The 86,320-nt window shown below is 66.2% G+C and carries 93 protein-coding genes, 4 tRNA genes, 1 pseudogene and 1 riboswitch; of the genes and pseudogenes, 47 read left to right on the top strand and 51 right to left on the bottom strand.

Going from position 1 to position 86,320, the window contains the following annotated elements:
* The 3 genes from ACFOYU_RS14320 to ACFOYU_RS14310 all read right to left on the bottom strand — a co-directional run.
* A partial coding sequence (locus ACFOYU_RS14320) for a GTP-binding protein (RefSeq protein WP_377034108.1) occupies positions 1-127 on the bottom strand: 127 nt, incomplete at its 3' end.
* A 298-nt stretch (positions 128-425) separates the two neighbouring features.
* Positions 426-499 (bottom strand) — tRNA-Gly (locus tag ACFOYU_RS14315).
* A gap of 19 nt (positions 500-518) precedes the next feature.
* Positions 519-603 (bottom strand) — tRNA-Tyr (locus ACFOYU_RS14310).
* A 187-nt stretch (positions 604-790) separates the two neighbouring features.
* On the opposite strand from ACFOYU_RS14310, the gene ACFOYU_RS14305 reads away from it, so the two are divergent.
* Positions 791-1,615 (top strand): TrmH family RNA methyltransferase, encoded by an 825-nt coding sequence (locus ACFOYU_RS14305; protein WP_377034105.1) that lies wholly within the window; start codon positions 791-793, stop codon positions 1,613-1,615.
* Between the two features lie 239 nt (positions 1,616-1,854).
* Positions 1,855-3,567, top strand: a complete 1,713-nt coding sequence (locus ACFOYU_RS14300) for an MFS transporter (protein WP_377034104.1) — start codon at positions 1,855-1,857, stop codon at positions 3,565-3,567.
* A gap of 71 nt (positions 3,568-3,638) precedes the next feature.
* Here ACFOYU_RS14300 and ACFOYU_RS14295 read toward each other — a convergent pair whose 3' ends face one another.
* A complete protein-coding gene (locus ACFOYU_RS14295; RefSeq protein ID WP_226741689.1) occupies positions 3,639-3,869 on the bottom strand; it encodes a hypothetical protein in 231 nt (76 codons plus the stop codon).
* Positions 3,870-4,110: 241 nt separating this feature from the next.
* On the opposite strand from ACFOYU_RS14295, the gene ACFOYU_RS14290 reads away from it, so the two are divergent.
* Positions 4,111-4,186: transfer RNA gene (locus ACFOYU_RS14290), tRNA-Thr, on the top strand.
* Positions 4,187-4,254: 68 nt separating this feature from the next.
* Here ACFOYU_RS14290 and ACFOYU_RS14285 read toward each other — a convergent pair.
* Positions 4,255-4,416: a hypothetical protein gene (locus ACFOYU_RS14285; RefSeq protein ID WP_226741688.1), complete on the bottom strand. Its 162-nt coding sequence runs from the start codon at positions 4,414-4,416 to the stop codon at positions 4,255-4,257.
* Positions 4,417-4,512: 96 nt separating this feature from the next.
* Between ACFOYU_RS14285 and ACFOYU_RS14280 the strand changes: the two genes are divergently transcribed.
* The gene (locus tag ACFOYU_RS14280) at positions 4,513-5,406 is read left to right on the top strand and encodes a TrmH family RNA methyltransferase (protein ID WP_377034103.1); all 894 of its coding nucleotides are present in this window, start codon (positions 4,513-4,515) and stop codon (positions 5,404-5,406) included.
* Between the two features lie 66 nt (positions 5,407-5,472).
* Positions 5,473-6,462 (top strand): MBL fold metallo-hydrolase, encoded by a 990-nt coding sequence (locus tag ACFOYU_RS14275; protein ID WP_377034102.1) that lies wholly within the window; start codon positions 5,473-5,475, stop codon positions 6,460-6,462.
* Between the two features lie 17 nt (positions 6,463-6,479).
* On the opposite strand, the gene cutA is transcribed toward ACFOYU_RS14275, so the two are convergent.
* Complete coding sequence (gene cutA / locus ACFOYU_RS14270; protein ID WP_226741685.1) at positions 6,480-6,803, bottom strand: divalent-cation tolerance protein CutA; 324 nt, start codon at positions 6,801-6,803, stop codon at positions 6,480-6,482.
* A 49-nt stretch (positions 6,804-6,852) separates the two neighbouring features.
* Between cutA and ACFOYU_RS14265 the strand changes: the two genes are divergently transcribed.
* Genes ACFOYU_RS14265 through ACFOYU_RS14255 form a run of 3 tightly spaced genes read left to right on the top strand, consistent with a single transcriptional unit; the run spans position 6,853 to position 9,018 of the window.
* Positions 6,853-7,623, top strand: coding sequence for an NAD kinase (locus tag ACFOYU_RS14265; RefSeq protein WP_226741684.1), 771 nt, complete (start codon positions 6,853-6,855; stop codon positions 7,621-7,623).
* A gap of 40 nt (positions 7,624-7,663) precedes the next feature.
* Positions 7,664-8,146 carry a MaoC family dehydratase gene (locus ACFOYU_RS14260; RefSeq protein WP_377034101.1) on the top strand — a complete coding sequence of 161 codons (483 nt, stop codon included), beginning with the start codon at positions 7,664-7,666 and terminating at the stop codon, positions 8,144-8,146.
* The gene (locus ACFOYU_RS14255) at positions 8,146-9,018 is read left to right on the top strand and encodes an HpcH/HpaI aldolase/citrate lyase family protein (RefSeq protein ID WP_377034107.1); all 873 of its coding nucleotides are present in this window, start codon (positions 8,146-8,148) and stop codon (positions 9,016-9,018) included. The genes ACFOYU_RS14260 and ACFOYU_RS14255 overlap by 1 nt, the downstream gene beginning before the upstream one ends.
* Before the next feature lie 247 nt (positions 9,019-9,265).
* On the opposite strand, the gene ACFOYU_RS14250 is transcribed toward ACFOYU_RS14255, so the two are convergent.
* Both ACFOYU_RS14250 and ACFOYU_RS14245 read right to left on the bottom strand, forming a co-directional pair.
* On the bottom strand, positions 9,266-9,874 hold the full coding sequence (locus tag ACFOYU_RS14250) for a flavin reductase family protein (RefSeq protein WP_377034100.1): 609 nt from the start codon (positions 9,872-9,874) through the stop codon (positions 9,266-9,268).
* A gap of 8 nt (positions 9,875-9,882) precedes the next feature.
* Complete coding sequence (locus ACFOYU_RS14245) at positions 9,883-10,446, bottom strand: nitroreductase (RefSeq protein ID WP_377034099.1); 564 nt, start codon at positions 10,444-10,446, stop codon at positions 9,883-9,885.
* A gap of 311 nt (positions 10,447-10,757) precedes the next feature.
* Here ACFOYU_RS14245 and ACFOYU_RS14240 point away from each other — a divergent pair, with 311 nt between their 5' ends.
* The 3 genes from ACFOYU_RS14240 (at position 10,758) to ACFOYU_RS14230 (ending at position 15,575) form a co-directional block, all read left to right on the top strand.
* A complete protein-coding gene (locus ACFOYU_RS14240) occupies positions 10,758-13,217 on the top strand; it encodes a YfhO family protein (RefSeq protein WP_377034098.1) in 2,460 nt (819 codons plus the stop codon).
* Complete coding sequence (locus tag ACFOYU_RS14235) at positions 13,217-14,098, top strand: hypothetical protein (protein ID WP_377034106.1); 882 nt, start codon at positions 13,217-13,219, stop codon at positions 14,096-14,098. Before ACFOYU_RS14240 ends, ACFOYU_RS14235 begins: the two co-directional genes overlap by 1 nt.
* 100 nt (positions 14,099-14,198) lie before the next feature.
* Positions 14,199-15,575, top strand: coding sequence for a CBS domain-containing protein (locus tag ACFOYU_RS14230; protein WP_377034097.1), 1,377 nt, complete (start codon positions 14,199-14,201; stop codon positions 15,573-15,575).
* A gap of 94 nt (positions 15,576-15,669) precedes the next feature.
* Here the strand turns inward: ACFOYU_RS14230 and thrS are convergent, their stop codons facing one another.
* The 3 genes from thrS to ACFOYU_RS14215 form a co-directional block, all read right to left on the bottom strand.
* A complete protein-coding gene (gene thrS / locus ACFOYU_RS14225) occupies positions 15,670-17,682 on the bottom strand; it encodes a threonine--tRNA ligase (RefSeq protein WP_377034096.1) in 2,013 nt (670 codons plus the stop codon).
* Positions 17,683-17,758: 76 nt separating this feature from the next.
* Complete coding sequence (gene yidD, locus ACFOYU_RS14220) at positions 17,759-18,088, bottom strand: membrane protein insertion efficiency factor YidD (RefSeq protein ID WP_377034095.1); 330 nt, start codon at positions 18,086-18,088, stop codon at positions 17,759-17,761.
* A gap of 2 nt (positions 18,089-18,090) precedes the next feature.
* Positions 18,091-18,537 carry an iron-sulfur cluster assembly scaffold protein gene (locus ACFOYU_RS14215; RefSeq protein WP_377034094.1) on the bottom strand — a complete coding sequence of 149 codons (447 nt, stop codon included), beginning with the start codon at positions 18,535-18,537 and terminating at the stop codon, positions 18,091-18,093.
* Between the two features lie 151 nt (positions 18,538-18,688).
* Between ACFOYU_RS14215 and folE the strand changes: the two genes are divergently transcribed.
* Positions 18,689-19,321: a GTP cyclohydrolase I FolE gene (folE, locus tag ACFOYU_RS14210; RefSeq protein ID WP_377034093.1), complete on the top strand. Its 633-nt coding sequence runs from the start codon at positions 18,689-18,691 to the stop codon at positions 19,319-19,321.
* A gap of 55 nt (positions 19,322-19,376) precedes the next feature.
* Entirely contained in the window at positions 19,377-19,808 is a 432-nt protein-coding gene (hisI, locus tag ACFOYU_RS14205) for a phosphoribosyl-AMP cyclohydrolase (RefSeq protein ID WP_377034092.1), read from the top strand.
* On the opposite strand, the gene ACFOYU_RS14200 is transcribed toward hisI, so the two are convergent.
* The 3 genes from ACFOYU_RS14200 to ACFOYU_RS14190 form a co-directional block, all read right to left on the bottom strand.
* Entirely contained in the window at positions 19,793-22,228 is a 2,436-nt protein-coding gene (locus tag ACFOYU_RS14200) for an AI-2E family transporter (RefSeq protein WP_377034091.1), read from the bottom strand. The two genes, hisI and ACFOYU_RS14200, sit on opposite strands and share 16 nt — an antisense overlap.
* 144 nt (positions 22,229-22,372) lie before the next feature.
* Positions 22,373-23,785, bottom strand: coding sequence for a chromate efflux transporter (chrA, locus tag ACFOYU_RS14195; RefSeq protein WP_226741672.1), 1,413 nt, complete (start codon positions 23,783-23,785; stop codon positions 22,373-22,375).
* Positions 23,782-24,630, bottom strand: a complete 849-nt coding sequence (locus tag ACFOYU_RS14190; RefSeq protein WP_377034090.1) for a chromate resistance protein ChrB domain-containing protein — start codon at positions 24,628-24,630, stop codon at positions 23,782-23,784. The genes chrA and ACFOYU_RS14190 overlap by 4 nt, the downstream gene beginning before the upstream one ends.
* Before the next feature lie 184 nt (positions 24,631-24,814).
* Here ACFOYU_RS14190 and ACFOYU_RS14185 point away from each other — a divergent pair, with 184 nt between their 5' ends.
* Entirely contained in the window at positions 24,815-25,960 is a 1,146-nt protein-coding gene (locus ACFOYU_RS14185) for an MFS transporter (protein ID WP_226741670.1), read from the top strand.
* Between the two features lie 97 nt (positions 25,961-26,057).
* Positions 26,058-27,074 carry a patatin-like phospholipase family protein gene (locus tag ACFOYU_RS14180; protein WP_226741669.1) on the top strand — a complete coding sequence of 339 codons (1,017 nt, stop codon included), beginning with the start codon at positions 26,058-26,060 and terminating at the stop codon, positions 27,072-27,074.
* Here ACFOYU_RS14180 and ACFOYU_RS14175 read toward each other — a convergent pair.
* Positions 27,071-27,502, bottom strand: coding sequence for a CBS domain-containing protein (locus tag ACFOYU_RS14175; protein ID WP_226741668.1), 432 nt, complete (start codon positions 27,500-27,502; stop codon positions 27,071-27,073). The two genes, ACFOYU_RS14180 and ACFOYU_RS14175, sit on opposite strands and share 4 nt — an antisense overlap.
* A gap of 134 nt (positions 27,503-27,636) precedes the next feature.
* Positions 27,637-28,458, bottom strand: a complete 822-nt coding sequence (locus ACFOYU_RS14170) for a rhomboid family intramembrane serine protease (protein ID WP_226741667.1) — start codon at positions 28,456-28,458, stop codon at positions 27,637-27,639.
* 397 nt (positions 28,459-28,855) lie between these two features.
* On the opposite strand from ACFOYU_RS14170, the gene ACFOYU_RS14165 reads away from it, so the two are divergent.
* On the top strand, positions 28,856-29,440 hold the full coding sequence (locus tag ACFOYU_RS14165) for a transglutaminase-like cysteine peptidase (protein WP_226741666.1): 585 nt from the start codon (positions 28,856-28,858) through the stop codon (positions 29,438-29,440).
* 79 nt (positions 29,441-29,519) lie between these two features.
* Here the strand turns inward: ACFOYU_RS14165 and ACFOYU_RS14160 are convergent, their stop codons facing one another.
* From ACFOYU_RS14160 to cysE, 3 genes are all read right to left on the bottom strand, one after another.
* Complete coding sequence (locus ACFOYU_RS14160; RefSeq protein WP_226741665.1) at positions 29,520-30,050, bottom strand: gamma carbonic anhydrase family protein; 531 nt, start codon at positions 30,048-30,050, stop codon at positions 29,520-29,522.
* 89 nt (positions 30,051-30,139) lie between these two features.
* The gene (locus ACFOYU_RS14155) at positions 30,140-30,337 is read right to left on the bottom strand and encodes a DUF3126 family protein (RefSeq protein ID WP_264196570.1); all 198 of its coding nucleotides are present in this window, start codon (positions 30,335-30,337) and stop codon (positions 30,140-30,142) included.
* An 82-nt stretch (positions 30,338-30,419) separates the two neighbouring features.
* Complete coding sequence (gene cysE / locus ACFOYU_RS14150) at positions 30,420-31,250, bottom strand: serine O-acetyltransferase (protein WP_377034089.1); 831 nt, start codon at positions 31,248-31,250, stop codon at positions 30,420-30,422.
* A gap of 82 nt (positions 31,251-31,332) precedes the next feature.
* On the opposite strand from cysE, the gene ACFOYU_RS14145 reads away from it, so the two are divergent.
* Together ACFOYU_RS14145 and ACFOYU_RS14140 are read left to right on the top strand one after the other, a co-directional pair.
* Positions 31,333-32,133 carry an enoyl-CoA hydratase gene (locus ACFOYU_RS14145; RefSeq protein ID WP_377034088.1) on the top strand — a complete coding sequence of 267 codons (801 nt, stop codon included), beginning with the start codon at positions 31,333-31,335 and terminating at the stop codon, positions 32,131-32,133.
* 281 nt (positions 32,134-32,414) lie between these two features.
* Positions 32,415-32,891 (top strand): PRC-barrel domain-containing protein, encoded by a 477-nt coding sequence (locus tag ACFOYU_RS14140; RefSeq protein WP_377034087.1) that lies wholly within the window; start codon positions 32,415-32,417, stop codon positions 32,889-32,891.
* A 57-nt stretch (positions 32,892-32,948) separates the two neighbouring features.
* Here ACFOYU_RS14140 and ACFOYU_RS14135 read toward each other — a convergent pair whose 3' ends face one another.
* Together ACFOYU_RS14135 and ACFOYU_RS14130 are read right to left on the bottom strand one after the other, a co-directional pair.
* Positions 32,949-33,440 (bottom strand): class I SAM-dependent methyltransferase, encoded by a 492-nt coding sequence (locus ACFOYU_RS14135; protein ID WP_377034086.1) that lies wholly within the window; start codon positions 33,438-33,440, stop codon positions 32,949-32,951.
* A 171-nt stretch (positions 33,441-33,611) separates the two neighbouring features.
* The gene (locus ACFOYU_RS14130) at positions 33,612-34,376 is read right to left on the bottom strand and encodes an alpha/beta fold hydrolase (RefSeq protein ID WP_377034085.1); all 765 of its coding nucleotides are present in this window, start codon (positions 34,374-34,376) and stop codon (positions 33,612-33,614) included.
* Positions 34,377-34,608: 232 nt separating this feature from the next.
* Between ACFOYU_RS14130 and ACFOYU_RS14125 the strand changes: the two genes are divergently transcribed.
* The 4 genes from ACFOYU_RS14125 (at position 34,609) to ACFOYU_RS14110 (ending at position 36,914) form a co-directional block, all read left to right on the top strand.
* Complete coding sequence (locus ACFOYU_RS14125; protein ID WP_377034084.1) at positions 34,609-34,872, top strand: zinc-finger domain-containing protein; 264 nt, start codon at positions 34,609-34,611, stop codon at positions 34,870-34,872.
* Between the two features lies 1 nt (position 34,873).
* Positions 34,874-36,061: an FAD-dependent oxidoreductase gene (locus ACFOYU_RS14120; protein WP_377034083.1), complete on the top strand. Its 1,188-nt coding sequence runs from the start codon at positions 34,874-34,876 to the stop codon at positions 36,059-36,061.
* A 52-nt stretch (positions 36,062-36,113) separates the two neighbouring features.
* Positions 36,114-36,199, top strand: a tRNA-Leu gene (locus ACFOYU_RS14115).
* 430 nt (positions 36,200-36,629) lie between these two features.
* Positions 36,630-36,914, top strand: a complete 285-nt coding sequence (locus ACFOYU_RS14110; protein WP_377034082.1) for a hypothetical protein — start codon at positions 36,630-36,632, stop codon at positions 36,912-36,914.
* Between the two features lie 373 nt (positions 36,915-37,287).
* Here ACFOYU_RS14110 and ACFOYU_RS14105 read toward each other — a convergent pair whose 3' ends face one another.
* The 6 genes from ACFOYU_RS14105 to ACFOYU_RS14080 all read right to left on the bottom strand — a co-directional run bounded on the left by ACFOYU_RS14105 (position 37,288) and on the right by ACFOYU_RS14080 (position 41,364).
* On the bottom strand, positions 37,288-38,295 hold the full coding sequence (locus ACFOYU_RS14105) for a sensor histidine kinase (protein WP_377034081.1): 1,008 nt from the start codon (positions 38,293-38,295) through the stop codon (positions 37,288-37,290).
* Positions 38,296-38,403: 108 nt separating this feature from the next.
* A complete protein-coding gene (locus ACFOYU_RS14100) occupies positions 38,404-38,658 on the bottom strand; it encodes a DUF6894 family protein (RefSeq protein WP_377034080.1) in 255 nt (84 codons plus the stop codon).
* Positions 38,659-38,790: 132 nt separating this feature from the next.
* Positions 38,791-39,201 (bottom strand): response regulator transcription factor, encoded by a 411-nt coding sequence (locus ACFOYU_RS14095; RefSeq protein WP_377034079.1) that lies wholly within the window; start codon positions 39,199-39,201, stop codon positions 38,791-38,793.
* A 155-nt stretch (positions 39,202-39,356) separates the two neighbouring features.
* On the bottom strand, positions 39,357-39,584 hold the full coding sequence (locus ACFOYU_RS14090; RefSeq protein WP_377034078.1) for a DUF6894 family protein: 228 nt from the start codon (positions 39,582-39,584) through the stop codon (positions 39,357-39,359).
* Positions 39,585-39,681: 97 nt separating this feature from the next.
* Positions 39,682-40,104, bottom strand: a complete 423-nt coding sequence (locus tag ACFOYU_RS14085; RefSeq protein ID WP_377034077.1) for a hypothetical protein — start codon at positions 40,102-40,104, stop codon at positions 39,682-39,684.
* A gap of 297 nt (positions 40,105-40,401) precedes the next feature.
* Entirely contained in the window at positions 40,402-41,364 is a 963-nt protein-coding gene (locus ACFOYU_RS14080; RefSeq protein ID WP_377034076.1) for a sensor histidine kinase, read from the bottom strand.
* 694 nt (positions 41,365-42,058) lie between these two features.
* Here ACFOYU_RS14080 and ACFOYU_RS14075 point away from each other — a divergent pair.
* The gene (locus ACFOYU_RS14075; protein WP_377034075.1) at positions 42,059-44,329 is read left to right on the top strand and encodes a putative bifunctional diguanylate cyclase/phosphodiesterase; all 2,271 of its coding nucleotides are present in this window, start codon (positions 42,059-42,061) and stop codon (positions 44,327-44,329) included.
* Between the two features lie 81 nt (positions 44,330-44,410).
* Here the strand turns inward: ACFOYU_RS14075 and ACFOYU_RS14070 are convergent, their stop codons facing one another.
* Positions 44,411-44,809 carry a response regulator gene (locus ACFOYU_RS14070; protein ID WP_226741650.1) on the bottom strand — a complete coding sequence of 133 codons (399 nt, stop codon included), beginning with the start codon at positions 44,807-44,809 and terminating at the stop codon, positions 44,411-44,413.
* The gene (locus tag ACFOYU_RS14065; protein WP_226741649.1) at positions 44,799-45,023 is read right to left on the bottom strand and encodes a NepR family anti-sigma factor; all 225 of its coding nucleotides are present in this window, start codon (positions 45,021-45,023) and stop codon (positions 44,799-44,801) included. Before ACFOYU_RS14065 ends, ACFOYU_RS14070 begins: the two co-directional genes overlap by 11 nt.
* 235 nt (positions 45,024-45,258) lie before the next feature.
* Here ACFOYU_RS14065 and ACFOYU_RS14060 point away from each other — a divergent pair, with 235 nt between their 5' ends.
* Entirely contained in the window at positions 45,259-45,447 is a 189-nt protein-coding gene (locus tag ACFOYU_RS14060; RefSeq protein WP_226741648.1) for a hypothetical protein, read from the top strand.
* Between the two features lie 38 nt (positions 45,448-45,485).
* Here the strand turns inward: ACFOYU_RS14060 and ACFOYU_RS14055 are convergent, their stop codons facing one another.
* Positions 45,486-45,770, bottom strand: coding sequence for a hypothetical protein (locus tag ACFOYU_RS14055; protein WP_377034074.1), 285 nt, complete (start codon positions 45,768-45,770; stop codon positions 45,486-45,488).
* 196 nt (positions 45,771-45,966) lie between these two features.
* Here ACFOYU_RS14055 and ACFOYU_RS14050 point away from each other — a divergent pair, with 196 nt between their 5' ends.
* Entirely contained in the window at positions 45,967-46,110 is a 144-nt protein-coding gene (locus tag ACFOYU_RS14050; RefSeq protein ID WP_226741646.1) for a hypothetical protein, read from the top strand.
* A 72-nt stretch (positions 46,111-46,182) separates the two neighbouring features.
* Here the strand turns inward: ACFOYU_RS14050 and ACFOYU_RS14045 are convergent, their stop codons facing one another.
* From ACFOYU_RS14045 to ACFOYU_RS14020, 6 genes and pseudogenes are all read right to left on the bottom strand, one after another.
* Positions 46,183-47,307, bottom strand: a complete 1,125-nt coding sequence (locus ACFOYU_RS14045; protein WP_226741645.1) for a ribonucleotide-diphosphate reductase subunit beta — start codon at positions 47,305-47,307, stop codon at positions 46,183-46,185.
* 26 nt (positions 47,308-47,333) lie between these two features.
* A pseudogene (locus ACFOYU_RS14040) lies at positions 47,334-50,185 on the bottom strand (ribonucleoside-diphosphate reductase subunit alpha).
* Between the two features lie 113 nt (positions 50,186-50,298).
* Positions 50,299-50,504: riboswitch (cobalamin riboswitch) on the bottom strand.
* A gap of 152 nt (positions 50,505-50,656) precedes the next feature.
* Positions 50,657-50,995, bottom strand: a complete 339-nt coding sequence (locus ACFOYU_RS14035; protein ID WP_377034073.1) for a hypothetical protein — start codon at positions 50,993-50,995, stop codon at positions 50,657-50,659.
* A gap of 40 nt (positions 50,996-51,035) precedes the next feature.
* Positions 51,036-52,592: an AMP-binding protein gene (locus ACFOYU_RS14030; protein WP_377034072.1), complete on the bottom strand. Its 1,557-nt coding sequence runs from the start codon at positions 52,590-52,592 to the stop codon at positions 51,036-51,038.
* Between the two features lie 21 nt (positions 52,593-52,613).
* On the bottom strand, positions 52,614-53,120 hold the full coding sequence (gene gpt / locus ACFOYU_RS14025) for a xanthine phosphoribosyltransferase (protein WP_377034071.1): 507 nt from the start codon (positions 53,118-53,120) through the stop codon (positions 52,614-52,616).
* A gap of 38 nt (positions 53,121-53,158) precedes the next feature.
* A complete protein-coding gene (locus tag ACFOYU_RS14020) occupies positions 53,159-53,905 on the bottom strand; it encodes a competence/damage-inducible protein A (protein ID WP_377034070.1) in 747 nt (248 codons plus the stop codon).
* A gap of 121 nt (positions 53,906-54,026) precedes the next feature.
* On the opposite strand from ACFOYU_RS14020, the gene sfsA reads away from it, so the two are divergent.
* Positions 54,027-54,746 (top strand): DNA/RNA nuclease SfsA, encoded by a 720-nt coding sequence (gene sfsA, locus ACFOYU_RS14015; RefSeq protein ID WP_377034069.1) that lies wholly within the window; start codon positions 54,027-54,029, stop codon positions 54,744-54,746.
* Positions 54,747-54,777: 31 nt separating this feature from the next.
* Here the strand turns inward: sfsA and ACFOYU_RS14010 are convergent, their stop codons facing one another.
* Complete coding sequence (locus ACFOYU_RS14010) at positions 54,778-55,602, bottom strand: FkbM family methyltransferase (RefSeq protein WP_226741638.1); 825 nt, start codon at positions 55,600-55,602, stop codon at positions 54,778-54,780.
* 199 nt (positions 55,603-55,801) lie between these two features.
* Between ACFOYU_RS14010 and map the strand changes: the two genes are divergently transcribed.
* Both map and radC read left to right on the top strand, forming a co-directional pair.
* The gene (gene map, locus ACFOYU_RS14005; RefSeq protein WP_377034068.1) at positions 55,802-56,626 is read left to right on the top strand and encodes a type I methionyl aminopeptidase; all 825 of its coding nucleotides are present in this window, start codon (positions 55,802-55,804) and stop codon (positions 56,624-56,626) included.
* A 213-nt stretch (positions 56,627-56,839) separates the two neighbouring features.
* On the top strand, positions 56,840-57,526 hold the full coding sequence (radC, locus tag ACFOYU_RS14000; protein ID WP_377034067.1) for a DNA repair protein RadC: 687 nt from the start codon (positions 56,840-56,842) through the stop codon (positions 57,524-57,526).
* Here radC and ACFOYU_RS13995 read toward each other — a convergent pair.
* The 3 genes from ACFOYU_RS13995 to ACFOYU_RS13985 form a co-directional block, all read right to left on the bottom strand.
* Positions 57,523-58,233, bottom strand: coding sequence for a 2-phosphosulfolactate phosphatase (locus ACFOYU_RS13995; RefSeq protein WP_377034066.1), 711 nt, complete (start codon positions 58,231-58,233; stop codon positions 57,523-57,525). The genes radC and ACFOYU_RS13995 overlap by 4 nt on opposite strands.
* 42 nt (positions 58,234-58,275) lie before the next feature.
* Entirely contained in the window at positions 58,276-58,872 is a 597-nt protein-coding gene (locus ACFOYU_RS13990; protein ID WP_226741633.1) for an exopolysaccharide biosynthesis protein, read from the bottom strand.
* Positions 58,873-58,972: 100 nt separating this feature from the next.
* Positions 58,973-59,242 (bottom strand): usg protein, encoded by a 270-nt coding sequence (locus ACFOYU_RS13985; protein ID WP_226741632.1) that lies wholly within the window; start codon positions 59,240-59,242, stop codon positions 58,973-58,975.
* 237 nt (positions 59,243-59,479) lie between these two features.
* Here ACFOYU_RS13985 and ACFOYU_RS13980 point away from each other — a divergent pair, with 237 nt between their 5' ends.
* Positions 59,480-60,943 (top strand): patatin-like phospholipase family protein, encoded by a 1,464-nt coding sequence (locus ACFOYU_RS13980; RefSeq protein WP_377034065.1) that lies wholly within the window; start codon positions 59,480-59,482, stop codon positions 60,941-60,943.
* Between the two features lie 27 nt (positions 60,944-60,970).
* On the top strand, positions 60,971-61,825 hold the full coding sequence (locus ACFOYU_RS13975) for a methionyl-tRNA formyltransferase (RefSeq protein ID WP_377034064.1): 855 nt from the start codon (positions 60,971-60,973) through the stop codon (positions 61,823-61,825).
* Here the strand turns inward: ACFOYU_RS13975 and ACFOYU_RS13970 are convergent.
* Positions 61,822-62,346 carry a flavin reductase family protein gene (locus tag ACFOYU_RS13970; RefSeq protein ID WP_377034063.1) on the bottom strand — a complete coding sequence of 175 codons (525 nt, stop codon included), beginning with the start codon at positions 62,344-62,346 and terminating at the stop codon, positions 61,822-61,824. The two genes, ACFOYU_RS13975 and ACFOYU_RS13970, sit on opposite strands and share 4 nt — an antisense overlap.
* Before the next feature lie 273 nt (positions 62,347-62,619).
* On the opposite strand from ACFOYU_RS13970, the gene ACFOYU_RS13965 reads away from it, so the two are divergent.
* The 7 genes from ACFOYU_RS13965 (at position 62,620) to ACFOYU_RS13935 (ending at position 68,664) form a co-directional block, all read left to right on the top strand.
* The gene (locus ACFOYU_RS13965; RefSeq protein ID WP_226741628.1) at positions 62,620-63,540 is read left to right on the top strand and encodes a branched-chain amino acid ABC transporter permease; all 921 of its coding nucleotides are present in this window, start codon (positions 62,620-62,622) and stop codon (positions 63,538-63,540) included.
* Between the two features lie 14 nt (positions 63,541-63,554).
* Complete coding sequence (livM, locus tag ACFOYU_RS13960; RefSeq protein WP_226741627.1) at positions 63,555-64,970, top strand: high-affinity branched-chain amino acid ABC transporter permease LivM; 1,416 nt, start codon at positions 63,555-63,557, stop codon at positions 64,968-64,970.
* Entirely contained in the window at positions 64,970-65,812 is an 843-nt protein-coding gene (locus ACFOYU_RS13955; RefSeq protein ID WP_226741626.1) for an ABC transporter ATP-binding protein, read from the top strand. Before livM ends, ACFOYU_RS13955 begins: the two co-directional genes overlap by 1 nt.
* Complete coding sequence (locus ACFOYU_RS13950; protein ID WP_226741625.1) at positions 65,809-66,588, top strand: ABC transporter ATP-binding protein; 780 nt, start codon at positions 65,809-65,811, stop codon at positions 66,586-66,588. The genes ACFOYU_RS13955 and ACFOYU_RS13950 overlap by 4 nt, the downstream gene beginning before the upstream one ends.
* Positions 66,588-66,950: a DUF6867 family protein gene (locus ACFOYU_RS13945; protein ID WP_226741624.1), complete on the top strand. Its 363-nt coding sequence runs from the start codon at positions 66,588-66,590 to the stop codon at positions 66,948-66,950. Before ACFOYU_RS13950 ends, ACFOYU_RS13945 begins: the two co-directional genes overlap by 1 nt.
* 130 nt (positions 66,951-67,080) lie before the next feature.
* Complete coding sequence (locus ACFOYU_RS13940) at positions 67,081-68,208, top strand: branched-chain amino acid ABC transporter substrate-binding protein (RefSeq protein WP_226741623.1); 1,128 nt, start codon at positions 67,081-67,083, stop codon at positions 68,206-68,208.
* A gap of 75 nt (positions 68,209-68,283) precedes the next feature.
* Positions 68,284-68,664, top strand: coding sequence for an ACT domain-containing protein (locus ACFOYU_RS13935; protein ID WP_377034062.1), 381 nt, complete (start codon positions 68,284-68,286; stop codon positions 68,662-68,664).
* 19 nt (positions 68,665-68,683) lie between these two features.
* Here ACFOYU_RS13935 and ACFOYU_RS13930 read toward each other — a convergent pair whose 3' ends face one another.
* Both ACFOYU_RS13930 and ACFOYU_RS13925 read right to left on the bottom strand, forming a co-directional pair.
* Positions 68,684-69,154 carry a DUF1203 domain-containing protein gene (locus ACFOYU_RS13930; RefSeq protein WP_377034061.1) on the bottom strand — a complete coding sequence of 157 codons (471 nt, stop codon included), beginning with the start codon at positions 69,152-69,154 and terminating at the stop codon, positions 68,684-68,686.
* A gap of 72 nt (positions 69,155-69,226) precedes the next feature.
* Positions 69,227-69,952 (bottom strand): cytochrome c biogenesis CcdA family protein, encoded by a 726-nt coding sequence (locus tag ACFOYU_RS13925; protein ID WP_226741620.1) that lies wholly within the window; start codon positions 69,950-69,952, stop codon positions 69,227-69,229.
* A 96-nt stretch (positions 69,953-70,048) separates the two neighbouring features.
* Between ACFOYU_RS13925 and ACFOYU_RS13920 the strand changes: the two genes are divergently transcribed.
* Positions 70,049-71,059, top strand: coding sequence for a P1 family peptidase (locus tag ACFOYU_RS13920; protein WP_377034060.1), 1,011 nt, complete (start codon positions 70,049-70,051; stop codon positions 71,057-71,059).
* On the opposite strand, the gene ACFOYU_RS13915 is transcribed toward ACFOYU_RS13920, so the two are convergent.
* Positions 71,056-72,297 carry an NAD(P)/FAD-dependent oxidoreductase gene (locus ACFOYU_RS13915; RefSeq protein WP_377034059.1) on the bottom strand — a complete coding sequence of 414 codons (1,242 nt, stop codon included), beginning with the start codon at positions 72,295-72,297 and terminating at the stop codon, positions 71,056-71,058. The two genes, ACFOYU_RS13920 and ACFOYU_RS13915, sit on opposite strands and share 4 nt — an antisense overlap.
* A 205-nt stretch (positions 72,298-72,502) precedes the next feature.
* On the opposite strand from ACFOYU_RS13915, the gene rpe reads away from it, so the two are divergent.
* On the top strand, positions 72,503-73,174 hold the full coding sequence (gene rpe, locus ACFOYU_RS13910; protein WP_377034058.1) for a ribulose-phosphate 3-epimerase: 672 nt from the start codon (positions 72,503-72,505) through the stop codon (positions 73,172-73,174).
* 104 nt (positions 73,175-73,278) lie between these two features.
* Complete coding sequence (locus ACFOYU_RS13905) at positions 73,279-73,674, top strand: response regulator (RefSeq protein WP_226741616.1); 396 nt, start codon at positions 73,279-73,281, stop codon at positions 73,672-73,674.
* A 73-nt stretch (positions 73,675-73,747) separates the two neighbouring features.
* Here the strand turns inward: ACFOYU_RS13905 and ACFOYU_RS13900 are convergent, their stop codons facing one another.
* Positions 73,748-74,473: a Crp/Fnr family transcriptional regulator gene (locus tag ACFOYU_RS13900; RefSeq protein WP_377034057.1), complete on the bottom strand. Its 726-nt coding sequence runs from the start codon at positions 74,471-74,473 to the stop codon at positions 73,748-73,750.
* A 17-nt stretch (positions 74,474-74,490) separates the two neighbouring features.
* Positions 74,491-74,784: a DUF6894 family protein gene (locus ACFOYU_RS13895; protein ID WP_226741614.1), complete on the bottom strand. Its 294-nt coding sequence runs from the start codon at positions 74,782-74,784 to the stop codon at positions 74,491-74,493.
* 151 nt (positions 74,785-74,935) lie between these two features.
* On the opposite strand from ACFOYU_RS13895, the gene ACFOYU_RS13890 reads away from it, so the two are divergent.
* The 5 genes from ACFOYU_RS13890 (at position 74,936) to ACFOYU_RS13870 (ending at position 79,932) form a co-directional block, all read left to right on the top strand.
* Positions 74,936-75,568, top strand: a complete 633-nt coding sequence (locus ACFOYU_RS13890; protein WP_377034056.1) for a LysE family translocator — start codon at positions 74,936-74,938, stop codon at positions 75,566-75,568.
* 126 nt (positions 75,569-75,694) lie between these two features.
* On the top strand, positions 75,695-77,002 hold the full coding sequence (gene purB, locus ACFOYU_RS13885; protein ID WP_226741612.1) for an adenylosuccinate lyase: 1,308 nt from the start codon (positions 75,695-75,697) through the stop codon (positions 77,000-77,002).
* A gap of 220 nt (positions 77,003-77,222) precedes the next feature.
* The gene (locus ACFOYU_RS13880) at positions 77,223-78,473 is read left to right on the top strand and encodes a class I SAM-dependent methyltransferase (protein ID WP_377034055.1); all 1,251 of its coding nucleotides are present in this window, start codon (positions 77,223-77,225) and stop codon (positions 78,471-78,473) included.
* Between the two features lie 32 nt (positions 78,474-78,505).
* Positions 78,506-79,057 (top strand): alpha/beta hydrolase, encoded by a 552-nt coding sequence (locus ACFOYU_RS13875; protein WP_226741610.1) that lies wholly within the window; start codon positions 78,506-78,508, stop codon positions 79,055-79,057.
* Positions 79,058-79,278: 221 nt separating this feature from the next.
* Positions 79,279-79,932, top strand: a complete 654-nt coding sequence (locus tag ACFOYU_RS13870; RefSeq protein ID WP_226741609.1) for a Spy/CpxP family protein refolding chaperone — start codon at positions 79,279-79,281, stop codon at positions 79,930-79,932.
* A gap of 66 nt (positions 79,933-79,998) precedes the next feature.
* Here the strand turns inward: ACFOYU_RS13870 and rpsD are convergent, their stop codons facing one another.
* The 5 genes from rpsD to ACFOYU_RS13845 all read right to left on the bottom strand — a co-directional run bounded on the left by rpsD (position 79,999) and on the right by ACFOYU_RS13845 (position 84,196).
* Positions 79,999-80,616 carry a 30S ribosomal protein S4 gene (rpsD, locus tag ACFOYU_RS13865; RefSeq protein ID WP_226741608.1) on the bottom strand — a complete coding sequence of 206 codons (618 nt, stop codon included), beginning with the start codon at positions 80,614-80,616 and terminating at the stop codon, positions 79,999-80,001.
* A 214-nt stretch (positions 80,617-80,830) separates the two neighbouring features.
* On the bottom strand, positions 80,831-81,703 hold the full coding sequence (gene murI, locus ACFOYU_RS13860; RefSeq protein WP_226741607.1) for a glutamate racemase: 873 nt from the start codon (positions 81,701-81,703) through the stop codon (positions 80,831-80,833).
* A gap of 30 nt (positions 81,704-81,733) precedes the next feature.
* Complete coding sequence (locus ACFOYU_RS13855) at positions 81,734-82,933, bottom strand: alpha/beta hydrolase (RefSeq protein WP_377034054.1); 1,200 nt, start codon at positions 82,931-82,933, stop codon at positions 81,734-81,736.
* A gap of 63 nt (positions 82,934-82,996) precedes the next feature.
* The gene (locus tag ACFOYU_RS13850; RefSeq protein WP_377034053.1) at positions 82,997-83,731 is read right to left on the bottom strand and encodes an RNA methyltransferase; all 735 of its coding nucleotides are present in this window, start codon (positions 83,729-83,731) and stop codon (positions 82,997-82,999) included.
* 168 nt (positions 83,732-83,899) lie between these two features.
* Entirely contained in the window at positions 83,900-84,196 is a 297-nt protein-coding gene (locus tag ACFOYU_RS13845; RefSeq protein WP_226741604.1) for a hypothetical protein, read from the bottom strand.
* Between the two features lie 420 nt (positions 84,197-84,616).
* Here ACFOYU_RS13845 and ACFOYU_RS13840 point away from each other — a divergent pair, with 420 nt between their 5' ends.
* Together ACFOYU_RS13840 and ACFOYU_RS13835 are read left to right on the top strand one after the other, a co-directional pair.
* Entirely contained in the window at positions 84,617-85,831 is a 1,215-nt protein-coding gene (locus tag ACFOYU_RS13840) for an NADP-dependent isocitrate dehydrogenase (protein ID WP_377034052.1), read from the top strand.
* Positions 85,832-85,977: 146 nt separating this feature from the next.
* Positions 85,978-86,163, top strand: a complete 186-nt coding sequence (locus ACFOYU_RS13835; protein WP_226741602.1) for a hypothetical protein — start codon at positions 85,978-85,980, stop codon at positions 86,161-86,163.
* Positions 86,164-86,320 lie beyond the last annotated feature (157 nt).

The raw sequence follows: 86,320 nt of genomic DNA, 5'->3' as shown, positions 1-86,320 counted from the left end.
GCGCGCCGCCAGACTCCGCCAGAACCTTCGTGATCGCCGCCGTCAGTGACGTCTTGCCATGGTCCACGTGACCAATCGTCCCGATGTTGCAGTGCGGCTTATTGCGCTCAAACTTTTCCTTCGCCATGTCCTACTGTCCTTGACACGCCTAATTGCCTGAACGGCAAACCTGCCGCCCATTAGGGCTCTTTGATCGGATCCGCAAGAGCCAGTTACGAATAAGAGTCATATAATCGGTGACAAGCGCGCGGCCCGATCGAACCGATTGGGCGCCCTCGCTATACCAGTGCCGCGCCCGCGACAAGGGGTCTCTTGCACATTCCGCCGATTTCTCCGCTTCCGGAGGCAGGCCGGCCGGCGCGCTGGGCCGCAAGCTTGGCCTGAATCGGGAACTGTCGGAGAGAGTGGGGAGAAGGAAGCGAGGTTGGAGCGGGTGAAGGGAATCGAACCCTCGTATTCAGCTTGGAAGGCTGCTGCTCTACCATTGAGCTACACCCGCGTCTCAACCATCGGGCTGGTGGTGGGGGAAGTAGGACTCGAACCTACGAAGGCATAGCCAGCGGATTTACAGTCCGCCCCCTTTGCCGCTCGGGACATTCCCCCTTGAGCCAACCGGACGCGCTTGAGCGCCGAGGTCGTCCACGGTTCGCCAGGTCGTCGGCGCGCCGTGGGCGTTCTTATGGTGACCCTCACAGCCGGTGTCAACTCCTAACCGCAAGGAAAGCGACGGGTCGTGAAGGTCCGTGGCCTGTGCTATGTGCCGAAATCCAACAGGTGAGATCAGGATCCCATGAGCGACCGCCCCTTCCAGTCCCGAAAGCCGAGATTCCAGCGCCCCTCTGGAAAGCCGGGCCGCCGCGAGAGCCAGCCGAGGCGCTTCTCCTCCGATGTGGAGACCACGATCCTCTACGGGTGGCACCCGGTCGTGGAGGCCCTTCGGAACGGAAAGCGCAGCTTCCGGCGCCTGCTGGCGACGGAAAACTCGGCAACGCGGCTGAACGAGGAGCTGAACGCCCCCCTGCCGATCGAGCCGGAAATCGTCCGGCCGCACGACATCAGCGTGCTCGTGGAGCCCGACGCGGTCCATCAGGGGCTTTATCTCGAGGCCGATCCCCTGCCCTCGCCCACCCTGGAGACCTTGAGCGGCGAGCGGGTGGTCCTGGCCCTCGACCAGATCACCGACCCGCACAATGTCGGCGCCATCGTCCGCACGGCGGCCGCCTTCGGGGTGGAGGCCATCATCACCACGGCCCGCCACAGCCCGGCCGCGACGGGGGTGCTGGCGAAATCGGCCTCCGGCGGCCTCGAGCACGTCCCCTTCATGATCGTGCGCAACCTAGCCGATTCCCTGATCGCGCTCGGCGAGCGCGGCTTCCAGCGCATCGGGCTCGATTCGTCGGGCGAGGCGAATCTCGACGAGCTGCAGCTCCGCAGCCCGGTCGTGCTGGTGCTGGGTTCCGAGGGCAAGGGCCTGCGCCAGCGGACCCGCGAATGCTGCGACATCATCGGCCGGCTCGACATGCCTGGGGAAATCAAGAGCCTCAACGTCTCCAACGCCGCCGCCATCTCGCTCTATGCTGTGACCAAAGCCGTCGCGGCCGGCGGGAGAAAGTAAAGCGGGCCGGGCTTCAAGTTCTTACGCCGGTTGGTACTTCGGCACTTCTGTCGAGGCGTCTTAGACGGAAGTCTCAAATACGAATTGGCAATTGTGGCGAGCAGCGCCCGCGCTAGCCTTCCATGGCGCAAGATTCACGGCCGCCCCGTGCGGCCCTGATGACCTCGGCCCAGACCCGCGGCAGCGGCCTGGACCAAGAACCCGGATGACCGGGCGACGCGATATTGGAAGGAAACCCTATGGCAACAGCAGCAACCACGCCGCATTCGGCCGCCACCGTGCGCCCGATGACGCGGGAAGAGAAGAAGGTCATCCTGGCCTCCTCTCTCGGCACCGTCTTCGAATGGTACGACTTCTACCTCTACGGATCACTGGCCACCATCATCGGCGCGCAGTTCTTCTCCGCGTTCGACGTGACGACACGTAACGTGTTCGCGCTGCTCGCCTTCGCGGCGGGCTTCCTCGTGCGCCCGTTCGGCGCCATCGTGTTCGGCCGCATCGGCGACCTCGTGGGCCGGAAATACACCTTCCTGGTCACCATTCTGATCATGGGCTTCTCGACCTTCCTGGTCGGCCTGCTGCCCAGCTATGCCCAGATCGGCTGGATCGCCCCGGTGATCCTGATCGCGCTGCGCATGCTCCAGGGCCTGGCGCTGGGCGGCGAGTACGGCGGCGCTGCCGTGTACGTGGCCGAGCATGCCCCGGTCGGGCGTCGCGGCTTCTACACCAGCTTCATTCAGATCACGGCGACCGTCGGTCTGCTGCTCTCCCTGGTGGTGATTCTCACCCTTCGCACCTGGATGGGCGAAGCCGGCTTCCAGACGGGTGAAGGCTGGGCCATCGCCGGCTGGCGCATTCCGTTCCTGCTCTCCGTGGTGCTTCTCGGCATCTCGGTCTGGATTCGTCTCCAGATGCAGGAATCGCCGGCCTTCAAGAAGATGAAGGAAGAGGGCACCCAGTCCAAGGCTCCGCTCAAGGAGGCCTTCGGCCAGTGGGCGAACGTGAAGATGGTGCTCATCGCCCTTGTGGGCCTCGCCATCGGTCAGGCCGTGGTGTGGTACACAGGTCAGTTCTACGCCCTGTTCTTCCTCCAGAGCATCCTGAAGGTCGACCTCCTCACCTCCAACGTGCTGATCGCCTGGTCGTTGATCCTGGGCACGGGCGGCTTCGTGTTCTTCGGCGCCCTGTCCGACCGCGTCGGCCGCAAGCCGATCATCCTCGGCGGCTGCCTGATCGCGGCGATCACCTACTTCCCGCTGTTCGGCATGCTCACCAACGTCGTCAGCCCCAACATGACCCAGGCGCTGGAGACGGTGAAGGTCCAGGTTGTCGCCGATCCCGCCACCTGCGGCTCGGTGTTCGACCCGGTCGGCATCCGCGACTTCACCTCGCCCTGCGACGTGGCCCGTGTGGCTCTCGCTCGCGCCGCCATCAAGTACGAGCTTGCTCCAGCTCCGGCCGGCACGCCGACGAGGGTCACCTTCAACGGCACGGATGCTCCGCTGGCCCCGGCGGTCGCGGCCAACATCACCGGCTTCGCCAGTGCTGCGGCACAGGCCGGCTATCCGAAGGCGGGCGATCCGAGCATCCTGAAGCTCAGCGGCTTCTTCAGCGCCCTCGGCAGCGCCCAGGCCCTGAAGGCCATCGCGATCCTGACCATCCTCGTGCTCTATGTCACGATGGTGTACGGCCCGATCGCCGCGGCCCTGGTCGAGTTCTTCCCGACCCGCATCCGCTACACGGCCATGTCGCTGCCCTACCACATCGCCAACGGCTGGTTCGGCGGTCTGCTGCCTCCGACGGCCTTCGCCATGGTGGCGGCCACCGGCGACATCTACTACGGCCTCTGGTATCCGATCGTGATCGCCATGGTGACCTTCGTGGTCGGCCTGCTCTTCGTGCCGGAAACCAAGGATCGTGACATCATGACCTACGAGGGCCCGGCGAAGTAAGCCTTCCCGTCTCCCACAAAAGGAAAGCCCCGCCGCGAGGCGGGGCTTTTCGTTTCGAGGCTCGGGAAACCTCAGTAGCAGGTGGTGACCCGGCGCACGATCCAGCCTTCGCCCTCGACCCACAGACGCTTGCGGGAACGGGCGCAGTTGAGGTCCTCGCTCGCGGTCTCCGTGATCGACGATGTCGTCTCCGGATCCTTTGACGCAAGGTCCTTCGAAGCGAGCGTGGTCACCTGTGCGCGAGCGTTCTTGGCAGCGCCGGCATCCGCACCGCGGGCGGCGAATGCCGGCTCCGCAGTCAAGGAAAGGCCTCCTACCAGGCAGATTGCGGCAAAAAGCCCCCATCTGCCGGCCGGAGAGCGATTCTCCTTTGTATTTGAGACCCTTAGGGCACCCATATCACCGAACTCCTTGATCATCATTGTGCAGATAATTCCAGAATTCGAGGATGGTTGCGGTGCGAAAAGACACTTAATTTTTACATTTCGAGGGAACTTGCTTCCTGTGCCTCGCGCTGATACCTCAACAGGCAGACAGGACGATGCCGGTTTAGCTCAGTTGGTAGAGCAACCGCCTTGTAAGCGGTAGGTCGCGAGTTCGAGTCCCGCAACCGGCACCATTCCCGCCAGCCTGCGACTTGGCGGAAGCCCGGAACGCCTCTTGGTCCTGGCGGCACTGAGGGCCGCTTCAGTGGATCTCTTCCTTCCCCCAGTTTTCCCGCGCCCCCTGTTCGGACACCCTCTGTTCGGTCCGGCTCAGACCGCCTCGGCGCTTGCCGAACAGGAAGATGGCGGCGCCGAGCAGAATCGGCCCGCACACGATCACCAACGCCCATAAATAACCTTCCATCAGACCTCTCCTGCTGAGGATCTGCGTAACGCAGAGCTCACATTCTGCAGGGCTAACCGGCATACAAAGTGGTTGTTCCGCGCCAGGGATGCGGTCATGCAGAGGGTGCCGCCGCACGGTTGCGGCACGATCCCGAACACGAAAAAGCCGATGCCGATCATCATCTCCGACCCTGACGACCCGCGAATCGAACCCTACCGCGCAGTGCGCGAGCGCGATCTCGTCGGGCGGGAGAACCGCTTCGTCGCCGAGGGAGAGGTCGTGCTGCGGGTGCTCCTGAAGCAGCGCCGTTTCCAACTCGAATCGGTCCTGCTGGCGGAGAACCGGGTCGAGAGCCTGGCCGAGGCCCTCGCCGCCCTCCCCTCCGAGGTTCCGGTCTACACGGCGAATCGCCAGGTCATGGACGCGATCGTGGGATTTCCGATCCACAGGGGCATCCTGGCCATCGCCCGCCGGGCGCCGCTGCCGGCAGTCGATGAGCTGCTGGCGGGGCTGCCGCCGAAAGCCCTCGTCGTGGGCCTGGTCGGCCTTGCCAATCACGACAATGTCGGCGGCATCTTCCGCAATGCGGCGGCTTTCGGCGCCGATGCGGTGCTGCTCGATTCGCAGACCTGCGATCCTCTCTACCGCAAGGCGATTCGTGTCTCCGTTGGCGGGGTTCTCGTCGTGCCGTTCACCCGTGTTCCCTCGGCGTCCGCCATGGTCGAAGCCCTGCGGCGGTCTGGCTTCGAAGCGATTTCGCTGACTCCTTCCGGCCAGGAGACGCTCGCGAGCCTCAAGCGCATGCCTCGGGCGGCGCTGCTTCTCGGGGCCGAGGGCCCCGGACTGCCCGATGCCGTGCTGGCACAGACCCGGACCGTCACCATTCCCATGAGCGGCGGCTTCGATTCGCTGAACGTGGCGACGACCAGCGGCATCGCGCTCCATCACCTGTCGGGAGCCGGTCTCGACGATGAGGGCTTGAAATCCCGCGAGATCGCCGACTTGTGAAAGCTCCGGCTCTTGTCTGCAAGCTGGGCCGTTCTAGCCTCCCGTGTCCTCGACGGGAGAAACCTGATGACCCTCACACGCCGTACTGTTCTTGCCGGCACTGCCCTTGCCGCAGCGCCATTCGGAGGCCAAGCCTTGGCTCAAGCCGCACCCTCGACGCCGGGTTCGTCCCAAAGCGCGGAAACGTCCCAGGCGCCGGGCTTCTACCGCTATAAGGTGGGCGACATCGAAGTCACGGCCATCAACGACGGCTTCGCCCGCCGTCCTCTGGAAGGCTTCGTCCGCAATGCGGAGCTTTCGCAGGTCAAGGAAGCCATGCGGGAGGCCTTCCTCCCCGAGGAGGCTCTTCCGATCACCTTCACCACCCTGGTCCTGCGCCGAGACGGCGGCGGACTGACGCTCATCGACACAGGAAACGGCGATTCGGGCGCTCCGACCTCCGGCTTCTGGATGGAGAATTTCCGTGCCGCCGGGTTCGAGCCGTCGCAGGTCGAGAACGTGGTGATCAGCCATTTCCACGGCGATCACATCAACGGGCTGCGCCTGAAGGACGGCACGGCCGTCTTCCCGCGGGCGGAAGTGATGGTGCCGGCCGCCGAATGGGCGTTCTGGATGGACGACGCCCGGATGAACCAGGCTCCGGAAGGCATGAAGGGCGCCTTCCAGAACGTGCGCCGGGTGTTCGGCCCGATCGCGAACGACGTGAAGCGGTATGAGGCCGACAAGGAGATCGTGCCGGGCCTGACCTCGGTCGCAGCCTATGGCCATACCCCGGGCCACACGGCCTACATGCTCTCCTCCGGTCCCGGGAAGCTGATGGTGATGTCGGACATCACGAACCACCCGGCCCTGTTCGTCCGCCATCCCGATTGGGCGGCCGTGTTCGACATGGATGCCGACCAGGCCCGGCAGACCCGCCACCGGATGCTCGACATGGCGGCCAGCGAGCGGGCGCAGGTGGCGTTCTACCATGCCCCCTTCCCGGCCACGGGCCACATCGCGAAGGAGGGCAACGGCTTCCGCTTCGTGCCCGTGCAGTGGATGCCGGTCGTCTGACCCGTCAGGCGGGCGGCTCAGTCGCCCGCCGTTTCCCCCGCGAGCCAGGCGATGGTGTCCACATCGACGTCCGCAGGCTCGATGAAGAAGATCACCGGCGTCTCGTAGGGATGCCTTTCCTTCAGGGCCCGTCCAGCATCGTCCTGAAGCCTCTTCACGGTCTTGAGGATGGCGACCGCCTCCTCCCCGCGCTCGATCTTCCCCTGCCAGGCATAGACGGAGCGCATCCCCGGCAGGACATTGATGCAGGCGATCAGCCTGTCGCGGACCAGCGATTCCCCTATCGACAGCGCAGTGTCCACATCGGGAAAGGTCGTATAGACGAGAAGTGGGCTCTCCATGCTATGCCTTTTGTCCGCATCTGGTTCGGGCATAACGTAGGTATGGGGCATGGCCCGTCGTTTCAACAAAGTCGCATTTGTCGCGAGTTCGACGCCTGACGCGCAGAGCGCGCTGCAGGTGCTGGCGGAGCAGTATGCGAACGTCCCCCCGGAGGAGGCCGACGTGATCGTCGCCCTCGGCGGTGACGGCCTGATGCTGCAGACCCTCCACCGCTTCATGGGCACCGCCAAGCCGATCTACGGCATGAACAAGGGCACGGTCGGCTTCCTGATGAACGAATTCAGGGAGGACGACCTCTTCGACCGGCTCGAGAGCGCCCACCGCAGCGTCGTCCATCCGCTGCTCATGGTGGCCTGGGACGTGAAGGGCGTCGCGCATACGGCCCGGGCGATCAACGACGTGTACATGCTGCGCCAGACCCACCAGACCGCCAAGCTGCGCGTGAGCGTCGATTCCCGCGTGCGGCTGAACGAACTGATCGCCGACGGCATCCTGGTCGCGACCCCGGCCGGGTCCACGGCCTACAATCTTTCCATCAACGGGCCGATTCTCCCGCTCAATGCCCCCCTCCTGGCCCTGACCCCCATCTCCGCCTTCCGCCCCCGCCGGTGGCGCGGGGCGCTGCTGCCGGACTATGCGAAGATCCAGATCGACGTGCTGGAGGCGGAGCACCGCCCCGTGAGCGCCGTGGCCGACCATACGGAGTTCCGGAACGTGGCTCGGGTCCATGTCTCGATGGACCGGACCGTCGATCTCGTGGTGCTGCACGATCCCGGCCACAGCCTGGACGAGCGCATCCTGCGCGAGCAGTTCGGCTGAGGAAACACCCAAACGCTTGGCTCATGACAAGGATAGGACAATGACCGACGAGAGCAGCAGGCACCCTCGTGGAGGCCTCTACTTCGAGGATTTCACCATCGGCACGACCGTCGCGCACCGCCTGACCCGCACGGTGACGCAGATGGACAACATGCTGTTCTCCAACATGACCCTCAACCCGCAGCCGCTCCATATCGACGCGCATTTCTGCGCTACCGAGACGGAATGGGGCAAGCCGCTCATGAACTCCCTGTTCACGCTCGGCCTGATGATCGGCATCTCGGTGAACGACACGACGGTGGGCACCACCATCGCCAATCTCGGCATGACGGACGTGAAGTTCCCCGCCCCCCTGTTCGAGGGCGATACGGTCAATGTGACCACGGAAGTCGTCGCCAAGCGCGAGTCGAAGTCGCGGCCCGATGCGGGCATCGTCGAGATGGTTCATCGCGCCTACAAGCAGGACGGCAGCCTCGTTGCCGAGTGCCGGAGACAGGCCTTCATGCGCAAGCGGGGCGCATGATGCGGTCCCTCCTGTTCGTGCCCGGCGACAGCCGGAAGAAACTCGACAAGGGCCTGACCTCGGGTGCCGACGCCCTCCTGATCGACCTCGAGGATTCGGTCGCGCTCGATGCGAAGGAGGAGGCCCGCCGGGTCACGGCGGCCTTCCTCTCCGAGGCGAAGACCCAGGCCGAACGGCCGCGCCTCTACGTGCGCGTGAACGGCCTGACGACGGGCCTCACAGACGCGGATCTCGACGGGGTCATGCAGGCGGCACCCGATGGAATTGTCCTGCCGAAGACCGTCGGCGGGACCGACGTGGCCCATCTCGGCGCGAAGCTCGCTGTCCGCGAGGCGGAGTTCGGCCTGGACGACGGCGGCACCCGGGTTCTGGCCATCGCGACCGAGAACGCCCTCGGGGTCTTCGCCCTCGGCACGTTCGCCGGGGCCAGCCACCGCCTCATGGGACTGGCCTGGGGCGGCGAGGATCTCTCGGCCGATATCGGGGCGGAGGCGAACCGGGGCGACGACGGCGCCTACACCGAACCTTACCGGATCGCCCGATCCCTGACGCTCCTGGGCGCCGCGGCGGCAGCCGTCGACGCGATCGACTCGGTCTACACCAACTTCCGCGACATGGACGGCTTGGCGGCCGAGTGCCGGGAGGCCCGGCGCGACGGCTTCGTCGCCAAGATGGCGATTCATCCGGCGCAGGTGCCGGTGATCAACGAGGCCTTCACGCCCTCAGAAGAGGCGCTCGCCCGGGCTCAGGCGGTGATCGACGCCTTCAAGGCCAATCCGGGCGCGGGGGTCGTCGGCGTCGGCGGCGAAATGCTCGACCGCCCGCATCTCCTGCAGGCCGAGCGTCTGCTGAAGCGGGCCGGGAGAATGTGAGCGGCGAACTCGCCCCCTTGTGGGCTCGTGTGGTGCAGCCTGCATAGCCCATGCGCCGACATGTCGGAATGGAGGCGAGGCTCTGCTTCAACTCGTCTCCCCGACGGATTTCGCGTCTCTACGAGTTCGCCGGAAGCGCCGTCCGGCTCTCCTCCCCCTTGTGGGGAGGGAAATGGCGCCATGTTCTGAACAGGCGCAGCCTCATCCGGACCTGATGGTCCAGCCGCTCCCACGGTAAAGGCTCGATCTACCCGCCCGGCCGCGTGATCGAGAACTTCGTTTCAGGCGTCGCGACGAAATAGTCCCGATAACCCGAGCGGGCGATCGGGCGCATGGCGGCGGTATCGACGATGCCCTCGACGATGAACCGGTCGTCGATATGGATGCCGATTACCTGACCGATCACGAGGTAATAGCTCGGCTCGCCTCCGCTCAAGGGCGTCAGCGGCACGGTCTGGAGCCATTTGCATTCCAGGGCTGCCGGAGCATCCGCCACCCGGGGCGGCCTGACGAGGCGGGACGGCGCGGCGGCGAGGCCCGCATGCTCCATCTCGTTTTCTCCCCGCGGCAGCAGGGCGGACGTCTTGTTCATCTGCTCCCGGAGATCGTAGGTGGCGAGGTTGCAGACGAATTCCCCCGTTTCCTCGATGAAGGAGAGCGCGTCCTTCCGCCCGGCGCTCGAGAACGCCACCATGGGCGGACGCTCCGAGACGGCGTTGAAGAACGAGTAAGGCGAGAGGTTGATCTCGCCCTTGGCGCTCATGGCCGTGATCCAGCCGATGGGGCGCGGTGTGACGAGGGCCTTGAACGGATCGTGGGGAAGACCGTGGGCGTTGGCGGCGGTTTCGTAGAACATGGTGCGGCCTAGAAGCGGGTGACGATATCGGCGAGGTCCGGCCGCGCCCGGTCGCCGGGCTGCTCCTTCGTCGTTCCGATGTGGATGAAGCCCGCGATCCGCTCGTTCGGGGCGAGGCCGAGGGCATCGAGCACCCGGCGGTCGAAGGCGGCCCAGCCGGTCAGCCAGACGGCGCCGTAGCCGAGGGCGGTTGCCCCGTTCAGGAGGTTCATGCAGACGGCGCCCGCCGACAGAACCTGCTCCCAGTCCGGGATCTTCGCGTGCGGCACCACCCGGGACACCACGGCGACCACGAGCGGTGCCTGTGCGAAGCGCCCCCGCTCGGCGGCGACCTTGTCCTCGTCGGCGTCCGGGTTGTCCGCCTGGAACGCCGTCGCCAGAATGTCGCCCAGCCGGTGGCGGGCGTCCCCCTCGATCAGGATGAAGCGCCAGGGAACGAGCTTACCGTGGTCCGGCACCCGGGCCGCGACCGTCAGCAGGGTCTCCACCTCCTCCGGGCTCGGCCCGGGCTCCCCCAGCCAGCGCGCGGGAACCGAACGTCGCTGCTGAAGGCGGGAAAGGCTTTCATTCATGGGATCTTCATCCGGATTGGATATTGTGGAACAATAGGTGTCGGGCGCTCACGCAGGGTGCGGTGCTTGGACGGCGCAGGCTTGCCATGGTCTCGCCGTCTTGATGCGCTTGAGCAAGCGCGGGCGTCCCAAGAGGGGCCGTTGCGAGAGAAGAACCGGCAACGGATGTATAGGGGGAGTGCGGCAATACGCCAAGCAGGTTTCCGGCCTGTGGTGAACGGTGACGGCATAGCTGCCCTTGCAGCAGCGCATTCTGGCGTGCCGCCGCGCATCCATCCCGACCCGACCGGCGAAGCGCCGCTTTGACAGCGATGCACATACCAACCACGCCAACCGGCATCCCCGGGTCCGCCTTCTGGTCGAGGCAGCAGACGATCGTCGCCTTTGCGCTCATTCTCGGGATCTGGGCCGTCGCGGCGGCCGTGTGGCCCCTCACCGGCTCGGTGGTCCCCTGGGATTCGAAGAACCAGTTCTACCCGACGCTCCGCTATCTCGGTGCCGCCCTCGCCCATGGCGAGCTGCCGCTCTGGAACCCCTATCATTTCGGCGGCCACCCTTCGGCGGCCGATCCCCAATCGCTCCTGTTCACTCCCACCATGCTGCTGTTCGGCTGGCTGGTGCCGGAGCCGTCGATGCAGCTTTTCGACGGGGTCGTCTTCGCCCATTTCCTGCCCGGAGCGCTGGCCTTCGTCCCCCTCTTCCGTCGCCGCGGCTGGCATCCGGCAGGCGCGGTGGTGGCGGCCATCGTCTTCATGCTCGGCGGCTCCGCCACGGCGCGCCTCCAGCATACGGGCATCATCCTCAGCTACGGCTTCTTTCCCCTGGCCCTTTGGCTTCTGGAGGAAGCCCTGGATCGCCGCTCCTACCGGTTCGGCGCGCTGTTCGCCGTGACGGCGGCATTCATGACCATCGGGCGCGACCAGGTCGCCTTCCTCTGCGCCCTGACCCTGATCGCCGTGGCGGCTCACCGCATCGGCTCCGCCGCCCATCCCCTGACCTATCTCAGGTCGCGCCTCGGACTGCTTGCCTCCATAGCCGTCATCGGCGGCGCGCTCCTCGCAGTGCCGGTCGTCCTCACCATGCAGTTCCTCGCCACCTCGACCCGGCCCTCCTTCGGCTACGGGGTCGCGGCCATGGGGTCCCTGCCTCCCGAAAGCCTGGCGACGATCCTCTTCGGCAACGTCTTCGGCTCCCTGCGCTGGACCTACGACTACTGGGGACCGGACTGGCACAGCCTGGCGGAGGGCACCTGGACGGACAGGGCCACGAACTACCTGTTCATCGGCACGCTTCCGGCCCTCCTCCTCATCTGGCACGGCATCGCCGGAGGGCGCCTCTTCGCCCGCGAATTCCGCTTCTTCCTCGTCGTCGGCATCATTGCCCTGTTCTACGCCCTGGGCCGCTACACTCCCGGATTCGAGGTCATCTTCGACTACATGCCGGGCGTGAACCTCTACCGCCGCCCCGCCGATGCGACCTTCCTCATCAACATCGCCCTCGCCTTCTCGGTCGGCTACCTGGTCCACCGCTATGTCACGGACGGGCTCCCGCAATGGAGCAGGGCCGCGTTGGGCCGCCTCCGGCTCGTCCTGCCCGGCCTCGCCGTCACGCTCGTCCTCGCCGCCACGGCGAGCGCCCTCGTCTTCGCCGTGAAGGCCGGGCAAGCCCCGGCGGCCCTGCGAGAGATCGGGATCGGCCTCCTTGCCGCCACGGCCGGCATCGTGCTGCTGTCGCGTTTCAGTGGCCCCTCCCGCTGGCGCGAGGCCGCCGCCCTTGCCCTCATCGCCCTGACCGGCACCGAACTCGTCTGGCGCCATGCGGCGTCAGCCCTCAATGCGGAGCCCGCGGAACGCTACGCGGTGTTCCGCGAGCTGCCGCCGGAGCAGCTTCAGGGGCTGCGGATCCTGAAGAAGGAACTGGCCGGCCGGCATGCCCGCGGCGAGTACCCCCGCGTCGAGATCCTCGGCCTGCGCGGTCCGTGGCAGAACGCCTCGATGGTGCTGCAGATCGAGGACATCATCGGCTACAACCCGCTGCGCCTGGCCGATTACGAGCGTGCCGTCGGGCCCGGCGAGAACGCGGAAGACCCCAACCTGCGGACCTTCCCGGCCACCTTCCGCGGCTACAAGTGCCGTCTCGCCAGCCTGCTCGGACTCGAATATCTGGTGCTCGACCGGCCCATCGAGAAGCTGCCGCGCCATTTCCCCCGCCTGCCGGGCGCCGAGGTGGTCTACGGTGCCGGACAGATGTGGATCTACCGGGTGAACACGGCGAGCCCCCGGGCCTATGTCGCGCATCACGCGCATGTGGTCGATTCCGAAGCCGTGCTCGATCAGGAGGAGCTGCCCGAGTTCAACCGCCAGACGGAGGCCCTGATCGACGACGAGAGCGCCCCCCTGCTCAAGGCCCGCTTCGGTCCGTCCCCGGCCGAACCGGCCCAAAGCCGGGCCCGCATCGTCAGCTATCAGCGCAACTCGGTCGTGATCGAGGTCGAGACGGGCAAGCCGGGCATTCTCGTGCTCCACGACATCTATTACCCGGGCTGGGAGGTGCGGGTCGACGGGGAGCGCAGGCCGCTCCTGCGCGCCAACCTCCTGTTCCGCGGCGTCGAGGTTCCGGCGGGCCGACACCGCGTCGAGTTCGAATTTCGCCCTCTTTCCCTGGACAATCTGGTTGCGGCCGCGTCCGAACTCGTGGACAGCGAGGAGGAAGCGATCAGGACGGCCGCCGCCCCCTGGTCCGCCGCCGGATCCCGAACCGACCAAGAATGATGCGTTTGTCGAACTCCCTGAGCCGCCTTCTCGGCTGTCTGGTGCTTCTCGCCGCCTCCGGCGCCGTCGCCCAGACGCCTGCCGTCCCGTCCCTGACCCAGACCCCTCCTCCGGTGGCGACAGGCCGGGTCACGGTCAATGCCAGCGCCGCCTTCGCGGACAACAACGAGCCGATCCGCTCCGGCCTCGTCTGGCGCGTCTACGAGGACCGGGGCGACACGACCCCGCCGACCATCGTCGCCCGGTCGAGCAGCCCGACACCGGGCTTCACCCTGCCGCCCGGCAACTACATCATGCATGTGTCCTACGGGTTCGCGAGCGCCTCCAAGCGGCTCAGCGTCCGATCGGGGCAGGTGAACGAACGGCTGACCGTGAGCGCGGGAGCGCTCAAGCTGAAGGGCGCCGTCGGCGACAGCCCCATCGCGCCGAACCGGCTGTCCTTCACGGTCTACGTCCCCAGCGGCCAGAACTCCGAAGGCCGCCTGGTCATCGCCAACGCCAAGGCGAACGACATCATCCGCCTGCCGGAGGGCACCTATCACGTGGTGTCCACCTATGGCGACGCCAACGCCATCATGCGCAGCGACCTCAAGGTGGAATCCGGCCGCGTCACGGAAGCGACCCTCAACCACCGCGCCGCGACGGTGACGCTGAAGCTCGTCGGCACGGAAGGCGGCGAGGCCTTCGCCGGAACGGCCTTCAGCGTGCTCACCCCGGGCGGCGACGTGATTCGCGAGGCCATCGGCGCCTTTCCGTCCGTGACCCTGGCCGAGGGCGAATACGTGCTGATCGCCCGGCACGAGGGCAAGGTCTATACCCGCGACTTCACGGTCGAGAGCGGGCTCGACCGGGATATCGAGATCGTCGTCCCGCCGACCTGAACCTTTTCCGCCTTCCCCGCATTGACCGGTCTCTGACGATCGGTCGCGCCGGGCAGGGACATCGAGCTCTCATGGCGTGGCCCTTACCGGGAGGACACCCATGAAGATTTCGGAAATCATGACACGCAACGTGCGCGTGGTCGCGCCCGACAAGACGATCCAGGAAGCCGCGAGGCTGATGGACGAGATGAATGTCGGTGTCTTGCCCGTCTGCGACGGCCGCCGGCTGCGGGGCATGATCACCGACCGCGACATCACCGTGCGCGCCACGGCGGCCGGCCTGCCGCCCGACACGACCCGCGTGCGCGACGTGATGTCCGACAATGTGTGGTGGTGCTTCGACGACGACGACGTGGATCACATCGTCGAGCTCATGAGCGATCACCAGATCCGCCGCCTCCCCGTCGTCGATCACGACAAGCACCTCGTCGGCATCGTCGCCCTCGGCGACCTTGCCACCGACCGGGAGGATCAGGCTTCTCACGCCCTGCATCGCATTTCGATTCCCTCCGAACCGGACCGCACGGGCACGCTCAGTTCCTCCCGCGCCGATCAGACCCGGGACCGCAGGCCTTCTCCCCTCACCGGGGACGAGCGCCGCGAGCTGGAGCGCCGGATGCGCGGGGACGATGACGACTGGCGTCACCGTCCCAACGATTACCGCGAGCGCGAGGGCCGCGGGCAGTCCGGCCGGGCCCGTGGCGGAGACCAGTTCCGCTTCCGCGAGGAGGACGACGTGCGGGCGGCCTTCGGATCCTTCGGCTATCCGGGCCAGGAACCGCGGCGCGACGCCCGGATGCGCGGCGGCTACGGCGGCGAGGGATACCAGAATTACGGGGACGAATATGCCGGGCGCGGCTCCGCCGGAAGCGGCTTCCATCCCCCGCGCTACGGCGCCTCGACCATCACGGGCGAGCGCGCCCGTCCCGGCGACGACAGCAGCGAGACCGACCGCCGGATGCAGGACCGCGAGCGCACCTGGAGCCTCGTGAACGAGCGCCGCGACCACAGCAACTACGGCAGCGGCCCCGGCAACAACCGGTTCAGCAACGATGCCACCGGAAGCTTCGGCGAGGTCCGCCGGGGCGAGCATAGCGGCCGCGGCCCGCGCAACTATCAGCGCTCCGACGACCGCATCCGGGAAGACATCAACGAGCGCCTGACGGACGATCCCCTCATCGACGCGTCCGAGATCGAGGTGACAGTGGAGAACCGCGAAGTGACCTTGAGCGGCACCGTCCGCGACCGCGGCGAGCGGCGCCGGGCGGAGGATCTGGCCGAGTCGGTTTCAGGCGTGAACCACGTGCAGAACAACCTGCGCGTCGGCCAGCAGCAGGCCGGTCACAGGACGGGAACGGAAGCGGGGGATGCCGGCGCCGCCACCGGCAATCCCGGCATCGGCCAGACAGGCTCCCGCGCCGGATCCCCTGCCGGCGGACGCAGCTCGGGGTCGGGACGCCAGCGCCAGACGACGTAAGGCCGCTTGGACGCGTCCCCTTGAAAAGCGATGGCCGGGGCTTGCCCCGGCCATCCTCGTTTGCAAACCTGAGGAAGATCGCTCTTCCGGCCGATCAAGCCACCGTGCGCTCGACCACGTGTTGCCCGTCGAGCGTCAGGTGGCCTTCGGGCTCCGCCGCGGCCTGGGACGCGCGCTTGCGGTCCGGCGTAATCGCCTCGGCGGCGAGCGCCCTGAGCGCGTCGTCGAGGGTCATGGTCCTCTGGTCGGGGCTGCCGAGGCGGCGGATCGACACCGTCCCTTCGGCGGCTTCCTTCTTTCCGACCACGAGCAGCACCGGCACCTTGGCGAGCGAGTGCTCGCGCACCTTGTAGGTGATCTTCTCGTTGCGCAGGTCGGCCTCGACCCGAAGCCCCATCCGCTCGGCGGCCCGCACCACCTCGGTGGCGTAGGCATCACCCTCCGAGGTGATGGTGGCGACCACGACCTGGACCGGAGCGAGCCAGAGCGGGAAATGGCCCGCGAAGTGCTCGATCAGGATGCCGGTGAAGCGCTCCATGGAACCGCAGATGGCCCGGTGGACCATGACCGGAGTCTTCTTCTGGCCGTCCTGATCGACATAGAACGCGCCGAACCGCTCCGGCAGGTTGAAGTCGACCTGGGTCGTGCCGCACTGCCAGTCGCGGCCGATGGCGTCGCGCAGCACATACTCGAACTTCGGCCCGTAGAACGCGCCCTCGCCCGGGTTGATCGCCGTCTTGATGCGTCCGCCCGACTGCTCCTCGATCTGCTTGAGCACGCGGGTCATCACCTCCTCGGCGTGATCCCACATCTCGTCGGTGCCGACGCGCTTCTCCGGCCGGGTCGAGAGCTTCACGACGATCTCCTCGAAGCCGAAATCGGCATAGGTCGAGAGGATCAGGTCGTTGATCTTCAGGCACTCGGAATCGAGCTGGTCTTCCGTGCAGAAGATGTGGGCGTCGTCCTGCGTGAAGCCGCGCACGCGCATCAGCCCGTGCAGGGCGCCGGAGGGCTCGTAGCGGTGCACGTTGCCGAACTCCGCCAGCCTGAGCGGCAGGTCGCGGTAGGATTTCAGCCCGTGCTTGAAGATCTGCACGTGGCCGGGGCAGTTCATCGGCTTGATGGCGAAGACGCGGTCGTCCTCGGTCTGGGTCGCGAACATGTTCTCGCGGTACCAGCCCCAGTGACCGGAGGTCTCCCACAGGGCCTTGTCGAGGATCTGCGGAGCGTTGACCTCCTGATAGTCGCCCTTGAGGCGGCGGCGCATGTAGGAGATCAGCTCCTGGAACAGGGTCCAGCCCTTGGCGTGCCAGAAGACGACGCCCGGCCCTTCCTCCTGGAAATGGAACAGGTCCATCTCGCGGCCGAGCCGCCGGTGGTCGCGCTTCTCGGCCTCCTCGAGCTGCTTGAGATAGGCGTCGAGCTCCTCCTGGTTCGCCCAGGCGGTGGCGTAGATGCGGGTCAGCATCGGGTTGTTCGAGTCGCCGCGCCAATAGGCGCCCGCCACCTTCATGAGCTTGAAGGCGTTGCCGATCTTGCCCGTGGAGGTCATGTGCGGGCCGCGGCAGAGATCGAACCAGTCGCCCTGGAAATAGATCTTGAGGTCCTGGCCTTCGGGGATCGCGTCGACGAGCTCGACCTTGTAGCTTTCGCCCTTTTCGGCGAAGACCTGCTTGGCCTTGTCGCGGCTCCACACTTCTTTGGTGAAGGGTTTGTCGCGCGCGATGATCTCGCGCATCTTCGCCTCGATGGCGGGAAAATCCTCGGGGGTGAAGGGCTCAGGGCGCGCGAAATCGTAATAGAAGCCGTTCTCGATCACCGGCCCGATGGTCACCTGCGTTCCCGGAAAGAGCTCCTGCACGGCCTCGGCCAGCACGTGGGCGCAATCGTGCCGGATCAGCTCCAGCGAGCGCGGGTCCTCGCGATTGAGGAATTCGATCCTGGCGTCCTGCGCGATGGGGTCGTTCAGGTCGGCGACGGTGCCGTCCAGAGCCATGGCGACGGTACGCTTGGCGAGGGACTTGGCGATGCCCTCCACAACCTCGCGGCCGGTCGTGCCGGGGCTGTACTGCTTCTGGGCGCCATCGGGAAAGGTCAGGGTAATCATGAGTGCGTTCTCCTGGCTCACTCCTGCCAACGGAGCAGGTAAGCGGGGGCCGACGGTTTGTTGGATGGGAGCGAGATCAGCCGCCGTCAGGTTCGACTGCCTCGCAGACGATCGGGGGAGCGTTCACGCCCCGCCAGCGACCATAGGCCCAGGGCTTATACCAGCCGGCCCCTTCGGGCAATGTTTCGGGCACCACATCGAGCCCGGATGTGCCGAAGGGCCCGCAACGGCAGATCCGCGACACGCCCATCCAGCCTCCGGCCCAGAAGCCGTGCCGCTGGATCGCCTCGTCGGTGTATTCCGAACAGGACGGCATGTGCCGGCACTGGCGGCCGATGAGGCCGGACAGGGTCAGCTGGTAGCCTCGGATCGCCCAGTGCGCCGCCCGTTGAACGGGGCTCGCCATGCCTAGCCCGCCTCCTTCGTCCGCCCGGCCTCGATCTGGTCGAGGGCATCGACGACGGCATCGAAGGTGAGCATGATCGAGGGGTGGCGGGCCTTGTAGTCCCGCAGGGGCTCGAGGACCTTCAGGTCCTCCCACTTGCCTTCCGGGGCCTCTCCCCCGGCCCTGAGCATACGGCTCGCGATCTCCCGGACCTCGCGCAATTCCGAGGCGGTGGAGCCCAGCACGTGCCGGCCCATGATGGAGGACGAGGCCTGGCCGAGGGCGCAGGCCTTCACGTCATGGGCGAAGCCCGTCACCACATCCCCGTCCAGGGCGAGGTCGACCGTAACGGTGGAGCCGCAGAGCTTCGACCGCGCGGTCGCGGTGGCCTGGGGCTCCGGCAGCCGTCCGAGGAGCGGAATGTCCGCAGCGAGCTCGAGGATGCGACGATTGTAGATGTCGTTCAGCATTTGGGCCTGATGACGCGTGGATGTCTCAGCCAATATATAGGAAACATCACTGAACTCTGCGACTGGGCTCCTGACGGCGCTTTCGCGGAAAGGGAATGGAAACGCCGGAGGCCTAGGGCCTCCCCAGTTCACGAGTTGAGAAAGGCACCGCATGAACGATGTGGTTAAGCCCTTGTCCCCGCGCCTGTCCGCAGTCGCCGACAAGCCAGGCGACCGGCCCAGCCGGGAGGAGGCGGAAGCCGCCGTCCGCACCCTGATCCGCTGGGCGGGGGACGATCCGCAGAGGGAGGGCCTGCGCGAGACGCCCAAGCGCGTCGCCAAGGCGTTCAGGGAGTTCTACTCGGGCTATGAGGACGACCCGCACGAGGTCCTGAACAAGATCTTCGCCGAGGTCGAGGGCTACGACGACATCGTTCTCGTGCGGGACATCCCGTTCTATTCCCATTGCGAGCACCACATGGTGCCGTTCTTCGGCATGGCCCACATCGCCTATTATCCCACGAAGGGCGTGGTCGGCCTGTCCAAGCTCGCCCGGCTGGTGGAGGTCTTCGCCAGGCGTCTCCAGACGCAGGAAACCATGACGGCCCAGATCGCCGATGCCATGGAGACCGCGCTCGAACCCCGCGGCGTCGCCGTGATGATCGAGGCCGAGCACATGTGCATGTCCATGCGCGGCGTGCAGAAGGCGGGAGCCATGACCCTGACGACCCAATTCACCGGCGCCTTCAAGGACCCTGCCGAACAGGTGCGCTTCCTGACCCTGGTGCGGCACGGAAAGGCTTGAGTTTTCGCGCCGTCCGGCGTTCTGAAGGGCATGTCCCCACCATCGAAGGTTTCCCATGTGCGCGTCCCACCCCTTCCCGGCTCCCGGTTCCAAGGCCGACCTTGAAGAAGGAGCGGCCCTCACCCCGCGTTTCGGCGCCGACGGCCTGATCACCTGCGTCACGACCGAGGCCGAGACCGGCGAACTCCTCATGGTCGCGCACATGAATGCGCAGGCCCTGGCGAAGACCCTTGAGACCGGAGAAGCCTGGTACTGGTCCCGCTCGCGGGGCGAGCTCTGGCACAAGGGCGCCACGAGCGGCCAGATCCAGACCGTCGTCGAGATGAGGGTCGATTGCGACCAGGACGCCCTATGGCTCAAGGTCAAGGTCGCCGGCGACGGCGGCTGCTGCCACACGGGGCGGCAATCCTGCTTCTACCGGAAGGTGGAGTCTACGGAGGACGGGCCGAGGCTCGCATTGGCGGAAGCGACCTATCCGACCTCGTGACCCTGAGGCTCCGCGGATGAGCGGCTCGCCGGAACAGCGTCAGGGGACGGATCCTCATCCTTCCTTGACCGGCCCTCCAGGTCCGCCATCAATGCGTCGGCCATCTGCTGGAGCCGCTGGCGATCCGGCTCCGGAAACTCGCGCGGCTTCGTGTCGATCAGGCACAGGGAGCCGATGACCACTCCGGAGGAGGCGCGCAGCGGAGCCCCGGCATAGAAGCGGATTCCCTTCTCCAGCACGATCGGGTCGTCGGCAAAGCGCGGATCCTTGGTCACGTCCTCGGACACCAGCGCCTCGTTCGCCGCAATCACATAGGCATCGAGCGATTCCCCGTGAGGATTCGGGCCATCCGCATGGCCGCCCTGGGGCGAAGCGGCCTCGTTCGAGGGCCGATGGACCTGATCGACGAGAGAAACGAGGGCGATGGGCGTGCCGAAGGCCTGAGCGACCTCCCTCGACACCCTGTCGAACTGCCGCTCCTTGACAGAGGTCAGACCGAGCTCCTCCAGCGCCGCGAGCTGCTCGTGTTCGGCGTCCTGGATGACCGGAGCCGCCCCGGTGGGCGAGGCCGGGCGGGAGACCCACGCATCCATCTGGTCGAGACAGGCCTCCAGAGAGGTGAACACCGCATCTGCCGCCATCTGCTTCGCGGGATCCTCCGGCCGCTCGGTCGCGGAGACCGGGTTCCAGCAGCAGACGACGAGCTTCACATGAGGCGCCCGGCGGCGCAGGCGGCGGCAGATGTAGCGCGCATAGACCTGCGGCTGCGGGTGCAGATAGGACAGGCACACCACATCCACGCCCTGGAGGTCGAGCTGTCCCAGGGCGCCCTGGCTGACGGCGATCGGCGGCAGGACGCGGGCGCCGATGCCCCGTTCATGGAGCACCTGAGACATCATCTCGGCCGCCGCGCGGTCGAGTTCCGTGCGCCCCGCCACGCAGAGGACAGAGGACGGCTTTGCCGCCCCTGTTGCCGACCGGCCTTCGCCCGTGTCCGTTTCGTCGCCCTTGTCCCGGATGTGGTCCTCGATCTCCCGGACGACGCAGATCGCCGTATCCGCGACGAGCCGCCGGTAATTGGTCTCCGTGGTGCTGCGCTGGCGGTCGTTCTCCGCCAGCCGGAGGGCGGGTATGGCCACGTTGTCGTAGAACTCGCGCGAGGAGCGTTCGTCGACGTAGTCTTCGGCCATTTCCACCGCCTCCTCCAGGTTGCCCGCCAAAAGGCGCTGGTAAAGGCGCTCCTCCGGCGCCAGCACCGGATCGCTGCCGAGGAGAACGCCGAGGAATTCGAGCTGGGGCACGTAGCGGCCGATCACCACGAGGCAGACCGTCAGGGGCGTTGCGAGAAACAGCCCGACCGGCCCCCACAGGCTGGTCCAGAAGATCGCCGCCATGATGATGGCGAGCGACGACAGGCCAGTGCTGGAGCCGTAGAGCCACGGCTCGATCACGTTGTTGCTGATGAGTTCCGCCATGAGGAAGAGCCCCACGACCCACAGCAGCATGGTCCAGCCCGGATCCACCGCAACCGCCAGGGCGATGGGGAAGAGAGCGGCCAGGAACGGCCCGAGATAAGGAATGAACCGCAGCACGGCCGCCAGCAGCCCCCACAGCACCGCATTGGGCACGCCGATGAAGTAGAGGGCGATGCCGATGGGAATGCCGTAGGTCAGGTTCACGACGAGCTGCATCAGGAGATAGCGGCTGACCCGCGCGGCCGCGTCGTTGATGGCTTGCGTGCTCTTCTGGAGATCGCCCGCCCCGGCAAGCTTGATGAAACGGTCGCGCAGGTCCTCCCGCTCGAGCAGCACGAAGATCACGAAGATGATGACGAGGCCGGCCGTGGCGAGCGGCGCCAGCAGCGGGCCGATAATGGTCTGGATCACCTCCAGCGGGCGCGGGCGTGGGGGCTCCAGCCTCACGGTGACGGGCTCCTCCAAGGTCCCCGCGCCGAGCGCGGAGCCCGGCGCCTGCGCCGGCTCGTCCTCGGGCTTCTCCTCGCCGGCAATCTCCTTGCCGAGATCCTCGATGGTCGTGGTGACTCTCTCGACCACGCCGCCGCCGGGCGCGGATTGCTGCAGGGACCGGATCTTTTGCGTGATGGTGGTCTGGTAGGCCGGAAGGTTGCTGGCGAGCTGCACGAGCTGACGGCCGACGACGAAGCCGATCCCGCCGATGAGGACGAAGGCAAGGGCAACGGCAACGAGCACTGCTGCGACCCGCGGCAGCTTCAGGCGCCGGAACCAGTTCACGAGAGGCGCGAGAGCGAAGCTCAGGAGAATGGCGAGGGCGAAGGGGATGAAGATATCCCGGCCGAAATAGAGCCCCCCGATGGCAAGGACGATGCCGCCGGCGGTCAAGACGGGAGAACTTGCGGGCCGCACGGCCGACGGGGGAGGAGGCAGAGCCGGATCGGCCATAGATGACGCCCTCAGCGACATTTCGCTGGAGACAACTCGACACGGTTTCTTTTGATCCGGTTTCGGCCGTAGAGCCCGTCCCGCACCCGGCGGACGGATCGCGCCTTCCTGCTGGCCTGGACCCGCAACGGCGCAGGCCGGTCCCTACAGGGGCGCTCCCGCGAGATAGAGGGCGATGCCCGCAACCGAGCTGGCCGCCAGGGTCGTCATCATGCCCGCCTTGAGCCGAATGACCGCGATCACCGCCGCTCCCGAGAGCAGGAGAGCCCACGGGTTGACGCTCGCGAGCACAGGGGCGTCGAAGGAGAGCCCGAAAGCGCGCACGGGCCATGTCTCGCGGAAGACCGTGTGAATCGCGAACCAGACAGCAAGGTTCAGGACGACGCCGACCACTGCCGCGGTAATGGCGGAAAGCGCCCCGTGCAGCGCCTGGTTGCCCCGCAGGGACTCGATCCAGGGTGCACCGAGAAAGATGAACAGGAAGCACGGGACGAAGGTGACCCATGTGGCGAGAAGGCCTCCGAGCACCCCGGCCGTCAGGGGCGACAGCGCCCCGGGATCCCGGAAGGCGCCCATGAAGCCCACGAACTGCAGCACCATGATGAGGGGTCCGGGCGTCGTCTCGGCCATGCCGAGGCCGTCGAGCATCTCGCCGGGGGCGAGCCAGCCGTAATTCTCCACGGCCTGCTGCGCCACGTAGGCCAGCACCGCATAGGCGCCTCCGAAGGTGACGACGGCCATTGTCGAGAAGAACGTGGCGATTTGGCTGAACACGTTGCCGGAGCCCAAGCCCGCCATCAGAAGCGCCACCGGGACCAGCCACAGCGTCATGCAGATTGCAGAGACCCGAAGGGCCCGGGCGACGGTCGGACGGGCGTGGTCCGGCAGTTCCTCCCCGAGCAGGGTCTCGGCATCGGCGACCTCCCTGCCTCCTCTCGCCGGGCCATGTCCGTTCCTCACCTGGAAAGCGGGAACGCCAGCGCGTCCTGCGAGAAACCCGATGATGCCCGCCGTGAAGATGATCGCCGGAAACGGAACGCCGAAGAAGAAGATCGCGCAGAACCCGGCGACGGCGATCACGACCATGACGCGGTTCTTCAGAGCCTTCGATCCGATGCGGAGAACCGCCTGCAGCACGACGGCGAGGACGGCGGCCTTGAGGCCGAAGAACAGGGCCGACACGATGCCGACCTTGCCGAACAGGGCATAGACGATGCTGAGCGCCATAATCGAGACGACGCCCGGCAGGACGAAGAGGACGCCCGCCATCACGCCGCCCAGGGTTCTGTGCATCAGCCAGCCGATATAGGTCGCAAGCTGCTGCGCCTCGGGTCCCGGCAGAAGCATGCAGTAGTTCAGCGCGTGCAGAAAGCGGTGCTCGCCGATCCACCGCTTCTCCTCCACGATGATGCGATGCATCACGGCGATCTGCCCGGCCGGGCCGCCGAAGGACAGCAGAGCAACCCGGATCCAGACCTTGAGAGCCTCCCGCAGGCTCACCCCATGCGACGGGGCCGCTTCCGTCGCGCAGGTGGGAGTGGGAATGGACGCACTCATCGCGAACCCTCGAGCAGACGTCGGCTCTGCGGCTTGGTTCCCGGCCAGTTATGCGTCTCGTCGACCGCGTCACGGCACCAGCGGTAGAACGCATCGTAGAGGGTCATTCCCGCCTCGAGCTGCTCCAGGTCGTCCGCATACATGCGCGACAATCCGAGCGAGGCGGCGAGCAGGCCGGGCGCCTCAGGGGCGAGTTCGGGCCTGCCCGTATCGGCGCCCCGCACGATTGCGGCCAGTCGCAGGAGAGGCTCCGTCGCCAGGCCGAATTCCTCGACCATCGTGTCGAACGTGCAGCTCTCGCCCCGGTGGCTCCAGAACACGGTCTCGCCTTCGATGTCGAAGGGCGTCGCGGCAAAGCGCTCGGCAACTCCGGCGACGGCGGAGGGGCTGACGAACAGAAAGACGGCCTGTCGGTCGACGAAGCGACGGATGAGCCAGGGACATGCGATCCGGTCGATCTTGGGGCGCGAGCGCGTGACCCAGACGGTGCGTCCCTCGCGGTTGCGCGGAGGCAGTTTGGCTTCGGGAACCATCGGCAGCCCGGCCTGGGCCCATCCTGAGGAGCCTTCATCGAGATAGTCGGCGGGCGCGCCCGTTTGGCGAAGCCAGGCAGCCACACCCTGGCTGAGCTTGAGGCCCCTGTGGCAGATGACGATGGAGGGCCGGCCGCGATAATCGGGAGCCCAGTCCGCGACAGCAGCCCATGGCCGGCGCACGGACCCGGGGATCATGCGCGGATCGCAGGCGAAGTCTTCATCGGTGCGCACGTCGATCAGGACGGGGCAGTCCGGCCTTCCGATGAGGCGCGCAAGCTTGTCTGTTGAGATGGAGTTGACTGACGACATGGGGCGTCCCCTTGAAAAAGAGATAGGACGCGATGCTTGGGCATGTCGCCTCGTGGGGAGATCGCATTCCCCATGGTGGGAACGGTTATCCCCTCGCCCGAAGTTGTCAAGACGCAGGGCTGACCGCCTCCCGGCGAAAATTGCCGGGGTGCAAAACCCGGTCTCCCGGTCTATGTCCCCGGGAATGAGACACCGTCACCTCCTCCCGGCGCGGGTGGCCGCGAGCGCCATCTTCTTCGGCAACGGCTTCGGCATCGGCACCTGGGCCGCCCAGCTGCCCCGGATCAAGGCCGCCCTCGGCCTGTCGGATGGGGAGCTGAGCCTCGCCCTTCTGGCCTTCGCCCTGGGAGCCATCGTGCTCATGCCCACCGTCGGCTGGCTGGTGGCGCGGGCGGGCAGCCGCAACGTCACGCTGACCGCCGCCTTCGCGTTCGCAGCCTGCCTGCTCCTTCCGGGTCTCGCCCCCGGGCTGCCGCTGCTCATCGGCGCCTCCCTGCTGGCCGGAGCCTCCAACGGGGCCATGGACGTGTCCATGAACACCAACGCCACGGAGGTGGAGCGCGCCTGGGGCGAGCCGATCATGTCGTCGTTCCACGCCTTCTTCAGCCTCGGGGGACTGACCGGGGCGGCGGCCTCGGGACTGATGATCGCGGCCGGGATCGGGATCCCTTCGACCCTGACCCTGTCCTGCGCCGCCATGGGTCTGCTGTTCCTGGCCGCCTCGTTCTGGACCCTGAACGAGACGGAGCGGCATGGCGGGGGACATGCCTTCGCCCTGCCCCGCCTGGAGATCATGGGGCTGGCCATGCTGACGCTGCTCTGCCTTCTGGTGGAGGGCGCCATGGTCGACTGGACCGCGATCTACCTCCAGACCGTCGCCGGGGCGAGCCTGGAAACCGCGGTCGCCGGCTTCGCGGCCTTCTCGCTGACCATGACCATCTGCCGGTTCATGGGCGACCTCGTGGTCCGGCGCCTCGGGCGGGCCGTCACCGTCAAGCTCGGCGGTCTTCTGGCGGCGCTGGGCCTCGGGCTCGCCATGGCCCTGCCCTATCCCGTCACGGCCACCATCGGCTTCGCTCTCGTCGGCCTGGGCTTGGCGAACGCGGTGCCGGTGCTGTTCAGCACGGCGGGCGAGACCAAGGGCATCCCGCCGAGCATGGGCGTGGCGATGGTGGCCACGATGGGCTATGCGGGGCTGCTCCTCGGCCCGCCCCTCATCGGCTTCGGCGGCGACCTCATGGGACTGCGCAACACCCTCGGCGTGCTGATCCTTTTCGCCGTGGTCATCATGCTCCTCTCCCGAAGGGTTCTGCGCCCCTCTACCGTTTAGTTTGGCCAAGCGTGACCTAAATGAAACTCTGAGGCGTTGTTCATGAGGTCTTCATGAGCGTGTGGCATGAAGGCTCGAGGCCTTGGAGTTCGCAGTCATGTTGTGGGACGGGATCACCCGGCGCAGCGCCGGGTCTGGCGGTGGCGGGGGGATCGCGGAAATGAACGCTCCGATCGAGCGCGACCCGCGGACGAAGGTGAAAATCGGCCTCGCCCTCGGCGGCGGTGCGGCGCGGGGCTGGTCCCATATCGGCGTGCTGCGCGTCCTGGCCGAGGCCGGAATCGTGCCGGATGTCATCGCCGGCTGCTCCATCGGGGCGGTGGTCGGCGGCTGCTACGCCGCCGGAAAGCTCGACGAGCTCGAGGCCTTCGCCCTCTCCCTGACCAAGCGGCGGGTCATGGGGCTTCTCGACTTCCATTTCAGCGGCGCCGGCCTGATCGCGGGCGGGCGGCTGCAGCGCCTTCTCGACCAGGATCTCATGGACCGCCGGGTCGAGACGCTCCCGATCAAGTTCTGCACTATCGCGACCGAACTCACCAGCGGTCACGAAATCTGGCTCACGCGGGGGCCGCTGGTCCAGGCGATGCGCGCCTCCTATGCCCTGCCGGGCGTCTTCGACCCGGTGATGATCGGCGGGCGCTGGCTCATGGACGGCGCCCTGGTCAACCCCATCCCGATCACCGCGGCCCGCGCTCTCGGCGCCGACATCGTGATCTGCGTCAACCTGAACGGCGAGATCCGCGTCCGCGGCACGGTCATCCAGTCCTACGACGCCGACACCAGCGACGAGAAGGAGATCGAGGAGGCCCTCGAGACCGCACCGCGGCGCTGGGGCCTGTTCTCCCCCTCGCGAGACGAGAAACCGCGCAAGCCCAACGCGCCGGGCCTCGCCACGGTCATGGTCGACGCCTTCAACATCACCCAGGACCGGATCGCCCGCTCCCGGCTCGCCGGCGACCCGCCGGATATCATGGTCGCCCCCAAGCTCGCGAAGATGGGCCTGTTCGAATTCCATCGCGCTCAGGAATGCATCGCCCTGGGCCGGCAGGCCACGGAGCGCGCCCTGCCGGACATCATGGAGATCCTGCAGGAGGCCCAGAGCGTACGGAGCTAGGCGGTGGCGATATATTCCCTGATCGCCTGAGCCTCGGCCTCGACCTCCTCGACCCGCAGCTTCACCACGTCGCCGATCGAGACGATTCCCCGCAGCGACCCGCCCTCGACCACCGGGACGTGCCGGAACTTGCCCTGGGTCATGACCTCCATCACGTCGTTGATGGAGGTGTCGCCCGTGCAGGTCACCACCTTCTCGGTCATGTAGCGGGAGACGGGCTCGTCGAGAGCCGCGGCTCCTCGGGCGGCTATCGCCCTGACGATGTCGCGCTCCGAGATGATGCCGAGGAACGGCCGGTCTCCGTCGCGGACGAGAACGGCGCCGATCCGCTTCTCGGACAGCGTCCGGGCGGCCTCGCTGAGGCTCCGGTCCGGCCCGATGGCGACGACGTCGCGGCCTTTGATGGAAAGGATGCGGTTGACGATCATGTTCGCCTCCGTTGCAGGGATGCGAAGGCCGTCATGCTTCGCGTCCGCAAGGCTGAAGACGAGTTTCACGTCCCATGACGGCGGGATAGTGACCCTGCGTCAGCTCTTGATGATCCGGCTAAACCGCGGCGGTTTCAAGCCAGGATACGCCCCGGCCGCGGCGGGAGAGGATCGAGCAGGGGAAAAAGGGCCAGCCCGACCAGGAATCCGCCGAGATGCGCCTCCCACGCGATGCTCGCATCCGTGACGCCCAGCGGCTGGACGAAGGCGAAGACGTAGTTGGCCGCGAACCAGACGCCGAGGAAGATCAGGACCTGCCGGTTGCGGAACATGTCGAGAAGGCCTTCCCGGAGCCTCTCGTGCGGCTGGGTCAGGCGGCCTTCCGGCAGCCAGTCCGCCGGGGCGAACATGAACCAGGAAGCCGCCGCCATCATGCCCGAGACGGCGCCCGAGGCGCCGATCATCGGCAGGATCTGCAGGGGGTTCATGAAGGCGTACACAGCCGCCCCGCCGACGGCCGAAGCCGCCGCCAGGGTGAAGAAGCGCACTGCTCCGATGCGGCGGACGAGCGGCGTTCCGAAAGCCGCGAGCCAGACGCAGTTGATGAGGACATGGGCCCAGGATCCGTGCAGGAAGGCATAGGTCAGCCCCGTCCAGGGCCGCCCCTCGCCGTCGGCCAGCACGTATTGGGCCAGGGCCGCGAAAGGCGACAACCCGTCCTCGCTCCCGCCCGGTCCCTGGAGGGCATTCACGATCTCGTCGGCCTGGACGCTGCCGAACGCCACCGACCACCGGGCGGGAATCACGGCCCAGTCGATGATGAGGGTGAAGTCGGTCTCGTCGGACAGAAGCAGCCGGAGGGCGTGGATCCCCACCAGGGCCGCGACGCTGAGGGCGACGACGGTCGGGAGATTGAAGATCGGCTCGCGAGCCGGGCGGTCGGTGTGAGGCGGCATGGACAAGTTCTACGATCCGATTGCGCGGCAGACCACAATCGGCCACGTTCCAGGGTGACGGGATGACCTAGCGTTGATTCTCGACAGGGGTCGAGTCGCGCCGGTTTCGAACGGCTTTCGAAGGGTTTGGCCCGGCCGGATTAAAGAACGCCCGGAGCCATCAATCTTCGTAAATTTTTCGTTAACGTTAATGGAACTAGACGGGCCCGCGACGCGTTAACTCACCTTTTACTTTTCACTTGAGCCCCGCCCGTAACCGTGTCAGCTTGGTTAAAAGAACATTACCGGCTGGTGGGGCATGCAGCAGGATTATTTCGCAAACAAAGGTTTTAACGGTCGTAAGGCAAAGGCTTCCTTAACGGCCAAGTTCGTCAAAACGGCATTTATCGGCCTGTCCATGATGTTTCTGGGCTCGGCCGCCCAGGCACAGACCGTGGCGGCCCTCCCCGTGGCGAGCAATCCGATCATGAATCTGGGATCCGCCAAGCCGATCCTCGGCTGGGTGAAATTCTGCGACAGCTTTCCGTCGGAATGCGCCGTGAATGTGTCGGAGCCGGACATCATCCAGCTGACGCCGCAGATCTGGAGGACGATCGTTTCCGTGAACCAGCGCGTGAATTCCGGCATCAAGGCCATCACGGACGCGGATCACTGGGGTGTCGTCGATGCGTGGGGCTTCCCCGACGACGGCCAGGGCGATTGCGAGGATTTCCAGCTTCTCAAGCGCCGCATCCTGGTCGAGAGCGGGCTGCCGCGCCGCGCCATGCGCATGACAGTCGTCATCGACGAACTCGGCGAGGGCCACGCCGTCCTGATGATTCGCACCAACCAGGGCGACTACGTTCTCGACAACAAGACCTCGGCGGTTCTTCCCTGGTACCGGACCGGCTACGCCTACGTGAAGCGCGAGAGCGAGAACGCGGTGGGCTGGGTTTCGCTGGGCGGCATCACCACCTCGCCGACCACCACGGCGAATCGCTGAGACTTCAGTGGCTCAGAAAAGAAAGGAGCCGCCTCCACGTCGGTGGAAGCGGCCCTGACGACCGGAAAACGGCGGCGGGTCAATCGATCCGCCGCATTCCTTTTGCGTAGCGCTTCCAATTCTCCACATAGTGACGGGCCGACCAGCGCAGCCGCTCGATGGCGGCCTCGTCGAGCACCCGGATGGCCTTCGCCGGAGCACCGACGATGAGGGAATTGTCAGGGAATTCCTTGCCTTCCGTCACCAGCGCATTGGCACCGACGAGGCTGTTGGCGCCGATCCGCGCGTGGTTGAGGACGGTCGCCCCCATCCCGATCAGGGAGTTCTCGCCGATGGTGCAGCCGTGCAGGATCGCATGGTGGCCGATGGTGCAGCCCGCCCCCACGGTCAGGGGCGCCCCCTCGTCCGTGTGAAGGAGGGAGCCTTCCTGGATGTTGGTCGCCTCGCCGATATCGATCAGCTCGTTGTCGCCGCGAAGCACGGACCCGAACCAGATCCCCACGTCCCGTCCAAGCCGGACCCGCCCGATCACGTGGGCGTCCGGCGCAATCCAGAACCGGTCCGGCTCGGGCAGAATCGGGGAGACATCGTCGAGGCTGTAGATCGGCATCGCTTGCTGGATTCCTGGAGCTGACGGGACGAATCGCCCCCGAAACGACGGCAGCAGGATCCGGTGAGGATTCTGCTGCGGCAGGCTGATCAGTCTTCCAGATCCGTGTCGAGGATCGCCATGGTGAAGTTGTAGGAGCGATCCCCGTCCTCGTCGTCGACGAACAGGACGCCCACGAACTCCTCGCCGATATAGACCTCTGCCGAATCGGTCTTCTTCGGGCGACCGACCACGCGAATCGAGTGGTTTGCAAAAGTCTGGCGCATGTACCGCTCGACCTTCGCCATCTCCGATTTATCCACCACGAACCCTTTCTTCGTTTTCAAGGATGCTGCACTTGCCACGCCGGGCCAACGTGAGCAAGCGCCGTTAGATCCCCTCGGACAGGAAGTGATCCATGGAGCGGAACGGCTCCGGGCACCCGGCGGAGCCGACGACCTTGGCCGGAACGCCGGCGACCGTGGCATTGTGGGGCACGGGCTTGAGCACCACCGAGCCGGCGGCGATGCGGGCGCAGTGGCCGATCTCGATATTGCCGAGGATCTTCGCTCCGGCCCCGATCAGCACCCCGTGACGGATCTTGGGATGGCGGTCTCCCCGCTCCTTCCCGGTGCCGCCGAGCGTCACGTCCTGGAGCATGGAGACGTTGTCCTCGATGACCGCCGTCGAGCCGACCACCAGGCCGGTGGCATGGTCGAGGAAGATTCCGCGGCCGATTCGAGCGGCCGGGTGAATGTCGGTCTGGAACACCTCGGACGAGCGGCTCTGCAGGTAGAGCGCGAAATCCTGCCGGTCGTGGCGCCACAGCCAATGGGCCAGCCGGTGAGTCTGAATCGCGTGGAAACCCTTGAAGTAGAGCACGGGCTCGACGACCCGGTTCGTGGCCGGATCGCGGTCGAGGACGGCGCTGATATCCGCCCGGAAAGCCGCTCCGATGGCCGGGTCGCGCTCGACCGCCTCCAGGAAGGTCTGCTCGACGATGTCGGCGGCGACGGCGGGATGACCCAGGCGGCAGGCGACCCGATGGATCACGGCGGCTTCGAGGCTCGGCTGCTGGAGAATGGCGCCGTGGATGAAGCTTGCCAGGGCAGGCTCGTCGTGCAGGATGATCTCCGCCTCCTGCCGCAGCCGATCCCATAGAGGATCCACGGTTCCAGCGACCAGCTCCGGTGCTCCAGGCTTCACTTTGGTCTGCGCCATGACGGTCTCCCTGCCGGCCCGAGGCCGAATGAACATGGATGAGATAAGAAGTCCCCGCCCTTTACCCTAGATCACACGCCCCATGAGTGTCTTTTTTTCGTCGCCCACGCCCAAGCTCGCGGTTTCCCTGGACGATTCCGTCGCGACGGTCGCCGTCGACAACCCCGCCAAGCACAACGCCTTCGACCTCGAGATGTGGAAGGCCCTGCCGCCGATCTTCAGCGCGCTCGACCAGGACGAGCGGGTCCGGGCGGTCATCCTGCGCGGCGCGGGGGCACACGCCTTCGCGTCCGGCGCGGATATCGGGGAGTTCGCCACCTTAAGGGCCGACGCCGAAGGCGGGCGCCTCTACGAGGCCGAGAACGAGGCCGCCTTCTGGGCCGTGGCGCGATGCTCGAAACCCGTCATCGCCATGATCCGCAGCTTCTGCCTGGGAGGCGGCTTCGGCCTCGCCCTCTCCTGCGACCTGCGCATCGCGGCGGACAATGCGGTCTTCGGCATTCCGGTCGCGCGGCTCGGCATCGCATACCCGCCGGGCGCCATGAGGATCGTCACCGCGGCCGTCGGAGCCCCGGCCGCGCGGGACCTGTTCTATACCGCGCGCCGGATCGGCGCCGCCGAGGCCGAGCGTCTGGGCGTCGTCCAACGGGTCGTGCCGGATGCGGATCTCGAAACCGCCACCCTGTCCCTGGTTCGGCAGATCGCGGAGAACGCACCGCTGACCATCAGGGCCGCGAAGGCGGCGATCGACCGCTCCGTGGGCATCGCCGCGCCGGACACGGATCCGGTGGCGCTCGCCGATCTCTGTTTCGACAGCGCGGATGCGGCGGAAGGCCGGAACGCCTTTCTGGAGAAGCGCGCGCCCGTGTTCAAGGGGCGGTGACGGACCGCAGGCGAAGCATTGCGGAGAGACGAGAACGATCTTTTCGCGTGCTTCGAAATACTCATCCTGAGCTCACGCCCTGTCATGGAGTACAGTTTCCACTGTTTCACAGGGAAGGCGACTTTTGCATTGTCGCTTACCGTACTGACAACTCGACTCCCACGCCGGCGATCCTCGGATCGTCTCGGGAACGACCGCTCCGGACGACCATTAGTCCCCATATGGAAACGGTCTGCGCGCGGTTACCGCCGTGCCGATCGAATCGAGCATAGGAGGAGAGAATGCGTCTTCTGACGAGCGTTGCTGTACTTGCCCTTCTGGCAGGACCGGCCGTGGCTCAGGTCTCGAATCCCGTCGCTACCGCCGCCGATCCGGCCGGCTTCCGGGATATCGATGTGATCGAGCTCGAGGATACCGAGGTGGTGAGCATCGAAGGCGAGGAACTCGGCGAGATCGAGGATGTGGTTCGCGGTCCGAACGGGAACCTCTTCGCCGTGATGGAATTCGGCGGCTTCCTCGACATCGGCGAGGAGAAGCGGATGGTCGATCTGAGCCGCATGTACTGGCGTGACAATGCCCTCATCCTGCCCGGCGTCACCGAGGCCGAGCTGGAGGCCTTGCCGGAATGGCAGGACGGCATGGCCGGCTACACGGCGCTGGACGACGATTACGAGGCCCGGGTCTCCCTGTACGAGGACGAGCCGGTCGCCACGGGCGCCATCGGGAATGAGCCCGCCATCGGCGAGGTGAACGAGTAAGTCGTCTCTGCCCCACTCCCGGGAAGGGCCGCGCCGAAGCGGCCCTTTTCCTTTGCCCTAGGCATCCCGGCGATAGACGAAGTAGCGCCCCTGCGCCACGCCGATCTCGGAAGAGATGTCGGTGCAGCTCGGCAGGTCGAAGGCCCTGTCGCCGAGGAGAAGCCCTCCCGGCTGCAGCAGCGCTTCGAGGAGCGGAGACAGGCGCCTCGCGACCTCGCGGTTTCGCGTCTCGTCGCCGGTCCCGATATCGATATGGATCAACGCGGCCACCCCCTCCCCGATGCGCTGCGTGAACGACGGCAGCGTCTCGAACACGTCGCCGACGATGAGCTTTTCTTCCGGAGGCATGCAGTCGGGATGGGCGGCGGGCGAACGCTCGAAAACGTAGATCTTGCGCCCCGGAAGCCGGGAGCGCAGGTGATCGTAGGTCCTGCCGTTGCCGAGGCCGACCTCCAGAACCAGCCCTGCGGGAGCAATCTCCCGGCTGGCCCAGTCCAGCAGATCGCGTTGTGCCGTCAATCTCCTGATGGCGCTGTCGAGACGGGTCATACGATTCTCCTGAAGCAACCTGATCCGGACGGGTGAAGAGCCAAATCAACGGGTTGGCGCCCGGTCTTGAAACGGCGCATCGGGACTGGCCCGTTCCCCTGCGGCCTGATCCCGGACGGCAGGGCCGGGCCGCAAGCGCTTCCGCCGCCTCGCCTTTTCGTCACGGCGCACTCACGGCCGGCGGGACAGGAACTCCAACACGCCCTGCTTGTGCGTTCGGTCGCCGACGGCAAGATTGTGGTCCCGCCCGGGAATGTCGAGGGCGGTCGCATTCGGCATCAGCTTCACGAGTTCATGGCCGGAACCGGCAACATCGTCCTTCGTGCCGATGGAAACCAGCGTCGGGAGCGTGATCGAGGCGACCTGATCCTCGGTGAGCGACTGCCGGGTTCCGCGGATGCAGGCGGCGAGGGCCTTGAGATCGCTCCTCGTCTGCTCGGCGAAGGCGCGGAACATGCGCTGCATCGGATCCGTCAGGTCGTCGAGGGACGGCACCTCCATCGCATCGGCGATGCCGAGGGGCAGGCCGACGCCGTCAACCAGATGAATGCCCAATCCGCCCAGGAGCGCGGAGCGCATCCGCTCGGGCGTGGCAAGGGCCATGTGGGCGGTGATCCGCGCGCCCATGGAATAGCCCATCACGTCGGCCTTCTCGATCCCGAGATGGTCGAGAAGGCGCCGGGCATCCTCCGCCATGACGAAGGAGTTGTACGCGGCGGGATCGTAGATTTTCTCGCTCTCCCCGTGCCCCCTGTTGTCGAAGGCGACGACGCGGTATCCGGCCTTGGTCAGCGTCTTCACCCAGAGGGTGTTGACCCAGTTCACCGCGTGGTTCGACGCGAAGCCGTGGATGAGGAGGATCGGGTCGCCATGACCCTCGTCCGGCATGACATCGATATAGGCGATGCTGACGCCGTTGGAGTTGAAGAAGCGCATTGGACCGGAATGGATGGAAAACGGAGGGTTGGAGTTCGGCGCACCCTAAGCCACCCTTGGGTCCGGAAGCAATCGCAACCGGCCGGACGCCCTGCCGGGGATCCCGGCCCATGTCCTTGTTTTGCCGACGAATCCCCGCCGAAGCGGCGCTGCATCGCGCGAATTAGCTCTAGGCGCATGGCGCATCGGACATTATGGTGCGCGCAAATTCCATAGCTCGCGAGCGACGACCATGGCCGACAAAGGCACTCCGCATTTCCACAATCAGCCGGGCGTTCCCGTCATTCATGTGGGCTCGAAGGAGTTCATGTGCATCGGCGCCCTGCCCCCGTTCGATCATCCGCATGTCTTCATCGACATGGGCTATGACAGCGAGACCATCTGCTCCTATTGCTCGACCCTGTTCAAGTACGATGCTTCGCTGAAGGCCGACGAGGCCCGCCCGGCGGGATGCGTCTGGGAGCCGGACTTCGCCACCGATCCCGCCTCGCGCTGAGGTGTCGGGACTTTCGATTGCCGTCGTCGGCGCCGGAATCGGCGGTCTGACTGCGGCCTTGGTGCTCGCCCGTCAAGGCCATGCCGTCACCCTGATCGAGCGGCGGCCCGGCTTCAGCGAGGTCGGCGCGGGCCTCCAGCTCTCTCCCAATGCCAGCCGCGTCCTGGTCGCTCTCGGCCTCGGCCCCGCCCTGCGGCGGGTCGTGACGGAGCCGCAGCGCGTGGTGGTGCGCGACGTCAAAAGCGGCCGCGAGATCGGTCAGGTCGCCCTCGGTCCCTTCATGCGCGAGCGCTTCGGCGCCCCTTACTGGGTGGCGCACCGGGCCGACCTGCAGACGATCCTTCTCGACGCGGTGCGTTCGCTGCCGTCCATCCGCCTGGTCATGGGCCGCATGGTCGAGGATGTGGGCGAGGACGCGGGCCGACCCACCCTCACGACGGTGACGGCCAAGGGCGCCCGCGAGACCGGCGCCTTCGACCTCGTGGTCGGAGCCGACGGCATCTGGTCGAAGGTGCGCCGCGCGCTCGGAGACGGCAAATCCCCCACCTTCCGCGGCTACGTCGCCTGGCGTACGACCCTCGAACGGGCCAAGGCGCCCGCCGCGCTGGCCGGCGATGAGACCGGCCTCTGGCTCGGTCCGCGCAGCCACGTGGTACACTACCCCATCGCAGGCGGAAAGCTGATCAACGTGGTGGCGATCCAAAGGACCGCCGACCCTGTCGAGGGTTGGGCCGATCCCGGCGACGGCCGGGACCTGCTGGCCGACTACGTCTCGGCGGCCCCTGCCCTGCGGCAACTCCTGGCGCAGCCCGATCAGTGGCTGCGCTGGTCGCTCTTCGACCATCCGGTGCAGCGCCTCGCGGCAGGACGCATCGCCCTCCTGGGCGATGCCGGCCACCCGGTTCTGCCCTTCCTCGCGCAGGGCGCCGCGCTCGCCATCGAGGACGCGGCCGCCCTCGCGGCCCGCCTGGACCAGACGCCCGAATCGCCGCCGCAGGCCCTGGCCCGCTACGAGGCGGATCGTCTGGAGCGCGCGCAGCGGGTCCAGAAGGCCGCCCGGCAGAACGGGCGCGTCTATCATGCGCGCGGTCCGATTGCGTTCGGGCGCAACCTCGTCATGCGCCGGCTCGGCCCGCAGGGAATGACCGAGCGCTATTCCTGGCTCTACGGCTACCGGCCCCCGGCCTGATCCCCCGTCAGGCTTGCGCTTCGCGCCCCGGCCCGGTAACCGTCCTCGTGAAGCGGACGTGGCGAAATTGGTAGACGCAAGGGACTTAAAATCCCTCGGGCTTTGCCCGTACGGGTTCGACCCCCGTCGTCCGCACCATTCACGATGGATCTTTCTTGCAGGCTTTCTTACGCTGCAAGGCTCTCCCTTGATGGTTCGTCCTTCGCGGCGGATGGAAGCCCGAACCTCCAACGGCTCGGCCGCCGAACGATTCCTGGCGGGCTGCGGTCCTACGAGAGCAGGAAGGCCGAGGCCAGGACTGTCGCCGCATAGGCCGACACGATCAGGAACGGCGCCAGAACGAACGCCGACACCAGCAGGGCAAGCGAGAGTTTGAGGGTCCGCATCATCAAGGCTCCTTTGCATTTGAGGCCCGAGCCTAAGGGGCAAGGTCTTAACCTTAAGCAAACCTTGGCTGCAAAGGTGTTACAGTTCGGGCGGCGGACGCTCCGCCCTGCCCGCAATTCCTCATAGAGGCCATGATCCTGGGGTGACCTGAGACCAGACGGCTTTCGAGAGGACCCTGACCGTGGTCATTGACTTCGAACTCCTTCTCCTGCTGCCCCTTGCGGTTCTTACCGGAGCCTTCGGGCTTCGCTTCATGTGGACCCGCCACAGGTTCCCGACGCCTCGAAGGGTCATGCCTACGGCGCTTGATCCGGTCACAGGCACCGGGGACCGGCCTTCGGTCTATGACTCGGGCGGCGCGTTCATCCCCATGCCGAACCATCTGAAGACGAACCATGAGATGGTCGCATGGATGACCGACGAGCTTCCGCGGCTCACCGCTGAACGGTCCAATCCTCGCCCTTGAGGTTCGTCCGAACCTTCGGAACCACCGCCCCTGGGTCCGGTTGTTCCATGCGGCCAACCAGGGAAACGGGTAGGTGCCATGATGCCCAAGGACCGGAGCGACGGCTCTGAAAGCCGAACAGGCCAAACCAAGCACGGGCCCGGCAGCAATCCACCCGACCGCGCCCTTCCCCAAAAGAGCGAGGGACCCAATCCGCCGGGTGGTAACGAGCAGCCCAAGAACGACCGTCGCAAACGGGGCGATATCGGCAAGCGCCGAGCCCATGTGCCTCCAGGTCAATGAGGCTCGCGCGAGGGCAGGCATCCTGGGCGATTGCCAGCCAGCGGCCAGCCCGGACAACCTGTTGCGGCCTCACCGGCCTTGAAACCGCTTGCTAGCCCAGCGGAGCCTCGAACCGGCAGACGACGCCGGTCGGGGCGAAGTCGATATCGGCACTTCCATCGAGATCATGGGCGAGGCTTCGCTCGATCAGGCGGGTGCCGAAGCCGCGGGTGAGCGGCGGGCTGACAGGCGGGCCGCCCCTCTCCTCCCACTGGAGCTGGAGACGTGGCGCCCCCGATGCTTCGGTCACGGACCAGGTCAGGTGCACCTCGCCCTCCGCGCTGGAAAGAGCGCCGTATTTCGTCGCGTTCGTCGCGAGTTCCTGGAGGGCCATGGCGATGGCGAGGGCCATGCCCGGCATCAGCCTGACCTCGGGGCCGCCGCAGTGAAAGCGGCCCTCATAGGCGCCGAAGGGCTCGATGGCGTCGGCCACGATGTCATGAAGACCTGCGCCTTGCCAATGTTCGCGGGTGAGCACGTCGTGAGCGCGTGCGAGCGCCTTCAGGCGTTGCTCGACGGCGATCTGGGCATCGTCCTTGGACGGAGAGCTGCGCAAGGTCTGGGACACGATGGCCTGCACGGTCGCCAGGGTGTTCTTCACACGATGGTTCAGCTCGTTCGTCAGCAGCCGCTGACGCTCCTCGCCGCGCTTGCGCTCCGTAATGTCCACCGCGATCAGCACGGCGCCCACCATCTCGCCGTTCCGCATCACGGGCGCGTTGGAACAGGCCACATGGATCGGCGTGCCATCGCGGTGGAAGAACACGTCCTCGTGCTTCTCCAGCCGCCTTTGGGCCTGGAACACCTGTCCGAGAGGACATTCCATCATGGGAAAGGGCCGCCCGTCGGGATAGTGGTGGTGCACGACGTCGTGAAGAATTTTGCCGACGAGTTCCTCTCTCGACCAGCCGAAGGTGCGTTCCGCGGCCGGATTGGCGAAAACCGTACGCCCTTCCACGTCCATCACGAAGATGGAATCGGCGGCATTCTCGACAGTAAGCTGTGCGAGATCGACCGGTCGGGAATTCCCATCAATTCCCAAGGGCAGCAGGATTGTCATGGCCGCCCATCAGTCACAGCAAAACAGCGCTTTGTCCAGGGCACCGGAGGTGTTGCGGCCGCGATCATCCTTCGATCGTTCCTGGAAGCCGCCCTGCGCATGGCAGCCCTACGCTTCACTCGGCGTCTTGGCCCCTTGCCGGCGGGCGAACGGCACCGTCAGGAGCGCCCGCCCCTTCCCGTCGACGATCTCGAAGGACATCCTGTCGAGGGGTTCGGGATCGCCGTCGCTCCAATCCTGCAGCAGCTCCTGGATGACCCGCGACGCCTCCGCCTGCGCGGCATGGACGTCGCTCAGCTCCATTCCCTCGGGGTCCTCCTCGCATTTGAACCCGCGCCAGAGACGGAAATAGTAACGGGGCATCTATCTACCTTTTAGCTTCTTGATCTGGAGGGAGCCGCAGCGAACGCCCTCCGCAGCGATGCCGCCGGGGCATCGGGACCGGCTCTCACGTCCAGGGCCACAGATGGCGGCCACTCGCGGATTGTGAGGGATCTAGCGCCCGATCATCGCATTCGCGGTCGTGAGGACGGTGTCGGGATAGAAGGGCTTGGCGATGAAGTTCGCGCCTTCGGGAAGGTCGCCCTGTTGCGGACTGGCACGCCCCGACACGATGATGATGCCGATGTTCGGACGCTCCTCGGCGACGCGCCGGGCGAGCGCGAAGCCGTTGATCGAGCCCGGCATCTCCACGTCGCTGATGACCAGATCCACATCGTCCCGGCGGTTGAGCGCGAGCAGCGCCTCGTCCGCGCTGGTGGCCTCGATCACCTCGAAACCGTCGTCCATCAGCGTATCGACGAGAACCATGCGGACCAGCATCTCGTCCTCGACGATGAGTGCGACGGGGTGCTGACGGCCTGCAGAAGCCTGGGAGTCCAGAGGTGCAACCGGATTCATGGGCATTGACGGGGATCGGTGAGACAGGGAGTGTCGTCTTACTCGTTCAGATGTGAACCATCTACCTCGGCACGGGCTCCTTATTGTCGCAGCGGCGGCCCTGTGGGCCAAGGATGGCCCGGATTTCGCTCCGGCCGAGCGGCTCGCGCATCCTGCGTGCCCTAGTGGAGCGGCGTATTGAGATCGAACGAATAAAGGAGGGTTCCCTGCGGGCAGACGATGTCGAGCCGCCAGCCGCGCCATTCCTCGGATGCTCCCACCAGCTCCTGGCGCAGCTCCCGGATGGCCTTCATCGCTTCGAACTTCGCCGTCTCGAGATCGGGAACCTCAATGCCGGTGTCGTCCAGGATAGCGTCGAAATCGCTTACAAGGTGAAAGAAGCACCGCATCTGGAACCCACAACACAGACAGCCTCGACTCGTTGCTAGCCATCCCCCTTCGGCAAGTAAAGGCGCATAAGATTAAAGCTTGGTAATGCCCGGGACGTTATTCCTTGAAAGCGTCCTCTCCCTGAAGCGGCACCAGCCCGTCGATGGAGACCCAGCCCACATCGGGGCGCTGGCACGGCACGAGATAGGCACGCCCGTCCTCGATCTTCTCCACGCGGCAGGGGATGGCTCTCTTCTCCGATGGCGGCCGGTAGACGACGATGGCCCCGACCCGGAGCCGGTCCCCCGGATCTTCGTCCGCACCCAAGGCCGCAGGTCCCGCGGCCGGGCCCTGCGACGGCACGGCCTCTGCCTTGCTGGCCCGGATCCGCTCCAAGGCGGCGATGGCGACCCGTGCCCGATCCTTGTAGCGCTCGCTCACAACCCTCAGGAGTGGGCCAGGGGTGCGGCCCGGATACCAGGACACGCCGCCGATCTTCGCGAGCTCCTCGGCAACGGCTTCAACTTCTTCTTCCGTCATTGTCCCCCCTGACAAGTCCACGCAACCAAGATGAAACTTTAATACCAAAGCCTGATAGAAACGTTAAAACAGCCAAGCTCAGTCGCGAAATAAACGAAAGAGGTAGCCCAATCACATTCCCGTTATGCAAAAGGGATTATTGCGCTGCAACGTAGGAGGACAAGGTTCTCAGGAAACAAACCACTTTCCGGCAGGCGCCATTTCATCTCCTATATTATAAAATTACCTATTCGTCCATAGGTCGGATACCTCTCCCCCACGCGACCCGCTCCTCCCGACAAGCACCATCTCCGGCGATCAGACGGAGATCGATGCCACAACCCGGCAGCCGGGATTTCCCGCCTCGCGAGCAATGGTGCCGCCGACCTGCTGGACCAGCAGCCGGACAAGGCGGGAACCGAGCCCTTCCTTGACCTCTAGGGGGCACCCGACGCCGTTATCCTCCACCACGAGCATGATGGTGCCGGGTTCGCTTCGGCGGAAGGTGACGATGACCACCCCATCCTGACTGTCCGGGAAAGCATACTTGAAGGCGTTCGTGACGAGCTCGTTCACGATGAGGCCGATCGGCACGGCGGTTTCGGTGCTCAGCTCGATGGGATCGGCCTCGACCCTCACGGCCACGGGCCTGACATCGCGCAGGCTGTCGCCGAGATCCCGGCAGAGATCGCCGAGATAGGACCGCATGTCCACCATGGATCTGTCCCCGCTCGGCTGAAGCTGGGAATGGGCATTGGCGATGACCCTGACGCGGGTGACGGCGGCGTCGAAGATCCGCTTGACCTCGGGATCCTCGACGGTCCGGGCCTGGAGGGCCAGCACGGAGGCGATGATCTGCAGGTTGTTCTTCGTCCGGTGCGCCAGCTCCTGGAACAGGAGGTCCTTCTCGCGCTCGGCCCTCTGTGCCCGTTCGAGCGCCCGGCGCAAGGCTTCGCTGAGCACGGCGATGCCGCAGCTGATGAGCACGTAGAGAACGAGGGGAGGAACCTGCTCGACCGGGGGAACGAGGGTGTAGCGCGGCTCGATGAAGAAGTAGACCGCCAGGACCGTGGTGAGGAAGGTCGCCAGGAAGCCGGAGCCGCGGTCGAACAGGATCGACGAAAGAAAGACGGCCGGGAAGAAGATCAGGAACGGATATCCGCCGCCCAACGGGAGGCCGAGGCGGATCAGGAAGAAGACGAGGACGATGACCGTGGTCAGTCCGTACCGCATCAGCGTCGATGGAGGACTGGACGGCAAAATACGGAGGAGGTTTTCCATCACTCGATCCGTGGGAGGCGAGGTGGAAAAACAGGAACGCATCCGCTCCAGACGCTACCCCGACGCTTCCGAGCGGTGCCGATTTCAAGGCAGGTCCGTGGTCACCCGAGCCCTCGGCGGGCTGCCGTGAGACGGGGGACACCGCCCCTTCCGAGACGGTGACCTGTCGCCGTGAGGATCTCTACCGGAACCAGGCTCCTGCCTGCTTGTCCGGACCGTTACCTCAATCCGAGGAACGAAAGGATCGCAAGGACGACGACAATGGCTCCGATAATCCAGATGATGTTGTTCATGACGATAGTCTCCAACAGTGAACACCTGAGCCCAACGGCTAGGGTCGGGGTTCGTTCCTTCGCCGGTACGGCTAAGTTGAGGCTCCGCCTTTCGAGCCAAGTCTATCCCTCAAATGATGACGAGCGCTTCTTGCGATTACTTGCCCCGGCGATGCCAACGTCGGAGCTGCTGTCCCAAGGCTTATGGGCGGACCGGAAAAACCCGCATCACCAAGGTGTTGTCGCGGCGGGAGGAGCCCACGGCAACAGCTCCCAAGGAACAGGACCCGGGACATTCCCCTGCAGCCACCCATCTCAGAACTTGGCGGAGGCCAAGAAGACCCATGAAGATCCAAGCAAAACAACAATTGTTAATTCTCTGCCGGTAGAACAGGGAAAACACTAATTGCTGCGGGGCTCCAGTGTTACGCCAGGTTTATTCGACCACCCGTCCCGGGTGGCGTTCTCCCACAAGGATTCTACTGCCGGTCGGCCTCGTCACGCTGGTTGCAATCGTTCTGGCCGCCTTCTCCCTGTTCTGGGCCGTGCGCCAGAGCAACGACGTTTCCGTCGAGCGGCAGATCCGCACGACGGAGCGCAGCATTCAGGCCGTCGTCAGCGAGCTGGCGCAACAGCAGGAGATGGTGGCGGTCTGGGACGATGCGGTGGAGAAGCTTCGCGAACCCCAGCTCGATTTCGACTGGCTGGATGCCAATATGGGCATCTGGCTGCATCGCACCTTCGGCCAGGATCAGGTCTATATCCTGAACGAGCGGAATGAGCCGGTCGACGCGATGATCGGCGGGGAGCGCGTTCCCGTCAGCGAGTTCGGTCTCATTCGCCCCAGCCTGAACAGCTTTATCCGCGACATTCGCCAGACCGCGGATGAGCATGGAGGGCACGGTCACGAGCGAGCGGGCAGCTCCTATCTCACGACGGGCAAAGCGGTCCACGACGCTCACGTGATTCAGCTGCTCGGGCGCCCCGCCGCCGTGAGCGTGATGAAGATCGTGAGAGAATCGGATGACATTCCGCAGGAACCCGGCACCGAGCCTCTCCTCGTCAGCGTCCGCTTTCTCGACGACACGTTTCCCAAGCAGCTGGCCGAACGCAACCTGATCGAGGGCCTGCACTTTTCGTCCTCCAACCTGCCCCGGCCCGGCGAGGTCTCCGTTCCGCTCAAATCCGACTACGGCGATACCATCGGGTACTTCATCTGGAAGCCGGAATTGCCCGGCTCGAAGATCCTGAAGGTGATCGGGCCCAGCACCGCGCTCGTCTGCGCCCTCATGATCGTCGTGATGGGCTGGCTCGTCCGCTCGCTGCGTTCCTCCATGGCGCGGCTGGAATCCACGGTGGTCGAGCTTCGCGCGAGCGAGGCCCATGCCCAGCACCTCGCCTTCCACGATGTGCTGACCGGGCTGCCCAACCGGGCCCTGTTCGACGATCGCCTCGACCGGGCCCTGTCCCGCAGCGCCGGCGGCGAGAAATCCGCTCTCCTGATGCTCGATCTCGACCGCTTCAAGAACGTCAACGACACCCTCGGGCATCAGGCCGGCGACAACCTCATTCGCGAGCTCGCCGGCAGGTTGTCCGGTTTGGTCCGCACCCACGACACGGTGGCCCGCCTCGGCGGCGACGAGTTCGCCATCCTCCTGTTCGACATCGGCGGCAGAACCGATGTCGAGGTCCTGTGCTCACGCATCTTCGATGCGGTCCATCAGCCCTTCGACCTGCTCGGCAGCCAGGCCTTCGTGGGCGTCAGCATCGGAATCGTCATGATGCCGGACGAGGGCGTCGACCGCATCGACCTGCTCCGGAAAGCCGACATCGCGCTTTATCATGCCAAGAACGACGGGCGGGGCTGCCATCGCTATTTCGAACTCTGCATGGACGAGGACGTGAAGCGGCGTGCCACGATCGAGGAGGAACTGCGCGAGGCGCTGGAGACCGGCGATTCCCTGAAGGTCCATTATCAGCCCCAGGTGGCTGCCGCCGGCCGGCCGGTGATCGGTCTCGAGGCGCTGATCCGGTGGCAGCATCCGACGCGAGGGCTGATCGCGCCGGATCAGTTCCTGCCCATCGCGGAGGATACGGGGCTGATCGTCCCTCTGGGGGACATGGTGCTGCGGCACGTCTGCGCGACCTCCAAGCGCTGGCCCAACCTGTTCATCGCCATCAACCTGTCCCCTGCCCAGTTCCGCTCCAACGGACTTGCGGAGCGCATCGTGAAGATCGTGCGCGAGTGCGGGGCCGACCCGCGGAAGATCGAGCTGGAAGTGACCGAAAACGTGCTGCTGGGGGACAAGCTGACCCGCGATGCGCTCCGGAAGCTGCGCAGCTCCGGCTTCCGGATCGCGCTCGACGATTTCGGAAGCGGGCATTCGAGCCTGAGCTATCTGCGCCGCTACGAGGTCGACAAGATCAAGATCGACCGTTCCTTCGTGCAGCATCTGGGCCACACCGCCGACGCGGACTCGGCCGCCATCATCAAGGCCATTACGACCCTCGGCCAGACGATCGGCCTGACCGTGACGGCCGAGGGCGTGGAGACGGAGGACCAGAGGCGGTTCCTGGAAACCACGGGATGCATGGAGCTGCAGGGCCACCTGTTCGCCAAGGCCCTGCCGGAGGACAGGATCGCGGGCCTGATGGCGAGCGACATGCGCGCCCGTCCATCCGCGAGGACGTGACGCCGGATGAAGCGGCCGTCAAAGGCAACAGGGAGAGGCCGGAGGCCCGCCCTGCGCCGCTGACCCGATCTATCTTTCTGCCTACGAAAGCCTGCTGCCGGCCTGCGCGGCCCGCTCGGCCTCCATGAGAACCTCCAGGGCCCTCCAGGGCTTCGGCATGAAGCGGACATCGCGGGGCATGTCCTCGGACGTGTCCGCCAGAGGCTGCCCGGAGGTGAGAACCGTCCTGACCCAGGGCCATTTCAGGCGCACCGTGCGCGCCAGGTCCACGCCGTTCATCAGGCAAGGAAGGCGGACATCGGCGAACAGGAATGCGACGTCTTCCGCATGGTGGCGCAGATAATCCAGGGCCTCCTCGGCGCTGGACGCTTCGGTGACCTGAAGATCGGTCTCCTCGAGAAGGGCGGCCGCCAGTTCGCGAACCTCGACGTCGTCCTCGACGATCAACGCAACGCGTGCGGGTTTGATACTACGTCCCATTCCGCAACTCTCCTCTTTCCGGTGGGGGATTGCTGGACCGGTCGCAGCGCTGCAGCACTTCGAGAAGGCGCTCGGGAACCGGTTCGTTGAGAAGATCGTCATACATGGCGCGCAGGCGCGACCCGATCATGCCGGAAAGCACCGGGTCGGTGATGTCGAGAACTGCAATGCGCTCGCTGTCCGGCTCTGAGCCGTTATGGCTTCTGACAGTCATCGGAAGGTCCCAGTCGCGAGACCTCAAACGGCCCACGTCGTTACAAATGTGTCGTTATTGAACGGGACCCCAGGAGCTGAGTTTCAGCTTGGCCGCAGATAAATTGGTTTTTCATGTGGGAGTTGCCGGAACTTTCAGTTAAACTCCAGCTTGTCGGCAACGGGGTTTTCACGGACTTTCAGCGGTGTTCAAGGAGCAGCAACTTCGTCAGGAACTTCGAAACCTGGAGCAGCGCATGTCGCTCCTGGACCGTCAGTTGGCCGATGCCATGCACCGCATCCAGCACAGCAAGTCAGCCGACCTCGTCGAGCAGGCGGCACAGGACGAGAAGGCCTATCTCGCGCAGCTCGACCGGCTGATGACGCGGATGAGGGCCATCGAAGGACAGCTGCTTCAGATGGACAAGCAGGCGACCCGGCACTGAACGCCTTCCCTCGCAGGCGGAAATCCCGGACCGGAACGTCAGAACACGGGATCGGGAACCGCCTCGTCGCAGACCTGCATATCCGTGACGACCATATTCCCGTACGGATCGACGCCCCGCCGCGCCACGCCCCGGCACTCCTCGCTTCCGAAGCCCCTGTCCGTGTCCGCATAGACACGGCGCTCGTAGACCCGCTCGGCTTCGTAGCCGGGGCCGAACTGATACTCGCCATAGGACACATCGGCGGTGGCGGTACACCCGCCGAGGGCGCCGGCTGTCAGGACAAGAGCGATGGGAACGACGCGAACGCAACGAGACATCATGAAGTTCTTCTCCTCGATCCGGACGGACCGCCCTGCCGGGCTCCTGGAAAATCGGTCCCGGCGATTGAACGGCCCGTGAACGGCTGAAATGAGGCCGTCTCCCCTGATCGTCAGGTGCGATTTGGCACCTCGCGAACGGCTCGGCGGGTCCAATCTCCCCCCATTCTTTTAGTGATCCTGTCTGGAGGAACGAACAATGAGTCCTCTTCGCTTTCATCGCGTTCCGGATATTTCGGAGAGCACCGACCTGAACCGGTGCCGTTTTCCCTTCATCCCCGCCCTGATCGGCACTCTGGCCGCCATGAACGTCGCATCCGTGGTCCTGACGCTGATCGAGTGACGCGTTTCCCTGTTCGGCGCCGCAGCCGCCGGAGGCCGGGTTTCGAGCCCGGCCCCGACGGCTCGGCTCGTCCTAGTCCCAGCTCAGCGCGCCGCCGTTCTGGTATTCGATCACCCGGGTCTCGAAGAAGTTCTTCTCCTTCTTGAGGTCCATCGCCTCGGACATCCACGGGAACGGGTTCTCCGTTTCCGGGAAGACGGGCGCGAGCCCGAGCTGCGCGCAGCGGCGGTTGGCGATGAAGTGCATGTACTGCTCGCACGAGGCCGCGTTGAGTCCCAGGAAGCCGCGGGGCATGGTGTCCCGCCCGTAGGCCGCCTCGAGCTCGGCCGCCTCGCGCAGCATGGTGCGCACCTCCTCCTGGAAGGCGCTCGTCCAGACATGCGGGTTCTCCGCCTTGATCTGGTTGATCACGTCGATGCCGAAGTTGAGGTGGATGGATTCGTCGCGCAGGATGTACTGGTACTGCTCGGCGATGCCGACCATCTTGTTGCGCCGGCCGAGCGACAGGATCTGCGCAAAGCCCGTGTAGAACCACATTCCCTCGAACACCACGTAGAAGGCGATGAGATCGCGCACGAAGGCGCGGTCGGCCTCCGGCGTGCCGGTCTGGAACGACGGATCCGCGAGGCTCTGCGTGTAGTTGAGCGCCCAGGCCGCCTTGTCGGTGATCGAAGGCACCTCCCGGTACATGTTGAAGAGCTCGCCTTCGTCGAGGCCGAGGCTTTCCACGATGTACTGGAAGGTGTGCGTGTGCACCGCCTCCTCGAAGGCCTGCCGCAGCAGGTATTGCCGGCATTCCGGATTCGTGAGGTGGCGGTAGATCGCCAGCACGATGTTGTTGGCGACGAGGGATTCGGACGCCGCGAAGAAGCCGAGATTGCGCTTCACCGCCCGCCGCTCGTCCTCGGTGAGCCCGTCCCGCGACTTCCACAGGGCGATATCCGCCTGCATGGACACCTCGGTCGGCATCCAGTGATTGTTGCAGCCGGCGAGATATTTCTCCCACGCCCAGCGATACTTGAAGGGCAGGAGCTGGTTCACGTCGGCGCGGCAGTTGATCATCGCCTTGTCGTCGACGCTCACGCGCCCGCCGCCGCGGTCGATTTCTCCGAGGCCGGTGGCATCGGCGGGCGTGAGGTTCCGGCCGGTCAGGATCGGTGAGGTGCGGCCGGAGGTGGGTTCGGACCAATCGAGCATTGTTGTCGTCCTTCGATACGCGGGAGTTACTGGCAGGCTTCGCAGGTGGGGTCGTCGATGGAGCAGGCCATCGGCGCGGCGGCCGGAACCTCGATGGGCCGGGGTGCGGATGCGAGTGGCGCGACCGAGACCGCGTTGAGCTTTCCGTCCGTGCCCTTGAGGGTGGATTTCTCCACATGCGTCGCGCCCATGGAGCGCAGGTAATAGGTGGTCTTGAGCCCGCGCTTCCAGGCCAGCCGGTAGAGTGCGTCGAGCTTCCGGCCGCTCGGATTGGCGATGTAGAGGTTGAGCGACTGCGCCTGGTCGATCCATTTCTGGCGCCGCGCCGCCGCCTCGATCAGCCAGGACGAGTCGATCTCGAAGGCCGTGGCATAGAGTGCCTTCAGGTCGTCCGGAACCCGGTCGATGTTCCCCAGGCTGCCGTCGAAATACTTGAGGTCGCTGATCATGACCTCATCCCACAGCCCGCGCGCCTTCAGGTCGCGCACAAGGGCCGGGTTCACCACCGTGAAGTCGCCGGACATGTTCGCCTTCACGTAGAGGTTCCGGTAGGCGGGCTCGATGGACTGCGCCACGCCGCAGATGTTGGAGATCGTCGCGGTCGGCGCGATAGCCATGACGTTGGAGTTGCGCATGCCCACGCTGCACACCCGTTCGCGCAGGGCGCTCCAGTCGAGGGTCGAGGAGCGGTCGAGGTCGAGCCCGCCCCGGGCCTCGGCGAGAAGCTCCACCGAGTCGATGGGCAGAATCCCCCTGCTCCAGAGTGAGCCGTCGAAGGTGGGATAGCGCCCGCGCTCGGCAGCGAGATCGGACGAGGCCGAGATCGCGTAATAGCTGATCGCCTCCATGCTTGTATCGGCGAAGCGCACCGCCTCGTCGGACGCGATGGCGATGCGCAGATGCTGGAGCGCATCCTGGAAGCCCATGAGGCCCAGGCCCACCGGCCGGTGGCGCAGGTTGGAGCGGCGCGCCTCGGGGATCGTGTAGAAGTTGATGTCGATCACGTTGTCGAGCATCCGCACCGCGGTGCGGACCGTGCGCTCCAGCCGCGGCAGATCGAGGCCGTTCTCGCCGAGATGATTGGCGAGGTTGATGGAGCCGAGATTGCACACGGCCACCTCGTCGTCGGAGGTGTTGAGGGTGATTTCCGTGCAGAGGTTGGACGAGTGGACGACGCCCGCATGGCCCTGCGGCGAGCGGATGTTGCACGGGTCCTTGAACGTGATCCAGGGATGCCCGGTCTCGAACAGCATGGTCAGCATGCGCCGCCAGAGATCGGCCGCGCGCAGGCGCTTGAACACCTTGATCTCGCCGCGCTCGGCCTTCGCCTCGTAGGCCTCGTAGGCCGCCGCGAAAGCGGGGCCGTAGAGATCGTGCAGATCCGGCGCCTCGTCCGGCGAGAACAGGGTCCATTCGCCGTTGGCCTCCACCCGCTGCATGAACAGGTCCGGCACCCAGTTGGCCGTGTTCATGTCGTGGGTGCGGCGACGGTCGTCGCCGGTGTTCTTGCGAAGGTCGAGGAACTCCTCGATGTCGATGTGCCAGGTTTCCAGATAGGCGCAGACTGCACCCTTTCGCTTACCGCCCTGGTTCACCGCAATCGCGGTGTCGTTCGCCACCTTCAGGAACGGCACCACGCCTTGCGACTCGCCGTTGGTGCCCTTGATGTGGGCGCCCAGGCCCCGCACGCGGGTCCAGTCGTTGCCGAGGCCGCCGGAATACTTGGCGAGCAGCGCGTTGTCCTTGACCGACTTGAAGATGCCGTCGAGATCGTCGGGCACGCTCGTCAGGAAGCAGGACGAAAGCTGCGGCCGCAGCGTGCCGGAATTGAACAGGGTCGGCGTGGAGCACATGAAGTCGAAGGTCGAGAGCAGGTCGTAGAACTCGATCGCCCTCGCCTCCCGGTCGATCTCGCGAAGCGCCAGCCCCATGGCGACGCGCATGAAGAAGGCCTGCGGCAGCTCGAAGCGGATCCCCTTCGTCTGCAGGAAATAGCGGTCGTAGAGGGTCTGCAGGCCCAGGAACTGGAAGTTCAGGTCCCGCTCCGGCTTCAGGGCCGCGCCGAGACGCGCGAGGTCGAAGCGCGCCAGCTCGGGATCGAGCAGCTGGACCTCGATGCCCTTGCGGACGAAGGCCGCGAAATACTCGCCGTAGCGCTCGCCCATCTCGGTCTGCCGGGCCTGCTCGGCGCGGCCATGGACGAAGCTCAGGGCCTCCCGGCGCAGCATGTCGAGGAGGAGGCGCGCGCTCACCTGGCTGTAATTGGGCTCGGTCTCGATCAGGGTGCGCGCCGCGAGGATCGGCGCCAGGGCGAGTTCGTCGATGGCGATGCCGTCATAGAGATTGCGCTGGGTCTCCGCCAGGATGCGCTCTGCCGACACGTCGGCGAGGCCGGCGCAGGCCTCCTCCACCACGCGGGTCAGGCGCGCGGCGTCGAGGGGGACGAGCTGCCCGTCCTCGGTCTTGACCCGAAGGCTCGCCTGCACGGACGGCGCGGCCTGCACCTCCGTGGCGCGGGCCTTCGCCCGCTCCTCCCGGTAGAGCACGTAGGCGCGGGCGACCTTGTGGTGCTCGCCGCGCATGAGGGCCAGTTCCACCTGGTCCTGGACCTCCTCGATGTGGAAGGCGCGACCGTGATCGCCGNCCGGGTCAGCCCCTCCACGATCTCGTGGATGCGCCGGGACGCGGCGGCGGAACTGCCTTCGACGGCCAGGAACGCCTTGGTCAGGGCGACGGCGATCTTGGACGGATCGAACGGCGTCACGGCGCCGTTGCGGCGGATGACCCGGTAGCCGGGCTCGGCGCTCACAGCCGCATGGGCGGCCGATGTGACGGGCAGCGGCGACCCGGCGACGGTTTCGGAATGAAGAAGAGACATCGGCAAACCCCATGTTGTTGGGGGCTTGGGCCGAGGAACGCGCAGGCCTGAGGAACGGCAGACGAAACCCGCCACGACAGGTGAGCGATCCAACGGGGCACCCCGCCCGAGGAACGTGATCGACTGTCGAATGCAGGTCTCCTGGCTCGCGGATCATCGCCTTCGCCAGCCTTCCCAGTGACCTTGATCACCAGTGGCGTGTTCGACGAAGGCTCGCCGCTTACAGTTGCGGGGGCAGCATCGGCCTTGCCTGACGGCGCACCGATTTCCCTCTTCGCTTCGGATAGCGAATCCGAAGACATTCGACAGCTACATATGGTGGGAAGAGGCCTCTGCGCGTCAATAGATTGTGGAGCTTGTCCACCACGCAATCGGCAGCATCGTTAACGGGTCGTTCTCAGGCGAGAAGGCCGCGCCTGGACCCAAGCGCGGCCGTTCCGGTGCTTCAATGCGGAACCGTCGATCCGCCGCTCAATCGCCGAACAGGAAAGGTTCGTCGTCCGTGCACCGGTAGACCGGGCATTGCGGCGTGTCCTGGGCAGGAACCCAGGCAGCCTCGATGAACTCGTTGATCTGGCAGAAGCTGCGGTCGCGGACGTAGCGGTCGTAGGTGTTGGCGCCGGTGCTCAGCACCACGGCGCCGCTCGCGAAGACGGTCTGCTGGATCTGGCCGCACGGCATCCGCGGCGTGAAGGGCCGTGGCTGCGCCTGGACTGCGCTTGCGGATGCCATCACGGCCAGGGCGAGGACGAACTTCTTCATGGTGATCCCAAATCGGATGATGCGAAACGTCAGGCATGTGCCTGTCATGGCAACGCATCAGCCCCCGCTTTGTTACGGACCTCCTCCGTCAGAGCATCGCCTGCAGCCTATGGGCCATTTCCACGGCGGCGGCGTAGTCCGTCTTGCCGGAACCGAGCACGGGAATGCCGGCGACGAGGATCGACTTCGGCACCCACAATTCGGGAAAGCCCTGCTCCCTGGCGTGGGCGAGAAGCGCGTCCCGGTCGGCATCCGGCTTGTCCGTGATCAGGACGATCTGCTCGCCCTTGCGGGGATCCGGCAGGGCGACGACCACATGGTTGCAGTCGGGCCAGAGCCTCTGGGTCATCGCCTCGATGGCCGCGAGCGAGATCATCTCGCCGCCGATCTTCGCGAAGCGCTTGGCCCGGCCGCGGATGGTGACCAGCCCGTCGTCGAGGGTCACGATGTCGCCCGTATCGTGCCAGCCCTCCGGAGGCGGAGCGACGCCGCCCGGCGCCTGCGGATCGAGATAGCCCTTCATGACGTTGGGGCCGCGCACATGGAGACGTCCGCCCTCGTGAATGCCCTCGACGGGATCGAGACGCCATTCGAGGCCCGGCAGGATGGGACCGGCCGATCCCGGGCGGTTCCGGTCGGGCAGGCTCACGGCGATGACCGGCGAGCATTCGGTGGCGCCATAGCCCTCCAGGATCACGGTGCCGTGGCGGCTCCAGAGCCTGCGCGTCTCCTCCTTCACGCGCTCGGCGCCCGCGATCACGTAGCGGACGGTCGCGAGATCGTTCTCGCCGGCGGCGCGGGCATAACCCTGCAGGAAGGTGTCGGTGGCGAGCATGATCGTGGCCCGCGTTCCCGCCACGAGCTTCGGGATCTGCCGGTAATGGAGCGGGCTCGGATAGAGCACCGACTTCATGCCGTTGAGGATCGCCGTGAGCAGCCCGGCCGTCAGGCCGAAGGAATGGAAGATCGGCAGCGGGTTGAAGAACACGTCGTCCGGCGTCAGCACGTCGCCCGCATGGGCCTTCACCTGGTAGGCGTTGGCGACGAGATTGGCGTTCGACAGCACGACGCCCTTCGGCTTGCCCTCCGATCCGGACGTGAAGAGCAGGACCCCGGCATCGTCGGGAGAAAGCCCTGCCTTGGCGTGAACCCGACGCGCCATCCAGGAATCCACGAGACCGCGCAGCTTGTCGAAACTCGTGATGGTCGCGCGCACATCCTCCAGCCAGACGATCCGCCGCCCCTCTTCGAGAGCGGAGACCACGTCGTCGAGCTTTCCCTGCTCGACGAAGCGTCGCGACGTCACGATGGTGCCGACCTCGGCCACCTCGCAGGCTGCCTTCAGGTTGACGATGCCCGCCGTGAAGTTCAGGAAGGCGGGCACCCGGCCGAAGGCGTTGAGGGCGAACAGGGTGACCGCGATGCCCTGCACGTTGGGCAGGAGCACGCCGACATGCTCGCGCGGGGCGGTGAGGCCCGCGAGCTTGCGGCCGAGCACCAGCGAAGCGAGGACGAGGCGGCCGAAGCTGATGGGCTGGCGCTCCAGGTCCTCGAGCGCGATCTTGTTGCGCCCGAACCGGTCTCGCGCATCGAGGAGCGCGCCGAACAGGGTCTTCCGGGTCGATGAGAGATCGAAATCAGCCACGGCGCCCGCTCCCAGAGTTGATTATCCCGCCGAGCCTTCCCGGATCGGCGCCTGATAGGCAAGGCCCATATCCCAGGGGAAGTAGATCCAGGTATCCTGGCTCACTTCCGTGACGAAGGTGTCGATCAGCGGCCGTCCGGCGGGCTTGGCGTATACGGCGGCGAAATGGGCGCCGGGGAGCATGTCGCGCACGATCCTGGCGGTCTTGCCGGTATCGGTGAGGTCGTCGATCACCAGCACGCCCTTGCCGGCGCCGTCGCCGAGCGCCTTGACCGAAGGCGCGATGTCCTTGAGCACCTTGAGCTCGCCCTGGTTCTTGTAGTCGTGGTAGCTGGCGATGCAGACGCTTTCGATCAGCCGCACGTCGAGCTCGCGCGCCACGATGGCGGCGGGCACGAGGCCGCCGCGCGTGATGCACACGATGGCCTCGAAGGGCCCGGCCGAGGCCAGGCGCCAGGCGAGCGCCCGGCAATCGCGGTGGAACTGATCCCAGGAGACAGGGAAGGCTTTCGGTGAGGTCGGGGACATCGGCTTGCTCTTCTCGGGCGTTTGGCTCTGTTGAACTCTCAAAGGGGCGCCCGGTCGCCCTTCAGGCGACGGAGCAGGTCGTTGACGGCCAGGGTGGCGTTCGCGACGGCGGCCGGGTCCTTGCCCCGCACCACGATCTGGTTGCGAAAACCGCCGGCGGAAAAGGACGGATAGGATCCGATCGACACGCCCTCGTGCGACGATGCGACGGCGGCGAGGCCCTCCGCGTAGTTGCCTTCGGCGAGGCCCTCCGCGTCGATGGTCTCGGCGATCATGCGGGCGCCCGTCTGGAGGGTCGGAGAGATGTTGTCGAGCATGGCCTGCATGATCGACGGCACCCCGGCCATGACGAACACGTTGCCGAGCCGGAAGCCGGGGGCTCGGGAGATCGGGTTCTCGATGAGGTCGGCGCCGTCGGGGATCCGGGCCATGCGCAGGCGGGCCTCGTTCAGCTCGTCGGGCTGGTAGCGCTCGCGCAGCATGGCGACGGCCCGGGGGTCGTGGTCGATGCCCACCCCGAAGGCCTTGGCGATGCAATCGGCCGTGATGTCGTCATGGGTGGGGCCGATGCCGCCGGTGGTGAACAGGTAGGTGTAGCGCTGCCGCAGGGCGTTGACCGCGCCCACGATCTCCTCCTCCACGTCCGGCACGATCCGGACCTCGCGCAGGTCGATGCCGATCCCGGTGAGGTACTCGGCGATATAGCCGATGTTCTTGTCCTTGGTGCGCCCGGTCAGGATCTCGTCGCCAATGACGAGAAGGGCGGCGGTAACGGAAGCGGCCATGCGGAACGATCCTTTTGAGGGCCTTTAGCGCCGGATGCGGCAATTCTCAAGCAAGCCTTCGGTTGAAGCCGGGGCTTCTCCCCTGCTACGGAGCCCCCTTTCCTTTCAATGACGGATCCCGATGCGTTTTCAAGAACCCCTGCTCGAAGGCCGCCTCATCGAGCGCTACAAGCGCTTCCTGGCCGATGTCGTCCTTGCCAGCGGCGAGCCGGTGACGGCCCATTGCGCCAATCCCGGGGCGATGATGGGGCTGAAGGAGCCGGGCAGCCGCGTCTTCCTGTCCCGGGCCCACAACCCCGCCCGCAAGCTCAAGTACAATTGGGAGTTCGTCGAGGTTCCGGCCGGCGGCGGGCCGGAGCAACTCATCGGCATCAACACCTCCCGCCCCAACCTCCTGGTGGCCGAAGCCCTGCGGGACGGACGGCTCGCCCCTTTCGCCGGCTATGACAGCGTGCGGCCGGAGGTGAAGTACGGCCGCAACAGCCGGGTCGACTTCCTGCTGGAGAAGGACGGTGAGCCGCCCTGCTATCTGGAGGTGAAGAACTGCCATCTCATGCGCGAGGCGGGCTTCGCCGAGTTTCCCGACTGCGTCGCGGCCCGCAGCGCCAAGCACCTCTACGAGCTGGCCGACATGGCCGCCTCGGGAGCCCGGGCGGCCCTGGTCTACGTGATCCAGATGGACGCGGAGCGCTTCGACGTGGCCCGCGACATCGACCCAGCCTACGACAAGGCCTTCCGCCATGCCCTCGCGGCGGGGGTCGAATCCTATGCCTATGTCTGCCGGATCAGCACGGAAGAGGTGGTCATCGACCGGCCGATCCCCATCGTGACGCCGCGCTGACCCTCGGCCGACCTCGCCCGCCGGGAGGGCCTCAGGCCTTTTCGTAGACCAGGTTGAGCCGCGTCTGGAGGATCAGCCTGTAGCCGTGGCCTTCCAGGAGCTTCGGCAGGTCGATCTGCCACTGGTCCCTTCCGTCCTCGATCACGATGAGGGAGGGATGGAGCGAGGCCGGGGCGTCGCGGAAGAAGGGATCGAGGATCAGGTCCTCGGCGCCCTCCACGTCGATCTTGACCGCGTCCACGCGATCGAAGTTCTCCCGCCGCAGGAGGTCGAGGAGCGTCACGGCCGGGACGCGCACCGCATTCGACTGGCTCGAACCCACGATCTTGACGCTGGATTCGCCCTTGTTCCGGGGGTCGAGGAACAGGGTCAGCTCCCCGGTCTTGTCGGCCACGGCGCAGGCGATGGCCTTGATGGTGCCGAAGGGGTTCTGGCGGATGTTGTAGGTCAGCCGGTCGAAGATCTCGGGCTGCGGCTCCAGGGCCAGGATCCGGGCCGAGCGTCCGGCCCGGGCCGCCACGAAGAGCGCGTAGCCCCCCACATTGGCGCCCACGTCCACGAAAGCGAAGCCCTCCTTGATCCGGGTCTCGAGCAGGGCGAGCTCCTGGGGATCGAAGAACTGCGGGGTGAACAGAATGCGCTTCTCGCAGACGTTGTTGTAGGGATAAAGCCGCATCCGGGCGCCCAGGGTCTCCACGTCCAGGGGCGCGCCCCTCAGGGACCGGACCGCGAGGCGGCGCAGGAGAAAGGCGAGGCGGCGGGCGGCCCAGCCGCCGGACAGGGCGCGGGTGCGCTCGATGGCCCAGCGGGTGAAGCCCGAGGGCGCATAGGTGCCGAAGGGGCGAGGATCGTTCATTTCCCGTAACCTGACGCCGGACGACCGGCTGGATTGGGGCTGCTCATGACACCCTTGCGGCCCAATCGCAAGCCGGCCCCATCGTCACCCGGTCCGGGTGCGGTCGCAGAACCCGTGCCGTCGGCCCATGCCGCCACCCATGTCTTTGCTTGCGTCGCGCGCGCCAATCCCTACATTCGCCTTAACTCAAGGATCGACGATGACTGACACCGACGTGATGGAACGCAAGCGGGCCTCCGAGATTCCGCTTCATGGCCCGGAGGCGTTCGAGGCTATGCGGCGGGTGGGCCGCATGACCGCCGAATGCCTCGACCTGCTGGCCGAGCACGCCAAGCCCGGCGTGACCACGGACGCCCTCGACAGGCTGGCCTTCGAGTTCATCCGGGACAACGGCGCCTATCCGGCCTGCCTGCACTATCGCGGCTACACCAAGACCATCTGCACCTCGATCAACCATGTGGTCTGCCACGGCATTCCCAACGACAAGCCCCTGCGGGACGGCGATATCGTCAATATCGACGTGACCCTCATCCTCGACGGGTGGCACGGGGATTCGAGCCGCATGTACTATATCGGCGACGTGCCCCGCCGGGCGCAGCGCCTGTGCGAGATCACCTATGAGTGCCTGATGCGCGGCATCGCGGTCGTGAAGCCGGGCGCCACCACCAACGATATCGGCGCCGCCATCCAGACTTACGCCGAAGCCGAGCGCTGCTCGGTGGTGCGCGACTTCTGCGGCCACGGCCTCGGCCGGGTGTTCCACGATTCGCCGACGATCCTCCATTACGTGGAGCCGGCCTATAACGTGGAGCTGAAGCCCGGCATGCTCTTCACCATCGAGCCGATGATCAATCTCGGCCGCCCCCAGGTGAAGGTGCTCTCCGACGGCTGGACCGCCGTGACCCGCGACCGGTCCCTCTCGGCCCAGTTCGAGCACACGGTGGGCGTGACCGAGACCGGCGTCGAGGTCTTCACCTTCTCGCCCAAAGGCTACGACAAGCCTCCGTTCGGCGTGGCGCAATGAACCTCAAGGCCGTGGCCCAGCCGCGGCCTTTCTCACCAGAAGTGTCGAACCAGCAGCACGGAGTAGGCGGCTCTCACCTGTGCTCCCCCATGCCTTGACACATGCTCCTGCCCGGCCCCAAAAGCTACATTGTTTCGAAGCGGCGGAGCAATCGCGGAATCTGCCCTTCTGAAAGGTGAAGCCCTATCGGACGAGCCAAGGGTGCGGGCAGGCATGAGCGACGACGGGTCTCCCCATTATCACGGCCATCGCGACCGGCTGCGCGCCCGCTTCCTCCAAGTAGGCGGCGATGCCCTGCCGGATTACGAACTTTTGGAACTCGTCCTGTTCCGTCTCATTCCCCGCCGGGACGTGAAACCCATCGCCAAGGAACTCTTAAGGCGCTTCGGCACCTTCGCGGAGGTTCTGGCCGCCCCGTCCGCCCGGCTGATGGAGGTGGATGGGATCGGCGCGAATGTCGTGACCGACCTGAAGGTGATCGAGGCCGCCGCCCGGCGGCTGGTGAAGGGGGACGTGGCCAAGCGCCAGGTCCTGTCCTCCTGGACCTCGGTGATCGACTATTGCCGGGCCGCCATGGCCTTCATGGACAAGGAGCAGTTCCGGCTGCTCTTCCTCGACAAGCGCAACGGCCTCATCGCCGATGAGGTGCAGCAATCGGGCACGGTCGACCACACGCCCGTCTATCCCCGCGAGGTGGTGAAGCGCGCCCTCGAACTCTCCGCCTCGGCTTTGATCCTCGTCCACAACCACCCTTCCGGGGACCCGACCCCCTCGCCGGCCGACATCAAGATGACCCGCGAGATCATGGAGGTCGCCAAGCCCCTCGGCATCACCGTCCACGACCACATCATTGTCGGACGGGAGGGCCATGCGAGCCTGAAGGGCCTCAAGCTGATCTAGCGGTAGGCCCGGTAGGCGCCGTCGCGCAGCACGGGCGCGCAGGCGCTGATGCCCGATTCCAGGGCCATTTCGACATCGCTGCCGAAACCGCCGTCGATCAGTTCCCGGCCGGACATCGAAGCCCGGATCAGGCGCGGGAGGTCCGCTCCCACGGCGCGGTAGGCTGCCCGGGCGATCTCGGCTTCGGCCGAAAGCGAGCCGTCCAGATGATGGAGGATGGCGCCCGCGCCCAGCAGGTCCTCGACGGCCGGACGCACGCTGCCGTCCGGCCAGAGTTCACCCGCCGGCACCACGCCGATGGCGCCCTCGCCCGCGACGATCCGAGCCGCCCGCGCGACGGCGGCGGCATTCCGCAGACAACCGGCCAGAACCGGCGTCCCGCCGCAGGACAGCGACAGGCGTGAGCCGTTGGGCGACGGGAGCATCAGGCGCATCCCGTCCGGAACCGTCGCAAGGCTGGCCGGCGACAGGCTGAACTGACCGCCCGCTGTGCGCCGGGGCTGGGCCAGCACCGCCCCGAGCCGTTCGGCCTCGCGCTGCGCGGCCTCCCGCTCGCCGTAGGGAAACGGATAGACCATCGCCCCTTTCGAGACCGCAACGTCGACCGCAGTCGAAAAAGACAGGACATCCACGATCACCACGGCCGCCACCCGGCCGAGCAGGGCCTCGATCCCGGACAAGCCCCATTCGCAGAAGACGTATGTCATGCGTGGACGATGGCTGAAGGCATCCGTGCCTCCGTTGAATACTCAGAGCAGCGTGTCGATGCCCGACAGGATCGCGTAGACGAAGCCGAGGCTCAAGGTGAGGCCGACGCTGCCGATGACGAGGCCGCCCAGCACCACGAGGCCGTCGCGCTCCACGAGGCCCAGGCCCACGAGGCACACGGCGAGGCCGAGCGGGATCTGACCGACGAAGGGCGGCGCGAAGAGAAGGCCCAGCGCCAGGATCAGGATGACGGCTCCCATGAGGCGCATGGCGATGGGCGTGTCGAGAAAGGTCATGCGCGGGCGGGAGACGCGCTCGAGACGGCGGAACGCGGGCATGGCGCGGCCGACGGCCCGCTCCACGTCGGTCTGGGCGATGGAGCGGTTGAGAAGCGTGCTCGGCAGCCATGGCGTCGGACGGCCGAAGAGGATCTGGATCGCCACGAGAGCCAGCAGCAGGCCGCAGACCAGGGGGATCGGCGGCGGCATGGGAAGGCAGTTCGGCAACCCGAGCAGAACCACCAGAAGGGCGAACGCCCGATCCTGGAGCACGGCCATGATGTCTCGGACCGTCAGACGCTCGCCCGGCTGGGATGCGAGCGCGGCCAGGATCTGGGAGGTACGCGCGTTGGAGAACAAGGAGCCCCGGCAAGTTCAAGGACGCTCAAGAGAGGCTTCTCTACCCGAGTTGCGTGCCGGGGCCAAGCCCGGCTTGGTGCCGCCGAGGGCCGCATACCCCTTAATGGAGCGTGAGTTCGCCCTCGACCGCCCGGAACTCCGCCGGCCTGATCAGGCGGGCGTGGGTCACCGTGACGGAATGAAGCGGTCCGGCCAGTTCCCGCTGCCAGAAATCCAGGAATTCCAGAAGGATCGGGAAGTCCGGGGCGAGATCGTAATCCTGCCAGATGTAGGTCTGCAGGAGCGCGGGGTGATCGGGCAGACGGTAGAGGATGTTGGCGGTGGTCAGCCCGTAGCCTTCGAGCTGACGGATGAAATCCTTCGACGCCATGCGGCCTCCTTCCAGCAGGCCGGACTGTCCCTCAGGGCCTCCGGCCGGACAATCGGGGCGAGGATCGCCCATGCTCAAGGTTAAGTCGCCAGCGTTGTCCCCAGTTCCCGCCCGCCGCCTGACCATGCTGACGGCACGCTCCCGGCAAGTAACGATGACCGTGAAGACTTTCCCGACGACTATTGAGAGTTTTCCTGGGTCACGGTATTGCGTTCGTCATTGGCTGGGTGGACGACAATGAAAAAGTATAGGGGCCTGTTCGGACGCTGGGTGCTTGCGGGCACCATGGTCATGGCGGTTTCCGCCTGTGCGGGTTCGGTCGACAACACGCCGATCAACGGCCCCATCGCGGCGGCCGCCGACCAGAGCGGCTGGCCCCTCGGCCCTGAGCAGTTCGGTTCGACCGTGGTCGGCATCGCGTTCTCCGGCGGCGGCATGCGGGCCTCGGCCTTCTCCTACGGCGTCCTGAACGAACTCGACCGCTACGAGATGACGACGGAGCGCGGCCAGAACCGCCTGACGGACATGGTCGACCTCGTGACCGGCGTGTCCGGCGGCTCGGTGACGGCCGCGTATTTCGGCCTCAAGGGCCGCGAGGGGCTCCCGGATTTCCGCACCCGTTTCCTGGAGCGCAATGCCGAGCAGGGCTTCGACACGGAGGTCTCCCTGGGCAACGTCCTGCGCATCGTGGAGGACGGTGGCGTCAACGACCGCTCCAAATTCCCCCGCTGGCTCGACGACAACCTGTTCGACGGCGCCACCTACGCGGATCTCTTCGCCCGCGGGCGTCCCCTGGTCTGGATCGCCGCGTCCGACATCTACAGCCGCGTGCCCTTCGTGTTCGAGCCGATCACGTTCAACGTGCTGTGCAGCGACCTGAGCAAGGTGCGCCTGTCGGAGGCGGTCGCCGCATCGGCGGCCGTGCCGGGCCTCTTCATTCCGATGAACGTCGAGAATTTCGGCGCGACCTGCGGCGGTAAGGTCCCGCAATGGTACCAGCGCGGCATCGCCGACCCGACCGCCCCCGCAACCTTGAAGGCCAGCGCCGCCGCGGTGATGCGCTACCGCAGCGATCCGGAAAAATACCGCTACGTGAAGCTCCTCGACGGCGGCCTCACGGACAATTTCGGCATCCATTCGCTGGCCGTCGCCCGCACCAACCGGGACCGGCCCTACATGCCGATGACCGCCGAGCAGGCCGTGCGGGTCAAGCGCTTCCTGTTCCTCGTCGTCGATGCGGGCCGCGATCCGGCCGGCAACTGGCCCCGCAACCTCGCCTCCCCGTCCGGCTTCGAACTCGCCGGGGTCGTGACCGACGCGGCCATCGATTCCGGCGTCTACAAGGGCTACGACTACTTCACGACCATCATGCGCGACTGGCAGGACGACCTGCGGCGCTGGCGCTGCTCCCTGTCCAGCGCGGAGGTGGTGAAGCTGCGCGGCACGCTCGCCGGCTGGAACTGCGCCGACGTCACCTTCACCGTCGGGCGCGTCTCCTTCGAGGATGCGGGCCCCGAGCTCAAGGCGCGGCTCGACAAGGTCCCGACCCGGTTCAAGCTCGACCTGCAGACCCTCGACACCGTCATCAGCGCCGGCGAGACGGCCTTGCGCAACAATGCGATCTTCCGTTCATTTATCAGGAAGGGGCCGAGGCGGGCGCTGACCGCCTCGGTGGACACGGGCAAGAGCAGAGCCGAGTAAGGGACCCGGCAGGGAGGATCACCGCGAATGCGCTTCGCCTTCGCCGGAATCGATTTCCTCGGAGACGTCTTCGAGGCTCTGCTGGCCAAGGGCTGGGAGCCGGTCAAACTCTTCAGCCGCCCCTGCGACGGCATCTACGATTTCAACGAGGTCACCATCGCCCGCGCCCGCAGCTACCGGGTGCCGATCCAGATGGCGCGGATCTCCCTGGCGGATCTGGCGAGCCTCAGGGCCATGCGCTGCCAGGCGCTGGTCGTGGCCGGATATCCCTGGCTCGTCAAAGGCTGGGAGCCGTATCTGCCCTACGCGCTGAACTTCCACCCCTCGCCCCTTCCGGTCGGGCGCGGCCCCTATCCGCTGTTCCAGGCGATCCTCGAGGACCGGGAGGAATGGGGCGTGACCGCCCATGTGCTGGAGCCGTCCTTCGATACGGGCGCCATCATCGCGCAGGAGCGGTTTCCCCTGTCCCCGAACGAGAACCACGACCTCCTCCTCGCCCGGTGCCAGATGGCGGCCAGGCGCATCGCCGGCTCCCTCGCGGAGGAGTTGCCCCGGCTCTGGGCGGAGGCGAAGCCGCAGGGCGAGGGCTCCTACTGGCCGCGCATGACCCAGGCCGAGCGCACCCTCGACTGGACGAAGAGCGTGCGCGAGGTCCTGCGGACGATGCGCACCTTCGGGTCCATCGAGACCTTCGCCAAGGTGGATTCCCGGTTCATCTACGTCTGGGAGGGCGGCGGCTGGGAGGAGCGGCACGGCTACAAGCCCGGCACCCTCGTCCACAGGCACCGGAGGCACCTGGTCGTCGCCGTGAGCGACGGGTTCGTCCAGCTCACCGGGTGGAGCCCCTACGCGCCCAAGGGGCAGCGCTCGGGCCGGGATTAAAGCTCGTGGTAGAGCCGGTTCTGATAAACCAGGGCCGGCTGCGTCTCCCCGATCCGGATGGCGACGATCTCGCCGATGATCACGTGGTGGGTGGCCACGATCCGCGCCTCGCTCAGACGGCAGTCGAAGGACACGAGGCTCGTGCCCAGGGCGGGAGCGCCGGTCGCGAGGGTTTCCCAGCGCCCGCGGGAGAACCGGTCCTGGCCGTGAAGATCGGCCCGCCCCGCGAAGATGTCCGCGACCTCCCGGTCGGCGGCGCCCAGGGTGTTGACGCAGAAGACCCCGTTGGCGAGCAGCGACTGGCCGGAGCGGCCCTCGGTGTTGACGCAGACCAGCAGGGAGGCGGGACTGTCGGTGACGGGCGTGACCGCGGTCGCGGTAAAGCCCGCGCGGCCCGCGGGCCCGTCGGTCGTGACCACGTGCACGGCCGCGGCCACGTGGCTCATGCCCTCCCGGAAGAGGACGGAATCGAGGCCGGAGGCACCGGTGGCGGAGTCGGGGAAGGGCTGCTTTTTCAACATCTGGATCCGGACAAGCCTCTTCCACCCTTTTTGGCCGAGCACAAGGTCATAGGAGGCATATGGTCTTCGCTGCCTATTTTGAAAGCGGCCCCTGACGCTAGTTTGGACTCCGGGTCCATTCGTGGAGCTGATAGGAAACTTAACAGAACGTTGTCGAACGGAATCCCGTTTGCTAGAGACACCTCACCTTAGGTCCGGCTTGGCCTCGACCACGCATCGTGCTTTGCTGGCCTTCACCAACAATGACCCCATCCAGAGGGGCAAGGGTAGGACATGGAAATCTTTGTGCAGCAGCTCATCAACGGGCTGACGCTGGGGTCGATCTACGGCCTCATCGCCATCGGTTACACGATGGTCTTCGGCATCATCGGCATGGTGAACTTCGCCCACGGCGACGTCTTCATGCTCTCCGCCTTCATCGCGCTCATCTTCTTCGTGATCCTGACCACCTGGCTCGGGATCTCGTCGGTGGTGCTGGCCCTGTTCATCGTGCTCCTCATCGCGATGGCGCTGACCTCGCTGTGGGGCTGGACCGTGGAACGGATCGCCTACCGGCCCCTGCGCGGCTCCTTCCGCCTGGCGCCGCTGATCTCGGCCATCGGCGTGTCGATCTTCCTGTCGAACTTCGTTCAGGTGGCCCAGGGCGCCCGCAACAAGCCGACGCCCCCCATGGTCGGCGAGGTGATCGTGCTGTTCCAGGGCGAGAGCGGCTACAACGTGGCCCTCTCCTACAAGCAGATCATCATCATGGTCTCGACGGCCGTTCTGCTGTCGATCTTCTGGTACATCGTGCAGAAGACCTCCCTCGGCCGGGCCCAGCGCGCCTGCGAGCAGGACCGCAAGATGGCGGCGCTGCTCGGCATCAACGTGGACCGGACGATCTCCCTCACCTTCGTCATCGGCGCCGCCCTCGCGGCCGTCGCCGGCACCATGTATCTGCTGTATTATGGCGTCGTGAGCTTCAGCGACGGCTTCGTTCCCGGCGTGAAGGCCTTCACCGCGGCGGTTCTGGGCGGCATCGGCTCCCTGCCGGGCGCGGTTCTCGGCGGCCTGATCATCGGTCTCATCGAGACCTTCTGGTCGGCCTATTTTTCGATCGAGTACAAGGACGTGGCGGCCTTCTCCATTCTGGCCATCGTCCTGATCTTCATGCCCTCCGGCATTCTCGGACGGCCTGAGGTCGAGAAGGTTTAAGGAGCCCGCAGCCCATGAACGCTCCTTCCATCACCACGAGCTCGGCGCGAAGCCCGGCCGTTCCCACGCGCTTCGACCTCGCGGCGGCCCTCAAGGATTCCGCGAAGAGCGCCCTGATCGCCTTCGGCCTGTCGATCCCGATCGTCGCCTACCGCACCGACCAGAGCGGCGCGGACCTGTTCCTGAACCCGCGCTGGGACATGGTGGCGATCTTCTGCGCCATCGTCTTCGGCCTCCGCCTGGCGCAGCACGCCTTCATGGCGTCCCGGGCCGCCCGCGAGGCCGTCCCGAGCCCCACCCAGGCGACGGAGCTGGTCCATGCGGAGCCGAGCGCCTTCCAGAAGGCCTCCCGCTTCGGCATTCCCTTCTTTCTCGGGGTCGCCCTCGCCTTCCCGATCCTGATCTACCTGATCCAGGGCGGCCTGAACGAATCCCGCTACTGGGTCGATCTGGGCATCCTGATCCTCACCTACGTGATGCTCGGCTGGGGCCTGAACATCGTGGTGGGCCTCGCCGGTCTTCTGGACCTGGGCTATGTGGCCTTCTACGCGGTCGGCGCCTATTCCTACGCCCTGCTCTCGACCACGTTCGGGCTGTCGTTCTGGATCTGCCTCCCGCTGGCGGGCATTCTCGCCGCCTTCTGGGGCATCGTCCTGGGCTTCCCGGTGCTGCGCCTGCGCGGCGACTACCTCGCCATCGTGACCCTCGCCTTCGGCGAGATCATCCGCCTCGTCCTCATCAACTGGGTGGACCTGACGAATGGCGGCGCCGGCATCTCCTCGATCCCGCGCGCGACCTTCTTCGGCATCCCGTTCACGGCGGGAGAAGGCGGTTTCGCTGACACCTTCGGGCTCGAGTTCAACGGTATGCACAGGATGATCTTCCTGTACTACCTGATCCTGGCCCTGGCGCTGCTGACCAACTTCGTGACGATGCGCCTGCGCAAGCTGCCCGTCGGCCGCGCCTGGGAAGCCCTGCGCGAGGACGAGATCGCCTGCCGGTCTCTGGGCATCAACACCACGAACACCAAGCTGACGGCCTTCGCCATCGGCGCCATGTTCGGCGGCTTCGCCGGATCGTTCTTCGCGGTCCGTCAGGGCTTCATCTCGCCGGAAAGCTTCAACTTCCTGGAATCCGCAATCATCCTGGCCATCGTGGTCATGGGCGGCATGGGTTCCCAGATCGGCGTCGCCATCGCGGCCATCGTGCTCGTGGGCGGGCCGGAGGTGCTGCGTAACCTGACCTTCCTCCAGGCCGTCTTCGGTTCGGGCTTCGACCCGAACGAGTACCGCCTCCTGCTCTTCGGCGCCGGCATGGTGGCCATGATGGTGTGGCGTCCGCGCGGCCTCATCTCGGAGCGTCAACCCTCGGTGATCTTGAAAGAGCGCAAGGCGATTTCCGGCTCGCTCGTGAAGGAAGGACACGGCTAATGCGCTGGCTTCAGGACCCCATCCTCGACGTTCAGCATCTCACGATGCGCTTCGGCGGCCTCGTCGCCATCAACGACCTCTCCTTCAAGGCCGGGCGCGGCGACATCACCGCGCTCATCGGCCCCAACGGCGCCGGTAAGACCACGGTCTTCAACTGCATCACCGGCTTCTACAAGCCGACGGAGGGCATGATCGCGCTCCGCAAGCCGGACGGTTCGCACCTGCTCCTCGAGAGGCTTCCGGGCTACGACATCAACTGGAAGGCCAAGGTCGCCCGCACCTTCCAGAACATCCGCCTGTTCTCGGGCATGACCGTGCTTGAGAACCTGCTGGTGGCGCAGCACAACCCGCTGATGATCGCCTCCGGCTTCACCTTCCTCGGCGTGCTCGGCCTCGGCCGCTACCGCGATGCCGAGAAGGAGGCCATCGAGCGGGCGAAGTTCTGGCTGGAAAAGACCCGTCTCACCCACAGGGCCGACGACCCGGCCGGCGACCTGCCCTACGGCGACCAGCGCCGCCTGGAGATCGCCCGCGCCATGTGCACGGACCCGCTCCTGCTCTGCCTCGACGAGCCGGCGGCGGGCCTCAACCCGCGTGAATCCCTCGAGCTGAACGAGCTTCTCCTGTCGATCCGCAAGGATCACGGCACCTCGATCCTGCTCATCGAGCACGACATGTCGGTGGTGATGGAGATCTCCGATCACGTGGTGGTGCTCGATTACGGCACCAAGATCTCGGACGGCACGCCGGCCCAGGTCAGGGACGATCCGAAGGTGATCGCCGCCTATCTCGGCGTCGACGATTCGGAAGTGGAACAGGTGGAAGCGGAGATCGGCGCATGAGCACCGCTGGAGCACAGACACACCGCCAGCCCGGCGCGAGCCCGGCCGCGGGCCGCCAGCCGCTTCTCAGCGTGCGCGGCGTGAAGACCTATTACGGCAACATCATCGCCCTCAAGGGCGTGGACATGGACGTCCACGAAGGCGAGATCGTCACCCTGATCGGGGCCAACGGCGCCGGCAAGTCGACGCTGATGATGACGATCTTCGGCAACCCGCGGGCCCGCGAGGGCACGATCACCTATGCGGGCCGGGACATCACCAAGATGCCGACCCACGAGATCGCGCAGCTCTCGATCGCCCAGTCCCCGGAGGGACGGCGCATCTTCCCGCGCATGACCGTGTACGAGAACCTGCAGATGGGCGCCTCGATCAACGGCTTCGCCCATTTCGACCAGGATCTGGAGCGGGTCTGCACCCTGTTCCCGCGCCTGAAGGAGCGCCTGCAGCAGCGCGGCGGCACCCTGTCGGGCGGCGAGCAGCAGATGTTGGCCATCGCCAGGGCGCTCATGAGCCGCCCGAAGCTCCTCCTCCTGGACGAGCCGTCCTTGGGCCTCGCCCCCCTGATCGTGAAGCAGATCTTCACGATCATCAAGGAGCTCAACGAGCAGGACGGCATGACCGTGTTCCTGGTGGAGCAGAACGCCTATCACGCCCTCAAGCTTGCCCATCGCGGATATGTGATGGTGACGGGCAACATCACCATGAGCGGGACCGGCAAGGAGCTGCTGGAGGATCCGCAGGTCCGGGCGGCCTATCTCGAGGGAGGGCATCACTGATGCAGGGCATTCTCTACGAAGAGCCGTCCTTCTGGCTCTTCCTTCTCATCACCGTGATCATGGGCGGCTGGGCCGCCTGGATGACCGGCCGGGCCATCGCCATCACCTGGCGGCCCTACTGGAACCTCATCCTCTATCTGCTGATCCTGGGGGCGGCGGTCCGGTTCATCCACTTCGCCCTATTCGGCGGCACACTCCTGTCGGTGCATTACTATGCGGTCGACACCATCGTGCTCCTGATCATCGGCAGCCTCGGCTTCCAGTACTACCGGGCCAGGCAGATGACATCACAATATCGTTGGCTCTACGAGCGGACCGGCCCGTTCAGCTGGCGGGAAAAGGCCTCTCATACGAAGGGCTAAGCCCGAGAATTTCCGGCGTGACTTCCGCTCAAAAAGAAGCATGATGTCACCCGGAAGGCGGGCCCAGGCCCGTCGAAGCCGGCCCCTTGAGGAAGAGGGGCCTAATAAAACCACCCAGAGGAGTGACCTCATGAAGAATTTGCTGTTGACCGGCGTTGCGCTCGGCCTCGGCCTTGCCTTTTCCGGTGCGGCCAACGCGCAGATCAAGGTCGGCGTGGCCGGTCCCATCACGGGCCCGAACGCCGCTTTCGGCGCGCAGCTCAAGAACGGCGCCGAGCAGGCGGTCGCTGACATCAATGCTGCCGGCGGCATCAACGGACAGAAGGTCGAGCTCGTCGTCGGCGACGACGTCTGCGATCCGAAGCAAGGCGTTTCGGTGGCCAACAAGTTCGCGGCCGAAGGCGTGAAGATGGTCATCGGCCACTTCTGCTCGGGCGTCTCGATCCCGGCTTCGCAGGTCTACGAAGAGGCCGGCATCGTCCAGATCTCGCCCGCTTCGACGAACCCGACCTACACCGAGCGCGGCATGTGGAACACCTTCCGCACCTGCGGTCGCGACGACCAGCAGGGCCTCGTGGCCGGCACCTATCTCGCCGACAACTTCAAGGGCAAGAAGGTCGCGATCATTCACGACAAGACCCCCTACGGCAAGGGCCTCGCCGACGAGACCCAGAAGACCATGAACAGCAAGGGTCTGAAGGAAGTCGTGTACGAAGGCATCAACACGGGCGAGAAGGACTATTCCGCTCTCGTGTCGAAGCTGAAGCAGGCCGGCGTGGACGTGGTCTATTTCGGCGGCCTCCACACGGAAGCCGGCCTCATTATCCGTCAGATGCGCGACCAGGGCCTCAACTCCCCGCTCATGTCGGGTGACGGCATCGTGTCGGCCGAGTTCACCTCGATCGCCGGCCCGGGCGCCGAAGGCACCCTGATGACCTTCGCTCCGGATCCGCGCAAGAACCCGAACGCCAAGGAAGTGGTCGAGAAGTTCCGCGCCAAGAACTACGAGCCCGAGGCTTACACCCTCTACAGCTACGCTGCGGCCCAGGTTCTGGCCGAGGCTGCGAAGCAGGCGGGCAGCACGGACGGCCAGAAGGTCGCCAACGTGATCAAGGCCGGCAAGCCCTTCAAGACCGTGATCGGCGATCTCTCCTTCGACAAGAAGGGCGACATCACCCGTCCGGACTACGTCGTGTACGTCTGGAAGAAGGGCGCCGACGGCAAGATCGACTACGCCGGCAACGAAGTCGGCATGTAATCGGTCGGCTGACCCGATCCCGAGACCCGCCCTGGAAACAGGGCGGGTTTTTTCATGGAAACACCGAGGCCGACGATGCCCGCCCTCACCCTGTCGCTGCTCGAGCACCCCTATGCCGTCTGCCGTCTCCCGCCCGATGCGGCGGTGGAGCCGCTGCCTCCGGGGCCGTTTCACCTTCTGGTGAGAGCCCCGGAAGAAACGACCCTCGTCTGTCCTCTCGATCGGGCGCCGCCGGGGGCCGAGATCGACCGCGCCTGGCGCTGTTTCCGGATCGAGCAGAGCTTCGATTTCAGCGTGGCCGGCATCCTGGCCTCGGTCCTCGGTCCCCTCGCCGGGGCGAATGTGGGCATCTTCGCCACCTCGACCTTCAGCACCGATTACGTGCTGGTGAAGGAAGCGGATCTGGACCGGGCCGTGGACGCCTTGCGGGCCGCCGGGCACGCGCTGACCCTCTGAGGGCGGCCCAAGGCCGCCGTCAAAGCCGCTCGATCCGCCCCGCGAAACAGCCGCGCCGGGCGAAATGGGCATCCACATGGGCCACGTCCGGGCGGGCCAGGAACCGTTGGATCACGGCCGAAACCTCATTCCCCTCCGCCACCTCGGCATCGACGATCAGGGCGTCGGCATCGTAGGCCCGCAGGGACAGCAGCCGGTCGCGCAGGGCCGGAGGAAGCTCGCCCCGGTAATGCGCCGGCTCCTCGGCACCCCGGCTGACGAAGATCGGGCCGCCTGCCCTGTACGGCGAGGCCGGGTTCGATTGGTGCATGTAATGGACGAGGAGCAGTTCCTCCCCCTTCCTCACCCGCGCCAGGGCGACCCGGCACGGATAGGCGTCGGGTTCGTCGGCCTTCACCCTGATGATGCCCTGGGCGGCAAGAGCCTCGTCGGACAGGCGGAAGAGCGGCTGGAACGGCTGCGGGTCGATGCCACGGACTTGGAACGGCATGAATGGTCTCCTTGATCGAGACCGCCACGGTCGCAGCACCGGAAGCCGGAAGCGACCCGATTCCTGCCGTGCTCAGCCCAAGGTCGCCAGCGCCGGAAACGTCTCAAGCAGCCAGAAGGACGCGGTGGTGATCCAGCCGGTCAGGAAGGCGATGCCGGTCAGCACGAGCAGGACCCCCATGGTCTTCTCCACCACGGAGAAGCGCGAACGCATGCGCTTCAGGAGCGCCGCGAAGGGCTTCATGGCGAAGGCCGCGAGCAGGAACGGGATACCCAGCCCCGCCGAATAGGCCGCCAGCAGAATCGCTCCCTGCGAGACGCTGTCCTCGGAGCCCGCCACGGTCAGGATGGCCGCCAGGACCGGGCCGATGCAGGGCGTCCAGCCGAACGCGAAGGCGAGTCCCATCACGTAGGCGCCCCACAGCCCCACGGGCTTGTCCACGTTGAACCGCGCCTCGCGGTAGAGCAGCCCGATCCGGAAGATGCCGAGGAAATGCAGGCCCATCACGATGATGGCGACGCCTGCGACGGTGCTCAGGACGTCGAGGTACTGCCGGATCACCTGTCCCAAGGCCGAGGCGGTGGCGCCCAGGAGCACGAAGACGGTGGAAAAGCCGGCGACGAAAAGGAGGGCCGCCAGGACCGCGCGGCGGCGCACGGCGCCGTCCCCCGCGTTCAGCCGGTCGAAGGTGGTGCCCGCCAGGAAGGACAGGTAGGGCGGCACCAACGGCAGGACGCAGGGGCTCAGGAAGCTGATGAGGCCGCCGGCAACCGCGGCAGGAAGGGAGACGCTGAGCATGGAGGTCTTCTATCCTGTCGGCTCGGGACAAGAAAGCCGGTGGATGTCGCAGTCGCCAGCTTGTGAACGTGGCCGTTTTCAGCTTGCCTTGCCGTCATGCCCCAGCTCCGCAACCTCATCACCGACGTGCCCGGCCTTCGCGTCGGCAACGCTCACGATCCCGCCCTCGCCTCCGGCGTGACAGTCGCCCTCTTCGACAAGCCGACGGTCGTCTCCTGCGCGGTCCTCGGCGGCGCCCCCGGCACCCGGGAGACGGACCTGCTCGAGCCGGACAAGATGGTGCCGGGCATCCACGCCGTCGTCCTGTCCGGAGGCTCGGCCTTCGGCCTCGATGCCGCGAGCGGGGTGCAGGCCTGCCTGCGGGAGCAGGGCATCGGCTTCCCCGTCGGACCGGCGCGGATTCCCCTGGTCTCCCAGGCGGTCATCTTCGACATGCTCAATGGTGGGGACAAGGACTGGGGGCGCTATCCGCCCTACCGGGACCTCGGCTACGAGGCGGCGAAGGCGGCGGGCCACGACTTCGCGCTCGGCACGGCGGGCGGCGGCTACGGGGCCACGACCGCGAACCTGAAGGGCGGCCTCGGCTCGGTCAGCACGGTGACGGCCTCCGGGCACCGGGTCGGCGCCATGGTGATCGTCAACAGCATCGCCTCGGCGGTCATCGGGGAAGGCCCCCATTTCTGGGCCGGCGCCTTCGAGGAGGGCGACGAGTTCGGCGGCCACGGGCACCCCGAGAAGGTCCATCCCGAAAAGCGGGAGCTCATCTGGAAAGGCGGCCCGCAGCCGGCCACGACCATCGCGCTGGTGGCGACCGACGCGGTTCTCACCAAGGGACAGGCCAAGCGCCTCGCCATCTCGTCCCATGCGGGCATCGCCCGGGGCCTGCGCTTCTCCCATGCGCTCTACGACGGCGACACGGTCTTCGCGGCGGCCACCGGGCAGCGGCCCCTCGACGATGTCGAGGATTTCACCCACATCACCGCGGCCGCCGCCGACTGCGTCACCCGCGCCATCGCCCGGGGCGTCTACGAGGCCACGGCCCTGCCCTTCCCGACCGCGCAGCCCGCCTGGCGCGACCGGTTCGCGGCGGGCGCGACCGAGTTCTAGAACCGGTCGGGACGATAGGGCTTGGGATCGATCACCGTCGGCTCGCCGGTGATCATCTCGGCCATGACGCGCCCGGTAACGGGCCCGAGGGTCATGCCGTGGTGGGCGTGGCCGAAGCTGAACCAGAGGTTCTTGTGGCGCGGCGCCCGGCCGATGATCGGCATCATGTCCGGCGTGCAGGGACGCATGCCCATCCAGGGCTCCGGATCGACCCGCTCGCCGAGGGGGAAGAAGGACTTGGCGATGGGCTCGGCCCGCTGAAGCTGCACGGGCGTCTTGGGCGCGTCCCGGTCGGCGAATTCGGCGCCCGTGGTGAGACGGATGCCCCTCGCCATCGGGGCCAGGAAGTAGCCGCGCTCGAAATCCAGGGTCGGGCGATTGAGCACCGCGTTGCCTTCCGGCTTGTAGTGCATGTGGTAGCCGCGCTTGACCGCGAGCGGGAAGTTGTAGCCGAGCTTCCTCGTCACCACGTCGGCCCAGGGGCCGAGCGCCACGACCACGTCGCCGGCATCGACGGCGCCCTTCTCGGTCTGGAGGCGCCAGCCCTCCGCCGTCTGCTCCAGGGTCTTGGCGTCGCCCGCCGCGACCTCGCCGCCGAGCTTCTCGAACAGCTCCACATAGGACAGGACGAGGTGGTACGGGTCGAAGATGGCGGCCGGGTCGGTCCAGTGGATGCCGCCCTTCATCTCCGCCTTGATGTGCGGCTCGCGCTCGGCCACGCCCTTCGTGTTCAGGGCGACGAAGTTGACGCCGAAGTCGCTCCGCACCTGCTCGGCGTCGCGAAGCTGTGTCTCCATCGCCTTGTCGGAGCGGAAGACCTTCATCCAGCCGGTCGGGCGGATGAGCTGCGTCGAGCCCGCCTCCTCCGCGAGCGCCATGTGCTCGGTCACGCTGTGCTCGATCAGCGGCGCGTAGAGGCGCGCGATCGCCTTGTGCTGCGCAGGGCGCGAATGCATCCAGTACTGGAACAGGAACGGCGCCAGCTTCGGCAGCGCCGCCATGTGGTAATGGGCGTCGATGGTGTTGTTGAGCGCGTAGCGGAGCAGCGCGCCGAAATCGTGCGGGAAGCCGTACGGATAGACGCCCTCGCGCTGGATCAGGCCGGCATTGCCGAAGGAGGTTTCCTCGCCGGGACGGCGCTTGTCCACCAGCAGCACGGAGCGTCCGCGCTTCTGCAGGTGAATGGCAATCGACACGCCGACGATGCCGGCGCCAAGAACAACGACGTCCTTACGCATGGGAAATCGAATCCTATCCTGTGATCCCCCGGAAGCCGGGAGCCGAGGAGCCTTGCACCCCTCTCGCGTGCCGCATGTTTACTCCCGATCCTTCGGGGCCGTCCACGCCTTTCCTGTGGCAAAAGGCCCTCTCCCCAGGGAGTTGGCGGGATCGGGCGCCGATGTCCCGTTGCCGCAGGGATAAGCTCGTGCTACCGGCGCGGCCATGACACGTCCTCTTCTCATCGCCCCCTCCATTCTGTCCGCCGACTTCGCCAAGCTGGGCGAAGAGGTGCGCGCCATCGACCAGGCCGGCGCGGACTGGATCCATATCGACGTGATGGACGGGCACTTCGTGCCGAACATCACCATCGGGCCGGACGTGGTGAAGGCCCTGCGTCCGCACTCGGCGAAGGTGTTCGACGTGCACCTGATGATCGCCCCGGTGGATCCGTATCTCGAAGCCTTCGCCAAGGCGGGAGCGGACATCATCAGCATCCATGCGGAAGCAGGACCGCACCTGCACCGGTCGCTCCAGACCATCCGGGCGCTGGGCAAGAAGGCCGGCATCGTGCTCAATCCCGGCACGCACGAATCCGCCATCGAGCCGGTGCTCGACATGGTCGACCTCGTCCTGCTCATGACGGTCAATCCCGGCTTCGGCGGCCAGGCCTTCATCGGGTCGGTCTGCGACAAGATCCGGCGCGTCAAGGCGATGGTCGGCGACCGGGACATCGACATCGAAATCGACGGGGGCGCGACGCCGGAAACGGCTCCTCTCGTGGCAGCCGCCGGCGCCAACGTGCTCGTGGCCGGCTCCGCCACCTTCAAGGGCGGCCCCTCGGCCTATGGGCCCAACATGGCGGCCATCCGTTCGGCGGCCGAACAGGCCCGCTAGAGCGGGCGGGCTGCACTGGAGGCATGGCCTCATGCAGCGCTGTCGCATGACGGAACAAGCCAAGAGCCCGCTCGTTGCCCATCTCTCTGAACCGGAGGCTGGGTATGTTGAGCGGATGCCGCGTTCTCGTTCTGGAAGATGAAGCCGTCACCGCCGAGGACATCAGGCAGCTCCTGGTGGAGGCCGAAGGCGTGCCTGTCGGCCCGGTCGGAAGCCTGAGCGAGGCCAAGAAACTCCTGAAGGACGGAACGCCGCTCGACGCGGCCCTGCTGGACGTCAACCTGTCCGACGGCCCCGTTACGCCCGTTCTCGAGGCGCTGAGCGCCCGCGGCATCCCGACCCTGGTCTATACCGGCGGGGCGGTGCCGGACGACGTGCGCCAGCGTCATCCCGACCTGATCGCCCTGTCCAAGCCGGTGCCGCCGGCGAAGCTCATCGGCGAACTGCGCCGCCTGCTCGGCGGCGCGACCCTGCCTCGACCGGCGGGAAGCACGCACTGACCCCGCACGGCCTGGTCGGCCTGCGCGACCAGGTCACGCCCGGCGTTGCGTCGTGCCGGAGGCTTCGGGCTCATCAATCCCGCTCGACCTCCTGGTCTATGTGCAGGTAATCCGGGTCGTACTGGCCGACCTCCTTGAGGCGCTCCCAGTCGTCGATGATCAAGGTCTTGCCGCGCGAGGTGATCAGACCGTCGCTCCGGAGCCCCTGCAGGACCCTGTTCACATGGACGGTGGTGATGCCGAACGCGTCACCCAGCTCCTCCTGCGTGATCGGCAGTTCGTAGGAATTGTCCTTCGTCATTTGCACGGGTTCGAGACGGTCGCGCAGCTCGCACAGGAAGTGCGCGAGGCGCTCCCGGGCGTCCATTCGCCCAAGGCTGGTCATCCAGGCGCGATGCACGGCGCCGTCGACGAGAGTGGTGAGCCAAAGCACGCGGGTGAGATGAGGATAGTGCTTGGTGATTTCCTTCAGGTCGCTGTGAGCGACATGGGACACGGTGCAGGTCGTGAGCGCGGCGACGCCGTCGTCGATCTTCTTGAGCAGGAAACTGTGAAGATCCGCGAAATCGCCCGGGACGTGAAAGGCCGTGATCTGCCGTCGCCCGTCCACTGAGTGCTTCTGGCGAGTGGCAAAGCCGGAAAGGATGAGGCTGCTGTGATTCGGACAGCTGCCCTCGGGCACGATGTCCTCGCGCGCCTGGTAAACGGAGGTCCGCAACGTGATCTGCCGAAGCACATGCTTCTCGTCCTCGGAGAGGGGGCCATGCCGCTCAAGCTTTGCGATGAGTGGATGTGACATGCGCCCGCTCCTCCCGGTTACGGATTGGTGTCGGATCCCGCTTTGGAGCCGGATGCCAGGATTGCCTCGTACAGACGCTGCGGCAGAGCCTCGATGAACGGGACCGTCATCAGCTCACGGCCGGTTTCGTCCGCAATCACGACGGCATCGTCCAGGGAATCGTCGGCACCGCGTTTGATTGCTTCGGCCAGAATATCCCGGATGCCCGCGAGAGCCTCGGCCCGGGCGCGGGCGAGGTCGGGCAGCTCGATCCCGTCAGGGTCTTCGATAAGCTGATCGCCCTGCCGGATGTGGCGGTAGTATCGAGGCATCCGGCTTAACTTCCTTGCTCGGTGGTATGTTCCTCGCTCCACGGGCAAACCTGCTCCCGCATCCGAAACGTGCCGAAGCGCCGGGGGTGTCGGTTCGCGGCATGATCGTCTAAGCTGTCCGAACGCGCTCCTCAGCCGCAAGAGACCTCCCATGCTCGACATCGCCCCCGTCTTCCTCGGCATCTTCCTGGCCCAGGTCTCGCCGGGGCCGAACATGATGGCCGTGTCGTCGGCCTCTCTCGGGAGCGGTCGCGCCCCCGGCATCGCCACGGCCGCGGGAATCGCGACGGGTGTCTTCCTCTGGGCCACCCTCTTCGCCTCGGGCGTGGGAGCCCTTCTCGACGCCTTTCCGCAGGCGATCACGGCCATGCGCTTCATCGGCGGCGGCTACCTGATCTATCTCGGCCTGAAGGCCGTGCGCGCCGCCCTCACCCGCTCCCAGGGCGGCCCTGTCGCCGCGAGCGTGAGGACGGGCGGACGAGCGGCCTATCTGCGGGGCCTGCTGGTCGTCCTGACCAATCCGAAGGCCGCGCTCATGTGGGTGGCGATCTCCATGTATCTCGCCTCCTCCGGCCTGTCCGTCCTCGGGTTCCTGGCCATCGGGCTCGGTGCCTCGGCATCGGCCATGGTCATCTACGGCACCTATGCGCTGCTTTTCTCGACCGGAATCGTCATGCGCGCCTATGCCCGCTTCTTCCGGGCGATCGAGGGCAGCTTCGGCCTGGTCTTCGGAGCCATCGGCGCGAAGCTCGTGGTCGACGGGGTGAAGGAACTGCGCGCCTAGCGTCGCCTGCGCGGAGCGCGGGGCCATTCGGCGCGCACGAGGCTTGTCTTCGCCCCTGTCATCCAATAGCGATCACCGCATCGTCGAAGCCGGTCCGCGCTGCGCCCCGCCCGTAGGAGAAGACACGTGATCCCCCGCTACAGCCGCCCCGAGATGGTCGCCATCTGGTCCCCGGAAACCAAGTTCCGCATCTGGTTCGAGATCGAGGCCCATGCCACCACGGCGCTCGCCAATCTCGGCGTCGTGCCCAAGGAGGCGGCCGAGATCGTGTGGGAGAAGGGCTCCAAGGCCACCTTCGACGTGGAGCGCATCGACTCCATCGAGCGCGAGGTGAAGCACGACGTCATCGCCTTCCTGACCCACCTCGCCGAGATCGTCGGCCCCGAGGCCCGCTTCGTCCACCAGGGCATGACCTCGTCGGACGTGCTCGACACCACCTTCAACGTGCAGCTCGTGCGCGCGACCGACCTGCTCCTGCGCGACATGGACGAGCTTCTCGCCGCCATCAAGCGCCGCGCCCTCGAGCACAAGATGACGCCGACCATCGGCCGCTCCCACGGCATCCACGCGGAGCCCACCACCTTCGGCCTCAAGCTCGCCCAGGCCTATGCGGAGTTCGAGCGCTGCAAGGTGCGCCTCATCGAGGCCCAGCGCGAGGTCGCCACCTGCGCCATCTCCGGCGCGGTCGGCACCTTCGCCAATATCGATCCGAGCGTCGAGGAATACGTGGCCGAGCAGATGGGCCTTTCGGTCGAGCCGGTCTCGACCCAGGTCATTCCCCGCGACCGGCACGCCATGTACTTCGCGACTTTGGGCGTGGTCGCCTCCTCCATCGAGCGTCTCGCCGTCGAGATCCGTCACCTGCAGCGCAGCGAGGTCCTGGAAGCCGAGGAGTATTTCTCCGCCGGCCAGAAGGGCTCCTCGGCCATGCCGCACAAGCGCAACCCGGTGCTGACCGAGAACCTCACGGGCCTCGCCCGCATGGTCCGCGCCTATGCGATGCCGGCCATGGAGAACGTGGCTCTCTGGCACGAGCGGGACATCTCGCATTCCTCCGTCGAGCGCATGATCGGCCCCGATGCCACCGTGACCCTGGACTTCGCCCTCGCCCGGCTGACCAGCGTGATCGACAAGCTCGTGGTCTATCCGGAGAACATGCAGAAGAACCTGGACCGCCTCGGCGGCCTCGTCCATTCGCAGCGCGTCCTGCTGGCCCTGACCCAGAAGGGCGCCTCGCGCGAGGACGCCTACCGCCTCGTCCAGCGCAACGCCATGCCGGTCTGGCGCGGCGAAGGCGACTTCCTGACCCTGCTGAAGGCGGACAAGGACGTGACCGGCTATCTCGCGCCGGACGAGATCGAGGCCTGCTTCGACCTGGGCTACCACTACAAGCACGTGGACACGATCTTCACCCGGGTCTTCGGCGCAAGCTGACGACGGGCCGCTTCGCGGCCGAAAGCACCATCCCATCGTGGCCGGCTCCAAGCCGGCCATTTTCTTTTTGGCGGCGGCTCAACCCACCAAGCGCGGCTTTTCAAGGAGAAAACGGCCTTGCCCCGCATTCACCGCAAAGCTTGAACGGCATCGGGGCTGGAAATATCTTTCCAATGGGTAACAATACCCATCAGGAGATCAACGGCACGGGGATTAGACCATGTTGTCGGAGAAACTTCTCGCCACCGCCTTCACCCGTGCGGTGAAGCGCGGCACGCTCGAAATGATGACCGCCGGAGGGTCGCACATGACCTTCGGCGACGGCGGCGAGCCGCGGGTCGCGATCCGCTTCACGGACCCTGCCGCCCAGATGGCCCTGTGCCTGCATCCGGAATTGAAGCTGGGCGAGCTCTTCATGGAAGGGCGGCTCGTGATCGAGAAGGGCACGATCTACGACCTGCTCCAGCTTCTCCTCCAGGACACCCATGGCGAGCTCGACGAGCTTCCCTTCCATCGCCTCAGGAAGATCAGGGCCTGGATGAAGCGCCGCAGCGAGAACGATGCGGTGAAATCCAAGCGCAACGTCGCCCACCACTACGATCTCGACGGCCGGCTCTACGCCCTCTTCCTCGACAGCGACCGGCAGTATTCCTGCGCCTATTTCGACCACCCGGATGCGAGCCTCGAAGAGGCGCAGCTGGCCAAGAAACGGCACATCGCCGCGAAGCTCCTGGTGGAGCAGGGCCAGAGCGTTCTCGACATCGGCTCGGGCTGGGGCGGCATGGGCCTCTATCTGGCGCAGATCGCGGGAGCCGGCGCCGTCAGGGGCGTGACCCTGTCGGAGGAACAGCTCGACGTCTCCCGCAAGCGGGCGGCGGCGGCCGGGCTCCTGGGCCGGGTCCATTTCGAGCTCGAGGACTATCGGGAAACGAAAGGCACCTTCGACCGCATCGTCTCGGTGGGCATGTTCGAGCATGTGGGCCCGCCGTCCTACGAAGATTATTTCCGGACCTGTCGGCAGCTCCTGAAGGAGGACGGCGTCATGCTCCTCCACACCATCGGCCGCTCGGGACCGCCCTATCCCACGAATCCCTGGATCACCAAGTACATCTTTCCCGGCGGGCATCTGCCGATCCTGTCGGAAATCATGCCGTCGGTGGAGCGGGCCGGGCTCGTGGTGACGGATGTCGAGGTGCTGCGCCTGCACTACGCCCTCACCCTGAAGGCCTGGCGGGAGCGATTCATGGCTCATCGCGAGGAGGTCCTGCGCCTCTACGACGAACGCTTCTGCCGCATGTGGGAGTGCTATCTCGCCATGTCGGAATCCGCCTTCCGCTTCCAGGACGCGGTGGTGTTCCAGATCCAGCTCGCGCGGCGCAACGACGTGGTGCCCCTGACCCGCAACTACATCGCCGAGCGGGAGGCGGCGCTGAGGATGGCCGAGGAGACGGAAATGAAGCAGACCGCTTGAACCGAGCGGAGCGGACGTTTAACTCGGATCCCATGAAAACCTCCGATTGCGACATCCTCATCGTTCCCGGATACGAGAATTCCGGCGTGGACCATTGGCAGAGCCGCTGGGAGCGGCAGCTCTCGACCGCGCGCCGGATCGAGCAGGAAAGCTGGGACGCCCCCGACAAGGAGGCCTGGATCGGGCGGATCGTCCGCGACGTGGAGAAGGCCAGGAAACCCGTGGTCCTGGTCGGCCACAGCCTCGGCGTCATCGCGATCGCGCATGCGGCCCCGCTGCTCAAGACCGGCAAGGTGCAGGGCGCCTTCCTGGTGGGCCTGCCCGATGTCGAGCGGCCGGATTTCATCCCCGCCATCGACCGGAGCTTCGCGCCGATCCCGCGCGATCCCCTGCCCTTCCCGTCCGTGCTGGTGATGAGCCGGACCGACCCTTTCGGCGAGTACGAGAAGGCGGAGGACATCGCCTATTCCTGGGGCTCCGCCATCGTGGATGCGGGCGACGCGGGACATATCAACACCGACAGCGGCCACGGTCCCTGGCCCGAGGGCCTGATGCGCTTCGCGGGGTTCCTCAAGCGGCTGTGAGGGACACGCCGTCTGCGGATTGCCTCTGACAGCGCAGCGCCGTTTCCCCCCGTGCGGGGAGGAGATCGGACCGGCGCTTCCGGCGCCCTCATCCACCCTGAGATCCACGCGAGAAGGGCCCGGCCGCGCCCCAACATGACGAAAAGTTCATGTTGCGGTCACTTGGGCGTGAGCGGCCAAGCCCCAATCTCCTCCGTATCGACTTCACGAAGGAGATTGAAATGAAGAAGAAGATTGCCATCCTCGCCGCCGCGGCCCTCATGGCCGGCACGGGCACCTTCGCCCTGGCCCAGGGAACCGCCCCTGCCAACCCGGCAGGTCCGGGAACGGCTCAGGAGAACACGACGCGCCCCGAGCGCCGCGGCATGTCGCAGGACGATTTCAACCGCTTCGTCGACGCTCGCATCGCCGGCATCAAGGCAGGCTTGAGACTCACCCCCGAGCAGGAGCGCCTCTGGCAGCCGGTGGAGGATGCAATCCGCTCCAACGCCAACGAGCGCTTCACCCGCATGGAGCAGCGCCGCAGCATGCGCGGCCAGGACCGGCAGGAAATGGACTTCATGCAGCGGCTCGAACGGCGCGGCACGATGATGACCGAGCGGGCCCAGCGCACGAGCGCCCTGGCGACCGCCATGCGGCCCCTCTGGAACTCGTTCAACGACGACCAGAAGCGGGTTGCTCCGCGCCTCCTGCGCACGGCCGTCGGCGGCATGGGCTGGCGCGGCCATCATGGTGGACGCCACCACGGCAGGGACCATGCCCGGATGGGTATGCACCAGGGCCATGGCATGATGCATCGCGGCCCGGGCATGATGCAGCGGCAGGGCGGCGGCGATCAGCAGCAGGCTCCGGCCCAGCCCCAGAACCAGCAGTAAGCCGGATGCAGAAAGAAAAAGGCCGCCCCGAAGGGCGGCCTTTTTGCTGTCCCGATTTCGCGGCGATTAGCGCGAATAGAACTCGATCACGAGGTTCGGCTCCATCTGGACCGCATAAGGCACCTCGGAGAGGGTCGGAATGCGGGTGATGCGGGCCGTCATCTTGGAGTGATCGACCTCGATGTAGTCCGGAACGTCACGCTCGGCGAGCTGGGACGCCACGACGACGACCTCGAGCTGCTTCGACTTTTCCTTGACCTCGATCACATCGCCGGGCTTCACGAGGTAGCTCGGGATGTTGACGCGGCGGCCGTTGACCTTCACGTGACCGTGGTTGACGAACTGGCGCGCGGCGAACGGGGTCGCGACGAACTTCGCCCGGTACACGACGGCGTCGAGACGGCGCTCGAGCAGACCGACGAGGTTCTCGCCCGAGTCGCCCTTGAGGCGGATCGCCTCGGCATAGTAGCGGCGGAACTGCTTCTCGGTGATGTTGGCGTAGTAGCCCTTGAGCTTCTGCTTGGCGCGCAGCTGCGTGCCGAAGTCGGAGAGCTTGCCCTTGCGGCGCTGGCCGTGCTGGCCGGGGCCGTATTCGCGGCGGTTCACGGGGCTCTTCGGGCGGCCCCAGATATTCTGGCCCATGCGGCGGTCAAGCTTGTGCTTGGCCTGAATGCGCTTCGACATCTCGCGATTCCTCTTGGTAAAGCGAACGGTTTTCGAGGAACGCGCCCTCCTCTTCCCCTCATCCCGAGGAGGCCCAAGGGGCCGTCTCGAGGGACGGGACGACAGGCCGACCGGAGCCGGGCCACGGGTGCGTAAAAAGTTACGCGGCCCCTGAGGACCGCGCGAACGGGTGGCTTCTAGGCGAAAGGAGCGGGAAAGTCAATCGGGAAGCGCCTCAGCCCTGCAGCAGCGGCATGTCCTCGACCGCCACCAGCGGCAGTCCCTTCCGATGCAGGGCGTCGCGCAGGGGCGCCGTGATCCCCGCCCCGCCCGTGAAGACCGCCAGCGCCTCGCCCTCGTCGGCCTCGTGGCCGGGCACCGGCCCTCCGATGAGCTGCACCACGCGCCGGGCGATGGCGGGGGCCGGATCGATCCATGTCACGGGCCAGCGGGCCAGCTTCTCGAAGCGGGACAGAAGCAGCGGATAATGGGTGCATCCGAGCGCGATCACGTCGGTCCGTCCCGCCTCGTCCTCCACGAAGCAGGGCGCGAGCTCCTCCAGCAGCTCCTCGTCGGAGACGGGAGCGCCGGCAAGCTCGGCTTCGGCGAAGCCGGCCAGCCTGCGGGAGCCGACGAGCTTCACCCGGCAACCGGCGGCATAGGTCTCGATCAGGTCGCGGGTATAGTCCCGGGCCACGGTTCCGGGCGTCGCGAGGACGGTGACATGGCCGGACCGGGTCGCAAGCGCCGCCGGCTTGATGGCCGGAACCGTGCCGACGAAAGGCGTGGCGAAGCGCGCCCGCAGATGCGGCAGCACGAGGGTCGAGGCCGTGTTGCAGGCGATCACCACCAGCTCGGGATCGTAGAGCCCGATCAGCCGGTCCATCACGGCGAGAACGCGGGCCACCAGGGCCTGCTCGCTCAGGCGTCCATAGGGGAAGGCGGCATCGTCCGCCGCATAGACGAAGCGGGCATCGGGCCGCGCCTTCAGCACCTCGGCAAAGACCGTCAGGCCCCCGAGGCCGGAATCGAAGAGGAGGATGGTTGGCACCGGAGACGGCATGACGGCAGGGCTGTGGGTCGTTCCCGCAAGAAGATTGAAAAGCATCAGGGCAAGCCCCCGTCCCGCTTCTTTGATTTATGAGCGCCGGTTCATGAACTCGGAAAAGCTCTGCTTGGTTTCCGTCGGCACCAGATTGAGGCGCCGGCGCGGGCCCCGTTGCGGCTTCTCCTCCTGCCCCTCCACCTTCGGCATCTCGGCCGAGAGGCGGCGCACGGGCCATCCGTCGCTCCAGGAGCCCATGTCGACGAATTTCGGGTCGCGCCGCAGGGCGGCGGCATCCTTGCCCGAGAAGGCCGCCTCGGCGGCCATGTCGAAGGTCTTCCAGAAGGCGAGGAAATCCAGCGTGTCGGTGCCGTTGTTGCCGAGTTGCTGGGTCAGGATCGTCTGCGGGCCGGTCAGCGCCATGTCGGCGCTCCAGCGCCAGGTGCTCTTCTGCTTGGGGTCGCGCGGCGGATCGGGGGGCAGCTTGATGGAAGCGGCGTCGTAGTCGGACTTGGGCGAGCCCGGCGAGGCCAGGGTCGCGGTAAGGGCCGGGTAGCCGTGGTCGTCGGAGCTCGCGCGCATGAACAGCTTGCGCGTCGCCGGAACGGCCGAGGCCGCCTGCAGGATCCGGCGGGAAGCCCGGTCGCTGGGCAGATAGTCCCGGTCGCCGCTCATGGTGACGATCAGGGTCGAGGCGTCGATGGCGGACAGGTCCTGGAGCATGATGCCCCTGTCCTTCTCGGTGGAGGCGATGCCGCCCGGCATCACGCCGAAGATGAGCTTCGGCTCGGGCAGCGCACCCGCCTTCGCCCCCGCCGCAACGTTGAGCGCGATGGGCACGCCGGCCGAATGCCCGATATAGGCCACGCGGGAGAGGTCGGGCTTCGCCTCCGGGTCGGAAGCGAGAGCCTCAAGGGCGCTCCCGATCAGGCTCGCCGCCAGCGTCGAGGCATCGGCGGGACGGGAGCGGTTCACCTCCTGGAAGCGCGGGAAGAGGACGAGGTGCCCCTTGCGGGCGAGGTGATCGATCCAGCCGCCGTAGAGGGCCGGGTTCGCCGCTCCCCAGGAATGGAAGAAGACCACGACCGGCCGGGGCTCGGCGGCCGCACCCGCCCCATGGAACACGAAGGTGCCCGCGCTCGCTGTGCCCACCGCCCGCTTCGTTACCTGGGAAACAGCGTAATCCGCTCCGCCGGGCCCCTTCTCCGGCTGCTTCGGCGGGGTCGCCGCCTGCGCCCACGGAGCAGCGAGGCACGAACCCAGGAGGACAAGGGTGGTCAGCGGACGGCGCATGAACGATCTCGGGTCTAAAGGCCAAGCGCAGGATGCACTCGGCAACATTAAATCAGAAGATCTTTAAGGCTTTCTCAATCTGCGTCCTTCGGCAAGGGCACGAATCGCCCCACGGAGCGTGCGCACGTCCTGCTCGCTCATCTCGAGCCGGTGGAACATGTCCCGCATGTTCCGGGCCATGATCGGCTTCTTGTCCGCCGGGTAGAAGTTCACCGCCTCGAGCTCGGCTTCGAGATAGTCGAAGAAGGAGACCACCATCTCCCGCTTTGCTGGGGGAGAGAGTCTCTCGCCCGTGAAGGGCAGCGCGCCGCCGGTCCTGGCCCTCTGCCATTCGTAGGACATGAGAAGCACGGCCTGCGCCAGGTTGAGGGACGAGAATTTCGGATCGACCGGGAAGGTGACGATGGCATCCGCCAGAGAGATCTCGTCGTTCTCGAGCCCCGTCCGCTCGCGCCCGAACAGGATGCCGACCCCCTGCCCCGCCCCGATCCTCGCCCTGGTCTCGGCCATGGCGGCTTCCGGTGCGAAGACCCGCTTCATCTGCCCCCGCTCCCGGGCGGTGGTCGCGAAGACGTAGTTCAGGTCGGCGATGGCCTCGCGGGCGGTGTCGTAGAGCTTGGCGCCTTCCAGCACGTGGACCGCGCCCGACGCCGCCGAATGGGCGCCTTTCTTCGGCCAGCCGTTGCGGGGCGAGACGAGGCGCAGCTCCGACAGGCCGAAATTCGCCATGGCGCGGGCGACCATGCCGATGTTTTCGGCCAGCTGGGGCTCGACGAGGATGATGATGGGGTTCGTCATGGGCGGGTTTCGAGCATGACGCCGCCGGTGGCGTCGCAAACCACTCCCTTAGCGCCAAGACGCTGCAGCCGCCAGCCTCCGCAGGCCGGGGACACCTCCCTGAATGCAAAAGGGCCTCCCGGGAGGCTTTCTCGCCGGGAGGCCCTCTCGTTCTCTTCTGGAACGCCGTTACCAGCAGCCCCAGCCGCAATGGTAGTAGTAGGGACGCGCCGTGGCCGCGCCGAGCACCGCGCCGCCGATCGCGGCCGCAGCCGCGCCGGCAGCCGCCTGGTTGGCGGCCGCGTTCGACTGGGCCACGTTGTTGCGGTAGCCGGCATTGACGCAGCGCTGATAGGTTTTCGTGCCGGGCTTCAGGCCCGTCTCCAGGCAGACGGATTCCGCGCTGGCCATGGATTGTTCGGCTGTCTGGCAGCCTGCGAGGGTGAGAGCGAGCGCGGCGGCTCCGATGGCGATTGCAAGACGCATGTGTGTCCCTGTCAGTTCGTTGTTGCCTCGCACCGGCGATTCCGCGCGACGTGCGCGCTTCCGGTGCCGGCCAAGCTTCAGGACAATTTTCAGCTCGTGACGGTGCGGAAGCACACAAGATGTGAGAAGACCTCCTTGCGAGATCCCCGGATAGATTAAGATGTTATTACATTATATGAATGTCACCGCCTAGAGGGTCCGGCGCATGCCGTCGCGATTCCCGGAAGTCCTGCACTCCTTCGCAGACCGGCTTCCCCATGGCCGGCATGGGAACAGGCCTGAATTCAAGTGCGGCTCTCGGATTGAACTTATTTCCCGGCCCGACACCGCTTCCCCCGGAAGCCCAGCCGCGCTATAGGCCGCGTCAGACAGCCTGCCGTCCGGCAGGTCCGGTTCCCGCTCAACGTTCAAGGTGAGATCATGGCGAAGATCAAGGTTGCCAATCCGGTCGTCGAACTCGACGGCGACGAGATGACCCGCATTATTTGGCACTTCATCAAAGAGAAGCTGATCCACCCCTATCTCGACATCGACCTGAAGTACTACGACCTCTCCATCGAGAACCGCGACGCCACCAACGATCAGGTCACGGTCGATGCGGCCAACGCCATCAAGCAGTACGGCGTCGGCGTGAAGTGCGCCACCATCACGGCGGACGAGGCCCGCGTGAAGGAGTTCGGCCTCAAGGAAATGTGGAAGTCGCCCAACGGCACGATCCGCAACATCCTCGGCGGCGTGATCTTCCGCGAGCCGATCATCTGCAAGAACGTGCCGCGCCTCGTTCCGGGCTGGACCCAGCCGATCATCGTCGGCCGCCACGCCTTCGGCGACCAGTACCGCGCCACCGACTTCCAGGTGCCCGGCAAGGGCCGCCTGACGATCAAGTTCGAGGGCGACGACGGCACGGTCATCGAGAAGGAAGTGTTCAAGTTCCCAGACGCCGGCGTCGCCATGGCGATGTACAACCTCGACGAGTCGATCCGCGACTTCGCCCGCGCGTCGCTCAACTATGGCCTGAACCGCAAGTACCCGGTCTACCTCTCCACGAAGAACACCATCCTCAAGACCTATGACGGTCGCTTCAAGAACATCTTCGAGGAAATCTACCAGAACGAGTTCAAGCAGAAGTTCGACGCCGCCGGCATCCACTACGAGCACCGCCTCATCGACGACATGGTGGCCTCGGCGCTCAAGTGGTCGGGCGGCTATGTCTGGGCCTGTAAGAACTACGACGGCGACGTGCAGTCCGACACGGTCGCGCAGGGCTTCGGCTCGCTCGGCCTGATGACCTCCGTGCTGATGACGCCGGACGGCCAGACCGTCGAGGCGGAAGCCGCCCACGGCACCGTGACCCGCCACTACCGCGAGCACCAGAAGGGCAAGGAGACCTCGACCAACTCCATCGCGTCGATCTTCGCCTGGACCCGCGGCCTCGCCCATCGCGCCAAGCTCGACGACAACGCCGAACTCGCCCGCTTCGCCACGACCCTCGAAAAGGTGTGCGTGGACACGGTCGAGTCCGGCTACATGACCAAGGACCTCGCGCTTCTGGTCGGCGCCGAGCAGAAGTGGCTCTCCACCACCGGCTTCCTCGACAAGATCGACGAGAACCTCAAGAAGGCGATGGCGGCCTAAGCCGTTTCCTCCCGTAGAAATCGAGAATGGCCGGGTTCGTCCCGGCCATTTTTTGCTTTCGCCGCCGAAGCGCCGCCAGCCTTGCCGCAGGATCGGAGCGTGCCAGATATTGGCCTGTGAGCCCTCGCAAGGAAGGATTTTCCGGAATGACCGACGACAGAGCCTCAGGCGGCAGCACCCTCGATTATGCTGTCAGGGAATATCGGCGCCTGTTCGACGAGGCGCGGACCGGCGGGCAGCCCTGGGACGAGGACGCCACGCTCCGGGCGATTGCCTTCAAGACCGGCGTGACCGTAGAAGAACTCAGAGCGGCCGTCTCGCCGTCGACCTGAGAGGGAATGACTCGGACGGCGCACCCTAGGTGTTTGATCCCAGGGTTTGATGGTGCGATATTATCCTCAGGATGGAGGGACGCGCTATGGGCCAAGTTCTCCATGGGAGCGCCACGACGACAGAGGCGATCCGTCGAGCAATACAAAATAGTCAAGC

Origin of the sequence: Microvirga sp. GCM10011540, from assembly GCF_042650665.1 — a bacterium.
Lineage (GTDB): Bacteria > Pseudomonadota > Alphaproteobacteria > Rhizobiales > Beijerinckiaceae > Microvirga > Microvirga lenta.
Note: the sequence above shows the minus strand (reverse complement) of the source record. Positions and strands in the feature narration are given on the sequence as shown.

Excerpts from the sequence above, each read along its gene's own strand:
- rpsD (WP_226741608.1), bottom strand. The coding sequence starts at position 80,616 with ATGTCGAAGCGCATTCAGGCCAAGCACAAGCTTGACCGCCGCATGGGC.
- ACFOYU_RS13850 (WP_377034053.1), bottom strand. The coding sequence starts at position 83,731 with ATGACGAACCCCATCATCATCCTCGTCGAGCCCCAGCTGGCCGAAAAC.
- sfsA (WP_377034069.1), top strand. The coding sequence starts at position 54,027 with ATGCGTTTTCAAGAACCCCTGCTCGAAGGCCGCCTCATCGAGCGCTAC.
- ACFOYU_RS14140 (WP_377034087.1), top strand. The coding sequence starts at position 32,415 with ATGCGTCTTCTGACGAGCGTTGCTGTACTTGCCCTTCTGGCAGGACCG.
- ACFOYU_RS13915 (WP_377034059.1), bottom strand. The coding sequence starts at position 72,297 with ATGCGTAAGGACGTCGTTGTTCTTGGCGCCGGCATCGTCGGCGTGTCG.
- thrS (WP_377034096.1), bottom strand. The coding sequence starts at position 17,682 with ATGATTACCCTGACCTTTCCCGATGGCGCCCAGAAGCAGTACAGCCCC.
- ACFOYU_RS14010 (WP_226741638.1), bottom strand. The coding sequence starts at position 55,602 with ATGAACGATCCTCGCCCCTTCGGCACCTATGCGCCCTCGGGCTTCACC.
- cutA (WP_226741685.1), bottom strand. The coding sequence starts at position 6,803 with ATGGAGAGCCCACTTCTCGTCTATACGACCTTTCCCGATGTGGACACT.
- yidD (WP_377034095.1), bottom strand. The coding sequence starts at position 18,088 with ATGGCGAGCCCCGTTCAACGGGCGGCGCACTGGGCGATCCGAGGCTAC.
- ACFOYU_RS14095 (WP_377034079.1), bottom strand. The coding sequence starts at position 39,201 with ATGCCCATGAATCCGGTTGCACCTCTGGACTCCCAGGCTTCTGCAGGC.
- ACFOYU_RS14155 (WP_264196570.1), bottom strand. The coding sequence starts at position 30,337 with ATGGCGAAGGTCGAGCGGTACATGCGCCAGACTTTTGCAAACCACTCG.
- cysE (WP_377034089.1), bottom strand. The coding sequence starts at position 31,250 with ATGGCGCAGACCAAAGTGAAGCCTGGAGCACCGGAGCTGGTCGCTGGA.
- ACFOYU_RS14275 (WP_377034102.1), top strand. The coding sequence starts at position 5,473 with ATGACCCTCACACGCCGTACTGTTCTTGCCGGCACTGCCCTTGCCGCA.
- ACFOYU_RS13980 (WP_377034065.1), top strand. The coding sequence starts at position 59,480 with ATGAAAAAGTATAGGGGCCTGTTCGGACGCTGGGTGCTTGCGGGCACC.
- ACFOYU_RS13945 (WP_226741624.1), top strand. The coding sequence starts at position 66,588 with ATGCAGGGCATTCTCTACGAAGAGCCGTCCTTCTGGCTCTTCCTTCTC.
- ACFOYU_RS14215 (WP_377034094.1), bottom strand. The coding sequence starts at position 18,537 with ATGCTGAACGACATCTACAATCGTCGCATCCTCGAGCTCGCTGCGGAC.
- ACFOYU_RS14180 (WP_226741669.1), top strand. The coding sequence starts at position 26,058 with ATGTTGTGGGACGGGATCACCCGGCGCAGCGCCGGGTCTGGCGGTGGC.
- livM (WP_226741627.1), top strand. The coding sequence starts at position 63,555 with ATGAACGCTCCTTCCATCACCACGAGCTCGGCGCGAAGCCCGGCCGTT.
- ACFOYU_RS13905 (WP_226741616.1), top strand. The coding sequence starts at position 73,279 with ATGTTGAGCGGATGCCGCGTTCTCGTTCTGGAAGATGAAGCCGTCACC.
- ACFOYU_RS13890 (WP_377034056.1), top strand. The coding sequence starts at position 74,936 with ATGCTCGACATCGCCCCCGTCTTCCTCGGCATCTTCCTGGCCCAGGTC.
- gpt (WP_377034071.1), bottom strand. The coding sequence starts at position 53,120 with ATGTCCCCGACCTCACCGAAAGCCTTCCCTGTCTCCTGGGATCAGTTC.
- chrA (WP_226741672.1), bottom strand. The coding sequence starts at position 23,785 with ATGAGTGCGTCCATTCCCACTCCCACCTGCGCGACGGAAGCGGCCCCG.
- ACFOYU_RS13880 (WP_377034055.1), top strand. The coding sequence starts at position 77,223 with ATGTTGTCGGAGAAACTTCTCGCCACCGCCTTCACCCGTGCGGTGAAG.
- ACFOYU_RS14065 (WP_226741649.1), bottom strand. The coding sequence starts at position 45,023 with ATGACTGTCAGAAGCCATAACGGCTCAGAGCCGGACAGCGAGCGCATT.
- ACFOYU_RS14245 (WP_377034099.1), bottom strand. The coding sequence starts at position 10,446 with ATGAATGAAAGCCTTTCCCGCCTTCAGCAGCGACGTTCGGTTCCCGCG.
- ACFOYU_RS14240 (WP_377034098.1), top strand. The coding sequence starts at position 10,758 with ATGCACATACCAACCACGCCAACCGGCATCCCCGGGTCCGCCTTCTGG.
- ACFOYU_RS13965 (WP_226741628.1), top strand. The coding sequence starts at position 62,620 with ATGGAAATCTTTGTGCAGCAGCTCATCAACGGGCTGACGCTGGGGTCG.
- ACFOYU_RS14090 (WP_377034078.1), bottom strand. The coding sequence starts at position 39,584 with ATGCGGTGCTTCTTTCACCTTGTAAGCGATTTCGACGCTATCCTGGAC.
- ACFOYU_RS14145 (WP_377034088.1), top strand. The coding sequence starts at position 31,333 with ATGAGTGTCTTTTTTTCGTCGCCCACGCCCAAGCTCGCGGTTTCCCTG.
- ACFOYU_RS13920 (WP_377034060.1), top strand. The coding sequence starts at position 70,049 with ATGCCCCAGCTCCGCAACCTCATCACCGACGTGCCCGGCCTTCGCGTC.
- ACFOYU_RS14255 (WP_377034107.1), top strand. The coding sequence starts at position 8,146 with ATGCGGTCCCTCCTGTTCGTGCCCGGCGACAGCCGGAAGAAACTCGAC.
- map (WP_377034068.1), top strand. The coding sequence starts at position 55,802 with ATGACTGACACCGACGTGATGGAACGCAAGCGGGCCTCCGAGATTCCG.
- ACFOYU_RS13970 (WP_377034063.1), bottom strand. The coding sequence starts at position 62,346 with ATGTTGAAAAAGCAGCCCTTCCCCGACTCCGCCACCGGTGCCTCCGGC.
- ACFOYU_RS14050 (WP_226741646.1), top strand. The coding sequence starts at position 45,967 with ATGAGTCCTCTTCGCTTTCATCGCGTTCCGGATATTTCGGAGAGCACC.
- rpe (WP_377034058.1), top strand. The coding sequence starts at position 72,503 with ATGACACGTCCTCTTCTCATCGCCCCCTCCATTCTGTCCGCCGACTTC.
- ACFOYU_RS14165 (WP_226741666.1), top strand. The coding sequence starts at position 28,856 with ATGATGTTTCTGGGCTCGGCCGCCCAGGCACAGACCGTGGCGGCCCTC.
- ACFOYU_RS14055 (WP_377034074.1), bottom strand. The coding sequence starts at position 45,770 with ATGATGTCTCGTTGCGTTCGCGTCGTTCCCATCGCTCTTGTCCTGACA.
- ACFOYU_RS14305 (WP_377034105.1), top strand. The coding sequence starts at position 791 with ATGAGCGACCGCCCCTTCCAGTCCCGAAAGCCGAGATTCCAGCGCCCC.
- ACFOYU_RS14125 (WP_377034084.1), top strand. The coding sequence starts at position 34,609 with ATGGCCGACAAAGGCACTCCGCATTTCCACAATCAGCCGGGCGTTCCC.
- hisI (WP_377034092.1), top strand. The coding sequence starts at position 19,377 with ATGTGCGCGTCCCACCCCTTCCCGGCTCCCGGTTCCAAGGCCGACCTT.
- ACFOYU_RS13925 (WP_226741620.1), bottom strand. The coding sequence starts at position 69,952 with ATGCTCAGCGTCTCCCTTCCTGCCGCGGTTGCCGGCGGCCTCATCAGC.
- ACFOYU_RS14265 (WP_226741684.1), top strand. The coding sequence starts at position 6,853 with ATGGCCCGTCGTTTCAACAAAGTCGCATTTGTCGCGAGTTCGACGCCT.
- ACFOYU_RS14035 (WP_377034073.1), bottom strand. The coding sequence starts at position 50,995 with ATGACAGGCACATGCCTGACGTTTCGCATCATCCGATTTGGGATCACC.
- ACFOYU_RS14300 (WP_377034104.1), top strand. The coding sequence starts at position 1,855 with ATGGCAACAGCAGCAACCACGCCGCATTCGGCCGCCACCGTGCGCCCG.
- ACFOYU_RS14185 (WP_226741670.1), top strand. The coding sequence starts at position 24,815 with ATGAGACACCGTCACCTCCTCCCGGCGCGGGTGGCCGCGAGCGCCATC.
- ACFOYU_RS14020 (WP_377034070.1), bottom strand. The coding sequence starts at position 53,905 with ATGGCCGCTTCCGTTACCGCCGCCCTTCTCGTCATTGGCGACGAGATC.
- ACFOYU_RS14080 (WP_377034076.1), bottom strand. The coding sequence starts at position 41,364 with ATGGAAAACCTCCTCCGTATTTTGCCGTCCAGTCCTCCATCGACGCTG.
- ACFOYU_RS13930 (WP_377034061.1), bottom strand. The coding sequence starts at position 69,154 with ATGCCGTTCCAAGTCCGTGGCATCGACCCGCAGCCGTTCCAGCCGCTC.
- ACFOYU_RS14085 (WP_377034077.1), bottom strand. The coding sequence starts at position 40,104 with ATGACGGAAGAAGAAGTTGAAGCCGTTGCCGAGGAGCTCGCGAAGATC.
- ACFOYU_RS13955 (WP_226741626.1), top strand. The coding sequence starts at position 64,970 with ATGCGCTGGCTTCAGGACCCCATCCTCGACGTTCAGCATCTCACGATG.
- ACFOYU_RS14285 (WP_226741688.1), bottom strand. The coding sequence starts at position 4,416 with ATGGAAGGTTATTTATGGGCGTTGGTGATCGTGTGCGGGCCGATTCTG.
- ACFOYU_RS14130 (WP_377034085.1), bottom strand. The coding sequence starts at position 34,376 with ATGCGCTTCTTCAACTCCAACGGCGTCAGCATCGCCTATATCGATGTC.
- ACFOYU_RS13840 (WP_377034052.1), top strand. The coding sequence starts at position 84,617 with ATGGCGAAGATCAAGGTTGCCAATCCGGTCGTCGAACTCGACGGCGAC.
- ACFOYU_RS14100 (WP_377034080.1), bottom strand. The coding sequence starts at position 38,658 with ATGCCCCGTTACTATTTCCGTCTCTGGCGCGGGTTCAAATGCGAGGAG.
- ACFOYU_RS13985 (WP_226741632.1), bottom strand. The coding sequence starts at position 59,242 with ATGGCGTCGAAGGATTTCATCCGTCAGCTCGAAGGCTACGGGCTGACC.
- ACFOYU_RS14190 (WP_377034090.1), bottom strand. The coding sequence starts at position 24,630 with ATGTCGTCAGTCAACTCCATCTCAACAGACAAGCTTGCGCGCCTCATC.
- ACFOYU_RS13900 (WP_377034057.1), bottom strand. The coding sequence starts at position 74,473 with ATGTCACATCCACTCATCGCAAAGCTTGAGCGGCATGGCCCCCTCTCC.
- radC (WP_377034067.1), top strand. The coding sequence starts at position 56,840 with ATGAGCGACGACGGGTCTCCCCATTATCACGGCCATCGCGACCGGCTG.
- ACFOYU_RS13935 (WP_377034062.1), top strand. The coding sequence starts at position 68,284 with ATGCCCGCCCTCACCCTGTCGCTGCTCGAGCACCCCTATGCCGTCTGC.
- ACFOYU_RS14235 (WP_377034106.1), top strand. The coding sequence starts at position 13,217 with ATGCGTTTGTCGAACTCCCTGAGCCGCCTTCTCGGCTGTCTGGTGCTT.
- folE (WP_377034093.1), top strand. The coding sequence starts at position 18,689 with ATGAACGATGTGGTTAAGCCCTTGTCCCCGCGCCTGTCCGCAGTCGCC.
- ACFOYU_RS14230 (WP_377034097.1), top strand. The coding sequence starts at position 14,199 with ATGAAGATTTCGGAAATCATGACACGCAACGTGCGCGTGGTCGCGCCC.
- ACFOYU_RS14250 (WP_377034100.1), bottom strand. The coding sequence starts at position 9,874 with ATGTTCTACGAAACCGCCGCCAACGCCCACGGTCTTCCCCACGATCCG.
- ACFOYU_RS14160 (WP_226741665.1), bottom strand. The coding sequence starts at position 30,050 with ATGCCGATCTACAGCCTCGACGATGTCTCCCCGATTCTGCCCGAGCCG.
- ACFOYU_RS14200 (WP_377034091.1), bottom strand. The coding sequence starts at position 22,228 with ATGGCCGATCCGGCTCTGCCTCCTCCCCCGTCGGCCGTGCGGCCCGCA.
- ACFOYU_RS13895 (WP_226741614.1), bottom strand. The coding sequence starts at position 74,784 with ATGCCTCGATACTACCGCCACATCCGGCAGGGCGATCAGCTTATCGAA.
- ACFOYU_RS14280 (WP_377034103.1), top strand. The coding sequence starts at position 4,513 with ATGCAGAGGGTGCCGCCGCACGGTTGCGGCACGATCCCGAACACGAAA.
- ACFOYU_RS13835 (WP_226741602.1), top strand. The coding sequence starts at position 85,978 with ATGACCGACGACAGAGCCTCAGGCGGCAGCACCCTCGATTATGCTGTC.
- ACFOYU_RS14170 (WP_226741667.1), bottom strand. The coding sequence starts at position 28,458 with ATGCCGCCTCACACCGACCGCCCGGCTCGCGAGCCGATCTTCAATCTC.
- ACFOYU_RS14105 (WP_377034081.1), bottom strand. The coding sequence starts at position 38,295 with ATGACAATCCTGCTGCCCTTGGGAATTGATGGGAATTCCCGACCGGTC.
- ACFOYU_RS13855 (WP_377034054.1), bottom strand. The coding sequence starts at position 82,933 with ATGCGCCGTCCGCTGACCACCCTTGTCCTCCTGGGTTCGTGCCTCGCT.
- ACFOYU_RS13875 (WP_226741610.1), top strand. The coding sequence starts at position 78,506 with ATGAAAACCTCCGATTGCGACATCCTCATCGTTCCCGGATACGAGAAT.
- ACFOYU_RS14045 (WP_226741645.1), bottom strand. The coding sequence starts at position 47,307 with ATGCTCGATTGGTCCGAACCCACCTCCGGCCGCACCTCACCGATCCTG.
- ACFOYU_RS13870 (WP_226741609.1), top strand. The coding sequence starts at position 79,279 with ATGAAGAAGAAGATTGCCATCCTCGCCGCCGCGGCCCTCATGGCCGGC.
- ACFOYU_RS13940 (WP_226741623.1), top strand. The coding sequence starts at position 67,081 with ATGAAGAATTTGCTGTTGACCGGCGTTGCGCTCGGCCTCGGCCTTGCC.
- ACFOYU_RS13845 (WP_226741604.1), bottom strand. The coding sequence starts at position 84,196 with ATGCGTCTTGCAATCGCCATCGGAGCCGCCGCGCTCGCTCTCACCCTC.
- ACFOYU_RS14060 (WP_226741648.1), top strand. The coding sequence starts at position 45,259 with ATGTCGCTCCTGGACCGTCAGTTGGCCGATGCCATGCACCGCATCCAG.
- ACFOYU_RS13995 (WP_377034066.1), bottom strand. The coding sequence starts at position 58,233 with ATGACATACGTCTTCTGCGAATGGGGCTTGTCCGGGATCGAGGCCCTG.
- ACFOYU_RS14135 (WP_377034086.1), bottom strand. The coding sequence starts at position 33,440 with ATGACCCGTCTCGACAGCGCCATCAGGAGATTGACGGCACAACGCGAT.
- murI (WP_226741607.1), bottom strand. The coding sequence starts at position 81,703 with ATGCTTTTCAATCTTCTTGCGGGAACGACCCACAGCCCTGCCGTCATG.
- ACFOYU_RS14260 (WP_377034101.1), top strand. The coding sequence starts at position 7,664 with ATGACCGACGAGAGCAGCAGGCACCCTCGTGGAGGCCTCTACTTCGAG.
- ACFOYU_RS14070 (WP_226741650.1), bottom strand. The coding sequence starts at position 44,809 with ATGGGACGTAGTATCAAACCCGCACGCGTTGCGTTGATCGTCGAGGAC.
- ACFOYU_RS13950 (WP_226741625.1), top strand. The coding sequence starts at position 65,809 with ATGAGCACCGCTGGAGCACAGACACACCGCCAGCCCGGCGCGAGCCCG.
- ACFOYU_RS14175 (WP_226741668.1), bottom strand. The coding sequence starts at position 27,502 with ATGATCGTCAACCGCATCCTTTCCATCAAAGGCCGCGACGTCGTCGCC.
- ACFOYU_RS13975 (WP_377034064.1), top strand. The coding sequence starts at position 60,971 with ATGCGCTTCGCCTTCGCCGGAATCGATTTCCTCGGAGACGTCTTCGAG.